This window comes from Enterobacter sp. NFIX58 (assembly GCF_900110475.1).
Lineage (GTDB): Bacteria > Pseudomonadota > Gammaproteobacteria > Enterobacterales > Enterobacteriaceae > Enterobacter > Enterobacter quasiroggenkampii.
In genome coordinates, this window is record NZ_FODW01000001.1 from 1,551,987 (window position 1) to 1,667,080 (window position 115,094).

Consider the following 115,094-nt stretch of genomic DNA (forward strand, 5'->3'; position numbering starts at 1 on the left):
TGGTGGGTCGTGCAGGATTCGAACCTGCGACCAATTGATTAAAAGTCAACTGCTCTACCAACTGAGCTAACGACCCGAGTGGTGGGTGATGACGGGCTCGAACCGCCGACCCCCTCCGTGTAAAGGAGATGCTCTACCAACTGAGCTAATCACCCACTCTGTACTGCCGGAACTGCGTTAAGTGGTGGGTCGTGCAGGATGACTCGGCTTCGCCTCGCCCTACGGGCCGTTGCTGACGCAACGTTATCCTTCACGTTTTACTACTACTTCCACCTGACTTAGTGGTGGGTCGTGCAGGATTCGAACCTGCGACCAATTGATTAAAAGTCAACTGCTCTACCAACTGAGCTAACGACCCACTTTTATGCTGCTTTCACGGTGTTTGATATCCCGTGGCAACGGCGGCATATATTACTGATTTAAGAATTCTGCGCAACAAAAATTTCGATGAAGATCACTTAACTGCTTAGTAATCATGCTGCACGACCAGAAATAACGCGATTTCTGGTCATGCGATAATCATCCCATCGAATTCAGACGTTTTTGCGCCTGCTTAGCACCTTCGGTACCCGGGAATTTTGCGACCACCTGCTGATAAACCGCTTTGGCTTTCGCCGTGTCGCCTTTGTCCTGCATGATCACGCCAACCTTATACATCGCATCGGGCGCTTTCGGCGATTTTGGGTAATTTTTCACCACTGAGGCAAAATAAAACGCCGCATCGTCCTTTTTACCCTTGTTGTAATTCAACTGACCGAGCCAGTAATTGGCATTTGGCTGATAAGTGGAATCCGGGTATTTCTTAACAAAGCTCTGAAACGCAGCAATCGCGTCATCCTGACGAGATTGATCCTGTACCAGGGCAATGGCCGCATTGTAGTCCGTATTCGCGTCACCGCTCTGTACAGGCGCGCCTGTTGAGGCTGACGTATCAGCAGATGGCGCTGGCGTAGACGTCGCCGCACCGCTCTGATCGCCTGCGGCTGGCTGTGCTGCTGCACCACCACTGCTCAGGCTATCGATCTGCAACAAGATTTGCTTCTGACGTTCCACAACCTGGTTAAGCTGATACTGGCTTTCCTGAATCTGACCGCGGAGAGAGTCAATATCATTCTGGTTATCGGAAAGTTGTTGCTGGAGTTGGGTTAAAAGCTGGCTGTGAGCGTTAGAAATACGCTCGAGTTGAGTGACCCGGTCTTCTACCGAGCCTGAGCCGACACTACTGATTGGTGCCTGAGCAAAAGCGGCCCAGGGGGCCGCTATTCCAACCAGTAACGACAGACTCAACAGATGATGTCTGAAGTTACTGCTCATGCAATTCTCTTAGTAAACCAGTACGGCACGACGGTTTTTGGAGTAAGCCGCTTCGTCGTGACCCAGTACTGCAGGTTTTTCTTTACCGTAAGAAACGATGGAGATCTGGTCAGCAGAAACGCCTTTACCCTGCAGGTACATTTTAACAGCGTTAGCACGACGTTCACCCAGGGAGATGTTGTACTCTGGAGTACCACGTTCGTCCGCGTGACCTTCTACGGTGACTTTGTAAGATGGGTTGCTACGCAGGAAGTTAGCGTGCGCATCCAGCATCGCAGCGAAGTCAGAACGGATGTCGTATTTATCCAGATCGAAGTAAACGATGTTGTTCTGCTGCAGCTGCTGCATCTGAAGACGCGCCTGCTCTTCAGAAGACATGTTGCCATTGCCGTTCGCGTCCATACCGGTGCCGGCACCCATCATGCCTTCGCCGCTCTGGTCATTGCTGGCGTTCTTGTTAGAAGAACACGCTGCGATTGCCATTACAGGCAGAGCGATCATCAGCCCCTTCAGCACTTTGTTCAGTTGCATTTCTATGATTCCTTTAGTAATCAATTAATTATTATTTACAGATACGGCGACCAGGCAGGTGATTTTACCTGTCCATCAGTAGCCGGAATACGCGCTTTGAAACGCCCATCTGTAGAAACCAGATTCAGCACAGATCCCATCCCCTGAGAAGAGCTGTAGATTACCATCGTGCCGTTAGGTGCCAGACTTGGCGTTTCATCCAGGAACGTTGACGACAGAACTTGAACGCCACCCGCTACCAGATCTTGTTTGGCAATGTGCTGCTGCCCACCGTTAGAGCTGACCATTACCATAAATTTACCGTCGCTGCTCACGTCTGAGTTCTGGTTCTGTGAACCTTCCCAGGTAATACGCTGCGGAGCACCGCCGTTGATGTTGACTTTATAGATTTGTGGACGGCCGGCCTGGTCAGAAGTAAACGCCAGGTTTTGACTGTCTGGGAACCATGAAGGTTCGGTGTTGTTGCTGCGACCGTCGGTCACCTGACGGATCTGGCCAGAGCCAATGTCCATCACGTACAGGTTCAGGCTACCGGTTTTAGACAACGCAAACGCCAGTTTAGAGCCATCTGGAGAGAACGAAGGCGCACCGTTGTGACGTGGGAAAGACGCCACCTGACGAACCGCACCGTTTGCCAGCGTCTGGATAACCAGCGCAGAACGGCCGCTTTCGAAGGTGACATACGCCAGCTTAGAACCGTCCGGAGACCAGGCTGGAGACATCAGTGGCTGCGAAGAGCGTTTCACCAGGAACTGGTTGTAGCCATCGTAATCAGATACGCGCAGCTCATACGGGAATTGACCACCGTTGGTCTGCACCACGTACGCGATACGGGTACGGAACGCACCTTTAATGCCGGTCAGTTTTTCAAATACCGCATCGCTGGCAGCGTGTGCCGCGTAGCGCAGGTACTGCTTAGTGACCTTGTAAGAGTTCTGGGCCAGAACGGTACCTGGTGCACCGCCGGTATCCACCAGCTGCCAGGCCACGTTGTATGAACCGTCTGGATTAGGGGTAACCTGACCCACAACCACGGCATCAATACCCAGTGCAGACCATGCTGCAGGCTGAACTTCCTGCGCGCTACCCGGCTGCTGAGGCAGACGAGAACGATCTAACGGGTTGAATTTACCGCTGTTACGCAGGTCAGCCGCCACGATGCCACCGGCATCTTCAGGTGCAGCGCCAGGACCGGCCCACTGGAACGGAACAACACCGATTGGGCGTGCCGAGTCCACCCCCTGGGTGATCTCGATACGTACTTCTGCGTGCAGTACTGCTGCCCACAGCATTAAAAAACTAAATGCTACACGTAATGCCTGCTTCATCATATCTCCCTTATCCGGGTAACCTTACCCACGATAATTTAGCAGAATGTTAACAAACTCAAATAGACAAAACTACCCGAACCCTGTGACTAAACCTGGTCTATTTTTCCCCGTTTGCACGGGGAAAATGTAACTTAAGGTTTGAAGTCCAGCGGCGCATTTTTGAAGACTTCGTAGACTGCCTGCGAAGGCGGTTTAGGCATCTTCGCCTGACGCGCTGCAGCCAGGGCCGCAGTACATAAAGCCGGGTCGCCACCTTCAGACTTAATATCCAGCAGCATGCCATCCGGAGCCAGTTTTATACGTAACGTACACGTTTTACCGGTATAGGAAGACGCATCATAGAATCGGCTTTCAATAGCGGATTTAATCTGCGCGGCATAACCGTTGATTTCAGCCCCTGTCGCACCGTTACTCTTAGTGTTACCACTTCCGGTCGGCGCTGCGTTGTTTCCTTTCGCCCCACCGCCCGTTTTCGGCGCATTCTTACCGGAGCTCAAATCGCCCAGCAGATCGTCAACCCCTGCGGCAGCAGCGGCTTTTTCAGCGGCGGCAGCCTTTTTAGCAGCCGCTTTTTCAGCTGCTGCTTTCTTATCGGCAGCGGCCTTCTCAGCTGCAGCTTTTTTGTCAGCAGCGGCTTTTTCGGCGGCTGCCGCTTTTTCTGCCGCGGCTTTTTCTGCTGCAGCTTTCTCGGCAGCAGCCGCTTTCTTCGCGGCCTCGGCAGCAGCTTTCTTCTCTGCTTCCTGAGCGGCCTTCTTCGCGGCTTCCGCTTCTGCTTTCTTCTGAGCATCAGCTGCGGCTTTCTTTGCGGCTTCGGCTTCCGCTTTCTTCTGAGCATCAGCGGCGGCTTTCTTCGCGGCTTCGGCTTCCGCTTTCTTCTGGGCATCAGCAGCCGCTTTCTTCGCCGCTTCTGCCGCTAATTTCGCCTGGGCATCAGCCTGTGCTTTCGCGTCCGCTGCGGCTTTTGCTGCCGCCTCTTCCGCCTGCTTTTGCTGTTCCTGTGCTTTTTTCGCGGCCTCTTCGGCTTGTTTCTGCTGTTCTGCCTGCGCTTTCGCGGCTTCCTGCGCCTGCAAACGTTCTTTCTCAAGCTGCTTCAGACGCTCCTGCTCTGCGGCCTGCTTTTCACGCAGTTCTTCCGCTTGCTGTTGCGCCTGTTTTTCACGCTGCTCTTCAGCCCGTTTTGCACTCGCCTTCTGCTGTTGTTGGCGATTATAGTTCTGTACTACCGCACCGGGATCCACCATCACGGCGTCAATGGAAGACCCTCCACCGCCGCCGGCTGATGCATCAATATGCTCGTCGAACGAACTCCAGATCAGCGCTGCAAAAAGAATAACGTGCAGCACTGCGGAGACGATTATCGCTCGCTTAAGCTTGTCGTTCTGTTCGGTTGCCTTTGACACTATCGGTTCCCAAAAACTACGCGGATGATCAAATAGGTTGGGTCATTAAGCCAACTGACTTAACACCCGCACTATGTAGCAAGTTCAGCGCTTTAATAATTTCATCGTAGGGTACGTCTTTCGCGCCACCGATTAAGAAGACCGTTTTCGGATTTGACTCCAGGCGACGCTGCGCTTCGGCAATAACCTGCTCAGGTGGCAGCTGATCCATACGATCCTTCTCTACCACGACGCTGTATTGCCCTACGCCGGAAACCTCAATGATAACCGGAGGATCGTCATTGGTGCTCACCGCCTGTGATTCTGTCGCATCCGGCAGATCCACTTCCACGCTCTGGGTAATGATTGGCGCTGTTGCCATGAAGATCAGCAGCAGTACCAGCAGGACGTCCAGCAGTGGAACGATATTGATTTCGGACTTGAGCTCGCGACGACCTCGTCCACGCGATCTGGCCATGGTTTACCCCTTGTTGCTCTCGGTGCTGGTAAACGCCTGACGGTGCAGAATCGCAGTGAACTCTTCCATAAAGTTGTCGTAGTTCAGTTCCAGTTTGTTCACGCGCTGGTTCAGACGGTTATAGGCCATAACTGCCGGAATTGCCGCAAACAGACCGATAGCGGTCGCAATCAGTGCTTCTGCAATACCCGGGGCAACCATCTGCAACGTCGCCTGCTTCACCGCGCCCAGCGCGATAAAGGCGTGCATGATCCCCCACACGGTACCAAACAGACCGATATACGGGCTGATGGAACCGACAGTACCGAGGAAAGGAATATGCGTTTCAAGGTTTTCCAGCTCGCGGTTCATCGAGATGCGCATCGCACGCGAGGCACCTTCCACCACCGCTTCCGGCGCATGATTGTTTGCACGATGCAGACGGGCGAACTCTTTGAAACCGCTATAGAAAATTTGCTCGGAGCCGGTCAGGTTTTCACGGCGCCCCTGGCTCTCCTGGTACAGACGAGAAAGCTCAATGCCCGACCAGAACTTATCTTCAAACGCTTCAGCTTCACGGCCGGCGGCATTGAGGATACGCGTTCTCTGGATGATGATGGCCCAGGATGCGATTGAAAAACCAATCAAAATCAACATGATAAGTTTAACCAGAAGGCTTGCCTTCAGGAACAAATCAAGGATATTCATGTCAGTCACTGCTTAAACTCCGCGACAATAGACTTAGGAAGCGCACGAGGCTTCATTATGGTTGGATCAACACAAACAATCAGTACTTCAGCTGAGTTCAGTACGGTGTTCTCTGCGTTGACTATCCGCTGCGTGAAAACCAGTGAGGTTCCGCGCATTGATGTAATTTCAGTTTGGACTTCGAGCATATCGTCGAGTCTGGCAGGCGCAAAATACTCAAGCGTCATCTTGCGTACCACAAAGGCAACTCGCTCAGCCAACAGCACCTGTTGACTAAAGTGATGATGGCGCAGCATCTCTGTGCGTGCCCGTTCATAAAAAGCAACGTAGCTGGCGTGGTAAACCACACCACCGGCATCGGTATCTTCGTAATAGACACGAACCGGCCATCGAAACAGCGTTGTATTCACTTTACATCCCAGTAATGCAACAAAAGTTAGAGCTTTTAAACTTCGCTACTATACGCGCGGGAAAGATGGTTTGGAATGGGGGAAAGTAAACGGAGAGTAAATTTTTATGGGCTCGGGTAAGCCCATAACGTTAACGGACATTTCTTATTCAGAAGAAGAAGAAAATCAAACCGGCGAGAAGCACCAGATCGGCAATCAGCGGGCAGAAAATTCCCTGCCAGTGAACGGCTTTCGGACGAAAGCCCACGCCGTGGATCACACCTGCGCACACCGCCCACATAATGAGGAAGCCGTGCCAGATTTCAAGCTCGCTGGTTTTCGCTGCAAAGCGCGAAGGGTCCCAGAAGATACAACCTGCCAGCAGTAATGCCATCACTAAAGAAAGCGCCCGTAACGGGCGCTTGTCCATTACCGCGTAAAGTTTCGCGATAATATTCATCAGTGTTTTTCTTCACCCGCTTTGGTCGCTTCTACATGCTCAAGCGCCAGGGCAGTGATGACACCAAATGCACAGGCAAGAAGCGTCCCTAAAATCCATGCGAAATACCACATATTCAGCTCCTTACTTAGTACATAGAGTGGGTGTTGCTTTCGATATGTTCTTTCGTGATACGACCGAACATTTTCCAGTAACACCAGATTGTGTAGGCCAGAACGATCGGAACGAACACGCAAGCAACATACGTCATCAGGTTCAGCGTCATATGGCTGGACGTTGCATCCCACATGGTCAGGCTAGCATTCAGCATGGTGCTGGATGGCATGACGAATGGGAACATCGCAATACCCGCCGTCAGGATAATGCATGCCAGGGTCAGTGAAGAGAACACGAACGCCAGCGCGCCTTTTTCCAGACGAGACGTCAGCATGGTCAGCAGCGGCAGCAGCACGCCCAGCGCCGGGATCGCCCACAGCACAGGGGTATTGTTGAAGTTCACCAGCCATGCCCCCGCCTGACGCGCCACTTCTTTGGTCAGCGGGTTAGACGGTGCGGTGTGGTTGATCGCAGACGTCACCACGTAACCATCAATGCCGTACACCACCCACACACCGGCCAGCGCGAAGCAGACCAGCGTAACCAGCGCAGCAACCTGAGCCGTCGCGCGGGAACGCAGATGCAGCTCACCCACGGTACGCATCTGCAGATAGGTTGCACCCTGAGTGATGATCATCGCCACGCTCACGACACCGGCCAGCAGACCAAACGGATTCAGCAGCTGGAAGAAGTTTCCGGTGTAATAAAGACGCATGTATTCGTCCAGGTGGAACGGCACGCCCTGCAGCAGGTTACCGAACGCCACGCCAATCACCAGCGGTGGAACGAAGCTACCGATGAAGATGCCCCAGTCCCACATGTTGCGCCAGCGGGTATCTTCAATCTTGGAACGGTAGTCGAAACCGACCGGACGGAAGAATAAAGAGGCCAGCACCAGAATCATCGCCACATAGAAACCGGAGAACGCAGCCGCATAGACCATCGGCCAGGCGGCGAACAGCGCGCCGCCTGCGGTGATCAGCCACACCTGGTTACCGTCCCAGTGCGGGGCGATGGAGTTGATCATGATTCGACGCTCGGTGTCATTACGACCGAGGAAACGGGTGAGCATCCCCACCCCCATGTCGAAACCATCCGTGACGGCGAAACCGATCAGCAGAACGCCAACCAGCAGCCACCAGATAAAACGCAATACTTCATAATCGATCATTTGATGACTCCTGTCTTAGCGTGCCGGCTGAGTAGTCGCAGTGGACTGCTCGTAGTGATAGCGACCGGTTTTCAGGCTGCTTGGGCCAAGGCGCGCGAACTTGAACATCAGGAACAGTTCAGCCACCAGGAACAGGGTGTACAGACCACAAATCAGCAGCATGGAGAAGATCAGGTCGCCTGCGGTCAGGGACGAGTTCGCTACCGCCGTTGGCAGCACCTCACCGATCGCCCATGGCTGACGGCCATACTCCGCCACAAACCAGCCTGATTCAATTGCGATCCACGGCAGTGGAATACCGTACAGCGCAGTGCGCAGCAGCCATTTTTTCTCGCCGATACGGTTGCGAATCACGGACCAGAAGGACGCCGCAATGATCAGCAGCATGATGATGCCGCAGCCCACCATGATACGGAATGCGAAGTACAGTGGCGCAACGCGTGGAATCGAGTCTTTGGTTGCCATCTGGATCTGGGCTTCCGTCGCATCAGACACGTTCGGGGTATAACGCTTCAGCAGCAGACCGTAACCCAGATCTTTCTTCACATCGTTAAACTGGTCGCGAACGGCCTGGTCGGTAGAACCGGCACGCAGCTGTTCCAGCAGCGAGTAGGCTTTCATACCGTTACGGATACGCTCTTCGTGCTGCACCATCAGCTCTTTCAGACCTGTCACCTGCTTATCAACAGAACGGGTGGCGATGATACCCAGCGCGTAAGGGATTTGAATGGCGAAGCGGTTTTCCTGCGCGTCCTGATCCGGAATACCGAACAGCGTAAAGGCAGCAGGCGCCGGCTGGGTTTCCCATTCGGCTTCGATGGCGGCCAGTTTGGTTTTCTGCACGTCACCCATTTCGTAACCGGATTCATCACCCAGAACGATAACGGAGAGGATAGCAGCCATACCGAAGCTTGCAGCGATAGCAAAGGAGCGCTTAGCAAACGCGAAGTCACGACCGCGCAGCATATAGTAAGAACTGATGCCCAGTACAAACATCGCGCCGCACACATAGCCAGAAGCGACGGTGTGAACGAATTTAACCTGAGCAACCGGGTTCAGGACCAGCTCGGCAAAGCTGACCATCTCCATACGCATGGTTTCGAAGTTAAAATCAGACGCGATAGGGTTCTGCATCCAGCCGTTCGCGACCAGGATCCACAGCGCGGACAGGTTCGAACCTAATGCCACCAGCCAGGTCACCGCCATATGCTGGACTTTACCCAGACGGTCCCAACCGAAGAAGAACAGACCTACAAAGGTGGATTCGAGGAAGAATGCCATCAGACCTTCAATGGCCAGCGGCGCACCGAAGATATCCCCGACATAGTGGGAATAGTAAGACCAGTTAGTCCCGAACTGGAACTCCATGGTCAGACCGGTTGCCACGCCCAGTGCGAAGTTGATACCAAACAACTTGCCCCAGAACTTGGTCATATCTTTATAAATCTGTTTGCCGGAGAGAACGTATACCGTTTCCATGATGGCCAGCAGGAACGCCATACCGAGCGTCAGTGGCACAAACAGGAAGTGGTACATCGCGGTCAAGGCAAACTGTAAGCGCGACAGTTCGACTATATCTAACATTATGACTCCTTGCTCATCGCATGAAGACTCCGAGAGTGAACCCCATCAAAGCGATCCACACGCATGCCCCAATACAAATTATTCGCATCCTTGTCGTCGTTATTACCCTGAGGGAGGATAAAAACGATGACGTGAGGTTACAAATACGTTAATAAAAAACTCAAATTGATCCCGCAAATATAATACGCTGCAAAACCCTTACAATAAACAGGTTTTTATAGAGTCACATTTACGTTTTTCGACGGTGATCAATTTATAGCAAAATTACCACTTTTCGGCCATTTTGATCGGGGACAATTTAGCGCTTTTCAGCACCTTTTTCCAAGGATTAAACTTTGATTTAAATCAAAAACAAACCTTGATGTTAACTATGTTTAATCGTGGTAAGAATGGTAAAAACCATGTTAATGATATGTGCACGCTAAGATGTGATTGGTTATCGAAGACGGAAAAAAATATAAACAGAAGTGATTTTAATTAACGCGAAACAAAAGCCTCATTTCGATGCGCGGCAAACAATAAAGCATAGTCGGGCCAGGTTATTTTTCCATGGCATTTATGCAACCCTTCGTAATTACATTTATTTTACTTTTGTCACCCCATAACTTAACACCGAGGAGTGACTATTTAATGAAAAAGGCCGCAAACAGTGCAGCCTTTTAATGATATCAGCGGTTCTCAGGCAAGAAGAAGGCTAAAGGTTCGCGACTGTCCTGGTCTGAACGCCCCGACAATGCCTTCGTCTTCACCGTGGTCCATCAGCCGTTCATTCATGTCCGTTTCGCAGCACCGCTTCACCGCTGGATTGACAGATAGCATCGCGTCACATGCGCTGGACTGCGAAGGGTTGAACAGTCGAAGAATGAGCTCATCACGGTCTTCCGCTTTTTTGATCGCGCTGAGTACGCATCCCGTTTGCGAAATCGCTAACAGGCTGTAGCTTTCCGGCGTGGTCAACGACGCGCGATTCAACTTCATTGCATCCCAGGGGATCTTGTTATAACACTGCACCGGCGTTAACCACGATTGAGCCTGCTGCGCGACACCCGCGTTTTCCGGCGAGCCGCTGAAGCTGAAGAGGCTAAAGCGACAGCTTAGCGGACCACGCACCTGAGAGTCCGGGACCGGCATTTTGATACCGGATGGTCTGCCGGGGCGCAGGAGCAGATCTTCTTTGCCGAGTACCCCCACGCCGCGCAGCAAGGTCAGAGCAAATGCTTTTTGTTCATCGCCCACGACTTCAAATTCACGCAGCCCCTCGGTAAATAGCGCAAGCCCGTTTCGTTTTTCCTGCAGGACGGCGTAGTTAAGTAAATTCCAGACGGGAACCGGCGCTTCTTTCCACCCCTCCTCCTGCCAGTTTTGCATCGCTGCGTCCTGCACCGGGCGAGTGATCGAGCCAAACTGCATATCCGCTAACACTTCCTCTGTCATAAACGGCGTTGGGATCAGCACGCGAACGCGGTGGTCATCGGCCTGATTATCCAGGCACACCACCACGTCAATGCGTCTGCTGTTATGGCTTAGCGTAATCTCAAATTCAGCGTCAAGATAGCCGTTTCGCTGGCGCGCCGCGCGTTCGGCCAGGTTCGCCGGAACGGCGATTCGATGGCGGATAACCGCCCTGCTCTGCCAGCCTTCATGCGTAACCTCAAATTCATGCCCGCCCTGCGCGGAAGTGAGTCTCCACTCTTCCCGCGAAGGCGAGTAGTCGTACTCATCACCATCATCCGAGCTCTCTTCGATTTCCAGCACGCGGTCATAAACAAGCCCGGTTTCTTTGTCGCGCAGGCGCAGCGAACCGTCGTCATTTACGTCAATCTGCCAGAAGGCGTTTTCAAGTAAGGATGCGGTGTTTTCCCCCGGAGAGAGTACCTTCCCGGCCACGTTAGGTTCGATAAACAGCGTACGGTAGCCCATCGCCGGCAGTATCTGGCTGAGCTGAATATCAAACTCCATAAACGGTTCGTAATTGCCGTAGTGAACAATCTGTCGGTCAATGAGGCCCGGGTCGAGCTCGCGTGCGCTGCGGATGAAATACGGGATCTCGTTGCCTTTGTCATCCCGCAGACGGAACTGGCTGGCGCGCAGTCGAATCGTGGTGTTCATCACCTCTTCACGCGGCCAGGGCATCAGGTTGAACATCACCAGCTTATCGGCATCGCTTTGCGGCATGTTGTCGACAATCTTGCGCATATAGAAACGCGCCAGGTTGTCTGCCATGTCCTCAGCCAGCTCGAAGCGGGAGACAATCTCGCGATGCACCTTGTCGCTGCAGCAGCAGCCGATGCTGTCGTGAGCGTGGTTTTTGAGGATCTCTTTCCACATTTTCTCCAGCAAGCCGTGGTGGTAGTCGAAGCCCAGCGTCCAGGCAAGCGTCGCCAGCGGCTCAAGGATATTGACAATTTTGTTCTCAATACGCGCATGGGCGATTTTGATATCCATGCGCGTGGAGCCGATGGTCCGGTGCACGCGCATGTATTTACCGTCGATAAACTCACCTTTTAAGGTCGCCAGGTCATCGCGGTGCGCGTCGATGCGATCAAAGACCTCCTCAAACCGGCTCATCACAAATTGACGCTGCGGATAGATTTCACGCAGCTTCTCCATCACCGCGAAAATGTTCTGCTGCAGCGGCATCTGGTCGTGTCCGTTGGGCAGCAAAATCGCTTTGGTGACGGACGCCTTTTCCAGAACCTCGAAATAGCTGTCGAGCCGTTTTCGCAGCCCCGCTTCGTCCTCCGGTAAGTACTTACCAATCGCGTAGCCCAGTGGCAGCACCTGTGCCGTCACTTCACTCCCGTCCTGGCTCTGCCAGAGAAATTCGGTTTTATCGGTCCCGTGGCGTTCAGAACAACCGCGCCAGAACATCGTGCGTGTAATGCCAAAACCGTTATAGATATGCGGAAGCTGGCCGGACATGCCAAACGAATCCGGCAGATAGCCGATCTTCATCGGCTCGCCGAAGGCCATACAATCCCGGATGCCGTACATCAGGTTGCGGACGATCGACTCGCCGCTCACGATCGTGGTATCGGTCTGGGTATACCAGGGGCCGATAATCAGCTTTCCACGCTCGACAAGCGCCTTCACGCGAGAGCGGTTTTCGGGCACAACGGCAAAATAATCCTCCAGAACAGCCGTCTGTCCATCGAGAACATAGTATTTGTACTCATCATCCTGCTCCAGCCGGGTCAGGATCTCTTCCATATTATTGACCAGAAGAATACGCGACTCTTCGGTGGTGAAGTACCACTCACGGTCCCAGTGCATATGCGGCGTGATATGAACGCGAGATACAGCTTTCATCTTCGTTTCCTGTTTGTGCGTTTTTACGATAAGGCGTCTTCAGTGACGTAGTTGCCCTTTTTTACCGCCTGGCGTCGCCAGAGCAGCAGAACCAGAGTGGAGATAGCGGTACCCACCAGCGCCGCGCCAAACCAGCCCGCCGCAGCAACCACACCACCCAACCCGGCATCGTGAAGTAAAAAAAGAGAGAAAATCCCGGCCCCCGGCGTAGACAACCCGATCCCCATCGCACCGACAGCCGCGCCTGTCACCATGGATCCGAGTACAAATGAGCCAATAACGCGAAGCGGATCTTCTATCGCCATCGGAATCGCCCCTTCGGTAATGCCCGCGAGGCCGAGCAGCCAGGTGGATTTGCCGGTTTCAATTTCAAACGACTTAAACAGCTTCGGTGCCAGCATCGTTGACGCCGTGACGGTGAAGGCTGAGACCATTTTGACGGAGGCAAAGATGGCATAGGGACCGTATACCCCGTTCGCCATCGCCCCCAGGCAGAACGCGTAAGAGGCTTTGTTGACCGGGCCACCCAAATCGAATGAGCACATAAACCCGAGGATTGCCCCCAGAAGCAGCGCATTCGCGCCGGACAGACCGTTAAGCCAGACGGTGAGCGTGTTATTGAGCCAGGCCACCGGTTCGCCAATCACAAACAGCATCAGGCTGCCCGCGCCCAGCACGCCAATCACCGGATAGAGATAAAAAGTCAGAAAGCCGTTGTAGCGGCTACTGAGCCGGATGTGGTTTTTCACCCAGCGCATCAGATAGCCCGCGATCAGCCCGCCGACGATAGCGCCAAGAAAACCGGAGCCGATCATGTTGGCAGCCAGACCGGCCGCAAAGCCCGGCGTCAGCGCAGGTTTATCCGCCAGCGAGTAGGCGGTGTAGGCCGACAGGACAGGCACCATCAAAATGCCAAGCATGCCGCCGCCAAGCTTGCGGTACATCCACAGCCACGAGTTTTCCTGGTCAAACAGGTGCTGCAGGCCAAGGATTTGCGCCAGCAGTACCGATACGGCCAGCACCGTACCGCCGGCGACGATCAGCGGCACCGCAAAAGAGATGCCGCTGAGAAGCGCCTGCTTGAGTTCAGTTTTAACGCACTTTTTCGTTTCGGTATCGACTTGCGCCTGGCGCGCATCGCTAGAAGGCTGAAGCACCAGCGCGCGCTCAATCAGCGCTTCAGCATGGCGCAGGGGTTCCGCGACGGGCACGGAAATGGCGGGGATCCCCTGGAAGCGCTCGCTCTCTTTGATCGCCACTTCAGCGGCAAAAATACACGCTTTCGCCTCCTGCAACTGCTGGGCAGTAATTCGCCCTTCGATGCCGTTCGCCCCCTGCTTTTCGACCACCACGTTGACGCCGAGCTTACGTCCCGCTTTTTCCAGGTACTCTGCGGCCATATAGGTATGCGCGATCCCCGCAGGACAGGCGGTGACACAGACGACGGTTGGTGCATTCACCGGCGTATCATCCTCGTCTTCCTTCGAGACACCGTTCAGCGCATCAAGCAGATCCTCTGCCGTCTCGGCAGCCATAACGCGCTCCCGGAGGGCATCATCGGCAAGGCGAGACGTCAGCGCCGTCAGCACCTGAATATGCGTGGATCCCGCTTCAGCTGGCGGGATGGCAAGCAGGACGATCAGCTCTACGCGTTCAGGGCCGTCCACCCCCTCCCACTCCAGCGGTTCGCGCAGCGTAGCAACCGCAAAAGCCGCTTCGTTCACCGCGTTCGATTTACCATGCGGGACAGCCAGCCCTTCACCCAGGGCGGTTGGCCCCTGCGATTCGCGACGGTAGACCTCCGCCAAAAATGCATCGCCATCTGTAATTTTGCCCAGCGCCACCAGCCGCATTGTAAGCTGGCGAATGGCCTCATCACGGCTGACATAGTGCGCCTGCACACAGACAGCACTGGTATGGGTCAGAGTCGTCAGGTTCATAAGATCCTCACACATAAGTTGTTATTGTCTGGCGGCAATTTTGGCAGGTCATACAATACATTTATGTGATCACTTTCACTAACAACGCAAATTTGTATTTAAGTTGTATTATTTACAAATTTTAAGTGGGAGGCATAATTCCATGAAAAGGTATTAGAAAGGCAGATTCGATGGGTAACAAACCGATGTACCGGCAAATAGCCGATGCGCTTCGCGAAAAAATCAGTGCGGGAGAGTTAAAGCCTGGCGATGCGTTACCGACGGAATCCAGCCTTCAGGAGGCATTCAACGTGAGTCGCGTCACGGTGAGACAGGCGCTGAAGCTGCTTACGGAAGAGCAGATCGTCGAGAGCATTCAGGGCAGCGGCACCTACGTAAAAGAAGAGCGCGTCAATTACGATATTTACCAGCTCACCGGGTTTTACGAAAAACTGGCGGACCGGAACGTGGATACCCACAGTGAGGTGAGCATTTTCGAAGTGCTGAAAGCCGATGCAAAACTTGCCGAAAAGCTGAATCTCTCTCATGACGATAAAGTCTGGCACGTCAAACGCGTCCGCTTTATCAAACAAAAACCGGTAAATCTGGAAGAAACGTGGATGCCGCTGGCCCTGTTCCCCGATCTCACCTGGGAAGTGATGGAGAATTCGAAATACCACTACGTTGAGCAGATCAAAAAGCTGGTTATCGATCGCAGCGAGCAGGAGCTGGTGCCGATCATGCCGTCAGTGGAGGCGATCGCCGCGCTGTCACTCGATCCGACAAAGCCGATCCTGGAAAAAGTCTCCCGCGGGTTTCTGAAGGACGGACGGGTATTTGAATACAGCCGCAACGTGTTCAATACCGATGATTACAAGTTCACGCTAGTCGCCAGACGCAGGCAATAAAAAAGGCCGCTTTACAGCGGCCAACCATGTCGAAACGGACATTTTTATACTGCAACGCCCCCCTTCCGGGGAGCAGAGAGGACTTACTTAATGATGGATTTCAGTGCTTCGCCGATATCCGCCAGGCTGCGAACGGTCTTCACGCCTGCGGCTTCCAGCGCTGCGAATTTCTCATCAGCCGTACCTTTACCACCGGCGATGATCGCGCCTGCGTGACCCATACGCTTGCCTTTCGGCGCGGTCACACCCGCGATGTAACCCACTACTGGCTTGGTCACGTGTTCTTTGATGTAAGCAGCGGCTTCTTCTTCCGCGCTACCACCGATCTCACCGATCATCACGATCGCTTCGGTCTGTGGATCTTCCTGGAACAGCTTCAGGATGTCGATGAAGTTAGAACCCGGGATTGGGTCACCGCCGATGCCCACGCAGGTGGACTGGCCGAAACCGTAGTCGGTGGTCTGCTTAACCGCTTCATAGGTCAGGGTACCGGAACGGGACACGATGCCCACTTTACCCGGCTTGTGAATGTGGCCCGGCATGATGCCGATTTTGCATTCGCCCGGGGTGATAACGCCTGGGCAGTTCGGGCCGATCATACGCACGCCAGCTTCATCCAGCTTCACCTTCACGGTCAGCATATCCAGCGTCGGGATGCCTTCAGTGATGGTGATGATGAGTTTGATGCCTGCGTCGATCGCTTCCAGAATAGAATCTTTGCAGAACGGCGCCGGAACGTAGATCACGGTCGCGGTTGCGCCCGTCGCTTCTACGGCTTCACGCACGGTGTTGAACACCGGCAGGCCCAGGTGGGTAGTGCCACCTTTACCTGGCGTTACGCCGCCAACCATCTGCGTGCCGTAGGCAATCGCCTGTTCGGAGTGGAAAGTCCCCTGGCTACCGGTGAAGCCCTGGCAGATAACCTTGGTATCTTTATTAATTAAAACTGACATTATTTCCCCTCCACTGCGGCAACAACCTGCTGAGCTGCATCCGTCAGACTTTTCGCTGCAATAATATTCAGGCCGCTGTCAGCCAGTTTTTTCGCGCCGAGTTCAGCGTTGTTACCTTCCAGACGCACAACCACCGGAACGTTAACACCTACTTCTTCTACCGCGCCGATGATACCGTCGGCGATCAGGTCACAACGGACAATACCGCCGAAGATGTTAACCAGAACGGCCTTCACGTTGTCGTCGGAGAGAATGATTTTGAACGCTTCGGTTACGCGCTCTTTGGTAGCGCCACCGCCCACGTCGAGGAAGTTTGCTGGCTCACCGCCGTGCAGCTTAACGATGTCCATGGTGCCCATTGCCAGGCCCGCACCGTTAACCATGCAGCCGATGTTACCGTCCAGCGCCACATAGTTCAGTTCCCACTGTGCCGCCTGCGCTTCACGCGGGTCTTCCTGAGACTGGTCGCGCATTTCGCGCAGATCCGGCTGGCGGAACAGCGCGTTGCCGTCAGCGCCCAGCTTGCCGTCGAGGCAGATCAGATCGCCCTGGGTCGTGATCACCAGCGGGTTGATCTCGATCAGCGCCAGATCGCGCTCCAGGAAGATGGTCGCCAGACCCATGAAGATCTTGGTGAACTGCTGAACCAGTTTACCTTCCAGACCCAGCTTGAACGCCAGCTCGCGACCCTGGTAAGGCATTGGGCCTGCCAGCGGATCGATAGCCACTTTGTGGATCAGGTGTGGGGTTTCTTCCGCCACTTTTTCGATTTCCACGCCGCCTTCGGTAGACGCCATGAACACCACGCGACGGGAGCTACGGTCAACCACCGCGCCCAGATAAAGTTCTTTCGCGATATCGGTCGCCGCTTCCACCAGGATCTGGTTAACCGGCTGGCCGTTCGCATCTGTCTGGTACGTTACCAGACGCTTGCCGAGCCAATGTTCAGCAAACGCACGAATCTCTTCTTTGCTCTTAACAACCTTCACACCGCCCGCTTTACCACGGCCACCAGCGTGAACCTGACACTTAACTACCCACGGGCCGGAACCGATTTTAGATGCGGCTTCTTCTGCTTCACGCGGGGTAGTACAGGCATAACCCACCGGAGCCGGTAAGCCATACCGGGCAAACAGCTGTTTGGCCTGATATTCATGTAAGTTCATGTGTTCTATCCATCCTTCAGGGTAATCGTTATCTTCAAACCTGTAGACCGGCGCAGCGTGTGCCGGTCCACGGGGCAGGTGATGCTAAATCGTGACTAGACGTCCAGCAGCAGACGCGTTGGATCTTCCAGCAGCTCTTTGATGGCAACCAGGAAGCCCACGGACTCGCGGCCGTCGATCAGGCGGTGGTCGTAAGAGAGCGCCAGGTACATCATCGGCAGGATCTCAACTTTACCGTCTACCGCCATCGGGCGATCTTTAATGGCATGCATACCCAGGATCGCGCTCTGCGGCGGGTTAATGATCGGGGTAGACATCAGCGAGCCGAATACGCCGCCGTTGGTAATGGTGAAGTTACCGCCGGTCAGGTCGTCTACGGTCAGCTTGCCGTCGCGGCCTTTCACAGCCAGCTCTTTAATGTTTTTCTCGATGTCAGCCATACCCAGGGTATCCACATCACGCAGAACCGGGGTCACCAGGCCACGTGGGGTGGAAACCGCCATGCTGACGTCGAAGTAGTTGTGGTAAACCACGTCATCGCCATCGATGGACGCGTTCACTTCCGGGTAGCGTTTCAGCGCTTCAACCACCGCCTTCACGTAGAAGGACATAAAGCCCAGACGAATACCGTGACGTTTTTCAAACGCGTCACCGTACTGCTTACGCAGGTCCATGATTGGCTTCATGTTTACTTCGTTGAAGGTGGTCAGCATCGCGGTAGAGTTTTTCGCTTCCAGCAGACGCTCGGCCACGCGCTTACGCAGGCGGGTCATTGGCACGCGTTTTTCGCTGCGTGCGCCCAGCGCAGGCTGTGCAGCCGGTGCTGCCGCAGGGGCTTTCGCTTCTGCCTGAGCAGGCGCTTTCGCCAGATGCTTGTCGATGTCTTCGCGGGTCAGACGACCGCCCACACCGGTGCCTTTAATGGCTGCCGGGTCAAGGCTGTGTTCCGCCAGCAGGCGACGGATCGCCGGGCTGAGGGCGTCGTTAGACTGCTCTTCCAGAGAGGCCTGCTGGCGCTGCGCTGGCGTGGACGCTTTCTCTTCAGATTTCGCGCTGGACTCTTTGCCCGCGCTGTTGCCTTCACGCAGGCGACCCAGGATCTGACGAGAAGTCACGGTGGTACCTTCATCTTCCAGCACCGCGTCCAGAACGCCATCCGCCGAAGCCGGTACTTCCAGTACCACTTTGTCAGTTTCGATTTCTACCAGCACTTCATCGCGCTTAACGGCATCGCCTGGTTTTTTGTGCCAGGTAGCGACGGTCGCATCTGCTACAGATTCAGGCAGGTCGGGAACAAGAATATCTACGCTACTCATTATGTATCCTTTAATTAATCGACGTTCAGCGCGTCATTGACCAGATCTTGTTGCTGCTTCTGGTGAACGGACATATACCCTACCGCCGGAGAGGCGGAGGCCGGGCGACCTGCATAGCGCAGGGCTGACCCAAATGGAATCACTTCACGGAAATGATGCTGGCTGCAGTACCATGCGCCCTGGTTGAGCGGCTCTTCCTGGCACCAGACAAAATCATGAACGTGAGCGTACGGTTTCAGCGCTTCCTGCACCGCCTGGTGCGGGAACGGATAAAGCTGTTCGATACGCACGATGGCGACATCTTTCTGATCGTTCTTACGGCGCTGTTCCAGCAGGTCGTAATAAACCTTACCAGAACACATCACCACACGCTTCACGGCCTGTGGATCCAGCTCGTCAATTTCACCGATGGCTGGCAGGAAGGTACCGTTCGCCAGCTCTTCCAGGCTGGACACCGCCAGCGGGTGACGCAGCAGGGATTTCGGTGACATGACCACCAGCGGACGACGCATACCGCGCAGCGCCTGACGACGCAGCATGTGGTAAACCTGCGCCGGGGTGGACGGCACGCAAACCTGCATGTTCTGCTCAGCGCAGAGCTGCAGATAACGTTCCAGACGCGCGGAGGAGTGCTCCGGACCCTGGCCTTCATAGCCGTGTGGCAGCAGCATCACCAGACCACACATACGGCCCCATTTCTGCTCGCCGGAGGAGATGAACTGGTCGATAACCACCTGCGCACCGTTGGCGAAGTCGCCGAACTGTGCTTCCCAGATGGTCAGGGTGCGCGGTTCTGCCGTGGCGTAACCGTATTCGAAAGCCAGTACCGCTTCTTCAGACAGCACGGAGTCCCAGACCTTGAACTGGCCCTGACCGTTGTGCACGTGCTGCAGCGGGGTGTAGGTTGAACCGTTAGACTGGTTGTGAACGACCGCGTGACGGTGGAAGAAGGTGCCACGGCCCGCATCTTCACCGGACAGACGAACAGGAATACCTTCGTCAACCAGCGTCGCGTAAGCCAGCGTTTCCGCGCCGCCCCAGTCGAACAGCTTCTCGCCTGCCGCCATGGCCTGACGGTCAGCATAAATTTTCGCTACGCGAGATTGCATTTCGATAGCGTCCGGCACGGTGCTGATGCGTTTAGCCAGCTCCTGCAGGCGCTTCATCTCCACCTTGTTCGGGTAGCTCTCATCCCACTCGTGGTTGAGGTACGGCGACCAGGTAAAGGAGTGCATGTTCATCGGGCGCAGCTCTTTCACTACGCACTCACCCGCATCCAGTGCGTCGCGGTAGAGGTTGACCATTTCGGTCGCATCTTCCAGCGTCGCCACTTTGTCGCTCTCCAGCTTGTCAGCATAGATTTTGCGCGGGGTCGGGTGTTTTTTGATTTTCTGGTACATCAGCGGCTGGGTTGCACTTGGCTCATCCGCTTCGTTGTGGCCGTGACGGCGGTAGCAGAAGAGATCAATGAACACATCGCGTTTGAAGGTGTTACGGAAGTCCAGCGCCAGACGGGTAACGAAAGCCACGGCTTCCGGGTCATCCGCGTTAACGTGGAAGATAGGCGCCTGCACCATCTTACCGATGTCGGTGCAGTACGGGGTAGAACGCGCATCCAGCGGGTTAGAGGTGGTGAAGCCCACCTGGTTGTTGATTACGATGCGAACGGTACCGCCCACTTCATAACCACGCGCTTTCGACATGTTCAGGGTTTCCTGCACCACGCCCTGCCCTGTGACCGCCGCATCACCGTGGATGGTGATTGGCAGAACTTTGTTGCTGCTCGGCTCGTCCAGACGATCCAGACGCGCGCGCACGGAACCGATAACCACCGGGCTGACGATTTCCAGGTGTGACGGGTTAAACGCCAGCGCCAGGTGAACCAGACCGCCTTCGGTTTCGATATCAGACGAGAAGCCCATGTGGTACTTCACGTCGCCGGTGCCGAGGTGTTCTTTATGTTTGCCCGCGAATTCGTCGAACAGGTCCTGCGGTTTTTTACCCAGCACGTTGACCAGTACGTTCAGACGACCACGGTGTGCCATGCCCAGCACCACTTCACGGGTGCCGCTCTTGCCAGCGTGACGAATCAGCTCTTTCAGCATCGGCACCAGGGCGTCACCGCCTTCCAGCGAGAAGCGTTTTGCGCCCGGGAACTTCGCGCCCAGATAGCGCTCAAGGCCTTCCGCTGCGGTCAGTTCGCTGAGGAAGCGTTTTTTCTCGTCAGCCGAGAAGGTCGCGTGGCCCGCTACGGATTCGATGCGCTGCTGGATCCAGCGCTTCTCTTCGGTAGAGGTAATGTGCATGTATTCCGCGCCGATGGAGCCGCAGTAGGTTTGCTTGAGCGCGTCAATCAGATCGCCCAGCTTCATCGTGTCTTTGCCGATGGCAAAGGAACCTACGTTAAAGCTTTCCTGGAAATCGGCCTCGGTCAGATCGTGATACGCCGGATCGAGATCGGCCACACGGTCTTGTTTCCACAGTCCCAGCGGATCGAGATTCGCATGCTGGTGACCACGGAAGCGATAAGCGTTGATAAGCTGCAGGACTTTAACCTGCTTCGCATTGGTGTCAGGGTCGGAAATCGCAGAAGAGTAACGTGAGGCATCCTTCGCCAGACGACGGAAATAATCACGTGTTTTGGAATGGAATTGATCCGGTTTGACCCCTGTACCAGGCAACTGCTGGAACATGGAACGCCAGTTTGCGTCCACTGAGTCAGGATCGGTTAAGAAGTCTTCATAGAGCTGTTCTATCCAGCTCTGGTTGGCACCAGAGAGGTAAGAAGAGTCCAGCCAGGCTTTCATTGCGCCGTTCTGCATCGTGATCCCTTAAGCATTTTTATGCTTACTTTCGCCGTAGAAACTACCACGCACACCATGTGTACGTGCCGGGGTTCACCTGCGAGCTCTTTGTGGCCCGCGAAGGAACCTTTAGAAACTGTCTGGACTTCAGGGTAGTACAGGGCAGTTTTTAAAGGTTTCTGCATTTTGCCCGGTGGCGCTACGCTTACCGGGCCTACAGTTTCGTAGGCCGGATAAGCGCAGCGCCATCCGGCAAATTTACTTACGCACTGCGCTGCAGCAGCATCGACTTAATATGGCCGATGGCGCGCGTCGGGTTCAGCCCCTTCGGACACACACTGACGCAGTTCATGATGCTATGGCAGCGGAATACGCTGAAAGCGTCACTCAGTCCTTCCAGACGGCTGTCGGTTTCGGTGTCGCGGCTATCTATCAGGAAGCGATAGGCAGCCAGCAGACCGGCCGGGCCGATAAACTTGTCCGGGTTCCACCAGAACGACGGGCAGGACGTAGAACAGCATGCGCAGAGAATACACTCGTACAGACCATCGAGTTTTTCACGCTGCTCAGGCGACTGTAAGTGCTCGCGAGCCGGTGGATTTTGCCCATTATTCAATAAGTAAGGCTTAATCTTCTCATATTGTGCATAGAATTGCCCCATGTCTACCACCAAATCACGCACGACCGGCAGGCCTGGCAGAGGACGGATAACAATTTTCTGACCAGGACGCTGCAACGCTGAAATTGGCGTGATGCAGGCCAGGCCATTTTTGCCGTTCATGTTCACACCGTCAGAGCCACACACCCCTTCACGGCAGGAGCGGCGGAACGACAGGGTTGGATCTTTTTCTTTCAGCTGGATTAAGGCATCCAGCAGCATCATGTCACGACCTTCTTCCGCTTCCAGCGTGTAATCCTGCATGCGCGGAGCGTCGTCTACATCCGGGTTATAACGATAAACTGAGAATTCGAGTTTCATTATCCTGTCTCCGCATTAGTAAGTACGAATCTTCGGCGGGAACGCCGGACGCAGTTTCGGTTCCATATTGACGCTACGACGCGTCATGGTTTCCGACTCTGGCAGATACAGGGAATGGCACAGCCAGTTTTCGTCATCACGCTCCGGGAAGTCGAAGCGGCTATGCGCGCCACGGCTTTCGGTACGGAAGTTTGCCGACATCGCGGTCGCGAACGCGGTTTCCATCAGGTTATCCAGCTCCAGGCACTCAACGCGCTGGGTGTTGAACTCGCTGGAGGTGTCGTCCAGACGGGCATTTTTCAGACGCTCGCGGATCGCTTTCAGCTGCTCAAGACCTTTGGCCATCGCGTCGCCTTCGCGGAATACCGAGAAGTTGTGCTGCATGCACTCCTGCAGCGCTTTGCGGATTTCCACCGGATCTTCGCCGTTACGGTTGCCGTTCCAGCGGTTGAGGCGCTCAAGAGAGGCATCAATTTCGTCGTCGGTTGCGTCACGCAGCGCGCCCTGCTCGGCAATGGATTCCTGCAGATGCAGACCCACCGCACGACCAAACACCACCAGATCCAGCAGCGAGTTGCCGCCCAGACGGTTTGCGCCGTGCACGGATACGCAGGCAATTTCGCCCACCGCGAACAGGCCAGGAATGACCACGTCTTCGCCCTGCTCGTTCACGGTCAGCGCCTGACCGGTCACTTTGGTCGGAATACCGCCCATCATGTAGTGGCAGGTTGGGATAACCGGAATCGGCTCTTTTACCGGATCGACGTGCGCGAAGGTGCGGGAGAGTTCCAGGATGCCCGGCAGACGGGACTCCAGCACTTCTTTACCCAGGTGGTCGAGTTTCAGCTTGGCGTGTGGACCCCATGGGCCGTCACAGCCGCGACCTTCACGGATTTCGATCATGATAGAACGCGCCACCACGTCACGACCCGCCAGATCTTTCGCATTCGGAGCATAACGCTCCATGAAGCGCTCGCCGTGTTTGTTCAGCAGGTAGCCACCTTCACCACGGCAGCCTTCCGTCACCAGAACGCCCGCACCAGCGATACCGGTTGGGTGGAACTGCCACATCTCCATATCCTGCACCGGCACGCCCGCGCGGATAGCCATACCGACACCGTCACCGGTGTTGATGTGGGCGTTGGTGGTGGACTGGTAAATACGGCCTGCACCGCCGGTCGCCAGCACGGTAGCGCGGGCTTTGAAGTAAACCACTTCACCGGTTTCGATACACAGCGCGGTACAGCCAACAATTGCGCCATCGGCGTTTTTCACCAGATCCAGCGCATACCACTCGGAGAAGATGGTGGTGTGGTTTTTCAGGTTCTGCTGATACAGGGTGTGCAGCAGCGCGTGACCGGTACGGTCAGCCGCCGCCGCGGTGCGTGCCGCCTGCTCGCCGCCGAAGTTTTTCGACTGGCCGCCAAACGGACGCTGATAGATGGTGCCATTTTCCAGACGGGAGAACGGCAGACCCATATGGTCCAGCTCCAGAATCGCTTCCGGGCCGGTTTTACACATATATTCGATGGCATCCTGGTCGCCGATGTAATCGGAACCTTTTACCGTGTCATACATGTGCCATTCCCAGTTATCTTCATGGGAGTTACCCAGCGCAACGGTGATACCGCCCTGCGCGGATACAGTGTGGGAACGGGTCGGGAAAACTTTAGAGAGCAGCGCACAGCTCTGGCCGCTCTGGGAAATTTGCAGTGCGGCACGCATACCTGCGCCACCGGCACCAATCACAACAGCATCAAATTCTCTGACTGGCAGTTTCATTACACACCCCACACCACAACGAATCCATAAATAACGTAAACCACCAGTGCAACGACAATGGCCAGCTGCAGTGGGAGGCGAATCGCCAGCGGTTTAACGTAATCGGTCAACACCTGCCACATGCCAATCCAGGCATGAATAAGGATGGAGAACAGGGCCAGCAGGGTGAACACTTTGGTGAAGGCGGATCCGAAGAACCCACTCCAGATTTCCCACGTCAGCGTGCCGCTGGTCGCGAAGAAACCGATCATATAGATGATGTAGAGGGTGAGAACGATGGCGGTAGCACGGACCAGAATGAAGTCATGTACGCCGTTGCGTCCTAATGCGGAGGCGTTGCTTACCATACGAGAACTCCTGCGAGAAGTGAAAGCACGACTGTAATCACAAATGAAATGTTAGCGGAGCGCTTCCCGGCTTCGAAGGTCTCTTCCAGGTAGCCAAAGTCCATCAGCATATGACGAACACCCACCACAACGTGGTACGCCAGTGCGGTCAGAATGCCCCACATGATGAATTTCACGAAGAAGCTGTTCATGATGGCTGATGCCTGGAGGAATCCTTCAGGGGAAGAGAGGCTGGTGCCCAGTAACCACAGCAGAATACCGACCGCCACAAACGTAATCACACCAGAAACACGGTGCAGAATGGACGCTATTGCTGTTACGGGGAACCGGATCGTTTTGAGATCCAGATTGACAGGTCTTTGTTTTTTCACATTTCTTATCATGAATAACGCCCACATGCTGTTCTTATTGTTTCCTTCCTCCGGACTGCGATGCGGGTCAGACAGCGTTCCTTTTCTATAACTGCGCGTCATGCAAAACAGTGCTTCCAGATGCTTAAACGACACATTACAACGCTGGGTGGCTCGGGATTGCAGGGTGTTCCGGAGACCTGGCGGCAGTATAGGCCGTTCACAAAATCATTACAATTAACCTACATACAGTTTGTCGGGTTTTCTCTGGAACAGTGATCAGGGTCACGATAACAACATCTTTTTAATTTTTAATCATCTGATTTGACAAATGTTAAACAATATTGTTACAAACGTCATCAGAAAAGGCATATAATGCGCAAAAGTTATGAGGTCTCTCTTTCACCTGACAAATAGTTATGTAACAGTGTGATGGTATTGACCGAAGTTATCAGGACAGTTATTAGTGATATACAGGTTTGAATAATTCGGACTGCAAAAACGCTGATTTGCTGTTGTTTCACTGATATTTCATTCGTTTACCTGCAAGGCGCCATAGCTCTGTACCCTGGTTTGTCCTCGTGAGCTGAGCGGTAAGCCAAATAACAATCTGGTAACGGTGATTAACAGCTGAAAGCAAATCCGGTAAAGCGCAGTCTTAAGCATAAGGCGCTAAGGAGACCGTAAATGGCTGATACAAAGGCAACGCTCACCCTAAATGGTGACACTGCTATTGAACTGGATGTGCTAAAAGGCACGCTCGGTCAGGATGTTATTGATATCCGTACGCTGGGTTCCAAAGGGATGTTTACCTTTGACCCTGGATTTACCTCTACCGCATCTTGCGAATCCAAAATCACCTTCATTGACGGTGACGAAGGTATCCTGCTCCATCGCGGCTTCCCTATCGATCAGTTAGCCACCGAATCCAACTACCTGGAAGTGTGCTACATCCTGCTGAACGGCGAAAAACCGACGCAGGCCCAGTTCGATGAATTTAAAACCACCGTGACCCGTCACACCATGATCCATGAGCAGATTACCCGTCTGTTCCATGCGTTCCGTCGTGACTCTCACCCAATGGCGGTGATGTGCGGGATTACCGGTGCACTGGCAGCGTTTTACCACGACTCCCTTGACGTAAATAATCCGCGTCACCGTGAAATCGCCGCTTACCGTCTGCTGTCCAAAATGCCTACCATGGCGGCGATGTGTTACAAATACTCCATCGGTCAGCCGTTTGTGTATCCGCGCAACGACCTCTCCTACGCGGGCAACTTCCTGCGCATGATGTTCTCCACGCCGTGCGAAGAGTATGAAGTGAACCCGGTTCTGGAACGCGCGATGGACCGTATTCTGATCCTGCATGCTGACCACGAACAGAACGCCTCGACCTCCACCGTCCGTACCGCGGGCTCTTCAGGCGCGAACCCGTTCGCCTGTATCGCTGCGGGCATCGCCTCCCTGTGGGGACCGGCGCACGGCGGCGCGAACGAAGCGGCACTGAAGATGCTGGAAGAGATCAGCACCGTTGAGCATATTCCTGAGTTCGTGCGTCGCGCGAAAGACAAGAATGACTCCTTCCGCCTGATGGGCTTCGGTCACCGTGTTTACAAAAACTACGACCCACGCGCCACCGTGATGCGTGAGACCTGCCACGAAGTGCTGAAAGAGCTGGGTACCAAAGATGACCTGCTGGAAGTAGCGATGGAGCTGGAACACATCGCGCTGAACGATCCGTACTTCATCGAGAAGAAACTCTACCCGAACGTCGATTTCTACTCTGGCATTATTCTGAAAGCGATGGGCATTCCGTCTTCCATGTTCACCGTCATCTTCGCGATGGCCCGTACCGTAGGCTGGATTGCGCACTGGAACGAAATGCACAGCGAAGGCATGAAGATCGCCCGTCCTCGTCAGCTGTATACCGGCTACGAGCAGCGTGATTTTAAGTCTGACCTGAAGCGCTAAAAGTTAAGCCCGGTGGCGCTACCGCTTACCGGGCCTACAAATAAATGCGAAACGTAGGCCGGGTAAGGCGTAGCCGCCACCCGGCTTTTTTACATCTGGCACCCTGGACACCAGTAAAACGGTCTGGAAGAGATCGTAGCCTTCTCAATCACGCCGCCGCACCGCTCGCACTTTTTCCCCGCCCGATGAAACACCTTGAACCGGAACAGCGCCCCGTGGTGCTTGTTTTCATCTACGATGCCGCGCGTGTTGTACGATAGCCGCGGGATGTCCAGCAGCGCGTGGGAAAGCGCCTCCAGCTGTTCATCGCTCAGCTGAGAGGCTTTATGCTGCGGCGCCAGCCCGACTTCCCAGAGGATTTCCACCCGCAGGTAGTTGCCAAGCCCGGCCAGAAACGCCTGGTCAAGAAACAGGCCGGAAAACTGCCGGTTGCGGAATGTGGGCGATAGCAGTCGGGCCTTCACATCGCTCGCCGTCAGACGCATATCCAGCACGTCCGGCCCCACTCGCTGTAGAAACGGGTGCGTGAGGAGTTGCTCCGGCGTTAACATTTCGATATCAGAGGCGCTATAGAGCAGGATCGCCTTATCGGCCGTTTGCAGCCTGACGCGCAGCACGCGGGTAGTCTGCGGCTGTTCACCCGCCTCCACCACTCGCCAGACGCCGTAAAGCTGGTTATGGCTGTATAACGTCAGGTTATGGGAAAAGTGCGTGAGCAGCGCTTTGCCACGCGTTTCAATATGCGTTACCGACTGCCCCACCAGCTGTGATTCAAACGGTTTCAGTTGAGGAAAAGCAAACCAGACCTCCGTCAGGGGTTTGCCCTTTATCGCCGCCTCGAGGCTATCCGCCGCGCGGCGGATCTCCGGGCCTTCTGGCATTTTTCTGTCCTTTCATGATTAGTCTGCGCTGACAAGAATGCCCTCTTCAGAGAACGCTGCCCGCAAGCGGCGCGCGAACTGGAGCGCATGCTCGCCATCACCATGTAAACATACCGTATCAGCCTGAACGTGCGCCGATGTGCCATCCACGGCGGTCACTCGCCCGGCGCGCACCATCTCCAGCGTCTGCGCCAGCGCTTGACCTTCGTCCGTTATCAACGCACCAGCTTGCGAACGCGGTACAAGACTGCCATCGGGTTGATAACCCCGGTCGGCAAAGACCTCCTGCCGCGTGGTTAACCCCAGACGCTCGCCGGCGCGAATAAGCTCGCTGCCTGCCAGCCCCACAAGGATCAGCTGCGGGTTGCAATCGCGTACCGCGCGGGCAATCGCCTCCGCCAGCGCCGGATCTTTTGCCGCCTGGTTATAGAGCATGCCGTGCGGCTTCACGTGGCGCAGCACGCCCTTCCCGGCGCGAACCATCGCCTCCAGCGCGCCAATCTGGTAGAGCACCTGAGCGTAGACCGTCTCAGGCGGCAGGGCCATCGCGGTGCGGCCAAAGTTTTCCCGGTCAGGGAAGCTCGGGTGAGCGCCAATCGCCACGCCATTTTTGATGGCATGACGCACGCTCTCTAGCATGGTTTGCGCATCGCCTGCGTGAAAGCCGCAGGCGATATTGACCGAGGAGACCAGCGTCATCAGCGCCGCATCGGCGCTGCCGCCCTCGCCCAGATCGGCATTCAAATCAATCTTTACCATCGAGCCTCCACGCCAGCTGTTCGAGATAGCGCTGCTGATCCTGCCGCGCCTTTAGCGCCTCCTCCAGCGAACACTGCACGAAGTGAATCGGCTGTCCGAGGGGAATTTGCGCCAGATGGTAGCGATCGGCTTCAATGATGCAGGCAATTCGCGGATAGCCGCCCGTCGTCTGCGCGTCGTTCATTAACACGATCGGTTGCCCGTTGCCTGGAACCTGAATAACCCCAGGCAGTAAACCGTGGGAAAGCAATTCCCTGTCGGTCGTCCGGATCAGCGGCTGGCCCTGCAGGCGATAGCCCATACGGTTACTCTGCGGACTGAGCTTCCACGGCGAGCGCCAGAAGGACTCTTTTGAGGCCTCTTCGAACTCATGATATTCCGGCCCCGGTAAGGCGCGGATCTGGTTTCCCCAGAGAAGTTGTTTCACCCCCTGCGCCGTCGAGAAGTGACGCGAGGAGGGCTTAATCGCCAGGCGATCGCCATCGCGCAACAAACGTCCTTCGTGACCACCAATCCCGGCTTTCTGATCGGTACTGGATGAGCCCAGCACCTCAGGCACATCAATGCCGCCAGCCACCGCGAGATAGCTACGCACGCCGTGCAAAGGACGCTTTAAGGTCAGACGCTGTCCGGCTTTCGCCCGCAGACGCCAGCCGGTCCACACCGCTTTGCCGTCCAGCGTGGCATCACAGCCTGCACCGGTGAGTGCGAACCAGGTCTCCTGACCAAACTCAATGACACACTGGCCGAGCGTAATTTCGAGCGCTGCCGTGCTGCCGGGGTTGCCCACCAGCACGTTAGCGATTTCCAGCGCAGGACGGTCCAGCGCGCCACAATAGCTCACGCCCGACTGGCGCATGCCAAAGCGGCCGGCATCCTGTACGGAGGTATAAAGCCCGGCGCGAATAAGCGTTAACATACCCCCTCCTTCTGCGGGATAAAACGAAGGGTATCGCCCGGGCGCAGGAGTATTGGCGACGCCAGCCCGGGGTCAAATAACGGGGTGGCGGTATGCCCAATAAGCTGCCAACCACCGGGCGAAGTCAGCGGATATACGCCGGTCTGCTCGCCACCAATCGCGACCGTCCCCGCCGGTACGCTCAGGCGCGGTTCAGCGCGGCGCGGCGTATGCAGCCGGGGAGATAAGCCCCCCAGATACGGGAATCCGGGCTGGAATCCCAGGAACCAGACGACGTAATCCACCGAACTGTGCAGCTCAACAACCTGCTTTTCGGTGAGTCCGCAATGGTCTGCGACCACACCAAGATCCGGTCCCCCCGTACCGCCATAAACGACCGGGATCTCAATGGCACGCGATTCCGGCTCCAGCGCCTCGCTCTCTTCCCACCAGCGCTGTAAACGTTCAATGGCATCCAGCGCCAGCGTATGCGGACTACGCAGCACCACCGTGATGTTATTCATCCCCGGAATGGCTTCAACTACGTCCGGCAGTTCGACCAGACGCTGGGTTAGCCGCCAGATACGCTTTTGCGTGGCAAGGGTTACCGGCGGCTCGAGCTCGAGAACCACTGCCGTTTCTCCCAGAAGATAACAACGCGCTCGCTGCACTCAGGCACCTCTCATCAGGCCGGATTAGGGATATCAATAAAGGTTACATCCAGATCGGTATTTTCCGTCAGCCACTCGCTGAGGGCACGAATACCGCCGCGCTCGGTGGCATGATGCCCGGCCGCGTAGAAATGCAGCCCCTGTTCACGTGCCGAATGAATGGTCTGCTCGGAAACCTCGCCGGTGATAAAGGCATCGACACCGAAGCGCGCGGCGCTGTCGATAAAGCCCTGCCCGCCCCCGGTGCACCAGGCAACACGCTTCACCGTATCCGGACCGGTATCGCCGCTCCACAGCGGACGACGCCCCAGGCGCGCTTCAATCCACGAGGCCAGCTCCAGTCCGGGAACCGGCATCGCCAGCTCGCCCCACGGCACCAGTGGCTCGATTTCGCCCATTACGGTGATCCCCAACAGTCGGGCAAGCTGAACGTTGTTGCCAAGCTCCGGGTGCGCGTCCAGCGGCAGGTGGTAACCGTACAGGTTGATGTCATTTGCCAGCAACGTTTTCAGGCGGTTGCGCTTCATGCCGCGAATAATCGGTGATTCGTTTTTCCAGAAGTAACCGTGATGGACAATCACCGCATCGGCTTCCTGACGGACAGCCTCGTCCAGCAGTGCCTGGCTTGCCGTGACGCCGGTGATAATTTTCTGCACCGTTTCGCGCCCTTCTACCTGCAGGCCATTTGGACCGTAGTCGCTAAAGGAGGCGGTATTGAGTTTTTCGTTAATCAGGCGTTCCAGTTCGCTGTTTTTCATCATCACTCTCTTATGCTTTGCGGGCCGCTTCGTACGCTGCCAGCGTGGCGACACGCGCCTGTTTATGGTCGACGATCGGACGGGGATAATTCAGTTTTACACGCTGTTTATCCGCCCATGCCCACGGTTCGTGGATCGCTTTAGCCGGTATCTCTTTTAGTTCAGGGAGCCAGCGGCGGATAAACTCGCCGTTCTCATCAAATTTTTGTCCCTGAGTGGTTGGATTAAAAATCCGGAAATAGGGAGCCGCATCGGTGCCCGTAGAGGCCGCCCACTGCCAGCCGCCGTTATTCGCGGCGAGATCGCCGTCGATCAGTTGAGAAATAAAATAGCGCTCTCCGATACGCCAGTCGATAAGCAGATCCTTCACCAGAAAGCTCGCGGTAATCATTCGCAGGCGGTTGTGCATCCACCCCGTCTCATTGAGCTGACGCATCGCGGCATCAACAATCGGATAGCCCGTCTCCCCTTTTTTCCAGGCCTGTAAAAGTGCCTCATCATGCTGCCATTTTACGTTGTCGGTCCAGGGAATGAACGGACGATGCTTACAGAGATCGGGATGATACGTCATCAGATGGCGGTAGAACTCACGCCAGATAAGCTCGTTCAGCCAGACAGAACCGGTGCCCCCATCCAGCGCCTGCGGCTGCTCGGCCAGAAGACGGTGTAAACACTGGCGAGGAGAGATCGCGCCCAGCGCCAGAGAGGCCGACAGGCGGCTGGTGCCCTCGATGGCCGGAAAATCCCGCCGCGCGTCGTAGTTGGCCGCGTCCTGTTTGCAGAACTGGCGGAGTTGAGCGATGGCCGCTTTTTCATCGGCGGGGAACAGCGTTTTATCAAACGGCTCCTGAGGGTAGTCAAACGTCAGTTCAGACAGGTCCGTCAGGGGTTCGCCCCTCGCGGCAGGCGCGGCAACGCACTCCGGCAGCGACTCTTTCAGACGCTTGATAAAGGCATTTTTAAACGGAGTGAAAACTTTATACATCTCACGGTTGCCGGTCATCACGCTGCCCGGCGCCAGCATCACGCTGTCATCAAATCCTTCACAGACCACATCCTCCAGCATCTTCTCCAGCTGACGGTCGCGCTGCTGCTCGTTGAATTCGTACTGATAGTTGTAAAAAAGATGCGTGACGTTGTGCTGCTTACAGGTCTCCTGCACCGTCTGCAGCTGTGCGGCAAAATCACTTACCTCTTTATAAATCAGCGGTATGCCTTTTCCGGCAAGCGAATGCTGCAGATCGGTCAGATACGCACGCAGCAAGGCCGCCTGGCGTGGCGCCATATCATGCTGCCGCCACTGCTCGGGCGTAGCCACAAACAGAGCCAGTACGTTAGCGTCTTTGGCGCGGCAGGCCGCCGCCAGGGCGATGTTGTCATGTACGCGCAGGTCCGCGCGAAACCAAACCAGATGGGTGGGCATAAAACTCCAGGCAAATATCCATTATGTCCGTAAGGGCATGCCGTAAAAGGAAAAAGCATGCATTGAACTACTTTGCCATGAAGTGTAGACGGGATGAAATAAAAAAGGCCGCCCAAGGCGGCCTTAACGCTACTTGTCCTGCGCTATCGTGGTAAATGCAACAAACCCGATCGGTTCATCACTTTTGACAACGAATACGCTGGCGACAATGAACGCGATGCAAAAATAGCGTTTCATTATGCGGTCCCTGCTGCTAACCGCTCCACCGTTCACCACCGGTGATAAGTCGGTGGACACAAGCCCGGGTAGGCGGGCTGCTTTACGGCAGTAAAAGTACCTTTCCCAGGACCGATGCCCATTTGCGAGATGGCGGAAAGGGACGCCGCATCATAATGAACATCCGCTGCAAAGGTAAGATACTCGAAGAAAATTAGGATTTTATAAAGGCTTCGAGGGATTGCCATCTGCTTACAGGAGGGTATGATAAAAATCCCGGGTAGGGGCTGCAAGACCACCCAACGGACCGCGAATCCCGAGGGACAAAAAAAACCGCCACATTGCTGTTGGCGGTTTTTTTATTGCTGTGTGTCGTCTTAGTAGAAGTCGCAGGTCGCTTTCTCGGCCTGATCCATCCATACCGGCTTCTCGCTGGTTTTCGCCCAGACGCGGTGCAGATAGCTATAAAAACGTGCACGATCTTTCCAGAACAGCATCACCGGCAGAGCCAGCACGCCAGCCACTACGGCGAAAGCGCGGCGCATGAACACGATATGAGCCGGAAACTCTTTATAAAGATCCATATTTTTCTCCCCTATAGTTGGCCGGAAACGTCATCCGGAAAATTCAAAATCTGTGACCTGGCTAAAATAATATCGCTTTGTTTGTAATTTTACTACTCATCCGACCACTTATTTTCGTCCGTTTAGCCAAAATTTACATTCACGCCGTAATTAAGTTACAAAAAAGTTAACGATTTACTTATCAATAGTTAAATTGTGGGCTTTGCCATTTTTATACTTTTTTTACACCCACCCTTCTCATTTTTGCGAAATCTTTGCGCCATAAATCCTACCGTTAACACAACAACAAAAGTCACCCGGAGGTGGATTGTGAGTGCAGGTCTTATTGCCGGCATCGTGCTGGTGTTCCTGTTATTGGGTTATCTGGTTTATGCCCTGATTAATGCGGAGGCATTCTGATGGCTGCTCAGGCGTTTTTGCTTATTGCCAGTTTCTTAGTGGTGTTGTTCGTCCTGGCAAGACCACTGGGCTCGGGGCTGGCACGGCTGATCAATAACGTTCCCCTGCCCGGCACGGGAAGCGTTGAAAAAGGGATCTGGCGCGTACTGGGTGTAGACGATCGGGAGATGAACTGGCGTGACTATCTGATCGCCATTCTGCTGCTGAACATTGTCGGACTCATTGCGCTTTTTGCCATGCTGATGTTGCAAGGCATCCTGCCGCTGAATCCGCAACAATTACCGGGCCTGTCCTGGCATCTCGCGCTGAACACGGCAGTCAGTTTTGTCACCAACACCAACTGGCAGTCCTATTCCGGTGAAACCACGCTCAGCTACTTCAGCCAGATGGTCGGATTAACCGTGCAGAACTTCCTCTCTGCCGCCAGCGGTATTGCGGTGATCTTCGCGCTGACGCGTGCGTTTGCACGTCAGAAAGTAAGTACGTTAGGTAACGCATGGGTAGACCTGACGCGCATTACGCTGTGGATCCTGCTGCCGATTGCGCTGCTGATCGCGCTGTTCTTCATTCAGCAGGGCAGCCTGCAAAACCTGCTGCCTTACGCACCTTATACCTCGCTGGAAGGCGCAAAACAGCTCCTGCCGATGGGGCCAGTGGCGTCGCAGGAAGCCATCAAAATGCTCGGGACGAACGGTGGCGGCTTCTTCAACGCCAACTCCTCGCACCCGTTTGAAAACCCTACCGCCCTGACCAATTTTGTGCAGATGCTGGCGATTTTCCTGATCCCCGCCGCGCTCTGCTTTGCCTTTGGCGACGTGGTTAACGATCGCCGTCAGGGGCGTACCCTGCTCTGGACCATGTCGCTTATCTTCGTGGTCTGTGTTGCGCTGGTAATGTGGGCCGAATGGCAGGGTAATCCGCACTTCCTCTCACTCGGGGCCGATAGTGCAATCAATATGGAAGGTAAAGAGAGCCGCTTTGGCATTCTCGCCAGCAGCCTGTATGCGGTGGTCACCACGGCAGCGTCGTGCGGGGCCGTCAATGCCATGCATGATTCCTTTACGGCGCTGGGTGGCATGATCCCGATGTGGCTGATGCAGATTGGCGAGGTGGTGTTTGGCGGCGTGGGCTCCGGTCTTTACGGTATGCTGCTGTTCGTGCTGCTGGCGGTGTTTATTGCCGGTCTGATGATTGGCCGCACCCCGGAATATCTGGGTAAAAAAATCGACGTCCGCGAGATGAAATTAACCGCGCTGGCAATCCTGGTCACCCCGGCTCTCGTGCTGCTCGGCACCGCGCTGGCGCTGATGACCGAGGCCGGACGCAGCGGCATCTTTAACCCCGGCATTCACGGTTTTAGTGAAGTGCTGTATGCCGTCTCCTCTGCCGCCAACAACAACGGCAGCGCCTTTGCAGGCTTAAGCGCCAACTCTCCGTTCTGGAACTGTCTGCTGGCGTTCTGCATGTTCGTGGGCCGCTTCGGGATCATTGTGCCGGTTATGGCGATAGCCGGATCGCTGGTGAACAAAAAAATCCAACCGACCACCACCGGGACATTACCGACCCACGGCGCGCTGTTTATCGGCCTGCTGACGGGCACCGTGTTGCTGGTCGGCGCCCTGACCTTTATCCCCGCCCTCGCGTTAGGCCCGGTCGCGGAATACCTCTCTTTACGCTGATTTTGCGGAGAAATTGTCATGAGTCGTAAACAACTGGCCCTGTTCGAACCGTCATTAGTTCGCCAGGCGCTCATGGATGCGGTGAAAAAGCTGAGCCCGCGCGTGCAGTGGCACAACCCGGTGATGTTTATCGTCTGGGCGGGAAGCGTCCTGACCACCGCCCTGGCGATTGCCATGGGAACGGGCCATATGCCGGGAAATGCGATGTTTACCGGCGCCATCAGCCTGTGGCTGTGGTTTACCGTGCTGTTCGCCAACTTTGCGGAAGCGCTGGCGGAAGGCCGGAGCAAAGCCCAGGCCAACAGCCTGAAAGGGGTGAAAAAAACCGCCTTCGCGCGCAAGTTACGTGAGCCGAAATACGGTGCCCAGATGGACCACGTTCCGGCGGATGAACTGCGTAAAGGCGATGTGGTGCTGGTGGAAGCCGGTGACATCATCCCTTGCGACGGCGAAGTCATTGAAGGGGGCGCATCGGTGGATGAAAGCGCCATCACTGGCGAATCCGCGCCGGTGATCCGTGAGTCCGGCGGCGATTTCGCCTCCGTGACGGGCGGGACGCGCATTCTCTCCGACTGGCTGGTGATCCAGTGCAGCGTTAACCCGGGTGAAACCTTCCTCGACCGGATGATCGCCATGGTGGAAGGCGCACAGCGCCGTAAAACGCCAAACGAGATTGCCCTGACCATCCTGCTGGTGGCCCTGACCATTGTCTTCCTGCTGGCAACCGCCACGCTGTGGCCGTTCTCCGCCTATGGCGGTACCGCGGTCACCGTCACGGTGCTGGTGGCGCTGCTGGTTTGTCTGATCCCCACCACCATCGGCGGCCTGCTGTCGGCCATCGGCGTGGCCGGCATGAGCCGTATGCTCGGTGCCAACGTCATCGCCACCAGCGGGCGCGCGGTAGAAGCCGCCGGTGACGTGGATGTGTTGCTGCTGGATAAAACCGGCACCATTACCCTCGGTAACCGCCAGGCGTCGGATTTCTTACCCGCCCCGGGCGTGGATGAAAAAACGCTGGCGGATGCCGCCCAGCTCTCATCGCTTGCCGATGAAACCCCGGAAGGCCGCAGTATTGTGATCCTCGCCAAGCAGCGCTTTAACCTGCGCCAGCGCGACGTTCAGAGCCTGCACGCCACTTTCGTGCCCTTTACGGCGCAAACCCGCATGAGCGGCATCAATATCCAGGATCGCATGATCCGTAAAGGTTCGGTTGACGCCATCCGCCGCCACATTGAGGCCAACAACGGTCATTTCCCGCCGGAAGTGGACAGCCTGGTCGAAAGCGTGGCCCGTCAGGGGGCGACGCCGCTGGTGGTGGCCGAAGGCGCGCGCGTGCTCGGGGTCATTGCCCTGAAGGACATCGTCAAAGGCGGCATCAAAGAGCGCTTTGCCCAGCTGCGTAAAATGGGGATCAAAACGGTGATGATCACCGGGGATAACCGTCTTACCGCCGCGGCGATTGCCGCCGAAGCGGGCGTGGATGATTTCCTTTCTGAAGCCACCCCGGAAGCCAAGCTGGCACTGATTCGTCAGTATCAGGCGGAAGGCCGTCTGGTGGCGATGACCGGCGACGGGACCAACGATGCTCCTGCCCTCGCGCAGGCCGACGTGGCGGTGGCGATGAACTCCGGTACCCAGGCCGCAAAAGAGGCGGGCAACATGGTCGACCTCGATTCTAACCCGACCAAGCTGATTGAGGTGGTGCACATCGGCAAGCAGATGCTGATGACGCGCGGGTCGCTGACCACGTTCAGCATCGCCAACGACGTGGCGAAGTATTTCGCTATCATTCCGGCCGCGTTTGCTGCGACCTATCCGCAATTAAACGCGTTGAACGTGATGCACCTGCACTCTCCGGCCTCGGCCATTCTGAGCGCAGTCATCTTTAACGCCCTGATTATTGTCTTCCTGATCCCGCTGGCGCTGAAGGGCGTGAGCTATAAGCCGCTCACGGCGGCCGCCATGCTGCGCCGTAACCTGTGGATTTATGGCCTGGGCGGGCTGGTGGTGCCCTTCGTCGGTATCAAGGTTATCGACCTGCTGTTGACGCTGTTCGGCCTGGTTTAAAAGGTGAATCAAATGACCATGTTACGCCCCGCTATACTTCTGTTTATTCTGCTGTCTCTCATTACCGGCGGGCTGTACCCGCTGGTGACCACCGCGCTGGGCCAGTGGTGGTTTAAGGATCAGGCTAACGGCTCGCTGATACTGCAAAATGGTGAAAACCGCGGCTCTCGCCTGATTGGTCAGAACTTTACGGATGCCCGCTACTTCCAGGGACGCCCTTCCGCCACTGCCGAAAGCCCGTATAATCCGATGGCATCCAGCGGCAGCAACCTGGCGGGCAGCAATCCCGAGCTGGACAAAGCCGTCGCGGAGCGCGTAACAGCCCTGCGCGCCGCGAATCCGCAGGCCAGCCGTGACGTCCCCGTGGAGCTGGTGACCGCCTCGGCCAGCGGGCTGGACTACAGCCTGACGCCGGCAGCGGTGGCATGGCAGATCCCGCGCGTTGCCGCTGCCCGTCAGCTGACCGTCGAACAGGTGAGCAGGCTTGTGGCAGAGCACACGCAAAAGCCGCTGGTCAGCTTCATCGGCATGCCCGTGGTAAATATTGTTGAGCTGAATCTGGCGCTGGACGCGCTAAGGAAAAACTAAATGACCGACGAGCCCATGCGCCCGGATCCGGACAGGCTGCTCGAACAAACAGCTGAAGCCCATCGCGGCAAACTGAAAATTTTCTTCGGCGCCTGCGCGGGCGTCGGGAAAACCTTCGCCATGCTGACGGAAGCCCAGCGGCTTCGGGCGCAGGGGCTCGATATTCTGATCGGCGTGGTTGAAACCCACGGACGTAAAGAGACAGCATCACTGCTGAAGGGGCTGGCTACCCAGCCGCCCCGCCGCATCAGCCATCGCGGTCGGTTAGTCACTGAATTCGATCTCGATGCCGCCCTCGCCCGCCGTCCCGCGCTTATCCTGATGGACGAGCTGGCGCACAGCAATGCGCCTGGCTCACGCCATCCAAAACGCTGGCAGGATGTTGAAGAATTACTTGAAGCCGGTATCGATGTGTTCACCACGGTAAACGTTCAGCATCTCGAAAGCCTGAACGACGTGGTCAGCGGCGTGACCGGCATTCAGGTGCGCGAGACGGTGCCCGATCCCTTCTTTGATTCCGCGGACGAGGTGGTGCTGGTCGACCTTCCGCCCGATGATTTGCGCCAGCGCCTGCACGAAGGCAAAGTGTATATCGCCGGCCAGGCCGAGCGCGCCATCGAACATTTCTTCCGTAAAGGCAACCTGATAGCCCTGCGCGAGCTGGCCCTGCGCCGAACCGCCGACCGGGTGGACGATCAGATGCGTGCCTGGCGGGACCTGCAGGGCCAGGAACGCGTCTGGCACACGCGGGATGCCATTCTGCTGTGCGTGGGCCACGGCAGCGGCAATGAAAAGCTTGTCCGCACCGCCGCACGCCTGGCGGCCAAATTTGGCAGCGTCTGGCATGCGGTGTATGTCGAAACGCCGCAGCTGCACGCGCTGCCCGAAAACCAGCGTCGCGCGATCCTGAGTTCGCTGCGCCTGGCGCAGGAGTTGGGCGCGGAAACCGCCACCCTTTCCGATCCGCAGGAAGATAAAGCCATTCTGCGCTACGCGCGCGAGCATAACCTGGGGAAAATTGTCATCGGCCGTCGCCAGCATCGCCGCTGGTTTAGCCGCGAATCCTTTGCCGACAAGCTGGCCCGTCGTGCGCCGGATCTGGATCTGGTGATCGTGGCGCTGGACGACAAACCTACCCCCTTGCCCAATCGCGCGCCGGACAGCCGCACCTTCAGCGATAAATGGCGCATTCAGCTTCGCGGCTGTCTTGTCGCCGTCGTGCTCTGCGCCCTGATTACCGTGATTGCCAGCCAGTGGCTGATTGCGTTTGATGCCGCCAACCTGGTGATGATCTACCTCCTGGGCGTGGTGGTGGTGGCGCTCTTTTACGGGCGCTGGCCGTCGGTCCTGGCGACGGTTATCAACGTCATCAGCTTCGATCTGTTCTTTATTGCCCCCCGCGGGACGCTCGCCGTCTCGGACGTACAGTACATCCTCACCTTCGCGGTGATGCTCACCGTCGGGCTGGTGATCGGGAATCTGACGGCGGGCGTGCGCTATCAGGCGCGCATCGCCCGCTATCGCGAACAGCGCACGCGCCATCTCTATGAGATGTCGAAATCGCTGGCGGTGGGCCGTACGCCGCTGGATATCGTGCAGACCAGCGAGCAGTTTATCCGCTCGACCTTTCATGCCAGCAACCTGATTTTGCTCCCGGACGAACACGGCAAGTTGCGCCCGCTGACGTCGGCCACAGGCATGACACCCTGGGACGAGGCCATCGCGCGCTGGAGCTTTGACAAAGGCTTACCGGCGGGCGCAGGGACCGACACCCTCCCCGGCGTGCCCTATCAAATTCTGCCGCTGCGCAGTGCCGATAAAAATCAGGGGCTGGTCATCGTGGAGCCTTCCAACCTGCGCCAGCTGATGATCCCTGAACAGCAGCGTTTACTGGAGACATTTACCCTACTGGTAGCCAGCGCGCTGGAACGACTGGCCCTCACCGCCAGCGAGGAGCAGGCCCGGCTGGCGAGCGAGCGTGAAAGCATTCGTAACTCGCTGCTGGCGGCGCTGTCTCACGATCTGCGTACCCCGCTCACCGTCCTGTTTGGTCAGTCAGAAATTCTGACGCTGGACCTGGCGGCGGAAGGCTCTAAACATGCCCTTCAGGCCAGCGAGATCCGCCAGCACGTGCTGAATACCACGCGCCTGGTGAATAACCTGCTCGACATGGCGCGTATCCAGTCGGGCGGTTTTAACCTCAAAAAAGAGTGGCTCACGCTGGAAGAGGTGGTGGGCAGCGCGCTGAAAATGCTCGAGCCGGGCCTGGGCGGGCGGCATATTGCGCTGAACATGCCCGAGCCCCTGACCTTAATTCACGTTGATGGGCCCTTGTTCGAGCGGGTGCTGATCAACCTGCTGGAAAATGCCGCCAAATATGCGGGTGCCAGTGCTCAGATTGGGGTGGATGCGACGGTGGAAGATGGCACGCTTCGCCTTGACGTCTGGGATACCGGCCCCGGCATTCCAGCCGGGCAGGAGTTGGCTATTTTCGAGAAATTTGCACGCGGCAATAAGGAGTCGGCCATTCCGGGCGTGGGGCTGGGGCTGGCAATATGTCAGGCGATCATTGACGTCCACGGCGGGTCCATTTCCGCAGAGAATCGTCCCGAAGGCGGCGCACGTTTTTGTGTTACACTTCCTCTGGAAACCCCGCCAGAACTTAATGAATTACCAGAGGGTTTGTGATCAACGTTCTGATTGTTGAAGATGAGATCGCCATTAGCCGTTTTCTGCGCGCTGCGCTGGAAGGAGACGGTCTGCGCGTCCATGATGCGGGTACGCTTCAGCGGGGTTTAATTGAAGCCGCCACCCGCAAGCCGGACCTGGTGATCCTCGATCTTGGTCTCCCGGACGGCGATGGCATCGATTTTATTCGTGAAGTCCGGCAGTGGAGCCAGATGCCGATCCTCGTGCTCTCCGCCCGTACTGAAGAGACGGATAAAATCGCCGCGCTGGATGCCGGGGCGGATGACTATCTGATTAAACCGTTTGGTATCGGCGAGCTACAGGCTCGCCTTCGCGTGGCGCTGCGTCGCCACAGCGCCACCACGCCTGCCGATCCAACCTACACGTTTGGGGATATCCGGGTTGACCTGGCCGCGCGGCGCATTGTGCGCGGCGAAGAGGAAATTCACCTCACGCCCATTGAATTTCGCCTGCTCGCCGTGCTGCTTAACAATCACGGCAAGGTTCTCACCCAGCGCCAGCTGCTAAGTCAGGTGTGGGGACCCAACGCCGTGGAACATAGTCACTATTTACGCATATATATGGGACACCTTCGTCAGAAACTCGAAGTCGACCCTGCTCGCCCTCGCCATTTATTAACTGAAACCGGTATCGGTTATCGGTTTATGCTCTGAATAACTATTCATTTTATTTTTAAATAGAATCTAAACCTCTCAGAAAATATGTCAAAAATAATCCAGCCAGTGTTTTTTCGGATTATTTATGCCCATTTAAAACATTGACAAAACATCATGTTAACTCATCGATAACAAATCAGAGTTTTGATCTGCGATATTCATCAAAAACGACTATTTATTTCTAAAATGATCGGTTAACGGTGATCTTCTTCACAGTTAATCGCCTTTTCCTGGATAAAATGACCGTGCTTTCAATTACTGAAAGGAAAATGAATCATGGAAAACAACAATCGTTTAATGCCCCATATAAGGCGGACAACACATATCATGATGTTTGCCCACCGAAACTGCTTTGACTTTCATCTCTTTAATGCCCGGTAGTCCTTCGACTTCTGGCGCACTCGCTTACAGGTTACCCTGAAACATCTTATTTTACAGGCTATTGCCTGTGAACTCGTGCGCTCATTCATTTTGATTCAGACTCATCCGCACCGGGCGGACTGAATTTCAATCATCAAAAAAGCAATGTACTGATTTTAATCAGCGGCCACCCTTTGCTTTTTTTCCGGAAAATTATCGATTTCTTTCTTGCAAGAAATCGAGGGACGCATATTACCTAAAATAAAGAGAGAAAGATGAAAAGTTTAAAAATCGCAGCCAGCCGTGCATGCCCGGATTGCTTTACCACCCAGCGTGAACTGGTGGATGTAAGAACCTCTGATTATATCGACGTTGCCGCTATTGTGCTGGCGGTCAGTGATATTACCGACGGGATACTGGAGGAAATAGAAGCCACCGGATTTGGCATTCCTGTTTTTGTTGCGACGCATAAAGAAGAGATCATTCCGGCAGACTATTTATCGCGCATTCATGGCGTATTTGAGTATTCAGACACCAGCAACGACTTTTATGGACGCCAGCTGGAAGCGGCTGCCCTGCGGTATGAAACCCAGCTGCGCCCGCCGTTTTTCCGCGCCCTGGTCGACTATGTGAAGCAGGGCAACAGCGCGTTTGACTGCCCGGGTCATCAGGGCGGCCAGTTCTTCCGCCGCCATCCTGCCGGTAATCAGTTCGTTGATTTCTTTGGCGAGACGCTTTTCCGCGCCGATCTGTGTAACGCCGACGTCGCAATGGGCGATCTGCTGATTCACGAGGGCGCGCCGTGCATTGCGCAGCAACATGCGGCGAAGGTCTTTAATGCCGATAAGACCTATTTCGTGCTGAACGGCACCTCGTCATCTAACAAAGTGGTGCTTAACGCCCTGCTCACCCCCGGCGACCTGGTACTGTTCGACCGTAATAACCACAAATCCAACCATCACGGTGCCCTCCTCCAGGCAGGCGCAACGCCGGTCTATCTGGAAACGGCGCGCAACCCGTACGGCTTTATCGGCGGCATTGACGCCCACTGTTTTGAAGAAAACTATCTACGCGAGCTGGTAGCCGAAGTGGCACCGGGCCGTGCGCGCGATGCGCGTCCGTTCCGTCTGGCGGTGATCCAGCTGGGTACCTACGATGGCACCATCTACAACGCCCGTCAGGTGGTGGATAAGATTGGGCATCTGTGTGATTACATCCTGTTTGACTCCGCCTGGGTGGGTTACGAGCAGTTTATTCCGATGATGGCCGACTGCTCTCCGCTGCTGCTGGAGCTGAACGAAAACGACCCGGGGATTTTGGTTACCCAGTCCGTGCATAAACAGCAGGCAGGCTTCTCCCAGACCTCGCAAATCCATAAGAAAGACAGCCACATCAAAGGCCAGCAGCGCTATGTCCCGCATAAGCGGCTGAATAATGCCTTTATGATGCACGCCTCCACCAGCCCGTTCTATCCGCTGTTTGCCGCGCTGGACATCAACGCCCGTATGCATGAAGGCCAGAGCGGCCGCAACATGTGGATGGACTGCGTGGTGAACGGTATTGAAGCGCGTAAGCTAATCCTGGAGAACTGCCGGTATCTGCGCCCCTTCGTGCCGGAGACGGTGGAGGGCCGTCCGTGGGAAAGCTGGGACACGGCGGAGATTGCGACCAATCTGCGCTTCTTCCACTTCGTGCCGGGTGAAAACTGGCACGCTTTTGAAGGTTACGCTGAGCATCAGTATTTTATCGACCCGTGCAAGCTGCTGCTAACCACGCCGGGCATTAATGCCCGCACCGGCGAGTATGACGATTTCGGCGTGCCCGCCACCATCCTCGCCAACTTCCTGCGTGAAAATGGCATCGTGCCGGAGAAATGCGATCTCAACTCGATCCTGTTCCTGCTCACGCCTGCGGAAGATATGGGCAAACTGCAGCAACTGGTGGCGCAGCTGGTGCGCTTCGAAAAACTGCTCGAGAGCGATGCTCCGCTGAAAGACGTCCTGCCTTCTCTCTACAAACAACATCCGGAACGTTACGCGGATTACACCCTGCGCCAGATCTGCCAGGAGATGCATGACCTGTACGCCCGTCACAACGTGAAACAGCTGCAGAAAGAGATGTTCCGCAAGTCCCATTTCCCACGCGTGATGATGAACCCGCAGGACGCGAACTACGCCTATCTGCGCGGTGAGGTTGAACTGGTCTCCCTTCGCGACGCGGAAGGCCGAATCGCCGCGGAAGGCGCCCTGCCTTATCCGCCGGGGGTGCTGTGCGTTGTCCCTGGGGAGGTCTGGGGCGGCTCCGTGCTGCGATACTTCATCGCGCTGGAAGAAGGCATCAACCTGCTGCCGGGCTTTGCACCGGAGCTGCAGGGTGTGTACGTCGAGGAGTGTGAGGGCCGTAAACAGGTTCGCTGTAACGTCATCAAACAACCCGCCGCTCAGCCCGCGCTGCTGAAAGGAGAGAAATTATGAGTAAGTCCAATAAGATGGGCGTGGTGCAGCTGACCATCCTCACCATGGTGAACATGATGGGCTCCGGCATCATCATGCTGCCCACCAAGCTCGCCGAAGTAGGAACTATTTCAATCATCTCCTGGCTGGTGACCGCCGTCGGCTCGATGGCGCTGGCGTGGGCATTTGCCAAGTGCGGGATGTTCAGCCGCAAGTCAGGCGGCATGGGAGGCTACGCCGAGTATGCCTTTGGCAAGTCGGGCAACTTTATGGCCAACTATACCTATGGAGTATCACTGCTGATCGCCAACGTGGCGATTGCCATCTCCGCCGTGGGCTACGGTACGGAGCTGTTTGGCGCGACGCTCAGCCCGGTACAGATTGGTTTAGCCACCATCGGCGTGCTGTGGATCTGCACCGTGGCTAACTTTGGCGGCGCGCGTATCACCGGACAGCTCAGCAGCATCACCGTCTGGGGCGTGATTATTCCGGTTGTCGGCCTGTGCATCATCGGCTGGTTCTGGTTCAGCCCGACCCTGTACGCCAACTCCTGGAACCCGCACCATGTGCCGTTCTTCAGCGCAGTCGGCTCTTCTATCGCCATGACGCTCTGGGCCTTCCTCGGTCTGGAATCCGCCTGCGCGAACGCAGAAGTCGTTGATAATCCGGAAAAGAACGTCCCGATTGCGGTCCTCGGCGGTACGCTGGGCGCGGCGGTGATCTATATCGTCTCGACGAACGTCATTGCGGGCATCGTTCCGAACATGGATCTGGCCAATTCCACGGCGCCGTTCGGGCTGGCCTTCGCGCAGATGTTCACGCCGGAAGTCGGGAAAGTGATTATGGGTCTGATGGTCATGTCGTGCTGCGGTTCACTCCTTGGCTGGCAGTTCACCATCGCGCAGGTGTTTAAATCCTCGGCTGATGAAGGTTATTTCCCAAAAATCTTCTCCCGTGTGACCAAAGCCGATGCGCCGGTGCAGGGCATGCTGGCGATTGTCATCTTCCAGAGCGGATTGTCGCTGATGACCATTAGCCCGTCGCTGAACAGCCAGTTCAACGTGCTGGTCAACCTGGCGGTCGTGACGAATATCATTCCGTATATCCTGTCGATGGCGGCGCTGGTGATTATTCAGAAAGTCGCGAAGGTGGATCCACGCAAAGCGCGAGCGGCCAATATCGTGGCGCTGATTGGGGCAATCTACAGCTTCTACGCGCTCTATTCCTCCGGCCAGGAAGCGATGCTGTATGGCGCGATGGTGACCTTTATGGGCTGGACGCTGTACGGTCTGGTGTCACCGCGGTTTGAATTGAAGAATAAGCACAGTTAGGTAAAAGCAAAACGGCAACCCAGGGGTTGCCGTTTTTAATGTTTTCTCCCTCTCCCCGTGGGAGAGGGCCGGGGTGAGGGCATCAGCCCGCACCCGAACACCACTTACGCGTTTTTCAGCACTTCGCTGACAATCTCTACCGCTTCTTTCTCAATCTGCTGACGATGCTCAGCGCCGAGGAAGCTTTCGCAATAGATTTTATACGCATCTTCCGTGCCGGATGGACGCGCAGCGAACCAGCCGTTTTCGGTCATTACTTTCAGCCCACCAATGGAGGCGCCGTTACCCGGTGCCGCCGTCAGACGCGCAGTAATCGGGTCGCCGGCCAGGGTGCTTGCGCTGACCATCTCAGGAGAGAGTTTGGACAGGGCTGCTTTCTGGGCTGACGTTGCGCTGGCCTGAATACGGTTATAGCTTGGCGCACCAAAGCGTGCCGCCAGGTCGTTGTAATGTTCCTGCGGGTTTTTACCGGTGACCGCAGTGATTTCCGCCGCCAGCAGGCACATGATGATGCCGTCTTTATCGGTTGACCACGGCGTGCCGTCGAAGCGCAGGAAAGAGGCTCCCGCGCTCTCTTCACCACCGAAGCCAAAGCTGCCGTCGTGCAGACCGTCAACAAACCATTTGAAGCCCACCGGCACTTCCACCAGCTTGCGGCCCAGCGCGTCCACCACGCGGTCGATCATCGCGGAGGAAACCAGCGTTTTACCGACGGCCACCTCTTTGCCCCACTGCGGACGGTGCTGGAACAGGTAGTTAATCGCCACAGCCAGATAGTGGTTCGGGTTCATCAGCCCGGCAGGGGTGACGATACCGTGGCGGTCGTAATCCGGGTCGTTAGCAAACGCCAGATCGAATTTATCACGCAGCGCCAGCAGGCCCGCCATTGCGCACTCGGAGGAGCAGTCCATGCGGATCGCGCCGTCTTTGTCCAGGTGCATAAAACGGAAGGTCTGATCGACGTGATCGTTCACGATGGTCAGATCCAGCTTGTAGTGCTCGGCAATACGTTTCCAGTATTCAATACCGGAGCCGCCCAGCGGATCCACCCCCAGCTTCAGGCCGGCTTTCTGGATGGCCGCCATATCGACGATATCCGCCAGACCTTCCACGAACGGCTGAACCAGATCCTGCTCTTTTACGTGGCCGGACGCCATGGCCGCATCCAGAGAGATGCGCTTCACGCCTTTCAGACCGTCGGCCAGCAAGGCGTTCGCACGATCTTCAACCACTTTGGTGACGTTGGTGTCTGCCGGGCCACCGTTAGGCGGGTTGTATTTGATGCCGCCGTCTTCCGGCGGGTTGTGGGATGGCGTGATCACGATACCGTCTGCCAGTGCGCCACCTTTTTTGTTGTGCACCAGGATGGCGTTAGACACCGCAGGCGTTGGGGTGAAGCCGTTGTTCTCCTGAACAATCACATCGACGCCGTTCGCAGTCAGAACTTCCAGCACGGAGATAAAGGCCGGTTCAGACAGGGCATGGGTATCTTTCCCCACGTAGCACGGACCGGTAACGCCGTTTTTAGCGCGCTCTTCCGCAATGGCCTGAGCAATGGCCAGAATGTGCGGTTCGTTAAAGCTGTGGCGCGCCGCGCTGCCGCGGTGACCAGATGTACCAAACTTCACTGCGTGTTCTGCGTTGCCCACGACCGGCTTCAGCACGTAATACTGCGCGGTCAGCTGAGCGACGTTAATCAAATCGCTTTGTTGTGCAGGTTGGCCTGCACGGCTGTGATTTGCCATTACCGGGTCCTTCTGATGCAAGGGTTAAATTGTACCGCAAACCTTTTCAATCAATTCCGCCGGGAACTGCATGGACTGCATGATGTGTTCAATCATGCTGCACTTGCGGCCCGTATTGGTATTGGTGATCACCCAGTACGGGGTGCCAGGAACATGTTTGGGTTTGGTTTGATTGCCATTTTGCAGCAGCGTCTGCTCGTCGCCCGCGAAGTAGACGCGAGTACGACCGTGCAGCGACTCGGTCGCTTCAGCAAACGCTTTGTTATCCAGTGAATAAAGTGTAGACAGCACCAGCATAAAGCGGTTGACCGCCTTTTTCTGCTCCGCGTATTCATCGGAGAGCAGCAGCTCGCGCATCGCGCGCACTTTATCTTTTGCCGGCGTCACGGCAGGTTTTGCTTGTGCAACAACGCTTGGCTGAGACACGACATCTTTGGTGACTGGGGTAGCAGGCTGTGAAGCGGCGGAAATTTTAAGCATGCGCCGTAAAATGTCGGACGCGCTCTCCCCGATATGCCGCGTCTGGCTGGCAATATACTGATAGAGTTCGTCATCAACTTCGATTGTTTTCATCTTAATCCAGTGCGATATCTTATCTGAATACAAGTCATTGGGATTATAAGGTCAAATCCCAACAGCGGATAGCGTCAAACCAGGTTGGCGGCAAAAGTCAGATTAAACTGGAACCTTGCAGCCGGGCGGCAGAATGGTCAACATGATACCCTAACCTGACATACGTAAAAAAAGAACTTTGCCATGAAATTGAATACCCGAGCGCAAACTGCACAATCGCCGAACAATAATTCTCCCATCGTACTGGTTCACGGGCTTTTTGGCAGCCTGGATAACCTGGGCGTGCTGGCGCGCGATCTGGTTACCGATCACGATATCTTACAGGTTGATATGCGCAATCACGGTCTTTCCGGCCGTTCCGACGAGATGACCTACGCTGCGATGGCGCAGGATCTGCTGGATACGCTGGATGCCAACGATCTGCAAAAGGTCACCCTCATCGGGCATTCAATGGGCGGCAAAGCGGTGATGGCCCTGACGGCGCTGGCCCCGGAGCGTATTAACGGCCTGGTGGTGATTGATGTTGCGCCCGTGGATTACGACGTGCGCCGTCACGACGAGATTTTTGCCGCCATCAATGCGGTCACCGAAGCGGGTGTCGCGACCCGCCAGCAGGCCGCTACCGTCATGCGTGAGCATCTTGATGAAGAAGGTGTCGTGCAGTTCCTGCTGAAGTCGTTTGTTGACGGCCAGTGGCGTTTTAACGTGCCGGTGCTCTGGAACCAGTACAACAATATTGTGGGCTGGCAAACCGTGCCCGCCTGGCCGCACCCTACCCTCTTTATTCGCGGCGGTAACTCCCCTTACGTTACCGACGCGTACCGCGACGCCATACTGGCGCAATTCCCGCAGGCTCGCGCCCACGTCATTGCCGGAGCCGGGCACTGGGTGCATGCGGAAAAACCTGACGCCGTACTGCGCGCCATTCGCCGCTATCTTTCTGATACTGCAAATTGATTAAAAAGAGAGCGACTGGAAGGCTGCGGGCTTCCAGTCGTTGGCGCGCCGTTTTTGGTGATGTATGATGGCGCGCTTATCGCCCGGGCATTAGCAGGGCGGCGTGTTTCCCCCGAAGTCTCAGAATCATGGCCAAAGAACAAACGGACCGTACGACACTAGATCTGTTCGCGAATGAGCGTCGCCCGGGACGACCGAAGACGAATCCGCTTTCGCGCGATGAACAGCTGCGTATCAATAAACGCAATCAGCTTAAACGCGATAAAAATCGTGGGCTTAAGCGTGTCGAACTGAAGCTCAACGCTGACGCGGTCGATGCACTTAACGAGCTGGCCGAGGCGCGAAATATCAGCCGCAGCGAGCTCATTGAAGAGATGCTGATCGCCCAGCTTGAGACATTGCGCGGCCAGGCATAAGTCTGAAAATTCCCTTAATTACCCTTTTCATGTAGCACAGAGTGCAGTCCTGCGCGATAGCTGTTTCCGCAGGGTTGCCAGTTCTGCTATTATTGCCCTTATCCGTGGCCGAATTGCGCCACCATACTATTAAGTTTCAAGAGGTTATTTTACTCATGGCAATCATCGGCATTTTCTTTGGCAGTGATACCGGCAATACCGAAAATATCGCGAAAAACATTCAAAAACAGCTCGGTAAAGACGTTGCTGATGTGCATGACATCGCCAAGAGCAGCAAAGAAGATCTCGAAGGCTATGACATTCTGCTGCTGGGTATTCCGACCTGGTACTACGGTGAAGCCCAGTGTGACTGGGATGATTTCTTCCCGACGCTGGAAGAAGTGGACTTCAACGGTAAGCTGGTCGCCCTGTTTGGCTGCGGCGATCAGGAAGACTACGCCGAATACTTCTGTGACGCGCTGGGTACCATCCGCGACATCATTGAGCCGAATGGCGCAGTGATCGTCGGCCACTGGCCGACCGCCGGTTACCACTTCGAAGCGTCTAAAGGCCTGGCCGATGACGATCACTTCGTGGGCCTGGCCATCGACGAAGACCGTCAGCCAGAACTGACCGCAGAGCGCGTTGAGAAATGGGTTAAGCAGATTCGTGAAGAACTGCACCTGGACGATATTCTTAACGCCTGATTTTTCTCGCGGCGCAACGGCGGTTGCGCCCGTGCACCAGGTCAAACCGATTAAATTAATTGCTACAATCTTTTAACTTTTTCGCCCAGACCTGTACAATGTCTCCCTGATAAATGTGGTTTTCCATCGAGCAAGTTTGTTGGTGATACCCCATTTTTATAAGCATATTTTGCCTGAGACTTGCAGTTTTCATTTAGCCATGGCAGTTCTATAATGAGACGCATTATCCCAGGTGCATTTTCTGTCACTTCCTACAGAAGTGAATCGTTTAGCAACAGGACAGATTCCGCATGACTGACAACAATACCGCATTAAAGAAGGCTGGCCTGAAAGTTACGCTTCCTCGGTTAAAAATCCTCGAAGTGCTTCAGGGTCCAGACAATCACCATGTCAGTGCGGAAGACCTTTATAAACGTCTTATCGACATGGGTGAAGAGATTGGGCTGGCTACCGTCTATCGCGTGCTGAACCAGTTTGATGACGCGGGCATTGTCACCCGTCATAATTTCGAAGGCGGTAAATCTGTATTCGAACTGACCCAGCAGCAGCACCACGATCACCTGATCTGCCTCGACTGTGGCAAGGTCATTGAATTTAGCGATGATTCCATCGAAGCGCGCCAGCGTGAAATCGCCGCGCGTCACGGTATCCGCCTCACCAACCACAGCCTGTACCTTTACGGTCACTGCGCTGAAGGCGACTGCCGTGAAGATGACCACGCGCACGACGCAAAATAAGCGAGTATTCATACTCTGAGCCAGCCGCAAGGTTGGCTTTTTTTTGCCAGAAAAAAGCCCGGTGGCGCAGCGCCACCGGGCGTAAAGCAACTTATTTATTGTTATTGCGTATCTCGTTCCAGATCTTGTCGCAACGCTTCGCCACTTCCTGATCGTTACCGGTTTTACGCGCCTGGATACAGGCCTGGTAATCCATCACGCGAACATTTTCCTGCGTCGCGAACTGTTCATGCGCTTTCTCTTTTTTCAGCACATTCAGCACGCTCTGGCAGGCTTCAATTTTCTCCGGCGAGCCTTCCGCAGTATTAATACAGGCGCTGTAGGCCTCCCTGAGACGGGAGTCCTCTTTCGGTGCCTGAGTCTGGGCACACGCCACCAGCCCCGATGCCAACAGCGCGACGATTACGATTTTTTTCATCATATGCAGTCTCCGGTCCGGCAGGAGCTGACCCCGCCGGACGATTCATCAGAAGATGGTGAACGGTGCGATAACCATGAATTTCACGTCACGTTCATCCTGGAAGATGTTGCCGTAACCGCCCGCGTAGCTCGGGATATCGGAGTGGTTGTCGTACTGGGTGAAGTGCAGTTTGAACATCGTGCCTTTCGCGCGGCCATCCTGCAGGGTATAGATTGCATCCAGGCTGTAGGAAGACTCTTTCAGGCGATAGTTTGGATCGTAGTAAGCATCCGGTGTTGCCATGTCGGCAGGTTTTGCATCCCAGGCGTAAGCGTAAGACGCGCCCACCGCCCAGCCAGGCAGGTTCCAGTTTTTCAGATCGTACATTGCGCCGAAGAAGACCGCTTTCTCACCGTCGGCGTTGAAGTCGGAGCGGTTATCCCACCAGATATCAAGACGACCGTTGGAGGAGGCGTAGGTCGGGGTCATACGCTGCAGGAAGTAGCCCTGCTGCCCTTCCGCTTTCACCCATGTGCCTTCAAGACGCAAATCAACCTGACCGACCTTGTAGCCAAAGGTGAGCGCCTGCAGCCACGCGGTGCCGTCGTAGATGTCGTTGACACCACCGTTACTGACTTTGTCGCGCGTACCGTAGAACTGGTAGCTGGTACTCAACGGGCTACCCGCGATATCGAACTTATAGCTGGCCTTGGCAAAGTATTGATCGATATACCCTTGCGCCTGGCCAAATGCCGCTTCGAGAACCAGATCGTTTTTGAAGTCGTATTTCGCACCCAGCGAGTGGAGATAATCGACCTTGGTTTTCTTATCGTTCTGGTAGAACTTGTCCATCTCAATGTGCCACGGTGCTTTGTACTCGTTGGTCCACATATAGGAGAAGCTCAGCGCACCCGCATCGCCGTAGTCAAAGTTAGCCCCTGCTTCCGCACCCTGATAGGTACCCGGCATAAAGCTCCAGTGTGGGGCTAACAGCGTCTGGCCAGTTGGCTGAATATACCCCCCACGCGCCCAGACCGGGCCGTATTTGAATTTCGCTGCGGCTTTGTAAAGGCTGATTCCGCTCTTATCCCCGGACCAGTCTTCATCATAGGCTTTGTTGCTGGAGGAGAAGGCGATTTCGTTCGGGTGGCCGCTGTCGCCGTTTTCCGCCATTTCGATCGCGGTGAACGCTGCAATATCCAGACCGAACATATCCGCGGCGTAGCCTGACTGGAAGTCTAGGTTGGCGTTCCAGGTGGAGTGCGAGAGGTTGGTTTTGTATTTATCTTCAGTGACGTCTTTACGGTCACGCTCACGCTGCCAGTAATAAATACCGCCCGTGAGGGTAGAATCTTCGATGAAACCCGCTGCTTTTGCCTCTGGCGCAATCACCAAGCCCGACATTGCTGTCACACCGGCAATAGCCAGCGCCAGCGCACTACGTTTGCCACTGAACGTACGCATAGATTATTCCTCTTTGACGAATTAAAACGCCTGAAACGGCGTAAATAAAAAAGACCAAATGGTCAGGGGTAGTTTTAAATACCCTCGAATTAACTACCGTCTTTAGGTTATTTTTCGCGACGCGAATTATCAATGCTTTTCAGCGGGCAAAAGTCAGGATTATGACGAAGTGCACATAATTGGTAGTGCTTTGTAACATTTACAGGAAGGCGAGGAATGACGGGCAATTCTCAGGTTTTTCAGTGGCAAGGCGCGGGATCGCTTTCCTTTTTTATCATCTTTTTAATTTTGGCAATGATACAAACTTTTTTTTAAAAAATAAGTAGCACCTCATTGACCTGTTATTTTCAGAACGCCTCTTTAGTCCCTGGCTTAATACTCTGATCGTTAAATAAAAAAAACGCCGCATAATGCGGCGTTTGTCTCTCATTGACCAGAACAGGAATATTATTCGCCGATCTTCGTCCAGGTATCACGCAGGCCTACGGTACGGTTAAATACCGGTTTTTCCGCCGTGCTGTAACGGCTGTCCAGGCAGAAGTAACCTTCACGTTCGAACTGGAACGCTTTGCCCGCTTCAGCCGCTTTCAGGGATGGCTCCGCATAACCCTGCTTAATCACCAGCGATTCCGGGTTGATGGTCGCCAGGAAGTCTTCCGCCGCACCTGGGTTAGGCACGCTGAACAGACGATCGTAAAGACGGATCTCGACCGGCAGCGCGTGGGTTGCGCTCACCCAGTGGATAACGCCTTTCACCTTGCGGCCATCCGCCGGATCTTTACTCAGCGTTTCAGCGTCATAAGAACAGAAGATGGTGGTGATATTCCCTTCCGCATCTTTTTCAACGCGCTCGGCTTTGATGACGTAAGCATTACGCAGACGCACTTCTTTACCCAGCACCAGACGCTTGTACTGCTTGTTGGCTTCTTCACGGAAGTCAGCGCGGTCAATCCAGATCTCGCCGCTGAACGGCACGTCACGGCTTCCCATTTCCGGTTTGTTCGGATGGTTAGGCATGGAGACCAGCTCGCTCTCGCCCTGCGGATAGTTCTCGATGACCAGTTTCACCGGATCGATAACGGCCATCGCGCGCGGGGCGTTTTCGTTGAGATCTTCGCGAATGCAGGATTCCAGAGAGGCCATCTCAATGGTGTTGTCCTGCTTGGTCACGCCGATACGCTTGCAGAATTCACGGATTGACGCCGCGGTGTAGCCACGACGGCGAAGACCGGAGATGGTCGGCATACGCGGGTCATCCCAGCCTTCAACGTGCTTGTCGGTCACCAGCAGGTTCAGCTTACGCTTGGACATCACGGTGTATTCCAGATTCAGACGAGAGAACTCGTACTGGCGCGGATGCACCGGAATGGTGATGTTATCCAGCACCCAGTCGTACAGACGACGGTTGTCCTGGAACTCCAGCGTACACAGCGAGTGGGTGATGCCTTCCAGCGCATCGCTGATGCAGTGGGTGAAGTCGTACATCGGGTAGATGCACCACTTGTTGCCAGTCTGGTGGTGTTCAGCGAACTTAATACGATACAGCACCGGATCGCGCATCACGATGAAAGGAGATGCCATGTCAATTTTGGCACGCAGGCAGGCTTTGCCTTCTTCGAAACCACCGGCACGCATTTTTTCAAACAGCGCCAGGTTCTCTTCCACGCTGCGATCGCGGAACGGGCTGTTTTTGCCCGGCGCGGTCAGCGTACCGCGGTACTCACGGATCTCATCTGCAGACAGTTCGTCAACATACGCCAGACCTTTGTTGATAAGCTCTACCGCGTAGGCATACAGCTGATCAAAGTAGTCAGAGGAGTAGCAGATATCGCCAGACCAGTTGAAGCCCAGCCATTGCACGTCATTCTTGATGGACTCAACGTATTCGATGTCTTCTTTTACTGGGTTGGTGTCATCGAAACGCAGGTTGCACTGTCCCTGGTAGTCTTGCGCAATGCCAAAGTTCAGGCAGATGGATTTCGCATGCCCGATATGCAGGTAGCCGTTCGGCTCCGGCGGAAAACGGGTATGAATTGTGGTGTGCTTACCACTGGCCAGATCTTCATCGATGATCTGACGAATAAAGTTACTCGGGCGGGCTTCAGCCTCACTCATCGTGGATTCCTCAAAGCGTAAACAACGTATAACGGCATATGATCTTATAAGCCGGACGTAGTGACAACCCTTAAAACGTCGCTGAAGAAAATAATGGGGGCATTTGCTGCAAAAAAAAGCGGCGGAGGATATCCCCCGCCGCTTAAGGCATGACTCTACTCAGGAGCGATTACTTGCCTTTAATCTCGTACAGCAGGGTTTGACCCGCAACAACCTGACCTTTCGCCTGAATGACCAGACCGCTGAAGTCGTCGATGTTGCTGCAAACCACCGGGCTAATCATGGAACGCGCGTTGGCATTCAGGAAGTCCAGATCCATTTCCAGAATCGGCTGTCCGGCCACCACTTCAGCGCCCTCTTCCACCAGGCGAGTAAAGCCCTGACCATTCAGCGCAACGGTATCGATACCCATGTGGACAACGATCTCCGCGCCCTTTTCGGTTTCGAGGCAGAACGCGTGGTTGGTGTTGAAGATTTTCACGATGGTACCGGCAGCAGGAGACACCACGGTTTTATCCGTTGGTTTCACCGCCACACCGTCACCGACCGCTTTGCTGGCGAACGCTTCATCAGGTACCTGCTCAAGGTCAACCACGTCACCCGTTACCGGAGAGACCAGCGCGGCCACCGTCACGACGTTAGGCACGGCCTGCGGCTTCGCTACCGGGGCAGCCGTCGACGCAGGTGCGCTGTCGGTTGACGCCGCCGCGACCGGTCCACGGGCAACCACTTTCTTCATTTCGTCACCGATGGATTCCGCTTTGGCGCCCACGATAACCTGGATAGTTTGTTTGTTCAGTTTAACCACGCCCGATGCACCAAGGCGTTTACACATTGCGTCGCTGACGCGCGCAGAGTCACCCACCGTCAGACGCAGACGGGTGATGCAGGCGTCAATGGCTTTCAGGTTGTCAGTCCCCCCGACAGCAGCGATATAGCTGGTCGCCAGCTGAGTCAGACCCTCTTCGGTATTGCTGTTGGCTTCGTTGGTGACCACTTCGTCTTTGGTGTCTTCGCGGCCCGGCGTTTTGAGGTTAAACATACGAATAACCGCAGTGAACAGCACGAAGTAGATGACGAAGAAGACCAGACCCATTACCACCAGCATCCAGACGTTCTTGCTTGCCGCCGGCAGGTTGTACATCAACACGTAGTCGATCGCGCCTGCAGAGAAGGAGAAGCCAGCATGGATACCCAGCAGGGTCGCCACAAACAGGCTGATACCGGTAAGCACCGCATGCATGAGGTACAGCACCGGCGCCAGGAACATGAACAGGAATTCCAGCGGCTCGGTTACGCCGGTCAGGAACGCGGTAATCGCAACGGACAGCAGCATGCCGCCAACCATTGGGCGACGCGCTTTTGGCGCAGCCAGGTACATTGCCAGCGCAGCGCCCGGCAGACCAAACATCATGATTGGGAAGAAGCCAGACATGAACATGCCTGCGGTGCCGTCACCCGCGTAGAAGCGGTTGATGTCGCCGTGGAATACGGTGCCCGCAGCATTGGTGAACTCACCAATCTGGAACCATGCGATAGTGTTCAGCACCTGATGCAGACCGGTTGGGATCAGCAGACGGTTGATAAAACCAAAGATACCTGAGCCCACTGCACCCGCTGAAACAATCCACTCACCGCCCGCATGGATCGCATGCTGTACCGGTGGCCAGACGTAGCCAAAGATAGCGGCCAGAACCAGACAGAAGAAGCCCGTCGCGATCGGCACGAAACGTTTGCCGCCAAAGAAACTCAGGAAGTCTGGCAGCTTAATGTTTGCCCAGCGGTTGTACACAGCACCACCGACCAGACCGGTAATGATACCTGCCAGCACGCCCATGTTGATTTCCGGGTTAATCGTTACCATCGCTTTCGTCAGGATGAAATAACCGACTGCCCCTGCCAGCGCTGCAGCACCCGCGCTGTCTTTTGACCAGCTTGAGGCAACACCGATGGCGAAAATCAGCGCCAGGTTGTCAAAAATAGCACCGCCAGCCTGAGCAATAAACGGTACGTTAAGAAGATCGGGTTGCCCGAATCGCAGCAGCAATGCTGCAACCGGTAGCACGGCGATAGGGAGCTGCAAAGCCCTACCGAGGCGCTGGAAAAAACCTAAAATATTCATCCTATTCCCCCTACGAGACCCGTTTTTCAGGCTCGCGCATAAACTATGTTTTTATTGTGTCACGAACGATAGATACCGTTGATAATTCACTGGCAGTCTGAGTGTGTGAAAAATTAATTCGTATCGCAAATTAAACACCTATTTTTTGTGATTTTTGTCACCAAATATCGTATTCAGCCCTCCCTTACACTGGCTAACAGCGAAAACTTATTTTATCATTCAAAAAATCAAGACGGATTGATCCGGCCTGAAAGTTTCCAGGTTACGCTTTAGTATCAGGTTCCGAAGCCATCCGCCCACTCTTCTACTTAAACTTTGAGGTGAACAATGAGACTGATTCCCCTGGCAACTGCTGAACAAGTCGGTAAATGGGCCGCTCGCCATATCGTAAACCGCATTAACGCGTTCAAGCCGACCGCCGATCGTCCTTTCGTTCTTGGCCTTCCGACCGGCGGCACGCCGCTGACCGCTTACAAGGCGCTGGTTGAGATGCATAAAGCAGGCCAGGTTAGCTTCAAACATGTTGTGACCTTCAATATGGATGAATACGTTGGCTTACCGAAAGACCACCCGGAAAGCTACCATAGCTTTATGCACCGCAATTTCTTTGATCACGTTGATATCCCTGCTGAAAATATTAACCTGCTGAATGGAAACGCGCCGGATATTGACGCAGAATGCCGTCAGTATGAAGAAAAAATCCGTTCCTACGGTAAAATCCACCTGTTCATGGGTGGCGTAGGTAATGATGGTCATATCGCGTTTAACGAACCGGCGTCCTCTCTGGCTTCTCGTACCCGTATTAAAACGCTGACCCATGACACGCGCGTGGCAAACTCCCGCTTCTTTGACGGTGACGTTAACCAGGTTCCAAAATACGCCCTGACCGTAGGCGTAGGCACCCTGCTGGATGCCGAAGAAGTGATGATTCTGGTGCTGGGCGGCGTGAAAGCGCAGGCGCTCCAGGCTGCTGTTGAAGGCAACGTTAACCATATGTGGACCATCAGCTGTCTGCAGCTGCATCCTAAATCAGTCATCGTCTGCGACGAGCCGTCGACGATGGAGCTGAAGGTTAAGACGCTGAAATACTTCAACGAGTTAGAAGCCGAGAACATCAAAGGTCTGTAATTGAATAACCGCCTCTTTTTCAAGAGGCGGCCGCTTTTTTTAACCGGGGGTCGTTATGTACGCTTTAACCCACGGTCGGATTTATACCGGCCATGAAATTCTGGATGACCACGCGATTGTTATCGCGAATGGCCTGATTGAACGTGTTTGCCCGCTGGCAGAACTGCCGCCGGAGATTGAACAGCGCTCACTCAATGGAGCAGTAATCTCCCCCGGTTTCATCGACGTACAGCTCAACGGCTGCGGCGGTGTGCAATTCAATGATACCGCCGATGCGGTAACGGTAGAAACGCTGGAGATCATGCAGAAAGCCAACGAGAAATCGGGCTGCACCAGCTATCTGCCGACGCTCATCACCAGCAGTGATGACCTGATGAAGCAGGGCATCCGCGTGATGCGCGAATATCTGGCCAAACACCCAAATCAGGCGCTCGGTCTGCACCTTGAAGGGCCATGGCTGAACATGGTCAAGAAAGGAACGCATAACCCGGATTACGTGCGTAAGCCCGATGCGGAGCTGGTTGACTACATGTGTGCCAACGCCGATGTGATCACCAAAGTGACGCTGGCACCGGAAATGACCGGCACGGACGTCATCAGCAAGCTGGCCGCCGCCGGAATTGTGGTTTCAGCAGGCCACTCAAACGCCACGCTGAAAGAAGCGAAAGCCGGTTTCCGCGCGGGCATTACCTTCGCGACGCACCTGTATAACGCCATGCCGTATATCACGGGGCGTGAACCGGGTCTGGTCGGGGCGATTCTGGATGAGCCAGACGTCTACTGCGGCATTATCGCGGACGGCTTACACGTCGATTACACCAACATTCGCAATGCCAAGCGGCTGAAAGGTGACAAGCTTTGCCTGGTGACGGACGCTACCGCGCCGGCAGGTGCAAATATTGAGCAGTTCATTTTTGCCGGTAAAACAATATACTACCGCAATGGACTGTGTGTGGATGAAAACGGTACGCTGAGCGGTTCCTCTTTGACCATGATTGAAGGGGTACGTAACCTGGTTGAGCACTGCGGGATTGCGCTTGAGGAAGTCCTGCGCATGGCAACCCTTTATCCGGCCCGCGCAATCGGCGTGGATAAACAGCTCGGCGGAATTGCACCAGGTATGGTTGCAAACCTGACGGCATTCACACACGATTATAAAATTATTAAGACCATCGTTAATGGTAACGAGGTCGTCACTGAGTAAGTAAAAGTATGACACCTGGCGGACAAGCTCAAATCGGTAATGTCGATCTCGTTAAACAACTTAACAGTGCGGCGGTATATCGCCTGATTGACCAACACGGACCCATCTCGCGGATTCAGATAGCCGAACAAAGCCAGCTTGCTCCCGCCAGCGTGACAAAAATTACCCGCCAGCTTATTGAGCGCGGTCTGATCAAAGAAGTCGATCAGCAGGCCTCTACCGGGGGCCGCCGCGCCATCTCTATTATTACCGAAACCCGCAATTTCCAGGCGATTGGCGTCCGGCTCGGCCGTCATGACACCACGCTCACGCTGTACGATCTGAGCAGCAAAGCCATTGCGGAAGAGCATTATCCCCTTCCGGAACGCACCCAGGAGACGCTGGAGCATGCGCTGCTGAATACTATCGCGCAGTTTATTGAAAGCTGTCAGCGCAAGATCCGCGAACTCATCGCCATCTCGGTGATACTGCCCGGTCTGGTCGACCCGGAAAGCGGCGTGATCCGCTATATGCCGCACATTCAGGTTGAAAACTGGGGGCTGGTCGACGCGCTGGAAAAGCGCTTCAAAGTGACCTGCTTTGTGGGCCATGACATCCGCTCTCTGGCGCTGGCAGAGCACTACTTTGGTGCGAGCCAGGACTGCGAAGACTCTATTCTGGTGCGCGTCCACCGCGGAACGGGCGCAGGCATTATCTCTAACGGCCGAATCTTTATTGGCCGCAACGGTAACGTCGGTGAGATCGGCCACATTCAGGTTGAGCCCCTTGGGGAGCGCTGCCACTGCGGCAACTTTGGCTGCCTTGAAACCATCGCCGCCAACACGGCCATCGAGCAGCGCGTTCGCCATCTGCTTGAACAGGGTTATCAAAGCCGCGTCACGCTGGACGACTGCAAGATAGGCACCATCTGCAAAGCCGCTAATAAAGGCGACGCGCTGGCCTGTGAAGTGATCGAGCAGGTGGGGCGCCATCTGGGAAAAACCATTGCCATCGCCATTAACCTGTTTAACCCACAAAAAGTGGTAATCGCCGGTGAAATTGTGGAAGCGGAAAAGGTGCTGCTCCCCGCGATTGAAGGCTGTATTAACACCCAGGCGCTGAAAGCATTCCGCCAGAATCTTCCGGTGGTTCGTTCAAAGCTTGACCATCGTTCGGCGATTGGCGCGTTCGCGCTGGTCAAACGCGCCATGCTCAACGGAATTCTGCTCCAGCATTTGCTGGAAAGTTGATCGGACCTTATAGTAACGCCTTCTTTTTTTTAATGTCGGACTGTCCATGACCATTAAGAATGTAATTTGTGATATCGACGGCGTGCTGATGCACGACAACGTTGCAGTGCCGGGTGCTGCGGAGTTTCTTCACCGCATCATCGACAAAGGAATGCCTCTGGTTCTTCTCACGAACTACCCTTCTCAGACCGGTCAGGATCTGGCAAACCGCTTTGCCACGGCAGGGGTCAACGTCCCGGACAGCGTGTTTTATACCTCGGCGATGGCCACGGCGGATTTTCTGAAACGTCAGGAAGGGAAAAAAGCCTATGTGGTCGGTGAAGGCGCGCTGATCCATGAGCTGTATAAAGCGGGCTTTACCATCACCGACGTCAACCCGGACTTTGTGATTGTGGGTGAAACGCGCTCCTACAACTGGGAGATGATGCATAAGGCATCCTTCTTTGTGGCTAACGGCGCGCGCTTTATTGCGACCAACCCGGATACCCACGGTCGTGGTTTTTATCCGGCCTGCGGTGCGCTGTGTGCCGGTATCGAGAAGATCTCCGGGCGCAAGCCGTTCTACGTCGGCAAGCCCAGCCCGTGGATCATCCGTGCCGCACTCAACAAGATGCAGGCCCACTCAGAAGAGACCGTGATTGTCGGCGACAACCTGCGCACCGATATTCTTGCCGGTTTCCAGGCAGGTCTGGAGACGATTCTGGTCCTGTCAGGCGTCTCTCAGCTTGATGACATTGACTCAATGCCGTTCCGCCCAAGCTGGATTTACCCCTCCGTCGACGAAATCGACATCATCTGATACCGAACCACGCCTCAGGGCGTGGTTTTTTATTTTCTCGCCTGCAAAACATGGTCACATCTAAAGAAAAAGCGTTTTCATTGCATAATCATCAATAAAAGCGCTCATGAGATACGCATTTTTCACCGATCCGCAACCACCATTGCACTATTTCCGTTTTCACCCGTAAAACGCTTGCGCGCCCTGCCCCTTTGCGGCATTTTCATAAGCAAGCAACATTACAAAGCAACAGGGTTAACGGAGAAGGTTATGTGTTCAATTTTTGGCGTACTGGATATTAAAACTGACGCAGGCGAACTGCGTAAAAAGGCACTCGAACTGTCCCGCCTGATGCGCCATCGCGGACCGGACTGGTCAGGCGTTTACGCCAGTGACAAAGCGATTCTGGCTCACGAACGTCTGTCTATTGTTGACGTCAACGCCGGTGCACAGCCGCTGTATAACGAGAAAAAAACGCACGCGCTGGCTGTCAACGGTGAGATCTACAACCATCAGGCGCTGCGCGCCGAGTACGGCGACCGCTACGCGTTCCAGACCGGGTCCGACTGTGAAGTGATCCTGGCGCTGTATCAGGAGAAAGGTCCTGAGTTCCTGGACGACCTGCAGGGTATGTTTGCCTTTGCCCTGTACGACAGCGAAAAAGACGCTTACCTGATTGGCCGTGACCACATCGGTATTATCCCGCTGTACATGGGCCACGATGAACACGGCAACTTCTACGTTGCCTCTGAAATGAAAGCCCTGGTGCCGGTCTGCCGCACCATCAAAGAGTTCCCTGCGGGTAGCTACCTGTGGAGTAAAGACGGCGAGATCCGTCCATACTACCAGCGTGACTGGTTCGATTACGACGCGGTAAAAGACAACGTCACGGACAAAGCCGAGCTGCGTCAGGCGTTGGAAGATTCCGTGAAAAGCCACCTGATGTCAGACGTACCTTACGGCGTGCTGCTCTCTGGCGGTCTGGACTCCTCCGTGATCTCCGCAATCACCAAGAAATTTGCGGCTCGTCGCGTGGAAGATCAGGAGCGCTCAGAAGCCTGGTGGCCACAGCTGCACTCCTTTGCCGTGGGCCTGGAAGGCGCGCCGGATCTGAAAGCCGCGCAGGAAGTCGCAAACCACCTCGGCACCGTGCACCATGAAATTCACTTCACCGTGCAGGAAGGCCTGGATGCGATCCGCGATGTGATCTATCACATCGAAACCTATGACGTAACAACCATCCGCGCTTCAACGCCGATGTACCTGATGTCGCGTAAGATCAAGGCGATGGGCATCAAAATGGTGCTCTCCGGTGAAGGTTCTGACGAAGTGTTTGGCGGCTACCTGTACTTCCATAAAGCGCCAAACGCCAAAGAGCTGCACGAAGAGACCGTGCGTAAACTCCAGGCGCTGCATATGTTTGACTGTGCGCGTGCCAACAAAGCGATGTCGGCATGGGGTGTCGAAGCGCGCGTGCCGTTCCTGGATAAGAAATTCCTCGACGTGGCGATGCGCATCAACCCGCAGGACAAGATGTGCGGCAACGGAAAAATGGAAAAACATATCCTGCGTGAATGTTTTGAATCCTACCTGCCAACGAGCGTGGCATGGCGTCAGAAAGAGCAGTTCTCCGATGGCGTAGGCTACAGCTGGATCGACACCCTGAAAGAGGTGGCGGCGAAACAGGTTTCTGACCAACAGCTGGAAACCGCAAGCTTCCGCTTCCCGTACAACACGCCGGGATCGAAAGAAGCGTACCTCTACCGTGAAATCTTTGAAGAATTGTTCCCGGTACCGAGCGCTGCGGAGTGTGTGCCGGGTGGCCCGTCCGTCGCCTGCTCGTCTGCCAAAGCGATTGAATGGGATGAATCGTTCAAATCCATGAACGATCCGTCAGGACGTGCGGTAGGCGTTCACCAGTCAGCCTACAAATAATCGTGCATTTCATCATCAGGCCCTGCGGGGCCTGATTTTTTTGCCCCGCTTTTGCACAGCTAAAACCGATTAATAACCAATAATTGCCGAATATTCGGTCACGCTGTTCGCAACCTAACCAAACAGTCACATTCCGGCTATTTTCGTTGAAAAAGGTGTTGACGCTGCAAGGGTCTATACGCATAATGCGCCCCGCAACGCCGATAAGGTAACGCGAAAAAAGATGGCTACGTAGCTCAGTTGGTTAGAGCACATCACTCATAATGATGGGGTCACAGGTTCGAATCCCGTCGTAGCCACCATCTTTTTTGCGGGAGTGGCGAAATTGGTAGACGCACCAGATTTAGGTTCTGGCGCCGCAAGGTGTGCGAGTTCAAGTCTCGCCTCCCGCACCATTCCCGGGTAAGCGTTGCACGGATGGGGTATCGCCAAGCGGTAAGGCACCGGTTTTTGATACCGGCATTCCCTGGTTCGAATCCAGGTACCCCAGCCATATTTCTTCGATTTTGCGGTTCTCCGCGGTATTGGGGTATCGCCAAGCGGTAAGGCACCGGTTTTTGATACCGGCATTCCCTGGTTCGAATCCAGGTACCCCAGCCATCGAAGATTGCAGTACTGGCTACGTAGCTCAGTTGGTTAGAGCACATCACTCATAATGATGGGGTCACAGGTTCGAATCCCGTCGTAGCCACCAAATTTAGATTATCGATGTTGTTCGGTAATGAAAAAAAATTGTTGGGGTATCGCCAAGCGGTAAGGCACCGGATTCTGATTCCGGCATTCCGAGGTTCGAATCCTCGTACCCCAGCCAATTTAAAAAAGTCGTTAAGCAGCTTGTTTAACGCAATTGGGGTGTCGCCAAGCGGTAAGGCTCTGGTTTCTGATACCAGCATTCCGGGGTTCGAATCCCTGCACCCCAGCCACTTAGTAACAAAAAAGCCCGCTCTGCGGGCTTTTTTGTTTTTGTACAAAATTGTGCGGCCTGATTCCCCCTCACCCTTACCCTCTCCCCAAAGGGGCGAGGGTAAAGTCGGAGCAAAGATTAAAGTCCGAGAGCGTACTTCAGGGCCTGACGCTTCAGGCCACCGGCGCGTTCCGCTGCCATCAGGCCTATGTTACGCAGAATACGCACCGGGGCTACGTCATTGCTAAACCCGGCATAGAACAGATCCATTCCCGACTGCATGAGGAAGTTATCCGCCATACGCCGCGTCTGATAACGCTTCAGCACCTGATGGCTGGCCCAGTTTTCCGCGTGTCCGCGGGCGCTGCCCAGCACATCCAGTAAGGCATCGACGTCACGATACCCCAGGTTCACGCCCTGCCCGGCCAGCGGATGAATGGTGTGTGCCGCATCCCCCACCAGCGCTAAGCCTTCGCGGGCATACTGCAACGCATGACGGCGCGTAAGCGGGAACGCCCCGGCGGCGACCGGCGTGACGTGTCCCAGACGGCTCGGGAAGTGCAGCAGAATTTCGCGCTGCAGCTGTTCCATGTTCATTCCCTGCAGCTGGCGAATGCGCGCCGGTTTGTCATACCACACCAGCGACGCCCAGTTATCGAAGAGCGGTAAAAAGGCGTGCGGGCCGTTCGGCGTAAAGTGCTGCCAGGTGCTTTCACCCGGCGCATTCTCGCACCTGGCGGTAATCAGCATACAGGACTGTTCATACTGCCAGGCATGAACCCCGATCCCCGCCATCTGTCTGACCTGCGAGTTAGCGCCATCCGCCCCGATGACCAGCTTCACGGACAGCTCATCGCCGCTGTCGAGCGTCAGTAGATAGCCGCTCTCGTGAGGATGCAGCGCCTTAAGCGACGCAGGAACGCGCAGCGTCACCTTCGGGTGCGCCTCCAGCGCCTGCCAGAGCGCCAGCTGGAGCACGTTGTTTTCCACCATATAGCCCAGGCGCGGCAGCTTCAGCTCCGCGGCATCAAACGCGACGTGGGCATTTTCCCATTCCCAGGTTTCAAGACGGCTGTAAGGATGGGCGCGCATCGCCAGCACCGTCTCCCAGACGCCCAGCCCGCGCAGCAGATCGACGGACGACGCGCTGATAGCGGAAATGCGCACATCCGGTTTACTGGCGGGATCGTAGGCTGGCGGAGCCGCCTGTTCGATTACCGTTACCTCAAATCCCTGCTGCGCCAGCCCCAGCGCCAGCGCGCCGCCGACCATACCGCCGCCGACAACGGCAACTTCGGTGTGTTGGAGTGTCATGGTCAATTTTCCTTATTGGAGAATCCCTTAAGTTTACCGGATTTTTGCGGTCCTGAGACACACAACCTTCATACTGGTCACAACCCCACCAAAGCATTACAATACGCGGCTTGCAATCCTGAGCTGAGCAAGTCGATGACTAAAAAACTCCATATAAAAACCTGGGGCTGTCAGATGAACGAATACGATTCATCCAAGATGGCCGATCTGCTGGATACCACCCACGGATACCAGCTGACTGAAAATGCGAAAGAAGCCGATGTGCTGCTGCTGAACACCTGTTCAATTCGTGAAAAAGCGCAGGAAAAAGTCTTTCACGTGTTAGGCCGCTGGAAACTTCTTAAACGAAAAAATCCGGACCTGATCATCGGCGTGGGCGGCTGCGTCGCGTCGCAGGAAGGCAAGCTGATCCGCCAGAGAGCCCCGTATGTGGACATTGTCTTTGGCCCTCAGACCCTGCACCGTCTGCCTGAGATGATCAATCAGGTCCGCGGTAACCGTAGCCCGGTCGTTGACGTCAGCTTCCCGGAAATCGAAAAATTTGACCGTCTGCCTGAGCCACGTGCCGATGGCCCGACCGCCTTCGTCTCCATCATGGAAGGTTGCAACAAATACTGCACATACTGCGTGGTGCCGTACACCCGTGGTGAAGAGGTCAGCCGCCCGGCAGATGACATTCTGTTTGAAATCGCGCAGCTTGCCGCGCAGGGTGTGCGCGAAGTGAACCTGCTGGGCCAGAACGTTAACGCCTGGCGCGGTGAGAACTACGACGGCACGACCGGCAGCTTTGCCGAGCTGCTGCGTCTGGTGGCCGCAATTGACGGCATCGACCGCATTCGCTTTACCACCAGCCATCCGATGGAATTTACCGACGACATTATTGACGTCTATCGCGATACGCCAGAGCTGGTGAGCTTCCTGCACCTGCCGATCCAGTGCGGCTCGGACCGCGTGCTGAACCTGATGGGCCGCCCGCATACGGTGCTGGAGTATAAATCCACCATCCGCAAGCTGCGTGAAGCGCGTCCGGATATCCAGATTAGCTCTGACTTTATCGTCGGCTTCCCTGGCGAAACCGCTGATGACTTCGAGCGCACCATGAAGCTCATCGGCGAAGTGAACTTTGACGTCAGCTACAGCTTCATCTTCTCCGCGCGTCCTGGAACACCGGCGGCCGATATGGTTGACGATGTGCCGGAAGAAGAGAAAAAGCAGCGTCTGTATATTCTGCAGGAGCGTATCAACCAGCAGGCCAACGCCTGGAGCCGCCGCATGCTCGGCACCGTTCAGCGCATTCTGGTGGAAGGTACTTCCCGCAAGAGCATTATGGAACTCTCTGGTCGTACCGAAAATAACCGCGTGGTGAACTTTGAAGGCACCCCGGATATGATCGGTAAATTTGTGGACGTCGAGATTGTCGAAGTGCTGACCAACTCGCTGCGCGCGAAGGTCGTCCGCACCGAAGACGAAATGGGCCTGCGTATCGCAGAGTCACCGCAATCCGTGATCTCGCGTACCCGCAAAGAAAACGATTCTGGCGTTGGGATTTACCAGCCCTAATCCTTCAGGCCTGCCTCTTTTGGCAGGCCTTGTATTTCCTCTCATCGCCCCCAATATCTTCCGCAACGCTTGCGCCTTTATTCTGTGGCGTGAATAATTTCGGTAATGACCGTTTTATTGCGCCGTGTGGCAGCGGGTCAGTTAATCAATCAAAGAGGAACAGTTTGAACATAGATACGCGTGAAATTAGCCTTGAGCCAGCAGACAACGCTCGCCTGCTGAGCCTGTGCGGGCCGTTTGATGACAACATCAAACAACTGGAGCGACGTCTGGGTATCGAAATCAATCGTCGCGATAATCATTTCAAACTCACCGGACGCCCTATCTGCGTCAACGCCGCTGCGGACATTCTGCGTAGCCTGTATGTCGACACCTCCCCCATGCGCGGCGAAATTCAGGATATCGAACCGGAGCAGATTCACCTCGCCATTAAAGAGGCGCGCGTGCTTGAGCAGAGCGCGGAGAGCGTGCCGGACTATGGCAAGGCGATCAACATTAAGACCAAGCGTGGCGTCATCAAGCCGCGTACGCCAAACCAGGCGCAGTACATCGCCAATATTCTCGACCACGACATCACCTTCGGCGTGGGGCCGGCGGGTACGGGTAAAACCTATCTTGCCGTTGCCGCAGCGGTCGATGCGCTGGAGCGTCAGGAGATCCGACGTATCCTGCTGACCCGCCCTGCCGTTGAGGCCGGTGAAAAACTGGGCTTCCTGCCAGGCGATCTGAGCCAGAAGGTCGATCCGTATCTGCGTCCTTTATACGATGCGCTGTTCGAAATGCTGGGCTTTGAGAAGGTCGAGAAGCTCATTGAGCGTAACGTTATCGAAGTGGCCCCGCTCGCCTACATGCGCGGCCGCACGCTGAACGATGCGTTCATCATTCTCGATGAGAGCCAGAACACCACCATCGAACAGATGAAGATGTTCCTGACGCGTATTGGCTTTAACTCGAAAGCGGTGATTACCGGCGACGTCACCCAGATTGACCTGCCGCGCAGCACCAAATCGGGCCTGCGCCACGCCATCGAGGTACTGGCCGAGGTCGACGAAATCAGCTTTAACTTCTTCCACAGTGAAGACGTGGTACGCCACCCGGTGGTCGCGCGTATCGTTAACGCTTATGAAGCCTGGGAAGAGGCGGATCAGAAGCGTAAGGCCGAACTGGCCGCAGAACGTAAGCGCGAAGCGCAGGAGCAAGAACAGAAATGAGTCAGGTGATCCTCGATTTACAGCTGGCCTGTGAAGACAATTCCGGCATGCCAGATGAGGCACAGTTTCAGAAATGGCTGGATGCCGTTATCCCGCAGTTTCAGGAAGAATCAGAAGTCACGATTCGCCTGGTGGATGAAGCAGAAAGCCATGAGCTTAACCTGACCTATCGCGGGAAAGATAAGCCGACCAACGTGCTCTCTTTCCCGTTCGAAGCCCCACCGGGCATCGAGATGCCGCTGTTGGGCGATCTGATCATCTGCCGTCAGGTGGTTGAACAGGAAGCCAAAGAGCAGCAGAAACCCCTTGAAGCCCACTGGGCGCACATGGTGGTACACGGCAGCCTGCATCTGCTCGGCTACGATCATATCGAAGACGACGAAGCGGAAGAGATGGAGTCCCTCGAGACAGAGATAATGCTTGCTCTGGGCTATGAGGATCCGTACATTGCCGAGAAAGAATAGTCCGTCACCTGACTGACTCACCTGCCGCCACGAAAGGACATCGCGTGGCGGTAAACGTTGAACTAACAAGAGAACCCTTAACAAACGCCATGAGCGACGACAATTCACACAGTAGCGACACGACAACCAGTAAAAAGGGATTTTTCTCCCTCATTCTGAACCAGCTTTTCCACGGCGAACCCAAAAACCGTGATGAACTGCTGGAGCTGATTCGTGATTCCGGGCAGAACGACCTTATCGACGAAGATACGCGCGAAATGCTCGAAGGGGTTATGGACATCGCCGACCAGCGCGTTCGCGATATCATGATCCCCCGCTCGCAGATGATCACCCTGAAACGTAACCAGACCCTGGACGAGTGCCTCGATGTGATCATCGAATCCGCCCACTCGCGTTTCCCGGTCATCAGCGAAGACAAAGATCACATCGAAGGGATTTTGATGGCGAAAGATCTGCTGCCGTTTATGCGCAGCGATGCCGAAGCCTTCAGCATGGAAAAAGTGTTACGCCAGGCCGTGGTTGTGCCGGAAAGTAAACGTGTGGATCGGATGCTGAAAGAGTTTCGCTCTCAGCGTTACCACATGGCGATTGTTATTGATGAATTTGGTGGCGTCTCCGGTCTGGTCACGATCGAGGATATCCTTGAGCTGATCGTGGGCGAAATCGAAGACGAGTATGACGAAGAAGAGGATATCGACTTCCGTCAGCTCAGCCGCCACACCTGGACCGTGCGTGCGCTGGCCTCCATTGAGGACTTCAATGACGCCTTCGGGACCCACTTCAGCGATGAAGAGGTCGATACCATTGGCGGGCTGGTGATGCAGGCCTTTGGCCATCTCCCGGCGCGCGGTGAGACCGTTGACATCGACGGTTACCAGTTCAAAGTAGCCATGGCCGACAGCCGACGTATTATACAGGTTCATGTCAGAACGCCGGACGACTCACCGGTGCCAAAACTGGAAGATTAATGTAAATGGCATTTGCCCCATTGCTTGAACGCCAGCGCGTCCGTTTGCTGCTGGCGCTGTTACTCGGAGCCAGCGGTACGCTGGCTTTTTCTCCTTACGACATCTGGCCTGCGGCCATTCTCTCCCTGATGGGGCTTCAGGGTCTGACCCTGAATCGTCGTCCGGTACAGGCTGCTGCTATCGGCTACTTCTGGGGACTGGGGCTGTTTGGCTCAGGTATTAACTGGGTCTACGTCAGCATCGCCCAGTTTGGCGGTATGCCGGGCCCGGTTAACGTCTTCCTGGTGGTACTGCTCGCCGCCTATCTCTCGCTTTATACCGGTCTGTTCGCCGGCATCCTTTCTCGCCTGTGGCCCAAAACCAGCTGGCTGCGCGTCGCCATTGCCGCACCGGTAGTCTGGCAAATCACGGAATTCCTGCGCGGCTGGGTGCTGACCGGCTTCCCGTGGCTGCAGTTCGGCTACAGTCAGATTGACGGCCCGCTCAAAGGCCTGGCGCCGGTCATGGGCGTTGAGGCCATTAACTTCCTGCTCATGGTGGTCAGCGGCCTGTTGGTCCTGACGCTGGTCACGCGCGGCTGGAAGCCGCTAGCTGTGGCGCTGGTGCTGTTCGCTCTTCCCTTCCCACTGCGCTATATCCAGTGGTTCACGCCTGAGCCCGCGCGCGCTATGCAGGTTTCCATGGTTCAGGGGAACATCCCGCAGTCCATGAAGTGGGACGAGAAAGAGCTGCTGAATACGCTGAAGATCTACGCTAACGCCACCGAAGAGGTGATGGGTAAATCGCAGCTGATTATCTGGCCGGAGTCTGCCATTCCCGATCTGGAGATCAACCAGCAGCCATTCCTCAACATGATGAACGACCTGCTGCTCTCGCGTGGCAGCACGCTGATCACCGGGATTGTCGATGCGCGTCTGAATCAGCAGAACCGCTACGACACTTACAACACCATCATTACGCTCGGCAAAGACAGCGAATACAGCTACCACTCCACTGACCGGTACAACAAGAACCACCTGGTGCCGTTTGGTGAATTTGTGCCGCTGGAGTCGATTCTGCGCCCGCTGGCCCCGTTCTTCGATCTGCCGATGTCCTCCTTTAGCCGCGGCCCGTACGTTCAGCCTCAGCTGCACGCGCACGGCGTTGCCCTGACGGCGGCCATCTGCTACGAAATCATCCTCGGCGAGCAGGTGCGCGATAACTTCCGTCCGGATACGGACTATCTGCTGACCATCTCTAACGATGCCTGGTTTGGTAAGTCAATCGGCCCGTGGCAGCACTTCCAGATGGCACGCATGCGCTCCCTGGAGCTGGCGCGTCCGTTACTGCGCAGCACCAACAACGGTATCACCGCCGTGATTGGCCCGCAGGGTGAAATCCAGGCCATGATCCCACAGTTCACCCGTGAGGTACTAACCACTCACGTCACCCCAACCACGGGGCTGACGCCATACGCCCGTACCGGCAACTGGCCGCTGTGGATCCTGACCGCGCTGTTCGGCTTTGGCGCGGTGCTGATGAGCCTGCGCCAGCGTCGTAAATAACCTTCCCTTCTGTTGCCGGGTGGCGGCTACGCCTTACCCGGCCTACCTTCAACATTTCCGTTCCCGTAGGTCGGGTAAGGCGCAGCCGCCACCCGACAATTCCCTCCAGACTCCAATTCTGGCACGCCTATTGCTTTGTTTATTCAGGTAAACGCCGTTTGGCTTAACGTGCAACTTTGTCGCACCAGCGTAGATCATCGGTAGCACCGAAACGGTGCAACGGGAGATATTTGCCTCTGAATGGTGCGGCGCGCTTCGCAAAAATAAACAATAACGCAGCAAAATCTTTACATTAAGCCAGACTAAATGTTAACAAGCTTGCATAACACTGCACTCGCATTGCGCGAGATATAACAACATCACAATGGGTATCAATGCGTCTCTGGCGCTGATAAGAAAGGAGTTGGGTATGCAATTACGTAAACTGGCCACAGCAATGCTGGTTATGGGAATGTCTGCAGGCGTGGTTCACGCTGAAGATGCGCCAGCAGCAGGCAGCACTCTCGACAAGATTGCCAAAAACGGCGTCATCGTGGTCGGCCACCGTGAATCTTCTGTCCCGTTCTCTTACTACGACAACACGCAAAAAGTCGTGGGTTATTCACAGGATTACTCCAACGCTATCGTTGAAGCCGTGAAGAAAAAGCTGAACAAACCTGACCTGCAGGTGAAGCTGATCCCAATCACTTCACAGAACCGTATTCCACTGCTGCAAAACGGCACCTTTGATTTCGAGTGTGGCTCCACCACCAACAACCTCGAGCGTCAGAAGCAGGCAGCCTTCTCTGACACCATCTTTGTTGTAGGCACCCGCCTGCTGACGAAGAAAGGCGGTGAGATTAAAGACTTCGCTGACCTGAAAGGCAAAGCGGTCGTTGTCACCTCCGGTACCACGTCTGAAGTGCTGCTGCACAAGCTGAACGACGAGAAGAAAATGGATATGCGCATCATCAGCGCGAAAGACCATGGCGACTCCTTCCGTACCCTGGAAAGCGGCCGTGCCGTCGCGTTTATGATGGATGATGCCCTGCTGGCGGGCGAGCGTGCGAAAGCGAAGAAACCTGACAACTGGGATATCGTCGGCACCGCGCAGTCGAAAGAAGCCTACGGCTGTATGCTGCGTAAAGACGATCCGCAGTTCAAAAAGCTGATCGATGACACCATCGCTCAGGTGCAGACCTCCGGCGAAGCGGAAAAATGGTTCGACAAATGGTTCAAGAACCCGATTCCACCTAAAAACCTGAACATGAATTTTGAACTGTCTGACGACATGAAAGCGCTGTTCAAATCTCCAAATGACAAGGCTCTTAACTAATTAGAACAACAGGGGCGGGATCTCCTGCCCTCTCGATTGTCGGGAAGCATGGACAGACTATACGTTGAGTGGTCGTTCCCCACTCAGCGCGAAAAATGAGCTTCTCACCAATCTTCGAGGGTAGCGCTGCTACCCTTTTTTTTCTGGAGTTTATTATGTCAATCGACTGGAACTGGGGCATATTTCTGCAACAAGCCCCGTTCGGCAACACCACCTATCTTGGCTGGCTGTGGAGCGGCTTTCAGGTCACCGTGGCATTATCGATAACGGCGTGGATCATCGCGTTTCTTGTCGGTTCTCTGTTCGGTATTCTGCGCACCGTCCCTAACCGTTTTCTTTCAACGCTTGGCACCCTCTATGTGGAACTGTTCCGTAACGTTCCGCTGATCGTGCAATTCTTTACCTGGTATCTGGTTATCCCGGAACTGCTGCCGGAAAATATTGGCATGTGGTTCAAGTCGGAACTGGATCCGAATGTGCAGTTCTTTGTCTCCTCCATGATGTGTCTGGGGCTGTTTACCGCTGCGCGCGTTTGCGAGCAGGTTCGTGCCGCCATTCAGTCATTACCCCGTGGACAAAAAAATGCGGGTCTGGCGATGGGATTAACCCTGCCACAAACCTACCGCTACGTGCTGCTGCCTAACGCCTACCGCGTCATCGTTCCGCCGATGACCTCCGAGATGATGAACCTGGTGAAAAACTCGGCCATCGCCTCAACCATCGGCCTGGTCGATATGGCTGCACAGGCGGGCAAGCTGCTGGATTACTCCGCTCACGCGTGGGAATCCTTCACCGCGATCACGCTCGCGTACGTTCTGATTAACGCTTTCATCATGCTGGTGATGAACCTGGTTGAACGCAAAATTCGCCTGCCGGGCAACATGGGGGGCAAATAATGTACGAATTTGACTGGAGTTCTATCGTTCCATCCATGCCTTATCTGCTTGATGGACTGATGATTACCTTAAAAATCACCGTTATTGCCATTATTGTCGGTATCGTCTGGGGCACCCTGCTGGCCGTCATGCGCCTGTCGAGCTTTAAGCCGCTCGCCTGGTTCGCGACCGCCTACGTTAACGTGTTCCGCTCCATCCCGCTGGTAATGGTGCTGCTGTGGTTTTACCTGATCGTGCCCGGCTTCCTGCAAAACGTACTGGGGCTGTCGCCGAAAACCGATATCCGTCTGATCTCGGCGATGGTGGCGTTCTCGATGTTTGAGGCCGCTTACTACTCGGAGATTATCCGTGCGGGCATTCAGAGTATCTCCCGCGGGCAATCCAGTGCCGCGCTGGCGCTGGGGATGACGCACTGGCAGTCCATGCAGCTCATTATTCTGCCGCAGGCGTTTCGCGCCATGGTTCCGCTCCTGCTGACCCAGGGTATCGTGCTGTTCCAGGATACCTCTCTGGTCTACGTGCTGAGCCTGGCAGACTTCTTCCGTACCGCGTCAACCATCGGTGAGCGTGATGGTACGCAGGTTGAGATGGTGCTCTTTGCGGGTGCGGTCTATTTTGTGATTAGTTTAAGCGCGTCGCTGTTGGTCAGCTGGCTGAAGAAAAGGACGGTACAATGATTTCCCTGAAAAATGTTTCTAAATGGTATGGGCACTTTCAGGTGCTGACCGACTGCTCCACCGAAGTGAAAAAAGGCGACGTGGTAGTGGTGTGCGGACCGTCTGGTTCCGGTAAATCGACGCTGATCAAAACCGTCAATGGTCTGGAGCTGGTCCAGCAGGGCGAGATCGTCGTCAACGGTACCAAAGTCAACGACAAGAAAACCAATCTTGCCCAGCTTCGCTCTCACGTTGGCATGGTGTTCCAGCATTTTGAGCTGTTCCCTCACCTCTCCATTATTGAGAACCTGACGCTGGCCCAGGTGAAAGTGCTCAAGCGTGATAAAAAAGCGTCGCGCGAGAAAGGCCTGAAGCTCCTGGAACGCGTTGGCCTCTCTGCGCATGCCGATAAGTTCCCGGCGCAGCTTTCCGGCGGCCAACAGCAGCGTGTGGCGATCGCCCGCGCGCTGTGCATGGATCCGGTTGCCATGCTGTTTGATGAGCCAACGTCGGCGCTCGATCCGGAGATGATCAACGAAGTGCTGGACGTGATGGTCGAACTGGCGCACGAAGGGATGACCATGATGGTGGTGACCCACGAAATGGGCTTCGCCCGTAAGGTGGCCAACCGCGTGATCTTTATGGACGAAGGGAAAATTGTCGAAGATTCCCCGAAAGAGGAGTTCTTCGCCAACCCGAAATCCGAACGTGCGAAAGATTTCCTCGCCAAAATCCTGCACTAATCTTCTCGGTGCGCAATCTGCGGATTGCGCACTGCTTCACGCTTTAGCTCTCTTTATCTATTCGGCGTCACATTGCAGCGTTAACCTTGTCACAAAATAACGCTATGAATGGAGAACGCTATGGCACAACCCATCATTTTCGATTGCGATCCGGGTCATGATGACGCGATCGCGCTCGTTCTTGCACTTGCCTCCCCTGAACTCGACGTCAAAGCCGTCACCTCTTCCGCCGGAAACCAGACGCCGGATAAAACCCTGCGTAACGTTTTGCGCATGCTGACGCTGCTCGGGCGCACCGATATTCCCGTCGCCGGTGGCGCCCTCAAGCCCCTGATGCATGAGTTAATTATCGCGGATAACGTGCATGGTGAAAGCGGGCTGGACGGTCCGGCACTGCCTGAGCCGGGCTTCACGCCGCAAAACTGCACCGCCGTGGAGCTGATGGCGAAGGTGCTGCGCGAAAGCGCGGAACCCGTGACGCTGGTGGCTACCGGACCGCAAACCAACGTCGCGCTGCTGCTGAACAGCCACCCTGAACTGCACAGCAAAATCGCCCGTATCGTCATCATGGGCGGGGCCATGGGTCTAGGAAACTGGACGCCGTCCGCAGAATTCAACATTTTTGTCGACCCGGAAGCGGCGGAGATCGTCTTCCAGTCCGGTTTGCCCGTCGTGATGGCGGGGCTGGACGTGACCCATCGCGCGCAGATTATGGCTGACGACATTGAGCGCTTCCGTGCCGTGGGTAATCCGGTCGCGACAACCGTGGCTGAGCTGCTCGACTTCTTTATGGAGTATCACAAAGCCGAGAAATGGGGATTCCACGGCGCGCCGCTGCACGATCCATGCACCATTGCCTGGCTATTAAAGCCGGAGATGTTTACCACCGTCCACAGGTGGGTTGGCGTCGAAACTCAGGGGAAATACACCCAGGGGATGACGGTGGTGGACTACTACTCGCTGACGGGAAATAAGCCGAATACCACGGTGATGGTGGATATTGACCGTGAGGCGTTTGTGGATTTGCTGGCGGAGAGGCTGGCTTACTATAGTGCGGCCTGATGCCCTCACCCCGGCCCTCTCCCACGGGGAGAGGGAGCACACACTAAAAACGGCAACATGGTTGCCGTTTTGCTTTTACCTTGTGCGGCCTGATGCCCTCTCCCTGTGGGAGAGGGCGCAAACCTGCGCTTTTACCTAGGGCTCAAACGGACGACGCTGGAACTGATCGTGGCCGCATTTCGGACACAGCGACAGGACCTCCGGCGTATACACCGCAATATGGTGGTGGCAATTCTCGCACACCAGATTTCCCAGCCCGACCACCTCACCGCTGTGGTACACACCGTGGTGGTTCAAATCCTGAAAGACTTCACGCCACTCCAGCTGCGTTTTATCCGTGATATCGGCCAGCTCCTGCCACAGGCTCTCTTTGATCACCCGCATGAAAACGCTGTCCGTGACCTCCTCCTGGCTCTCCTGGTAGCTGCGCGCGAACTCTTCCAGATCGCGACGCACGGCACGCGTCACCTCTTCCACTTCGGTTCGCGTTAACTCACCCGTTTGCGACACGCGGGCACGCGCCTGCTCCACCAGCGCATCGATATCGCGCTCGCCGTTACGCAGCCGTTCCGTCAGTGTCGCCACCAGTTCGCGGTAAAATTGAGCAACCTTGTTCATCATTTTGCCTCCCGGGTAAGTAACTATTTCTAATAATAGACCTTATTTCATCGCCGCTTTGTCAGGTGAAGCACAGACCCGGTAAATTCCTGCAAAGCGCATTTGTGCGAAAGGCTGTTTTGACGCGGGCGTTTGGGCTATGCTATGCGGATCTGAATTACCACATCCATTGGCTACATTTGTAGCTGTATTGAAAACAGGACCACTGGCTGCCATGCAAGAGCAATACCGCCCGGAAGAGATAGAATCAAAAGTCCAGCAACACTGGGACGAGAAGCGCACCTTTGAAGTAACCGAAGACGAGAGCAAAGAGAAGTATTACTGCCTGTCGATGCTTCCCTATCCTTCTGGTCGACTACACATGGGCCACGTGCGTAACTACACCATCGGTGATGTGATTGCGCGTTACCAGCGCATGCTGGGTAAAAACGTTCTGCAACCCATCGGTTGGGATGCGTTCGGTCTGCCTGCGGAAGGCGCGGCGGTAAAAAATAATACGGCGCCGGCACCGTGGACGTACGACAACATCGCGTACATGAAAAACCAGCTCAAAATGCTGGGCTTTGGCTATGACTGGAGCCGCGAGCTGGCAACCTGTACCCCGGAATACTACCGCTGGGAACAGAAGTTCTTCACCGAGCTGTACAAAAAAGGCCTGGTGTACAAGAAGACCTCTGCCGTTAACTGGTGCCCGAATGACCAGACCGTTCTCGCGAACGAACAGGTTATCGATGGCTGCTGCTGGCGCTGTGACACCAAAGTAGAGCGTAAAGAGATCCCGCAGTGGTTTATCAAAATCACCGCTTATGCTGATGAGCTGCTGAACGATCTGGATAATCTGGACCACTGGCCAGATACCGTTAAGACCATGCAGCGCAACTGGATCGGCCGTTCCGAAGGCGTGGAAATCACCTTCAACGTTGAGAACTACGACCAGACTCTGACCGTCTACACCACCCGTCCGGACACCTTCATGGGCGCGACCTACCTGGCCGTGGCCGCAGGTCACCCGCTGGCGCAGAAAGCGGCAGAAAACAATCCGGAACTGGCTACCTTCATCGACGAATGCCGCAACACCAAAGTGGCCGAAGCCGATATGGCAACGATGGAGAAAAAAGGCGTTGATACCGGCTTTAAAGCCATTCACCCGCTGACGGGCGAAGCGATCCCTGTCTGGGCCGCCAACTTTGTACTGATGGAATACGGCACGGGCGCCGTGATGGCCGTTCCGGGTCACGACCAGCGCGACTACGAATTTGCCACCAAATATGGCCTGACCATCAAGCCAGTTATCCTGGCGGCTGACGGTTCTGAACCAGACCTGTCCGAACACGCGCTGACCGAAAAAGGGACCTTGTTCAACTCCGGCGAGTTCAGCGGTCTGAGCTTCGAAGAGGGCTTCAACGCCATCGCCGACAAGCTGGCCTCCCTTGGCGTGGGCGAGCGTAAAGTTAACTTCCGTCTGCGCGACTGGGGTGTTTCCCGTCAGCGTTACTGGGGTGCGCCAATTCCAATGGTGACGCTGGAAGATGGCACCGTGATGCCAACGCCAGAAGATCAGCTGCCGGTGATCCTGCCGGAAGACGTCGTCATGGACGGCATCACCAGCCCGATCAAAGCCGATCCTGAGTGGGCTAAAACCACCGTCAACGGCCAGCCTGCGCTGCGCGAAACCGACACCTTTGACACCTTTATGGAGTCATCCTGGTACTATGCACGCTACACCTGCCCGCAGTATCAGGATGGCATGCTGGATTCCAACGCGGCGAACTACTGGCTGCCGGTAGATATCTACATCGGTGGTATCGAACACGCCATCATGCACCTGCTCTACTTCCGCTTCTTCCACAAGCTGATGCGCGATGCGGGCATGGTGAACTCTGACGAACCTGCAAAACAGCTGCTGTGCCAGGGCATGGTGCTGGCGGATGCCTTCTATTACGTCGGTGCAAACGGCGAGCGTAACTGGGTTTCTCCGGTTGACGCGATCGTTGAACGCGACGAGAAGGGCCGTATTGTGAAGGCCAAAGACGCCGAAGGTCATGAGCTGGTCTACACCGGCATGAGCAAGATGTCTAAGTCGAAAAACAACGGTATCGACCCGCAGGTGATGGTTGAGCGTTACGGTGCGGATACCGTGCGTCTGTTCATGATGTTTGCATCTCCGGCAGACATGACGCTGGAGTGGCAAGAGTCTGGCGTAGAAGGCGCAAACCGCTTCCTGAAACGCGTCTGGAAACTGGTTTACGAGCACACCTCACTGGGCGATGCCCCGGCGCTGAACGCCGCCGCACTGACTGAAGATCAGCAGGCGCTGCGTCGTGATGTTCATAAAACGATTGCGAAAGTGACCGATGATATTGGTCGTCGTCAGACCTTCAATACCGCAATTGCGGCTATTATGGAACTGATGAACAAGCTGGCGAAAGCCCCGCAGGACGGCGAGCAGGATCGTGCCTTAATGCGTGAAGCACTGCTGGCCGTCGTTCGCATGCTGAACCCGTTCACGCCGCACGTTAGCTTTACCCTGTGGCAGGAGCTGAAAGGCGAAGGCGATATCGACAACGCGCCGTGGCCGCAGGCTGACGAAGCCGCGATGGTGGAAAACACCACGCTGGTCGTAGTCCAGGTGAACGGCAAAGTCCGCGGTAAAATTACCGTGGCGGTCGATGCAACCGAAGAACAGGTTCGCGAGCGCGCGGGCCAGGAACCACTGGTCGCTAAATATCTTGAGGGCGTTACCGTACGTAAAGTGATCTACGTACCGGGTAAACTGCTGAATCTGGTCGTTGGCTAAGCGCGGGAGGAAACGTGCGACAACTGGCAACAATACTCTTATCTCTGGCGGTGCTTGTCACCGCTGGCTGTGGCTGGCACCTGCGCAATACCACGGCAGTGCCTGCTCAGATGAAAACCATGATCTTTGATTCCGGGGATCCGAATGGTCCACTCAGCCGGGCAATTCGCAATCAGCTGCGTCTGAACGGCGTTGAGCTTGTTGAGAAACAGACGCTGCGTCAGGATGTGCCGTCTCTGCGTGTGACAGGAAGTGGTCTGTCGAGAGATACCGCGTCTATCTTCCAGGATGGCCGTACCGCAGAGTATCAAATGGTGTTGACGGTCAATGCGGCAGTTCTGATCCCGGGTAAAGACATCTATCCGATCAGCACGAAAGTGTACCGTTCGTTCTTCGATAACCCGCAGACGGCGCTGGCAAAAGATGCCGAACAGCAGATTATCATCAACGAAATGTATGACAAGGCGGCGGAACAGCTGATCCGTAAACTGCCTAGTATTGCAGCGTCAACCAAACAAGGATCTGACATTGTTGATAAACCGGTTGATGGCACGCTTCCTGCTGCTAACTCTCTGGGTAAATGATGATCAGGCTGTATCCTGAACAACTCCGCGCGCAGCTCAATGAAGGGCTGCGCGCGGCGTATCTGCTTCTTGGAAACGATCCGTTATTGCTTCAGGAAAGCCTGGATGCCGTGCGGCATGCCGCCGCCGCGCAGGGTTTTGATGAACATCACACCGTCCAGCTGGATAACAACACCGACTGGAACGCCCTCTTCTCGCTCTGTCAGGCGATGAGCCTGTTCGCATCGCGCCAGACAATTCAGATCCTGCTGCCGGAGAACGGCCCTAACGCGGCGATAAACGAGCAACTCGCAACGCTGGTCAGCCTCTTACACAGCGATCTGCTCCTTATTGTGCGTGGCAACAAGCTGACCAAAGCGCAGGAAAACGCGGCCTGGCTTACCCAACTCGCGACCCACGCAGTGCTGGTCACCTGTCAGACGCCTGAGCAGGCACATCTGCCTAAATGGGTCGCCGCGAGAGCGAAACAGCACAACCTTCAGCTGGATGACGCGGCGAATCAGCTGCTCTGTTACTGCTATGAAGGTAACCTGCTGGCCCTGGCGCAGGCGCTTGACAGACTCTCCCTGCTCTGGCCGGACGGCAAGCTGACCTTGCCGCGCGTCGAGCAGGCCGTTAACGACGCGGCGCACTTCACGCCGTTCCACTGGGTGGACGCGCTGCTGTCGGCAAAAAGTAAACGCGCCCTGCATATTCTGCAGCAGCTGCGCCTCGAAGGCAGCGAACCGGTTATTCTGCTGCGAACCCTGCAGCGCGAATTACTGCTGCTGATTACGCTCAAGCGTCAGTCTGCCCATACGCCTTTGCGTTCGCTGTTTGATAAACACCGGGTGTGGCAAAATCGCCGGGCTTTGACCACCGAGGCCATCAACCGCCTGAGTCATGAACAGCTTCGCCAGGCGGTACAGCTTCTGATGCGCGCCGAGCTTACGCTAAAGCAAGATTACGGCCAGTCGGTCTGGGCGGAGCTGGAAAGCCTTTCTCTGCTGCTCTGCCACAAGGCGCTGGCAGACGTTTTTATTGATGGATAGTATGCATTCTTTACAGGCCCTGTATGGCGGCACCTTCGACCCGGTACACTACGGGCATCTGAAGCCGGTTGAAATTCTGGCGAATCTGATCGGCCTTCAGCGCGTTACCATCATGCCCAATAATGTCCCGCCCCACCGTCCACAGCCCGAGGCGACCAGCGAGCAGCGAAAAGAGATGCTTGCCCTGGCCATCGCAGATAAGCCGCTCTTCCGGCTTGACGAGCGTGAACTGCGTCGCGACACACCCTCATGGACCTCGCAGACGCTTCAGGAGTGGCGCGCAGAACAGGGGCCAGACCAGCCGCTGGCTTTTATCATCGGTCAGGATTCCCTGCTGAACTTCCCCACATGGCATAAATATGAAACCATTCTGGAGAACAGCCATCTGCTCGTCTGCCGCCGTCCTGGCTATCCGCTGACCATGCGCGAAGCACAGTACCAGCAGTGGCTGGAAGATCATCTCACCGCCAATGTTGAAGATCTCCACAATCAGCCTGCCGGGAAGATTTATCTGGCGGAAACGCCGTGGTTCGATATCTCTGCGACCCTCATTCGCGAGCGTTTACAGCAGGGTTTAGCATGTGACGATCTGCTCCCCGCACCGGTGCTGGCCTATATCCATACGCACGGTTTGTATCAGAAAAGCGCAGATGAATAGCGGGAAGGCATAAAAAGCGGCTTATTGTTTATCCTGCCTTGACAGGGTAAGCCATACTGTTATTCTCCGCTGCCAGACTTTCCCGCCAGTCATTGCTTTACAGAAATTGTTTTACAAAAATGGCGATGCAATCTCAGGCGGAGGGTGGGATGATACCCGCCTTCAAAAGCCCGGCCGGAGACATTTGTCCCGATACAGGCATGAGTTCAGGTATACTGCCTGGCTACGAATTCAAAGTTTTACAATCTCATTCACCCCAGGGGGAAAACTTGCAGGGTAAAGCACTCCAGGATTTTGTTATTGACAAAATTGATGACCTGAAAGGTCAGGACATCATCGCGATTGACGTGAAGGGTAAATCCAGTATTACCGACTGCATGATTATCTGCACCGGTACGTCCACGCGTCATGTTGTTTCGATTGCCGATCACGTGGTTCAGGAATCGCGTGCAGCAGGGCTGTTACCGCTGGGTGTTGAAGGCGAAGCGACGGCTGACTGGGTGGTTGTCGATCTCGGCGATGTGATTGTCCACGTCATGCAGGACGAGAGCCGTCGCCTGTATGAACTGGAAAAACTCTGGGGTTAATGCGTGAAGTTGCAGCTGGTCGCCGTCGGCACCAAAATGCCGGACTGGGTACAAACCGGTTTTACTGAATATCTGCGCCGTTTTCCAAAAGACATGCCGTTCGAACTGGTGGAAATTCCCGCCGGTAAGCGCGGCAAGAACGCCGATATCAAACGTATTCTCGATAAAGAGGGCGAACTGATGCTGGCTGCCGCAGGCAAGAACCGCATCGTCACCCTCGATATTCCAGGAAAACCCTGGGATACGCCGCAGCTGGCGCACGAACTGGAGCGCTGGAAGCAGGATGGTCGTGACGTCAGTCTGTTGATTGGCGGGCCTGAAGGGTTATCCCCTGCCTGCAAAGCGGCAGCAGAACAAAGTTGGTCCCTCTCCGCGCTGACGCTTCCCCACCCGCTCGTTCGGGTACTGGTGGCAGAAAGCCTGTATCGCGCGTGGAGCATTACTACCAACCACCCCTATCACCGCGAGTAATGACTGACCAGGGTAGATTAAGCAGCGGATGAAACTACAGAATTCTTTTCGCGACTATACGGCTGAGTCCGCGCTGTTTGTGCGCCGGGCGCTGGTCGCCTTCACCGGGATTTTGCTGCTTACCGGCGTGCTGATCGCCAACCTTTATAATCTGCAAATTGTCCGCTTTACCGATTACCAGACGCGTTCCAACGAAAACCGTATCAAGCTGGTACCTATCGCACCCAGCCGCGGCATTATTTACGATCGTAACGGCACCCCGCTGGCGTTAAACCGCACCATCTATCAAATCGAGATGATGCCGGAAAAAGTCGATAATGTTCAGGATACACTGGAAGCGCTGAAAAGCGTTGTTGACCTTAACGACGACGATATCGCCGCCTTTAAAAAAGAACGCGCCCGCTCACACCGATTCACCTCCATTCCGGTTAAAACCAACCTGACGGAAGTCCAGGTGGCCCGCTTTGCGGTGAACCAGTACCGTTTCCCTGGCGTGGAAGTAAAAGGTTACAAGCGTCGCTACTACCCCTACGGCTCCGCGCTGACGCATGTGATTGGCTACGTCTCCAAGATTAACGACAAAGACGTCGACCGCCTCGATAAAGACGGCAAGCTGGCGAACTACGCCGCAACGCATGATATCGGTAAGCTGGGCATTGAACGCTACTACGAAGATGTCCTGCACGGGCAAACCGGCTATGAAGAGGTTGAGGTTAATAACCGTGGCCGCGTGATCCGCCAGCTTAAAGAGGTACCGCCGCAGGCGGGGCATGACGTCTATCTGACCCTCGACCTTAAGCTGCAGCAGTATATTGAAACCCTGCTGGCGGGGAGTCGTGCAGCCGTTGTGGTCACCGATCCTCGAACCGGCGGCATCCTGGCGATGGTGTCAATGCCAAGCTATGACCCGAACCTGTTTGTTGACGGCATTTCCAGTAAAGACTACTCCGGTCTGCTGAATGACCCCAACACGCCGCTGGTGAACCGCGCGACGCAAGGGGTTTACCCACCGGCATCAACGGTTAAACCGTACGTGGCGGTCTCTGCTCTGAGTGCTGGCGTCATCAACCGCAATACCAGCCTGTTTGACCCGGGCTGGTGGCAGCTGCCGGGTTCAGATAAGCGCTATCGCGACTGGAAAAAATGGGGTCACGGTCATCTGAACGTCACCAAATCGCTGGAGGAGTCTGCGGATACCTTCTTCTATCAGGTGGCCTATGACATGGGGATCGACCGCCTGTCAGAGTGGATGAGCAAATTCGGCTACGGACACTACACCGGCGTTGACCTCGCGGAGGAACGCTCCGGCAACATGCCGACGCGCGAATGGAAGCTGAAGCGCTTTAAAAAGCCGTGGTATCAGGGCGACACCATTCCGGTGGGTATCGGTCAGGGCTACTGGACGGCAACGCCGCTTCAGATGAACAAAGCCATGATGATCCTCATCAATGACGGCGTGGTGAAAGTGCCGCATCTGCTGCAGAGTACGGTTGAAGACGGCAAAAAAGTGCCGTGGAACCAGCCGCACGAAGCCCCGGTGGGTGACATTCATTCCGGCTTCTGGGAAATCGCGAAAGACGGTATGTACGGCGTGGCAAACCGCCCGAACGGTACCGCACATAAGTATTTCGCCGGGACGCCGTACAAAGTGGCGGCGAAGTCCGGTACTGCGCAGGTATTTGGTCTGAAAGCCAACGAAACCTATAACGCGCACCGCATTGCCGAACGTCTGCGTGACCATAAGCTGATGACGGCGTTTGCCCCTTATGACAACCCGCAGGTCGCGGTGGCAATGATTCTGGAGAACGGCGGTGCCGGGCCTGCAGTAGGGACCATCATGCGCCAGATCCTTGACCACATCATGCTGGGTGATAACAACACCGAACTGCCGGCTGAAAACCCGGCCGCCGCTGCGGCGGAGGACCAATAATCATGACGGATAATCCAAATAAAAAATCGCTGTGGGACAAAATCCACATCGACCCAGCCATGCTGCTGATCCTGCTGGCTCTGCTGGTTTACAGTGCGCTGGTTATCTGGAGCGCCAGCGGCCAGGACATCGGGATGATGGAGCGCAAAATCGGCCAGATCGCCATGGGCCTGATCATTATGGTGGTGATGGCGCAGATCCCGCCGCGCGTTTACGAAGGCTGGGCGCCCTACCTCTACATCTTCTGTATTATTTTGCTGGTTGCGGTCGATGCGTTTGGTGCCATTTCAAAAGGGGCGCAGCGCTGGCTGGATTTGGGTATTGTCCGCTTCCAGCCCTCGGAGATTGCCAAAATCGCCGTTCCACTGATGGTGGCACGCTTTATCAACCGCGACGTCTGTCCGCCGTCTTTGAAGAATACCGCTATCGCGCTGGTGCTGATTTTCCTGCCAACGCTGCTGGTTGCGGCACAGCCTGACCTCGGCACCTCAATCCTTATCGCGCTCTCAGGTCTGTTTGTCCTCTTCCTGTCGGGCCTGAGCTGGCGCCTGATTGGCATCGCGGTGGTGCTGATAGCGGCGTTCATCCCTATTCTCTGGTTCTTCCTGATGCATGATTACCAGCGCCAGCGCGTCATGATGCTGCTCGATCCGGAAACCGATCCGCTGGGCGCGGGCTATCATATTATTCAGTCCAAGATTGCGATTGGCTCCGGCGGTCTGCGCGGTAAGGGCTGGCTGCACGGTACGCAGTCGCAGCTGGAATTTTTACCGGAACGCCACACCGACTTTATCTTTGCGGTACTCGCGGAAGAGCTGGGGCTGGTGGGCATCTTAATACTCCTGGCGCTATACGTTCTGCTGATTATGCGGGGATTGTGGATTGCAGCACGCGCGCAAACGACCTTTGGTCGCGTCATGGCTGGCGGGTTGATGCTGATTTTATTCGTTTATGTCTTCGTAAATATTGGTATGGTGAGTGGTATTCTGCCGGTGGTAGGCGTACCGCTGCCGCTGGTGAGTTACGGGGGCTCGGCACTGATCGTGTTGATGGCCGGGTTTGGTATCGTGATGTCGATCCATACCCACAGAAAAATGTTGTCAAAAAGCGTATAAAAATAAGGGGATCGGAATGCGTAAGCAGTGGCTGGGGATCTGCATTGCGGCAAGTTTACTTGCGGCCTGCACAAGTGATGATGGTCAGCAACAGGCAACCGTCGCGCCGCCGCAGCCTGCGGTGTGTAATGGCCCAATCGTTGAAATCAGCGGTGCCGATCCCGTTTATGAACCGCTGAATGCCAGTGCCAATCAGGATTACGAGCGCGACGGCAAAAGCTATAAAATTGTTCAGGATCCTTCCCGTTTCAGTCAGGCGGGCTTTGCCGCCATTTACGATGCCGAGCCAGGCAGTAACCTGACGGCCTCCGGGGAGACGTTCGACCCGATGCAGCTGACGGCGGCACACCCAACGCTGCCGATCCCGAGCTACGCCCGCATCACCAACCTGGCAAACGGCCGTATGATTGTCGTGCGTATCAACGACCGCGGCCCGTACGGAAATGACCGGGTGATCTCCCTGTCTCGCGCGTCAGCCGATCGTCTGAATACCTCAAACAACACCAAAGTCCGTATTGACCCGATTATCGTGGCACAGGATGGTTCGCTGTCCGGGCCAGGTACCGCGTGTACGACGGTGGCGAAACAGACCTATGCCCTGCCCGACCGCCCAAATCTTGACGGCGGAATGGGCAGCGTCTCTTCTCCGGCCGAGCCTGCTCAGCCGGGGGGAGAAATACGCCCAATCAGCAATGACACGCTGCAAAGCGACGATTCAACGGGCGCACCGGTAAAGAGTAGCGGCTTTCTTGGCGCACCGACGACCTTAGCCTCGGGCGTGCTGGAAGGCAGTGAGCCTACCCCAGCCCCCGCTCCCGTTGCTGCGCCAGCGACCCAGTCGGCTCCCGTAACGGCGCCCGCGGCCACGCAAAGTGCAGCGGTGACGGCTCCAACAGCGGCCAGCGGCAGCTATGTGGTTCAGGTCGGCGCAGTGAGCGATCAGGCCCGGGCCAAACAGTATCAGCAGCGTCTGAGCCAGCAGTTTGGCGTACCAGGGCGCGTTGAGCAGAACGGTGCGGTCTGGCGCATTCAGATGGGGCCGTTTGCCAGCAAATCGCAGGCAGCCTCCCTGCAGCAGCGTCTGCAGAATGAAGCTCAGCTTCAGTCATTTATCGCTGTTGCGAAATAATTAACCGGCGGTATCCGAATTGTCAGTTTGTGTAAAACACATTCACAAACTCATGCTTAAAGTCGGATGCCTGCCTGAATAGCATTTGCTATAGTAAGGCACTTTTTTTAATTCCATCACGGATGTCGTAGTTCTGACCATGAAGACCACTTTTTCTGCTCGTTTTGTGCAGCGCATGGCGCTGACCACGGCCCTTTGCGCGGCTGCGCTCTCTGCAGCTCACGCCGATGACCTGAATATCAAGACCATGATCCCCGGCGTTCCGCAAATCGACGCGGAATCCTACATCCTGATCGATTACAACTCTGGCAAAGTGCTGGCAGAACAGAATGCCGATGCCCGCCGTGACCCGGCCAGCCTGACCAAAATGATGACCAGCTACGTTATCGGCCAGGCGATGAAGGCAGGTAAATTCAAAGAAACGGATCTGGTCACCATCGGTAACGATGCGTGGGCGACCGGGAACCCGGTCTTTAAAGGTTCCTCTCTGATGTTCCTGAAACCGGGTATGCAGGTTCCTGTTTCCCAGCTGATTCGCGGTATCAACCTGCAGTCGGGTAACGATGCCTGCGTGGCGATGGCCGATTTTGCCGCCGGTAGCCAGGATGCTTTCGTGGGCCTGATGAACAGCTACGTGAACGCGCTGGGTCTGAAAAACAGCCATTTCCAGACCGTACACGGCCTGGACGCAGACGGTCAGTACAGCTCCGCACGTGATATGGCGCTGATTGGTCAGGCGCTGATCCGCGATGTCCCGAATGAGTACTCTATCTATAAAGAGAAAGAGTTCACCTTCAACGGTATCCGTCAGACCAACCGTAACGGCCTGCTGTGGGATAACAGCCTGAACGTTGACGGCATCAAAACCGGTCACACCGACAAAGCGGGCTACAACCTGGTCGCCTCCGCCACTGAAGGCCAGATGCGTCTGATCTCTGCCGTGATGGGGGGTCGCACCTTTAAAGGCCGTGAAACAGAAAGCAAGAAGCTGCTGACCTGGGGCTTCCGTTTCTTCGAAACCGTGAATCCACTGAAAGCAGGCAAAGAGTTTGCGTCTGAACCCGTCTGGTTCGGCGACAACGACCGTGCTTCTCTCGGCGTTGATAAAGACCTCTACCTGACCATTCCGCGCGGTCGTATGAAGGATCTGAAAGCCAGCTACGTACTGAACAGCACCGAGCTGCACGCCCCGCTGCAGAAAAACCAGGTTGTGGGTACCATCAACTTCCAGCTGGATGGCAAAACGATCGATCAGCGTCCGCTGGTGGTCCTGCAAGAAATTCCTGAAGGCAATTTCTTCGGCAAAATCATTGATTACATTAAATTGATGTTCCACCACTGGTTTGGTTAAAAATTGAACACTTGAAAGTGTGATTTTGATCCCCATATACTAAGTATCCTGATAACTCCCACATGACGTGGGAGTTATTATTTTTTGACGTTACGCCGGAGCTGACATGAAAACCAAACTTAACGAACTGCTTGAATTCCCTACCCCATTTACCTACAAAGTAATGGGTCTGGCGAAACCTGAGCTGGTTGATCAGGTGGTTGAAGTGGTACAGCGCCATGCGCCGGGTGACTACTCTCCGTCAGTAAAACCAAGCAGCAAGGGCAACTACCACTCGGTTTCTATTACCATCACTGCGACACACATTGAGCAGGTTGAGACGCTGTACGAAGAGCTCGGCAATATCGAAATCGTTCGTATGGTGCTGTAGTCCCTTTGCGGTTACCCGGTTTGCCGGGTAACCCCTCTCCCCGCTGTGATATACTCCCGCATACCTTTTGTCCCTCGTCTTCGGAGACGCAGTTTTGTATCAGGATAAAATTCTGGTCCGTCACCTCGGGCTGCAACCTTACGAGCCTGTCTCCCAGGCTATGCATGACTTCACCGACTCACGCGATGATACAACCCCCGATGAGATCTGGCTGGTCGAACACCTGCCGGTCTTTACGCAGGGTCAGGCGGGAAAAGCAGAACATTTATTAATGACGGGCGATATCCCGGTTATCCAGAGCGATCGCGGCGGCCAGGTCACGTACCATGGGCCCGGGCAGCAGGTGATGTACGTCCTGCTCAATCTGAAGCGCAGAAAGCTGGGCGTCCGTGAGCTGGTTACCCTACTGGAACAAACCGTCGTCAACACGCTGGCGGAATATGGTATTGATGCGCATCCGCGTGCCGATGCGCCTGGGGTTTACGTTGGGGAAATGAAGATCTGCTCTCTGGGGCTGCGTATTCGTAAAGGCTGCTCATTCCACGGCCTGGCATTGAATATTAATATGGATCTTGCCCCTTTCCAGCGCATAAACCCCTGCGGCTACGCCGGTATGGAAATGACGCAAGTGCGCCAGTGGGTTGAAACCGCTACGCCAGACACTATTCGCCCCGTGCTTTTGAAGAACGTGTTAGCGCTACTTAACAATCCCCCGCACGAATATATCCCTGCTTAATATATCCTACAACAGGGCTCGCTAATTTGGCGGGCCACCGTTTATTTACCGTTTTTGCACTTTACAATAATCCACAGATTCTATATTTTCGAAGCGCCCGAATATTACCGCTACATATTATTTAGCCTCCAGCAAGCACGGCAAACACGGCATAAGTAACGTGAGCAATTATCACACAAGTGTTTGCTTTTGATAAACAAGTGAAACAAAACCAACACTTTACGAATCTCTACAAGCATAATAAATAAATTCAACTATCATTCATATTGTGAATGTATACGGAGTGAAAGCGTGGAGTATAATAATTTACCAGCCAAACGACTGAATGAACCTGGTGGCGAAGACAAGCCGCAAATTTTTCGGACTTTACGTAATATTGATCTCAATTTACTGACTATTTTTGAGGCAGTATATGTCCATAAGGGTATCGTTAACGCTGCGAAAATTCTTAATCTCACGCCATCAGCAATTAGCCAGTCCATCCAAAAGCTACGCGCTATATTTCCTGACCCGTTATTTATCCGTAAGGGCCAGGGGGTAACGCCGACGGCCTACGCCACGCATCTCCATGAGTACATCAGCCAGGGGCTGGAGTCGATTCTGGGCGCACTGGATTTAACCGGGAGCTACGATAAGCAGAGAACCATCACCATCGGCTGTTCCCCTTCGGTGGGTGTGCTGGTCATGCCTGCGATCTTCCAGGCCGTGAAAGAGCATGCTCCGCAGCTCCTGCTTCGCAATGTGCCTCTCCATGAACCTGACGTTCAGCTTGCCCAGTTCCAGACGGACCTGATTATTGAAAGCGGCAGCTTCAGCGCCAGAGCGCTGGGACAAAATGTGCTCTATACGGATAACCTGGTGCTGGTTTGCCGGCAGCAGCATCCGGTTCTCAGCGAACCGCTGACCCTCGAAAACCTGCGCAACTACGACCACTCGTCTTTTATGACCGAAGGGCAGTCTAACCATGCCCTTCGTCAGCGTATTGATGAAATTTTCCCGGAACGTCAGATCAGCTTCAGCAGTTACAATATGTTCACCACCGCCTCTCTGATCGGCAGCAGCGATATGCTGTGCGTGATGCCATCACGCCTGTATAACCTGCTCCGGAAATGCTGGCCGCTGGACAGCATTCCCCTCAGTCAGCTTAATGCGGAATCAGTTGAGATTTCACTGCATTACAACAAGCTGAGTTTGCGCGATCCGGTCCTGGAAAACGTCATCCGCATTATCCGTCAGGCCTTCTGACAGGTTGAGCCAGCATAAGCCCCTGCGACAGGCAGGGCAAAAGGCACAAAACAACAACTATTTTACAAATTGGCGATCTGGCAGGCTGCTTTAACGACCGTTTCAATGATATACTGCCTGTCGTTCGTTCAAAAATAGTTGATAAATACAACATTCCCTTGAATTGAAACGCTTTCCTTCGATATTCGCAACTGGAACACGCACGCTATGAGTAAACCCATTGTGATGGAACGCGGTGTTAAATACCGCGATGCCGATAAAATGGCCCTTATCCCGGTTAAAAACGTGGCTACAGAGCGCGAGGCGCTGTTAAGAAAACCGGAATGGATGAAAATCAAACTTCCGGCCGACTCTTCGCGTATCCAGGGGATCAAAGCGGCGATGCGCAAGAATGGCCTTCACTCCGTTTGTGAAGAAGCCTCTTGTCCGAACCTTGCTGAATGTTTCAATCACGGTACCGCGACGTTTATGATTCTGGGTGCGATCTGTACCCGCCGCTGCCCGTTCTGCGATGTTGCTCATGGCCGTCCGGTCGCACCTGATGCTAACGAACCTCAGAAGCTGGCGCAGACCATCGCCGACATGGCGCTGCGCTATGTGGTTATCACGTCCGTTGACCGTGACGATCTGCGCGACGGCGGAGCGCAGCACTTCGCTGACTGTATTACGGCCATTCGCGAGAAAAGCCCAAACATCAAAATCGAGACGCTGGTGCCTGACTTCCGCGGCCGTATGGACCGCGCGCTGGATATCCTGACCGCGACGCCACCGGATGTGTTTAACCACAACCTGGAAAACGTACCGCGTCTCTATCGTCAGGTCCGCCCGGGCGCTGACTATAACTGGTCTCAGAAACTGCTGGAGCGTTTCAAAGAAGCGCATCCGCATATTCCGACTAAGTCAGGTCTGATGGTGGGTCTGGGTGAAACTAACGATGAAATCATCGAGGTGATGCGCGATCTTCGCCGCCACGGTGTGACCATGCTGACCCTGGGCCAGTATCTGCAGCCAAGCCGTCACCACCTGCCTGTACAGCGCTACGTGAGCCCGGACGAGTTTGATGAAATGAAAGCCGAAGCGATGGCGATGGGCTTCACCCACGCAGCCTGCGGCCCATTCGTTCGCTCCTCATACCATGCCGATATGCAGGCTAAAGGCGAAGAAGTTAAATAAAGCTGTAATATTCATTTACAGTAATACAAAAAAACCGGCCTCATGAGCCGGTTTTTTTTCGCATGCCCTCAGGCGTTGCTGTCACTCTTTGTGAGAAAGCTTATCTGCCGGGACGTCATCCTCAGCGCTTTTCTTCGCGGCTGCATCATCGTCGTTCATCGCTTTCTTAAAGCCTTTGATGGCAGCCCCCAGGTCACCACCCAGCGTGCGTAACTTCTTGGTACCAAACAGCAGGACGACCAGTGCGGCAACCACCAGCAGTTTGGTAATACTAATCTCACCCATAGATACCTTCTTTACTTAAAACAGGCTGCATTCAGCGCCAAAACCTGACTGTATTAACGGTCATTTAGCGCGTGCACACAATAGCAATCTGTAACAAGGTGAATCAAGCATTGTTGAAAAAAACATCACAATAATTGCGGTGGCGCAAACCGACGATTGCGAAGAACAGGTAATTGCTGACGTGCAAGCGCAATTCTGTCTATGTTTATCTCCGCCACCAGCAAATCCGGCGCTTCCGCAGCGGCGGCAATCGTCACACCCAGCGGATCGACCACCCTGCTTTGCCCGATGTTTTTCGTGCCGCACTCTCCTGCAGCAACAACATAGCAGGTGGTATCCAGCGCGCGTGCCGCCAGCAGCGTTGCCCAGTGGTGCTCTTTTAACGGTCCTTTGACCCACGCGGCAGGCAATACCAGTACGTCCGCGCCTTGCAGCGCCAGATGGAGCGCCAGCTCCGGAAAACGCAGGTCATAGCACGTCATCAGCCCGATCTTGAATCCGTCAATCTCCAGAAGCGGTGGGATACTGTCTCCGGGGTCAACGCGCCGCGACTCCTGAATGCTGAACGCATCATAGAGATGCAGCTTGGCGTACCGTGCAACAATGGCTCCGCCGCGAATCGCCACCAGCGTATTCACTGCACGGCCCGGCGTGGAGGGAACATGGATCGTTAAGATCGTCGTCATCGTATTGCCCATGCTCTGGGCGAGCAGTTGCTGCAAGAACTCGCCGTCCAGCGGTTGCGCAGACTTCACCGATAAATCCGGGTCGTTATCATCCCTGGCCAGCAGCGCCTCGGGGAGCACCAGCAGCGATGCGCCTTTCTGCCGGGCCTGCATCATCAGGTTGACGCATGTTATCGCGTTCGCCTGCCAGTCTGGCGTGACCGCAAATTGCCCTACCGCAACATACATATTTGTCCCCTCATCATAAACGGCGTTAAACTCGCTTCTCTTACACATCAAATAGCAGGTATTTAGCGTGTTACAACTACTTTTAGCCGTTTTTATTGGTGGGGGGACGGGTAGCGTTGCGCGATGGTTTCTGAGTATGCGGTTTAACCCGCTGCATCAGGCGATTCCCATGGGGACACTGGCTGCAAACCTGATTGGTGCCTTTATCATTGGCATGGGGCTGGCCTGGTTTAACCGAATGACGCACATTGATCCAATGTGGAAAGTCCTGATTACCACCGGATTCTGCGGCGGATTAACCACCTTTTCGACGTTCTCTGCGGAAGTGGTGTTTCTCTTTCAGGAAGGCCGTATCGGCTGGGCGCTGGCGAATATCGCAATTAACATGCTCGGCTCGTTTGCGATGACGGGGATCGCATTTTGGCTCTTTTCCTCCGCAAGCACGCATTAACAGACGGACCGTTAATGTTGGCTTAATTTTTCTCTGTCACTCTGAGTGCAGTACTGAACGAGGGTGACAGAATGAAACAGAGTCTGATGAGCGCAGGCATGGTGTTGTTGAGCGTGCTGATCGTTGCAAGCTTCCTGAAAATGTATCTGCTTGGCTGATTCAAAACGAAAAAAACCCGCTCAGTGAGCGGGTTTTGAAATTCTTGCTGACGCGTCTGAATTACAGAGCGATTACGTTAGCAGCAGAAGGGCCTTTGGCACCGTTAGTGATTTCGAACTCTACACGCTGACCTTCAGCCAGAGTTTTGAAACCATTAGACTGGATTGCAGAGAAGTGTACGAACACGTCTTTGCTGCCATCTTCAGGAGTAATGAAACCGAATCCTTTGGACTCATTAAACCACTTAACGTTACCTTTAATCTTAGACATCAAAATTACCTTTACATTAAAAAACGACACAAATGCTGTGTCGGTTACCAGTACATCAATTGTGAGACCTTTTGTCCAGCGGATCTTTGATAAAAAGTGACTAAAGTCGCGTTAATTTTCACTGGCCGATTTTTATCGTTTATGAATCAACGCCTGCACGTTTTTTCACCAGACTATGACGTTTTTTCAGTTAAAACTGAAAACGCATCCAGGCGAAGTAAACGTTACCGTTGTTATACGTGCCCGGAATGTAGGTCATCTGGAACGTTGCGGGACCGTAGCCGATAGAAGCCAAAGGCAGCAGCACCGGAATCGGAATGTAGTTCCAGTTGTCACGCGCGGTGACCCCCGCGGTATAGCCCAACCCAACATGGAAGTTCTCGTCGGCTAGCGGGCGCCAGGTTTTCTCCCAGCCGTAGCCTCCAATCGGCTCCCATTTATTAAAGGAGTCTTTAAAGGCCATCAGATAGATGCCATGCCAGTTTCCCTTTTCATCCCAGCGCGACTGACCAAAACCCGCGCCCCACGGACGCTCGTTGTATTTATCGGTCTTCTCTTTGTCATATGCAAAACGCGCATGCCACGTTATTGCCGGAACATAGAGATCATAATGTTCGGGCGCCGTCCATGTCTGAGAGACATTATCCGTAAAGGTTGAGAACCATCCTTTATCCGTCGCGTTGTCCTCTGCCTGTGCAACAGAAGAAAACGTTAACTGCCCAAAAATAAACAATAAAATTGAGAAAAATGTATTACGTACGATCACAATGCAATTACCATTCTTAGTATTCGAGGCAAAGTTTACCATAAAATAGTTGAATCGAAGCTTAACGGCATCAGCGTTATTCCTAATTATTCGGCCTTTTTCCGGGAATATTCTTAATAAAACCGGACAGTAAGATTGAATAAGCACATACAGGGTGGGCCTTTAGCCTGTTTCACCTTCTTTATCAGCAACATGCCGCATTATACAAAATATTAACAATCTGTTATCATTGTAAGGACATATTGCGCTATTTCTGACGGTCAAGACCCGCATGGCATAAATGTATGAGCCATGGCAAAAACACGGTTGTTCTGCTCTCTAGTCGTCTGTTTATTGATTTTAATCAGCAAGAACAGGCCATTTATTCGGCACATTTTCATCCTTCTTTTTTTTATTGATTTTTTGTGCTCCATAGCAGCAGAGATACAGGGGAAATCATGCTTACGTTATTCGAGCTCCTTATTGGAGTCGTCATCATTGTCGGTGTCGCACGCTACATCATTAAAGGCTACTCGGCCACGGGCGTATTATTTGTTGGCGGTTTAACGCTGCTGATTATCAGCGCACTGATGGGGCATCAGGTGTTGCCTGCCAGCGCAACCAGCACCGGTTACACCGCCACCGATATTGTGGAATATATTAAAATATTGCTCATGAGCCGCGGCGGTGACCTGGGCATGATGATCATGATGCTGTGCGGTTTTGCGGCCTACATGACCCACATCGGCGCCAACGATATGGTCGTTAAGCTTGCCTCCAAACCCCTGCAATACATCAACTCGCCGTATCTGCTGATGGTCGCCGCCTATTTCCTCGCCTGCCTGATGTCACTGGCCGTTTCGTCGGCTACCGGACTTGGCGTACTGCTGATGGCCACGCTGTTCCCGGTCATGGTGAACGTCGGTATCAGCCGCGGCGCGGCAGCAGCCATTTGCGCGTCTCCGGCTGCGATTATTCTCTCCCCGACCTCCGGCGACGTCGTGCTGGCGGCAAAGGCTGCGGAGATGTCGCTCATCGACTTCGCCTTTAAAACCACGCTGCCGATCTCAATCGTTGCCATAGTGGGCATGGGTATCGCGCATTTCTTCTGGCAGCGCTATCTCGATAAGAAAGAAAACATCAGCCATGAAATGATGGACGTGAGTGAAATCACCACCACCGCTCCCGCGTTTTATGCCATTCTGCCCTTCACGCCGATTATTGGGGTGCTGATTTTTGACGGCAAATGGGGCCCGCAACTGCACATTATCACCATTCTGGTGATCTGCATGCTGCTGGCTGCCGTGCTGGAATTTGTGCGTGGTTTTAACACGCAAAAGGTGTTCTCGGGTCTGGAAGTTGCCTATCGCGGCATGGCGGATGCCTTCGCTGGCGTAGTGATGCTGCTGGTGGCAGCGGGCGTTTTTGCCCAGGGTCTGAGCACCATCGGCTTTATCCAGAGCCTGATCTCTATCGCCACCTCGTTCGGATCGGCCAGTATTATCCTGATGCTGGTCCTGGTGGTACTCACCATGCTGGCGGCGATGACCACCGGTTCCGGTAATGCGCCTTTCTACGCTTTCGTTGAGATGATCCCGAAACTGGCCCACTCCTCCGGTATTAACCCGGCCTATCTCTCCATTCCCATGCTGCAGGCGTCAAACCTGGGCCGTACCATCTCCCCGGTATCAGGCGTGGTGGTTGCCGTTGCCGGGATGGCAAAAATCTCCCCATTCGAAGTGGTAAAACGCACCTCCGTACCCGTTCTGGTTGGGCTAATTATCGTAATTATCGCCACGGAGGTGCTGGTTCCCGGCGCAGCCTAACCTAAATTAGGGATATCCAGAAAGCGCCTGCGGGCGCTTTTTGTGCTTTAATAACCCCCAGAAATTAATCACGCTCATTCGATCAGGAAATCATATGTTCAGGAAGGATATTGTTATCCCGTCCGGCGCAATCGCGCTTGCACTCTGTGTCTTCTCCACACAGGCAGAACCGCTCAAGGCAACCCAGTATGGCGATTTCGATCGCTATGTGCTGGCTCTGTCCTGGCAAACCGGGTTTTGCCAGAGCATGGTCGAGCGCAACCGCAATGAACCTGACGAATGTCGCCTGCAAAAAGAGCGCGAAAATAAAGCCGATTTTCTGACCGTTCACGGGTTATGGCCCGGCCTGCCGAAATCCATTGCCGCACGCGGGGTAGATGAGCGTCGCTGGATGCGTTTTGGTTGCGCCACGCGCCCCATTCCGAACATGCCGGAAGTGAAGGCCAGCCGCAAATGCGAAGCCGCCGAAACCGGGCTGTCGCTTTCCGCTGCCGCAAAGCTCAACGACGTGATGCCGGGCGCGGGCGGTAACTCCTGCCTGGAGCGTTACGAATACGCTAAACACGGCGTCTGCTTTGGTTTCGATCCCGATGCCTATTTCGGCACGATGGTGCGGATGAATCAGGAAATTAAAAACAGTGCGGTCGGTAAATTCCTTGCCGGTCACTACGGGAAAACCGTCACTCGCAGCGATTTTGACAATGCCGTGGCCAGGAGCTGGGGCAACGAGAACGTCAAAGCGTTCAAGCTGACCTGCAGCGGCAACCCGGCTTATCTGACTGAGATGCAGATTTCGCTGAAGGCAGACACCATTAACAACCCGCTTTCTGCGACCTCATTTGCCCCGCAGCCACATCCGGGTAACTGCGGTAAACAATTTGTGATTGATAAAGCCGGCTACTGATCCACCGTTGGGCGCACCATATCAAACCGGTTTTCATCGCTGATGCCATAGTACGCCGTCGGCCCACCCGCACGCAGGATGGGCTGCGCTTTCGCCGTCTGGTATATCCCCTCTTCCAGCAGCGTTTCGTCAATATGGATACCGACCACTTCCCCCAGCACCAGCCACGTGTCTACCGGCGTACCGTCAGCCCCCGTCAGCTGAATGCACTGTGACAGGCGACACTCAAAATTCACCGGGCTTTCTGCAACGCGAGGCGCGTTCACCAGCTGGCTGGCCGCTGGCGTGAGCCCGGCAAAGCTAAATTCATCCCGGTCGTGGGGAAGCATCGCGGAGGTTTGATTCATAGCCTGGGCAAGATCGCGCGTTGCCAGATTCCAGACAAACTCTTTTGTCTCAGTAATATTACGCACGCTGTCCTTCCAGCCGTTGCTGGAAAAGCCGATGATCGGCGGGCGATAGTTAAAGCAGTTAAAGAAGCTGTACGGTGCGAGATTCAGCTGACCGGCCTTATCGCATGAGGAGATCCAGCCTATCGGACGCGGACCAATAATGGCGTTCAGCGGGTCATGCGGCAGGCCGTGTCCCTGAGACGGTTGATAGAAGTACATAATTCTCTCTCGTTGGCGGGCAACGCCCGGATTCACGACACTCAGCGTAACGTATTCCGCCAGGAATGAAGACTGAATAAATTTCAGCAAAATTCATATGGCCCATGAATGTGACTTTCATCACTTCAAACTTGCGCGCTCAGCCAGTATCATCGGGAGAGTTAAACCCTCGCTGCCAGACGGCGAGGGTTTTCTTTTGGATCAGTTTCTGCGTAAGACGCAGCATTAACGACATGGAGTAAAAAATGTCCAGACCTACCATTATCATCAATGAGCTCGACGCAGAACGTATCGACAGGCTGCTGGAAAAAGCGGAGTTCGCCTCGCTCCCCGTGGCCGACGCCCTGAATGAGGAGCTCGACCGGGCACAGATGTGCACGCCTGAGACGATGCCGCATAACGTGGTCACCATGAACAGCCAGGTGAAATTCCGCAACCTGACCACCGGTGAAGAGTTGACCCGTACGCTGGTTTACCCCGCTCAGATGACCGACAGCAGCGCACAGCTTTCTGTTCTGGCCCCTGTGGGTGCCGCACTGCTGGGGCTGCGTACGGGGGATACGATCCACTGGGAATTGCCGGGCGGTGCCTCGACCCATCTGGAAGTGCTGGAGCTGCTCTACCAGCCAGAAGCCGCGGGCGATTACCTGCGTTAATCTCTTCTGAATAAGCACCTCCCCGCTTTGCACAGAGGATGCAGCCGCATCCTCTTTCCGCAAATTCACCCGATTTTCCTATACCGCGCAAAATGGCCTTAATCCACGCTTAATCTGTTTTGGTGCCGCGGGGACGGTCATGAGTGAGATAGGCGTTATCACACTTATCTTTCTGATTTTTGTGGCGATTATCGTCACGGCCGTGCTCTATCTTGAACGCCACTGGTAAGCGAACATTCTCAGGCCACCCCACCCGGGAAGGCGTTCACCAGGCCCTTAACGGTCTGCTCTGCGGCTTCGGGCGTGTCTGCCCCCGGGACCAGAATCACCTTCCGGCACTCCTCCTCCCGTTTTTCGAAAATCTTATAGGCGCGCTCCGCATCCGCAAGGGGGAGATAGTGGGTCACGATCTCTTCCGGTGTAAGCAGCCCTTTTTCGATCAGCGGTAAAAGTTCACCCAGCCAGGCATGGACGTGCGTCTGGCCCATCTTAAACGTCAGCCCCTTATCAAAGGCATCGCCAAACAGGAAGCCATGGATAAACCCTGCGTATACGCCGGGTACGCTGACCACCCCGCCGCGCCGCACGGCAGCAATGCACTGACGCAACGCTTTGCCGCTGCTGCCTTCAATTTTAAGATTGCTGAGGATCGTTTCCGTGGTGCTGCCTTTCGCTTCAAACCCGACCGCATCAATCACAGCGTCAACGCCGCGCTGGCCCGCGGTCTGCTCGATGATTTTTTCCGCGGCGTCGTTGTCATCATCGAAGTTGATGGGAATTGCGCCGTATCGTGCCTCGGCAAATCGCAACCGGTAAGGATGGTGATCGATGACAAAGATCTGCTCAGCCCCCAGCAGCCGCGCGCAGGCAATGGTCAGTAGCCCCACCGGCCCGGCGCCGAAAACGGCTACGCTTGAGCCTTTTTCAATCTGTGCATTTTTTGCCGCCTGCCAGGCCGTGGGTAAAATGTCGGAAAGGAAAAGTGCTTTATCATCAGAAAGAAGCTGCGGGACTTTAAACGGCCCGACGTTCCCCTTTGGCACGCGAACGTATTCCGCCTGTCCCCCCGGCACACCGCCGTAGAGGTGGCTATAGCCAAACAGCGCGGCCGGCGCGGGGATTTGCTTTTTGTTCAGTGCAGCACCCTGCCCGGCGTTGGTATTCTCACAGGCCGCGTATTGCTGCAGACGACAGAAGAAACAGTCTCCGCAGGCGATGACAAAAGGGATCACCACGCGATCGCCTTTTTGCAAATTCTTTACCTCTGCACCGCACTCGACGATTTCCCCCATAAACTCATGGCCAAAAATATCGCCGTGCTGCACCTTCGGGATCTTTCCGCGGTAGAGATGCAAATCGGAGCCGCAGATAGCCGTAGCCGTGACGCGCAGAATGATATCGTCGGGCTGTTCGATGATGGGGTCGGGGACATTCTCGACGCGAACATGGTGTGGACCGTGATACGTAAGTGCTTTCATGCGACCTCCGAAAGGTTCCAGGTAAGTGTATAAGGGTAGCTACCCCTGAAGGTCTGCCCGTGAATACGGTTCTTTTGAGATTTATCCTGGCAAGATAAGAAAACTGACGGGGCGCTTACAGAAACCATGACTATTTTGTGGTTGAATGAGTACAGCGTTTATAAACAAGGAGAAACGGTATGTATCAGAGAATCATTATGCCGGTTGATGTTTTTGAGATGGAGTTGAGCGACAAGGCCGTACGCCACGCGGAGTTCCTGGCGCAGCAGGACGGGGTCATCCATCTGTTGCACGTGCTCCCGGGCTCCGCCAGCCTGAGCCTGCACCGCTTTGCTGCCGATGTGCGCCGCTTCGAAGAGCATCTGCAGCACGAGGCGGAAACGCGCCTGCAAACCATGGTCAGCCACTTCAGCATCGACCCTTCACGGATCAAAACGCACGTCAGATTCGGCAGCGTACGTGATGCGGTAAATGAACTGGCGAACGAGCTGAAAGCAGACGTGGTGGTCATCGGTTCGCGCAACCCTTCCATTACCACGCATCTGCTGGGATCTAACGCCTCCAGCGTGATCCGCCACACGCATATACCGGTGATGGTCGTCAGATAAAAAAAGAGGCCACCTTTCGGTGGCCTCTCGCTATTGCAGGTGTAGCCTTACTTTCTTTTCTTATGCGGTTTTGGTGCGGATCAGGTAGTCAAACGCGCTGAGAGACGCCTTCGCCCCTTCACCCGTGGCGATAATGATCTGTTTGTACGGCACGGTGGTGCAGTCACCCGCCGCAAACACGCCCTTCACGCTGGTTTCACACTTCGCATCAATAATGATTTCGCCCATGCGGTTGCGCTCAATCGCGCCTTCCAGCCAGGTGGTGTTTGGCAGCAGACCAATCTGCACGAAGATCCCTGAAAGCTGCACGCTGTGCACGTCGCCACTCACGCGGTCGCGGTATTCCAGACCGGTCACCTTGCTGCCGTCGCCCTTCACTTCCGTGGTCTGCGCGTTCAGTATGATGTCGACGTTTTTCAGGCTGCGAACTTTGTCCTGCAGCACCTGGTCGGCTTTCATTTCTGGCGCGAACTCCAGCAGGGTGACGTGTTCAACAATCCCCGCCAGGTCGATAGCCGCTTCCACGCCGGAGTTTCCGCCGCCGATCACCGCCACGCGCTTGCCTTTGAACAGCGGGCCGTCGCAGTGCGGGCAGTAGGTCACGCCTTTGGTGCGATACTGATCTTCACCCGGGACGTTCATGTTGCGCCATTTCGCACCGGTGGCAATGATGATGCTGCGTGCTTTCAGCACCGCGCCGGAGGCGGTTTCAATCTGGTGTAACCCCCCCTCAACCGCAGCAGGCACCAGCTTGCTGGCGCTCTGGCTGTCGATCACGTCTACGTCGTAATCGCTGACGTGCGCCTTCAGCGCGCCGGCCAGTTTCTGGCCTTCGGTTTTCGGCACGGAGATATAGTTTTCAATGTCCACGGTATCCAGTACCTGGCCACCGAAGCGCTCGCCCATCAGGCCCGTGCGGATCCCTTTACGCGCGGAGTACACTGCCGCCGCCGCGCCCGCCGGACCGGAACCGACAATCAGCACGTCATAGGCATCACGTTTGTTCAGCGCTTCTGCGGCACGTTTTTCGGCACCGGTATCCACTTTGGCGACGATTTCCGTCAGCGTCATACGACCCTGACCGAATTCCTGACCGTTCAGATACACCGCCGGAACGCCCATCACGTTGCGATCGGTGATTTCATTCTGGAAGGTACCGCCGTCAATTGCCGTGTGCTTGATGCGCGGGTTGAGGACCGACATCAGGTTCAGCGCCTGCACCACGTCCGGACAGTTGTGGCAGGAGAGCGAGTAATAGGTTTCAAACTCAAAATCACCGTCGATATCGCGGATCTGCTCCAGCAGCGCCTGCGCCTCTTTCGACGGATGACCGCCGGTCCACAGCAGCGCCAGCACCAGCGAGGTAAATTCATGCCCCAGCGGCGAGCCGGCAAAACGCGGCCCCAGCTCAGAGCCTGGGTTAGTAATCAGGAAAGAAGGCTTACGGACGTTAAGCGAGTTATCTTCTTTGAAGGTCACTTTTGGCGACAGTTCGGCGATCTCAGCCAGCAGTTCTTTGATCTCTGCCGATTTCGCGCTGTCGTCCAGCGTGGCAATCAGCTCAACGGGTTTAGTCAGTTTCTCAAGGTAGGCCTTGAGCTGGGTTTTCATATTTGTGTCGAGCATTGTTCTTCCCTCTCTTAAGACGTCATCATGCAAGCTGCCTTATGCGGGCGGCCTGAATGCAACTTGCATCATGGTGCTGGAATAACATGGGCGCGGGTGCGCCCATTGATTGCCGGGTGGCACTTCGTTTACCCGGCCTACGATACTGTAGGCCTGTGCAAGCGTAGCGCCGCCAGGCTTTACAGACTTAGATCTTGCCGACCAGGTCCAGGGATGGCGCCAGCGTTGCTTCGCCTTCTTTCCATTTAGCCGGGCAAACTTCGCCTGGGTGAGAAGCGACATACTGCGCTGCTTTCACTTTACGCAGCAGGTCAGACGCATCACGGCCGATACCTTCAGCGGTAACTTCGATAGCCTGGATAATGCCCTGCGGGTCAACGACGAAGGTCGCGCGGTCTGCCAGGCCTTCATCTTCACGCATGTTGTCGAAGTTACGGGTCAGGGCGCCAGTCGGGTCACCGATCATCGCGTATTTGATTTTGGCGATGGTTTCAGAGCTGCTGTGCCACGCTTTGTGGGTGAAGTGGGTATCGGTAGACACAGAGTAAACGTCTACGCCCAGCTTCTGCAGTTCGTCGTAATGGTCAGCCACGTCGCCCAGTTCGGTCGGGCAAACGAAGGTGAAGTCAGCCGGATAGAAGAAGAAGACGCTCCAGCGACCTTCGGTATCTTTCTCGGTTACTTCGATGAACTCACCGTTTTTGAACGCCTGGTTTTTGAAAGGTTTAATTTTAGTGTTAATCAAAGACATCTGTACTTCCTCCGTGTTTTCGTTGAGATGTAAGGTAACCAACTTTATCCATCGGGGCTAATGCGTATGCTTTATCAAATCAATCAGCCAAACCTTACAACACCAACAAGACAACGTTGTGAACTGAATTAACGGAAAGCCTGAACGTAAAAAGGCCGCCCTGGTGGGCGGCCCTGATACCTGAACTTTCCACAGGAACTTTCAGTGCCAGCCGGGGCTGGCGTTGCGTTGCGCTCTACATACCTTATATCAGGCCGTAACAGCGGTTTGATTACAGCACCGGTTTTCAGTTTGGGCAATCCGTCACGCCGGCATTCCGCCCTATGGCTGCGATAGGTTTTACCGAATAACGCCCGCGTCTGCCCGACATAACGAGAGAATTAATAATGAGAATGGATTGCAATAAGTGGTCAGACTGGTAGCCGGCGCTAAAGTGGCAATAATGCGTCACAGCAAATGTATAACCGGTAGTGCTTATTTGAGAACAACGCTGCATGTTTTAAAGATAAAAATATCTTAATAACGGCTGAAGTTCTATTTCAATAATCCAGCCTCGTGATATATTAAGCTTGAATTCAAAATATAATAAGCAGGTTAATCACAAGGATTGTAAATGATTAACTTCGAACTATAGTTATTAGTTATGAGATTACAACAACACACTCAGGATGATCCATGGCAAATCTTTATGACCTTAAAAAATTCGATCTCAATCTGTTAGTCATTTTTGAGTGCATTTATCAGCACCTCAGCATTAGCAAGGCAGCGGAAACACTCTATATCACGCCCTCTGCGGTGAGCCAGTCTCTGCAACGCCTGCGTACGCAGCTGAATGACCCGCTTTTTATTCGTTCGGGTAAAGGCATCACCCCGACGACCGTGGGGATCAACCTGCATCATCATCTGGAAGAAAACCTTAATCATATTGAGCAGACCATCAATATCCTGAATAACGCGCAGATCAAAAAGAGCTTTGTCATCTACTGCCCGCAGATTCTGGTCCAGGGGCGATTGGGCGACCTGCTAAGGTCTCTGCTTGCGGACGGAAATTACGAGATAGAACATAATGATGTGGTCTTATCGCCTGAGTCGGCCGAGGATCTGCTCGCCTACCGCAAGGCCGATCTGGTGTTTAGTTTTGCGCCGGTTAACAGCCGCTCTATCGTCTGTACCCGCTTTATCCAGTTTTCGGCACAGCTGGTCTGCTGCAAAGAGCACCCCCGCCTTGGCGATAGCGCAACGCTTGAGGAGCTCTGCCAGGAAAAATTCACGCTGATGCGCAGCCAGGAGAACGGCATAAAGGACTTCCAGCAGCAGTCGAACGTACTCCTTCCGGAACGGAATTTCTGCTTCCGCAGCGACTCGCTGATTTCGATTATGAATATTATTGGCATGAGTGATTTAGTCGGTTTTGTTCCAACCGCAATGTTTGAGCGATATAAAGACATTCTCAACCTGAAGCGCGTCGCCTTGCCTTTCACGGTTCCGAAATTAGATATTTTTATGCTATATAATCGTTCAGCGTTAAACAGCAGCGTGTTTTCGCAATTCATTGAAAAAATCGAAGCGGAATAATTTCCGATATTGCCCGAATACTTTTTAATTACATTTGGGCAACAATCCAGGCATGGATAAATCGCATTATTCCGGTTTCGCTTTAATATCTTTACTATTCATGTTTAATTAGAGTAAATAAAAGCCCCGACAGTCATCCTCAGGAAGAGATTGCACATGTCACTGTATAAACATCCCCTGCAGCTTAACGTGCTGGAGGCCGCGCAGGCGCGCATCGACTGGACGTTCGCCACTTTTTCCCGCATCTGCGTCTCCTTTTCCGGCGGCAAAGACTCCACCGTCATGCTGCATCTCACCGCGCAAATGGCCCGGGCGCAAAAGCGAAAAATCAGCGTGCTGTTTATTGACTGGGAGGCTCAGTTCTCCTGCACCATTGAGCACGTTAATGCGCTACGCGAATGCTACCGGGACGTCATCGAGCACTTTTACTGGGTGGCGCTTCCGCTGACCACGCAGAATTCGCTCTCACAGTATCAGCCGGAATGGCAGTGCTGGGCGCCGGGCGTGCACTGGGTGCGCCAGCCGCCGGAAGATGCCATCACCGCTGCCGATTATTTTGATTTTTACCAGGCGGGAATGACCTTTGAAGCGTTTGTCCGCTCGTTTTCCGACTGGTTTGCCCTGCACCGGCCGGCAGCCATGCTGGTGGGCATCCGCGCCGATGAATCCTACAACCGGTTTTTGACCATCGCCAACAACCGCAAGCAGCGCTTCGCGGACGATAAGCCCTGGACAACCACCGCTCCCGGGGGGCACGCGTGGTACGTCTATCCTCTCTACGACTGGAAAACCGCAGACATCTGGACATGGTTTGCAAAATCCGGGTGCAGCTATAACCCGCTCTACAACCTCATGTTTCAGGCGGGCGTCCCGCCGCGCTATATGCGCATCTGCGAACCCTTCGGCCCGGAACAGCGCCAGGGGCTCTGGCTCTATCACGTTCTCGAGCCCGAGCGCTGGGCCGCGATGTGCGAGCGCGTCAGCGGCGTGCGCAGCGGCGGTATCTACGCCGGGCAGGACAACCATTTTTACGGCCACCGCAAAATCCTCAAACCCGAGCACCTCGGCTGGCGCGACTACGCCATGCTCCTGCTGGACAGCATGCCGCAAAACACGGCTGAGCATTACCGCAATAAAATCGCGATCTATCTGCACTGGTATCAGAAGAGAGGCATGCCGGATATTCCCGAGACGCAGGAGGGCGATATCGGCGCCAAAGACATCCCCTCATGGCGCCGTATTTGTAAGGTTTTACTTAATAATGACTACTGGTGCAGGGCGCTGTCGTTCAGCCCAAATAAACCCAAACATTATCAGCGCTACAGCGACAGAGTGAAGGCGAAACGCAAGGAGTGGGGCATTTTATGCGACAAAGAATAATTACCGAGATCGAAACGTACCTGCAGTCACTTTCCGAAGAGGATCGGATTAACGCCATCAATGCCTTTCGTGAAGCGATCCATCGACACAGTCCTTTTCGTGAGCAACCGATAGACTGCGTGCTCTGGATCAAACAGGACGCGATTATCGCTAACGACTACAACCCCAATAACGTTGCCCCTCCAGAAAAACGGCTGCTCACCAGGTCGCTGGAACTCGATGGATTCACCCAACCTCTTGTCGTAACTGAAAGTGAACCGCAACATTACGAAATTGTGGATGGTTTCCACCGCCATGAAATCGGCAAAAATCGGGCGGCGTTAAAGCGCCAGCTCAAGGGATATCTCCCCGTCACCTGCCTGCGCCAGGACCGACAGGAAAAGCATGACCGTATGGCCGCCACGATCCGTCACAACCGGGCGCGGGGTCGGCACCAGATTAACGCCATGTCAGAGATCGTGCGCGAACTGGCACAGCTCGGCTGGAATGATGAGCGAATTGGCAAAGAGCTCGGAATGGACAGCGACGAGGTGCTGCGCCTCAAGCAAATCAACGGTCTGCTGGCGCTGTTTGCAGACCGTCGCTATTCCGAAGCCTGGACGGTGAAATAATCAGAGCGTGTTCAAACGCTCTGCCGCCGCCAGCAGCGTCGATTCCTGCTTGGCAAAGCAAAGACGGATCAGCTTGTGTGGGAAGGGATCGGCGCAGAATACCGACAGCGGAATGGCGGCCACTCCCACCTCTTTTGTCAACCACTGGCAAAAGCTGACGTCATCCAGATCGGAAATCGCACTGTAGTCCGCGAGCAGGAAATAGGTTCCTTCAGACGGCAAAATTTCCAGGCGGCTTTTACTCAGCGCCGTCACGAACAGATCCCGACGTTCACGGTAGAAACGCGGCAGCGCGCGATAATGCTCGGGCTCCGCGCGCAGCATATCCGCCAGCGCCAGCTGAGCTGGCGTGTTCACGGCAAAGGTCAGGTACTGATGCACCTTGCGCAGCTCAGCGCTAATGGCGGCCGGTGCGACGCAGTAGCCCACTTTCCAGCCGGTCATATGGTAGGTCTTACCGAACGACGAGACGGCGATAGCGCGCTCGCGAAGCTGCGGATGGGCCAGCACGCTGGCGTGTCCCTCTTCTGCAAAGCAGATGTGCTCGTAAACTTCATCGCTCAGCACGTAAATTTCACGTTCAGCAATGGCCTGCCACAGCGCGGCGAAGTCCGTTTTCTGCCACACCGTCGCGGACGGGTTATGCGGGGTATTCAGGATCACCAGACGGGTTTTATCACTCAGCAGCGCAGCAAATGCCTGCCAGTCAGGGCGGAAATGCGGTGGCTGTAACGCCACGCGTTTCACCACGCCGCCGGAAAGTTCAACCGCAGGCGCATAGCTGTCGTAGCTCGGGTCAAAGCAGATCACTTCATCGCCCGCGCGCACCAGCGCGGTGATGGCCGCATACAGCGCTTCGGTCGCCCCTGCCGTCACCGTGATGTCGCTGTTCGCATCGGGCTTATGACCATACAGCTCAGCCGTTTTGTCGGCAATGGCTTCCCGCAGCGCCTGTACGCCCGTCATTGGCGCATACTGATTCGCCCCCTGCGCAACGTGATACGCTAAACGCGCCTGCAGATAAGCCGGGCCGTCGAAATCCGGGAACCCCTGAGAAAGGTTAATGGCGTTGTGCTGCTGCGCCAGAGCGCTCATCTGCGTAAAGATGGTGGTACCGAGATTGGGAAGTTTACTTTGCGGAATCAAGGCGTTAATGCTCATTGTGTTGTGCCTGCTTGTAATACTTATGTTGCTGCCACTATAACACGATGTTAGTCTTTGGCAATCAAGACGCTTAGACGTCTAAACAATATGAATATTCCTGTCCGAGAGGGTAAAAGGAAAATGACAGACAACCTGCAACTCACGCATCTGGTCGACGCCTGCCGCTGGATCGGTGCCAAAGGCTGGGCGCCCGCCACCGGCGGTAACATGTCGGTGCGTCAGGACGAACATCTCTGCTGGCTTAGCGAATCCGGCAAAGACAAAGGTAGCCTCACAACCGATGACTTTCTGCAGGTGGAGATCGCCACCAACCGCGCGCCGTCCGGTCGTAAACCGTCGGCGGAGACCGGGCTGCACACGCTGATTTATCGTCTGTTCCCTGAGGCCAACGCCGTACTGCACGTTCACACGGTTAACGCCACGGTGCTGTCCCGTCTGGTCAAAGAGGCCGAGCTCAACATCAGCGGCTTTGAGATGCAAAAATCCCTCACCGGACAGACCACGCATCTGGACACGGTGGCTATTCCGGTCTTCGATAACGACCAGGATATTGACGCCCTCGCCTCACGAATCGCTCATTACGCGCAGGAACGTCCGCTTAATTATGGTTTTCTTCTGCGTGGCCATGGCTTAACCTGCTGGGGACGCGATGTGGCCGAAGCCCGCCGTCATCTGGAAGGACTGGAGTTCCTGTTTGAATGTGAAATGCGTTTACGACAACTGGAGAGAGTATGATTCGCGCGATTGTGACGGATATTGAAGGAACCACCAGCGATATTCGTTTTGTCCATGATGTTTTGTTCCCCTACGCGCGTGAGCGGCTGGCGGCCTTCGTGACCGCGCAGCAGTACGCCGAGCCGGTGAAATCCATTCTGGACAACCTGCGTGATGAAATCGGTCACCCGCACGCTAGCGTCAGCGAGCTTATCGACGCCCTGTTTGCCTTTATGGATGAAGACCGCAAATCGACCGCGCTCAAAGCGCTGCAGGGGATCATCTGGCACGACGGCTACGTCAACGGCGACTTTACCGGCCATCTCTACCCGGACGTGCTGCCCGCGCTGGAAAAATGGAAAGCGCAAGGGATTGATCTCTATGTTTATTCCTCTGGCTCCGTCGCTGCGCAGAAACTGTTATTTGGCTACAGCGACGAAGGTGATATTACTCATCTGTTCAGCGGCTATTTCGACACCCATATCGGCGCCAAGCGCGAGGTGCAGTCTTATCAGAACATTGCGGCGCAAACGGGCATAGCCCCGTCGCAGATCCTCTTCCTCTCCGATATTCATCAGGAGCTGGACGCGGCTGAACAGGCAGGTTTTCGTACCCTGCAGCTGATTCGCGGTGATGATGACGGCGCAAGCCACCACCATCAGGTCCACCAGTTTGACGAGATTAACCCGGAGCAGATCCCTTCATGAGCGCATTGACCATTTATTCCGACAAAGACGCCAGTCAACACCAGTGGCACAGCACCGACGCCGCCGAGATTGCCCAACAGCTCAACGCAAAAGGCGTGCGGTTTGAACGCTGGGCGGCGGATCGCGATTTAGGGCACGATCCCGCGCCTGAAGCCGTGATCGCGGCGTATCAACATGCGATCGACAAACTGGTCGCAGAGAAGGGTTACCAGAGCTGGGACGTGATCAGCCTGCGCGCCGACAATCCGCAAAAAGACGCGCTGCGCGCGAAGTTCCTGAACGAACACACCCACGGCGAGGACGAAGTACGCTTTTTCGTGGAAGGCGCGGGCTTGTTCTGCCTGCACATTGGCGATGAAGTGTATCAGGTGCTGTGCGAGAAAAACGACCTGATCTCCGTGCCCGCGGGCACGCCGCACTGGTTTGATATGGGCTCAGAGCCGAACTTTACGGCGATTCGTATTTTCGATAATCCGGAAGGCTGGGTGGCCCAGTTTACCGGTAACGCCATTGCGGATGCGTATCCGCGCCTCGCTTGATCTTTTCTCCCTCTCCCTGTGGGAGAGGGCCGGGGTGAGGGCACCAGCGCGCACTACGCGTTTAGCCTCTTCACATACTCCACCAGCTGATCCAGCACTATCCCCCACCCTTCGTGGAAACCCATCTGCTCGTGCTGCTCGCGGATTTCCTTCGTGGGGTGGCGCGCAATCGCCGTATAGCGCGTTTTGCCCTCGCCCACCTCTTCCAGCAGCAGGATCGCCGTCATAAACGGCTTCTCGGTTGGTTTCCAGCCTTCGGTATAGCCGTCGGTAAAGACCAGCTTTTTTCCCGGGTCGATTTCAAGGAACACCCCCCGGTTATCCATCCGCTGACCGTCCACCTCAAACACGGTGTTGAACCGTCCGCCCACGCGGAGGTCAAGGTCGCATTCGGTCACCTTATGGGGAGCAGGAATGAAGAAGTTTTTGATATGCTCGGGGGTAGTCCAGCAGAGCCACAGCAGGTCGCGCGGGGCATCCACCACGCGCTCCAGTTTTAAGTCTGTTTCAGGATCGAGCGTCACGATATTGTCCTCTTAAGGGAACCCCTTAAAGGATAGCCGGACTCAGGCGAATTTGCCGTTTGCCACCGCTTCCGGCGTGACCACCCCCGTATCCAGCACCCAGCCGCTAATCAGCGAGGCGGGCGTTACGTCAAACGCCGGGTTGTAGACTTGCGCGTTTTCCGGCGCCCACTGCACCGCGCCAAAGCTTCCGGCGACGCCCGTCACCTCGCTGGCGGCGCGCTGCTCAATCGGGATCGCGTCGCCGTTCGGGCAGTCCGGATCGAGGGTCGTTTGCGGCGCGGCCACGTAGAACGGAATGCCGTGGAATTTTGCCAGCACCGCCAGGGAATAGGTGCCAATCTTGTTCGCCACGTCGCCGTTGGCAGCAATGCGGTCTGCACCCACCCACACTGCGTCCACCTGCCCTTTCGCCATCAGTCTGGCGGCCATGGAATCGGTAATTAGCTGATACGGCACACCCAGCTCGCCAAGTTCCCAGGCGGTTAATCTTCCCCCCTGCAGCAGCGGACGGGTTTCATCGACCCAGACGTTGCTGACCTTGCCTTCCTGATGCGCGCGAGCAATCACGCCCAGCGCGGTGCCGACGCCCGCCGTTGCCAGCCCGCCGGTGTTGCAGTGGGTCAGCAGACGGCTGCCGGGCTTCACCAGCGCGCTACCCGCTCTCGCAATGGCGTCACAGAGCCGTTTGTCTTCGTCGATCAGGCGCAGCGCCTCCGCCACCAGCGCCGGAACATACTCTTCCTGCCACAGCGCCAGCTTCATGCGGTCAAGATTATTCATCAGGTTCACCGCCGTCGGGCGGGATGCGCGCAGGGTTTCCAGCGCAACCGCCAGCTCGTCACGGCTTTTGCCGTTTTCCGCCAGCAGCGCCAGCAGCAGACTTGCAGAGAGACCGATCAGCGGCGCGCCGCGCACCCGCAGGGCGTGAATATGACCCACCAGCGCCTCTACCGTTGAGGCATCCAGCCAGCGTTTCTCCTGCGGAAGGGCCTGCTGGTCGAGAATAAAGAGCTGATTATCCGCTACCCGCAGGCTGGTCGTCTGTAATGTCTGCATGTCGTTAATTCCCTGTTGCGTTGTTGTAGCACATTGTGTCAGGATGAAATCCAGATGTATAGACGTCTACATGTCTTTATTAGCAAACCCGTGAGGAGCAGGCCATGTCGCAATACCGTACCTTTACCGCTCAGGACGCCGTGGAATATGCCAGGCAGTTTGGCGGCCTTGACGATCCTTCATCGCTGGTGGAGGCGCAGGAGGTAGGCGACGGCAACCTCAATCTGGTGTTCAAAATCTTCGACAGCGCGGGCGTGAGCCGCATCATCGTTAAGCAGGCGCTGCCCTACGTGCGCTGCGTCGGCGAGTCCTGGCCGCTGACGCTGGACCGCGCCCGTCTGGAGGCGCAAACCCTGGTCGAGCACTACCGGCACAGCCCGCAGCACACGGTGAAAATCCACCACTTTGACCCGGAACTGGCGGTGATGGTGATGGAAGATCTCTCCAGCCATCGCATCTGGCGCGGCGAGCTGATCAAAAATAATTATTACCCGCAGGCTGCGCGTCAGCTGGGTGAATACCTCGCGCACGCGCTGTTCCACACCAGCGATTTCTACCTGCACCCGCACGAGAAAAAAGCGCAGGTGGCGAAATTCATCAACCCGGAGATGTGCGAGATCACCGAAGATCTGTTCTTCAACGATCCGTACCAGATCCACGAACGCAACAGCTACCCGGCCGAGCTGGAAAATGACGTCGCCGCGCTGCGCGACGACGCCCAGCTGAAAATTGCCGTGGCCTCCCTGAAGCACCGTTTCTTTTCTCAGGCTGAAGCTCTGCTGCACGGAGACATTCACAGCGGCTCGATTTTTGTGGCCGACGGCAGCCTGAAGGCCATCGACGCCGAGTTCGGCTATTTCGGGCCGATGGGCTTTGATGTCGGCACCGCTATCGGCAACCTGCTGCTGAACTTCTGCGGCCTGCCGGGACATCTGGGCATTCGCGATGCCGCTGCCGCCCGCGAGCAACGTCTGACCGATATTCAGGAACTGTGGAACACCTTCGCGGAGCGCTTCCAGGCGCTGGCACACGAGAAAACACGCGACGCCGCGCTCAGCGCGCCGGGCTATGCCTCCGCCTTCCTGAAAAAGGTCTGGCATGATGCCATCGGTTTCTGCGGCACCGAGCTGATTCGCCGCAGCGTCGGGCTTTCCCACGTCGCGGATATCGACACCATTCAGGACGAGGCGATGCGCCACGAATGCCTTCGCCACGCGATAACGCTCGGCAAGGCGCTGATTGTTATTGCCGACCGTATCGACAGTGCGGAAGATCTGGTGGCGCGGGTACGGCAGTACAGTTGATTTTCTCCCTCTCCCTGTGGGAGAGGGCCGGGGTGAGGGCATCAAACCGCACTTACCCCAAATACTCAATCACCGACAGCCCGCCGTTATAATCCGTGCTGTAGATAATTCCCTGCGCATCCACGAACACGTCACACGACTGGATCACCTGCGGGCGATTCGGGCGGGTATCCATCATTTTCGCCGGCGCGGCAGGCACCAGCGCCCCCGTTTCAACCGGACGATACGGATTGGAAATGTCATACGCGCGCACGCCCGCATTCTGATACGTGGCAAAAATCAGCGTGGAGCTGACAAAGCTCCCCGGCCGGTTCTCGTGCAGGTTGTGCGGCCCGAAATGCGCCCCTTTCACCACGTAGTCAGTTTCGTCCGGCTGCGGGAAGGTAGAGATGCTTATCGGGTTCGACGGCTCGCGGATATCAAACAGCCAGATCAGCTTCTCCCCGTCCTCCTGGTTGTCGAGCACCGCTTCATCCAGCACCACCAGCAGATCGCGGTCCGGCAGCGGCAGCGCGGTGTGCGTGCCGCCGCCAAACGGCGGACTCCAGTTACGGTGGCTAATGAGTTTAGGCCGGGTACGATCCTTCACGTCCAGCAGCGTCAGGCCGCCGTCGCGCCAGCTGCCGTACGCGGTATCGCCGGCAATAATCGCATGGTGGAGTGCGTAGCGTTTCCCTTCCGGCCAGTTCGGCTGTTCGCCTTCGGCCTGGTTCATCCCCGGCAGCCACCAGCGCCCTGCCACCTCAGGCTTACGCGGGTCGGCCAGATCGATCGTCAGAAAGATGTAGTCGGTAAAACCGTCGATCAGCGCCGACACGTACGCCCAGCGGCCACCGACGTACCAGATGCGGTGAATGCCGATTCCGCTCAGCGACAGAAAGCCGATTTCGCGCGGCCTGTCCGGCGTGGAGATATCAAACACGCGCAGCCCGGCGCTCCAGCCTTTGTCCTGCACGTCGCGGACAGTCTCGCCCACCTGGCGGGTGTAGTAGACCTTCTCGTCGGCAAAGCGGGCATCGGCAAACAGATCCCGGGCGTTGATGACCAGCAGCAGGTCATCATGCGCCTGCAGATGCACGTTCCAGGTGCCGGGCGGCGCGGGCACGTAGCCCACCGCTTTCGGGTTTTTCGGGTCGCGCACGTCGACAATCGAAAAGCCCTGCGACACCATATGGCCGATATAAGCGAAACCGCGGTGCACCATCAGCTGCACGCCGTCCGGGCGACCACCCTGATCGCTATGGCCAATCAGCCGCATGTTGCGGCTGTATTCGGGTTGAGGTAATGCAGACATAGTTGAGTCCTTTCGCCGGATGGCGGCTTCGCCTTATCCGGCCTACAACACCGTAGGCCCGGTAAGCGAAGCGCCACCGGGCATTATTTTGACCTGGCTTCCAGCGTCGCAAACCACGGCGCGATAAAATCTTCCGTCTGGTCCCAACCCGGAATGATTTTCCCCAGCGACGCCACGTTCACCGCACCCGGCTGGGCGGTCAGCAGCGCCTGTGGAATAGCGGCCGCCTTAAAATCGTAGGTCGCAGGCGTGGCTTCCCCGGCAATCTTGTTCGCCACCAGACGCACGTTGGTCGCGCCAATCAGCTTCGGATCCACCGCCACGCTCACCTTCCATGGGCTGCCCGGCTCGCGCATCAGCTGCAGATCCTGGTTGGAGATGTCGATGCTGTAGAGTTTGATCTCGGTACGGCCGTTCTCTTTCAGCGCTTTGTAGGCGCCCTGGCTGAAGGCGTCCCAGGTCCCCCAGATGGCGTCGATTTTACCTTTCGGGTATTTCGCCAGAATCGCACCCACCTTGTTGGCGGTGTCACCCTGCACGTCAGAAGAGACCGCGCCGATAGACTCCAGCTCTTTGATGTCCGGGTACTGTTTTTGCAACTCTTTATACGCCGCCTGACGACGCTCCATCGGCGGGAAGCCCGCCACCCACAGCTTGACGATATTGGCCTTGCCGTTGAAATCTTTCGCCAGTTGGCCGAAGGAGAGGTTCGTCAGGGAGGCATCGTCCTGCTGGGTGACGGTCACGCCCGGGATCTCGCCATTAACCGCCGTATCAAAGACGGCGACCTTAATCCCGGCGTCCACCGCCTTCTTCACCAGCGCGGTGGAGTACGGATCGCGGCCCTGAGACAAGATAATCCCGTCGTACTTCTGGCTGATGGCCTGGTTCACGAAGTCCTGGAATTTGGCGTCGTCCCCGTTGCTTAAAAAGGTGCTGACCTTAAAGCCAAGCTTCTTTCCTTCCTGAATGGCTCCGGCAATAAACTGCGTGGTGTTGTCGTCTGAGCCGAGGTTACGGATCACCGCGATGCGAATGGGGCCGTCGTGGTTGGCAATGGCCGCCGGAAGCGGTGCGGGCGTGGCCGCGAAGCCAGGCAGAGCGGTGAATAACCCTAATGCCACCAAAGAGAGTGCAATCTTTTTCATTTTTTATCCCGTTGTGTTGTCAGCGTTTTTGTATGTAGGTAATCGCCAGTGCTACCGCGAGCACCAGCCCTTTTATAATGTCCATGGCGTAATACGGCACGGAGAGCATCACCAGCCCGTTCGACAGCACGCCGAGAATAACCGCCCCCACCAGGGTCCCCAGCGCATTCGGCTTGCCGGACCCGGCCAGCGAGAAACCAATCCACGCCGCCGC

General features: G+C 55.3%; 107 protein-coding genes and 10 tRNA genes (1 of these 117 only partly in view). 64 read left to right on the forward strand and 53 right to left on the reverse strand.

Going from position 1 to position 115,094, the window contains the following annotated elements:
• From BMW97_RS07635 to mngA, 16 genes are all read right to left on the reverse strand, one after another.
• A tRNA-Lys gene (locus tag BMW97_RS07635) sits at positions 1-76 on the reverse strand.
• A 3-nt stretch (positions 77-79) separates the two neighbouring features.
• A tRNA-Val gene (locus BMW97_RS07640) sits at positions 80-155 on the reverse strand.
• Positions 156-282: 127 nt separating this feature from the next.
• Positions 283-358: transfer RNA gene (locus BMW97_RS07645), tRNA-Lys, on the reverse strand.
• A 161-nt stretch (positions 359-519) separates the two neighbouring features.
• Positions 520-1,314: a cell division protein CpoB gene (gene cpoB, locus BMW97_RS07650; protein WP_025912850.1), complete on the reverse strand. Its 795-nt coding sequence runs from the start codon at positions 1,312-1,314 to the stop codon at positions 520-522.
• Between the two features lie 9 nt (positions 1,315-1,323).
• The gene (gene pal / locus BMW97_RS07655) at positions 1,324-1,845 is read right to left on the reverse strand and encodes a peptidoglycan-associated lipoprotein Pal (RefSeq protein ID WP_003858578.1); all 522 of its coding nucleotides are present in this window, start codon (positions 1,843-1,845) and stop codon (positions 1,324-1,326) included.
• Between the two features lie 35 nt (positions 1,846-1,880).
• Positions 1,881-3,173, reverse strand: coding sequence for a Tol-Pal system beta propeller repeat protein TolB (tolB, locus tag BMW97_RS07660; RefSeq protein WP_008501103.1), 1,293 nt, complete (start codon positions 3,171-3,173; stop codon positions 1,881-1,883).
• Between the two features lie 134 nt (positions 3,174-3,307).
• Positions 3,308-4,576, reverse strand: a complete 1,269-nt coding sequence (tolA, locus tag BMW97_RS07665) for a cell envelope integrity protein TolA (RefSeq protein ID WP_008501102.1) — start codon at positions 4,574-4,576, stop codon at positions 3,308-3,310.
• Positions 4,577-4,604: 28 nt separating this feature from the next.
• Positions 4,605-5,033, reverse strand: coding sequence for a colicin uptake protein TolR (gene tolR / locus BMW97_RS07670; protein WP_003858589.1), 429 nt, complete (start codon positions 5,031-5,033; stop codon positions 4,605-4,607).
• A 3-nt stretch (positions 5,034-5,036) separates the two neighbouring features.
• A complete protein-coding gene (tolQ, locus tag BMW97_RS07675) occupies positions 5,037-5,729 on the reverse strand; it encodes a Tol-Pal system protein TolQ (protein ID WP_008501101.1) in 693 nt (230 codons plus the stop codon).
• Positions 5,726-6,130: a tol-pal system-associated acyl-CoA thioesterase gene (gene ybgC / locus BMW97_RS07680; RefSeq protein WP_003858593.1), complete on the reverse strand. Its 405-nt coding sequence runs from the start codon at positions 6,128-6,130 to the stop codon at positions 5,726-5,728. The genes tolQ and ybgC overlap by 4 nt, the downstream gene beginning before the upstream one ends.
• Positions 6,131-6,278: 148 nt before the next feature.
• On the reverse strand, positions 6,279-6,569 hold the full coding sequence (gene ybgE, locus BMW97_RS07685) for a cyd operon protein YbgE (protein WP_008501100.1): 291 nt from the start codon (positions 6,567-6,569) through the stop codon (positions 6,279-6,281).
• Complete coding sequence (gene cydX / locus BMW97_RS07690; protein WP_003858598.1) at positions 6,569-6,682, reverse strand: cytochrome bd-I oxidase subunit CydX; 114 nt, start codon at positions 6,680-6,682, stop codon at positions 6,569-6,571. The genes ybgE and cydX overlap by 1 nt, the downstream gene beginning before the upstream one ends.
• A 14-nt stretch (positions 6,683-6,696) precedes the next feature.
• Complete coding sequence (cydB, locus tag BMW97_RS07695; protein WP_023293006.1) at positions 6,697-7,836, reverse strand: cytochrome d ubiquinol oxidase subunit II; 1,140 nt, start codon at positions 7,834-7,836, stop codon at positions 6,697-6,699.
• A gap of 15 nt (positions 7,837-7,851) precedes the next feature.
• The gene (gene cydA / locus BMW97_RS07700; RefSeq protein WP_008501098.1) at positions 7,852-9,420 is read right to left on the reverse strand and encodes a cytochrome ubiquinol oxidase subunit I; all 1,569 of its coding nucleotides are present in this window, start codon (positions 9,418-9,420) and stop codon (positions 7,852-7,854) included.
• Positions 9,421-10,098: 678 nt separating this feature from the next.
• Complete coding sequence (mngB, locus tag BMW97_RS07705) at positions 10,099-12,729, reverse strand: mannosylglycerate hydrolase (protein WP_045909564.1); 2,631 nt, start codon at positions 12,727-12,729, stop codon at positions 10,099-10,101.
• A gap of 23 nt (positions 12,730-12,752) precedes the next feature.
• The gene (gene mngA / locus BMW97_RS07710; protein ID WP_045909565.1) at positions 12,753-14,669 is read right to left on the reverse strand and encodes a PTS 2-O-a-mannosyl-D-glycerate transporter subunit IIABC; all 1,917 of its coding nucleotides are present in this window, start codon (positions 14,667-14,669) and stop codon (positions 12,753-12,755) included.
• A gap of 170 nt (positions 14,670-14,839) precedes the next feature.
• Between mngA and BMW97_RS07715 the strand changes: the two genes are divergently transcribed.
• Entirely contained in the window at positions 14,840-15,556 is a 717-nt protein-coding gene (locus BMW97_RS07715; RefSeq protein WP_045909566.1) for a GntR family transcriptional regulator, read from the forward strand.
• Between the two features lie 83 nt (positions 15,557-15,639).
• Here BMW97_RS07715 and sucD read toward each other — a convergent pair whose 3' ends face one another.
• The 8 genes from sucD to sdhC form a co-directional block, all read right to left on the reverse strand.
• Positions 15,640-16,509, reverse strand: a complete 870-nt coding sequence (gene sucD, locus BMW97_RS07720; protein ID WP_008501094.1) for a succinate--CoA ligase subunit alpha — start codon at positions 16,507-16,509, stop codon at positions 15,640-15,642.
• Positions 16,509-17,675 carry an ADP-forming succinate--CoA ligase subunit beta gene (gene sucC, locus BMW97_RS07725; RefSeq protein ID WP_006809579.1) on the reverse strand — a complete coding sequence of 389 codons (1,167 nt, stop codon included), beginning with the start codon at positions 17,673-17,675 and terminating at the stop codon, positions 16,509-16,511. The genes sucD and sucC overlap by 1 nt, the downstream gene beginning before the upstream one ends.
• Positions 17,676-17,770: 95 nt before the next feature.
• On the reverse strand, positions 17,771-18,991 hold the full coding sequence (odhB, locus tag BMW97_RS07730; protein ID WP_008501093.1) for a 2-oxoglutarate dehydrogenase complex dihydrolipoyllysine-residue succinyltransferase: 1,221 nt from the start codon (positions 18,989-18,991) through the stop codon (positions 17,771-17,773).
• A 14-nt stretch (positions 18,992-19,005) separates the two neighbouring features.
• Entirely contained in the window at positions 19,006-21,813 is a 2,808-nt protein-coding gene (gene sucA / locus BMW97_RS07735; protein ID WP_008501092.1) for a 2-oxoglutarate dehydrogenase E1 component, read from the reverse strand.
• Positions 21,814-22,057: 244 nt separating this feature from the next.
• Positions 22,058-22,774, reverse strand: a complete 717-nt coding sequence (gene sdhB, locus BMW97_RS07740) for a succinate dehydrogenase iron-sulfur subunit SdhB (RefSeq protein WP_008501090.1) — start codon at positions 22,772-22,774, stop codon at positions 22,058-22,060.
• 15 nt (positions 22,775-22,789) lie between these two features.
• Entirely contained in the window at positions 22,790-24,556 is a 1,767-nt protein-coding gene (gene sdhA, locus BMW97_RS07745; protein ID WP_008501089.1) for a succinate dehydrogenase flavoprotein subunit, read from the reverse strand.
• The gene (gene sdhD / locus BMW97_RS07750; RefSeq protein WP_008501088.1) at positions 24,556-24,903 is read right to left on the reverse strand and encodes a succinate dehydrogenase membrane anchor subunit; all 348 of its coding nucleotides are present in this window, start codon (positions 24,901-24,903) and stop codon (positions 24,556-24,558) included. Before sdhD ends, sdhA begins: the two co-directional genes overlap by 1 nt.
• The gene (gene sdhC / locus BMW97_RS07755; protein WP_020684965.1) at positions 24,897-25,301 is read right to left on the reverse strand and encodes a succinate dehydrogenase cytochrome b556 subunit; all 405 of its coding nucleotides are present in this window, start codon (positions 25,299-25,301) and stop codon (positions 24,897-24,899) included. Before sdhC ends, sdhD begins: the two co-directional genes overlap by 7 nt.
• Before the next feature lie 639 nt (positions 25,302-25,940).
• On the opposite strand from sdhC, the gene BMW97_RS07765 reads away from it, so the two are divergent.
• Complete coding sequence (locus BMW97_RS07765) at positions 25,941-27,224, forward strand: citrate synthase (protein ID WP_045909567.1); 1,284 nt, start codon at positions 25,941-25,943, stop codon at positions 27,222-27,224.
• A gap of 89 nt (positions 27,225-27,313) precedes the next feature.
• Here the strand turns inward: BMW97_RS07765 and nei are convergent, their stop codons facing one another.
• The 7 genes from nei to BMW97_RS07800 form a co-directional block, all read right to left on the reverse strand.
• A complete protein-coding gene (nei, locus tag BMW97_RS07770) occupies positions 27,314-28,105 on the reverse strand; it encodes an endonuclease VIII (RefSeq protein ID WP_045909568.1) in 792 nt (263 codons plus the stop codon).
• Positions 28,106-28,123: 18 nt separating this feature from the next.
• Complete coding sequence (pxpA, locus tag BMW97_RS07775; RefSeq protein WP_045909569.1) at positions 28,124-28,864, reverse strand: 5-oxoprolinase subunit PxpA; 741 nt, start codon at positions 28,862-28,864, stop codon at positions 28,124-28,126.
• Positions 28,851-29,783, reverse strand: a complete 933-nt coding sequence (gene pxpC / locus BMW97_RS07780) for a 5-oxoprolinase subunit PxpC (protein WP_045909570.1) — start codon at positions 29,781-29,783, stop codon at positions 28,851-28,853. Before pxpC ends, pxpA begins: the two co-directional genes overlap by 14 nt.
• Complete coding sequence (gene pxpB, locus BMW97_RS07785) at positions 29,777-30,433, reverse strand: 5-oxoprolinase subunit PxpB (protein ID WP_045909571.1); 657 nt, start codon at positions 30,431-30,433, stop codon at positions 29,777-29,779. The genes pxpC and pxpB overlap by 7 nt, the downstream gene beginning before the upstream one ends.
• Positions 30,434-30,447: 14 nt before the next feature.
• The gene (locus tag BMW97_RS07790; RefSeq protein ID WP_045909572.1) at positions 30,448-31,191 is read right to left on the reverse strand and encodes a type 2 GTP cyclohydrolase I; all 744 of its coding nucleotides are present in this window, start codon (positions 31,189-31,191) and stop codon (positions 30,448-30,450) included.
• Positions 31,192-31,201: 10 nt separating this feature from the next.
• A complete protein-coding gene (phrB, locus tag BMW97_RS07795; protein ID WP_045909573.1) occupies positions 31,202-32,614 on the reverse strand; it encodes a deoxyribodipyrimidine photo-lyase in 1,413 nt (470 codons plus the stop codon).
• 593 nt (positions 32,615-33,207) lie between these two features.
• Complete coding sequence (locus tag BMW97_RS07800) at positions 33,208-33,414, reverse strand: YbfA family protein (protein ID WP_008501079.1); 207 nt, start codon at positions 33,412-33,414, stop codon at positions 33,208-33,210.
• 309 nt (positions 33,415-33,723) lie between these two features.
• On the opposite strand from BMW97_RS07800, the gene kdpF reads away from it, so the two are divergent.
• The 9 genes from kdpF (at position 33,724) to potE (ending at position 45,656) form a co-directional block, all read left to right on the forward strand.
• Positions 33,724-33,813 (forward strand): K(+)-transporting ATPase subunit F, encoded by a 90-nt coding sequence (gene kdpF, locus BMW97_RS07805; RefSeq protein ID WP_014069365.1) that lies wholly within the window; start codon positions 33,724-33,726, stop codon positions 33,811-33,813.
• Positions 33,813-35,492: a potassium-transporting ATPase subunit KdpA gene (gene kdpA / locus BMW97_RS07810; protein WP_045909575.1), complete on the forward strand. Its 1,680-nt coding sequence runs from the start codon at positions 33,813-33,815 to the stop codon at positions 35,490-35,492. The genes kdpF and kdpA overlap by 1 nt, the downstream gene beginning before the upstream one ends.
• An 18-nt stretch (positions 35,493-35,510) precedes the next feature.
• Positions 35,511-37,559, forward strand: a complete 2,049-nt coding sequence (kdpB, locus tag BMW97_RS07815) for a potassium-transporting ATPase subunit KdpB (protein WP_008501077.1) — start codon at positions 35,511-35,513, stop codon at positions 37,557-37,559.
• Positions 37,560-37,571: 12 nt separating this feature from the next.
• Positions 37,572-38,147 (forward strand): potassium-transporting ATPase subunit KdpC, encoded by a 576-nt coding sequence (kdpC, locus tag BMW97_RS07820; RefSeq protein ID WP_045909576.1) that lies wholly within the window; start codon positions 37,572-37,574, stop codon positions 38,145-38,147.
• Positions 38,148-40,835 carry a two-component system sensor histidine kinase KdpD gene (gene kdpD / locus BMW97_RS07825; RefSeq protein WP_045909577.1) on the forward strand — a complete coding sequence of 896 codons (2,688 nt, stop codon included), beginning with the start codon at positions 38,148-38,150 and terminating at the stop codon, positions 40,833-40,835.
• On the forward strand, positions 40,832-41,509 hold the full coding sequence (gene kdpE / locus BMW97_RS07830; RefSeq protein ID WP_008501074.1) for a two-component system response regulator KdpE: 678 nt from the start codon (positions 40,832-40,834) through the stop codon (positions 41,507-41,509). Before kdpD ends, kdpE begins: the two co-directional genes overlap by 4 nt.
• A 279-nt stretch (positions 41,510-41,788) precedes the next feature.
• Positions 41,789-41,893: a leader peptide SpeFL gene (gene speFL / locus BMW97_RS07835; RefSeq protein WP_003858645.1), complete on the forward strand. Its 105-nt coding sequence runs from the start codon at positions 41,789-41,791 to the stop codon at positions 41,891-41,893.
• Positions 41,894-42,147: 254 nt separating this feature from the next.
• Positions 42,148-44,346: an ornithine decarboxylase SpeF gene (gene speF, locus BMW97_RS07840; protein WP_045909578.1), complete on the forward strand. Its 2,199-nt coding sequence runs from the start codon at positions 42,148-42,150 to the stop codon at positions 44,344-44,346.
• Positions 44,343-45,656, forward strand: coding sequence for a putrescine-ornithine antiporter (potE, locus tag BMW97_RS07845; RefSeq protein ID WP_008501072.1), 1,314 nt, complete (start codon positions 44,343-44,345; stop codon positions 45,654-45,656). Before speF ends, potE begins: the two co-directional genes overlap by 4 nt.
• A 104-nt stretch (positions 45,657-45,760) precedes the next feature.
• Here potE and pgm read toward each other — a convergent pair whose 3' ends face one another.
• Positions 45,761-47,401, reverse strand: a complete 1,641-nt coding sequence (gene pgm / locus BMW97_RS07850; protein ID WP_048026964.1) for a phosphoglucomutase (alpha-D-glucose-1,6-bisphosphate-dependent) — start codon at positions 47,399-47,401, stop codon at positions 45,761-45,763.
• 24 nt (positions 47,402-47,425) lie between these two features.
• A complete protein-coding gene (seqA, locus tag BMW97_RS07855) occupies positions 47,426-47,974 on the reverse strand; it encodes a replication initiation negative regulator SeqA (protein ID WP_008501070.1) in 549 nt (182 codons plus the stop codon).
• A 183-nt stretch (positions 47,975-48,157) separates the two neighbouring features.
• Here seqA and ybfF point away from each other — a divergent pair, with 183 nt between their 5' ends.
• From ybfF to fur, 4 genes are all read left to right on the forward strand, one after another.
• Positions 48,158-48,931 (forward strand): esterase, encoded by a 774-nt coding sequence (ybfF, locus tag BMW97_RS07860; protein ID WP_045909580.1) that lies wholly within the window; start codon positions 48,158-48,160, stop codon positions 48,929-48,931.
• 128 nt (positions 48,932-49,059) lie between these two features.
• On the forward strand, positions 49,060-49,347 hold the full coding sequence (gene ybfE / locus BMW97_RS07865; RefSeq protein WP_023310772.1) for a LexA regulated protein: 288 nt from the start codon (positions 49,060-49,062) through the stop codon (positions 49,345-49,347).
• Between the two features lie 155 nt (positions 49,348-49,502).
• Positions 49,503-50,033, forward strand: a complete 531-nt coding sequence (gene fldA, locus BMW97_RS07870; protein WP_008501067.1) for a flavodoxin FldA — start codon at positions 49,503-49,505, stop codon at positions 50,031-50,033.
• A 290-nt stretch (positions 50,034-50,323) separates the two neighbouring features.
• Positions 50,324-50,770, forward strand: coding sequence for a ferric iron uptake transcriptional regulator (fur, locus tag BMW97_RS07875; RefSeq protein ID WP_014169146.1), 447 nt, complete (start codon positions 50,324-50,326; stop codon positions 50,768-50,770).
• 91 nt (positions 50,771-50,861) lie between these two features.
• Here the strand turns inward: fur and chiQ are convergent, their stop codons facing one another.
• The 4 genes from chiQ to nagE form a co-directional block, all read right to left on the reverse strand.
• The gene (gene chiQ, locus BMW97_RS07880; RefSeq protein ID WP_045909866.1) at positions 50,862-51,188 is read right to left on the reverse strand and encodes a ChiQ/YbfN family lipoprotein; all 327 of its coding nucleotides are present in this window, start codon (positions 51,186-51,188) and stop codon (positions 50,862-50,864) included.
• Between the two features lie 48 nt (positions 51,189-51,236).
• Positions 51,237-52,634, reverse strand: a complete 1,398-nt coding sequence (chiP, locus tag BMW97_RS07885) for a chitoporin ChiP (RefSeq protein WP_023293022.1) — start codon at positions 52,632-52,634, stop codon at positions 51,237-51,239.
• 447 nt (positions 52,635-53,081) lie between these two features.
• A complete protein-coding gene (gene glnS / locus BMW97_RS07890) occupies positions 53,082-54,749 on the reverse strand; it encodes a glutamine--tRNA ligase (RefSeq protein WP_045909581.1) in 1,668 nt (555 codons plus the stop codon).
• Positions 54,750-54,918: 169 nt separating this feature from the next.
• Positions 54,919-56,871, reverse strand: a complete 1,953-nt coding sequence (nagE, locus tag BMW97_RS07895) for a PTS N-acetyl glucosamine transporter subunit IIABC (protein WP_045909582.1) — start codon at positions 56,869-56,871, stop codon at positions 54,919-54,921.
• Between the two features lie 327 nt (positions 56,872-57,198).
• Here nagE and nagB point away from each other — a divergent pair, with 327 nt between their 5' ends.
• The 12 genes from nagB to BMW97_RS07955 all read left to right on the forward strand — a co-directional run bounded on the left by nagB (position 57,199) and on the right by BMW97_RS07955 (position 64,068).
• On the forward strand, positions 57,199-57,999 hold the full coding sequence (nagB, locus tag BMW97_RS07900) for a glucosamine-6-phosphate deaminase (RefSeq protein WP_008501061.1): 801 nt from the start codon (positions 57,199-57,201) through the stop codon (positions 57,997-57,999).
• A gap of 55 nt (positions 58,000-58,054) precedes the next feature.
• On the forward strand, positions 58,055-59,203 hold the full coding sequence (nagA, locus tag BMW97_RS07905; RefSeq protein ID WP_023343588.1) for an N-acetylglucosamine-6-phosphate deacetylase: 1,149 nt from the start codon (positions 58,055-58,057) through the stop codon (positions 59,201-59,203).
• An 8-nt stretch (positions 59,204-59,211) separates the two neighbouring features.
• Complete coding sequence (locus BMW97_RS07910; protein ID WP_021242995.1) at positions 59,212-60,432, forward strand: DNA-binding transcriptional regulator NagC; 1,221 nt, start codon at positions 59,212-59,214, stop codon at positions 60,430-60,432.
• A 46-nt stretch (positions 60,433-60,478) separates the two neighbouring features.
• Positions 60,479-61,231 carry a ribonucleotide monophosphatase NagD gene (nagD, locus tag BMW97_RS07915; RefSeq protein ID WP_025756350.1) on the forward strand — a complete coding sequence of 251 codons (753 nt, stop codon included), beginning with the start codon at positions 60,479-60,481 and terminating at the stop codon, positions 61,229-61,231.
• A gap of 249 nt (positions 61,232-61,480) precedes the next feature.
• The gene (gene asnB / locus BMW97_RS07920) at positions 61,481-63,145 is read left to right on the forward strand and encodes an asparagine synthase B (protein WP_090392631.1); all 1,665 of its coding nucleotides are present in this window, start codon (positions 61,481-61,483) and stop codon (positions 63,143-63,145) included.
• A 225-nt stretch (positions 63,146-63,370) separates the two neighbouring features.
• Positions 63,371-63,447: transfer RNA gene (locus BMW97_RS07925), tRNA-Met, on the forward strand.
• An 8-nt stretch (positions 63,448-63,455) separates the two neighbouring features.
• Positions 63,456-63,540 (forward strand) — tRNA-Leu (locus tag BMW97_RS07930).
• 23 nt (positions 63,541-63,563) lie between these two features.
• Positions 63,564-63,638: transfer RNA gene (locus BMW97_RS07935), tRNA-Gln, on the forward strand.
• Between the two features lie 32 nt (positions 63,639-63,670).
• Positions 63,671-63,745: transfer RNA gene (locus tag BMW97_RS07940), tRNA-Gln, on the forward strand.
• A gap of 17 nt (positions 63,746-63,762) precedes the next feature.
• A tRNA-Met gene (locus tag BMW97_RS07945) sits at positions 63,763-63,839 on the forward strand.
• A gap of 42 nt (positions 63,840-63,881) precedes the next feature.
• Positions 63,882-63,956: transfer RNA gene (locus BMW97_RS07950), tRNA-Gln, on the forward strand.
• Between the two features lie 37 nt (positions 63,957-63,993).
• Positions 63,994-64,068 (forward strand) — tRNA-Gln (locus BMW97_RS07955).
• 119 nt (positions 64,069-64,187) lie between these two features.
• Here BMW97_RS07955 and ubiF read toward each other — a convergent pair.
• Complete coding sequence (gene ubiF, locus BMW97_RS07960; protein WP_045909584.1) at positions 64,188-65,363, reverse strand: 3-demethoxyubiquinol 3-hydroxylase; 1,176 nt, start codon at positions 65,361-65,363, stop codon at positions 64,188-64,190.
• 135 nt (positions 65,364-65,498) lie between these two features.
• Here ubiF and miaB point away from each other — a divergent pair, with 135 nt between their 5' ends.
• The 10 genes from miaB (at position 65,499) to rihA (ending at position 75,782) form a co-directional block, all read left to right on the forward strand.
• Positions 65,499-66,923 (forward strand): tRNA (N6-isopentenyl adenosine(37)-C2)-methylthiotransferase MiaB, encoded by a 1,425-nt coding sequence (gene miaB / locus BMW97_RS07965; RefSeq protein WP_045909585.1) that lies wholly within the window; start codon positions 65,499-65,501, stop codon positions 66,921-66,923.
• A gap of 164 nt (positions 66,924-67,087) precedes the next feature.
• Positions 67,088-68,134: a PhoH family protein gene (locus tag BMW97_RS07970; RefSeq protein ID WP_008501053.1), complete on the forward strand. Its 1,047-nt coding sequence runs from the start codon at positions 67,088-67,090 to the stop codon at positions 68,132-68,134.
• A complete protein-coding gene (gene ybeY, locus BMW97_RS07975) occupies positions 68,131-68,598 on the forward strand; it encodes an rRNA maturation RNase YbeY (protein WP_008501052.1) in 468 nt (155 codons plus the stop codon). The genes BMW97_RS07970 and ybeY overlap by 4 nt, the downstream gene beginning before the upstream one ends.
• An 89-nt stretch (positions 68,599-68,687) precedes the next feature.
• Positions 68,688-69,566, forward strand: coding sequence for a CNNM family magnesium/cobalt transport protein CorC (corC, locus tag BMW97_RS07980; protein ID WP_021242574.1), 879 nt, complete (start codon positions 68,688-68,690; stop codon positions 69,564-69,566).
• A gap of 5 nt (positions 69,567-69,571) precedes the next feature.
• Entirely contained in the window at positions 69,572-71,110 is a 1,539-nt protein-coding gene (gene lnt, locus BMW97_RS07985; protein ID WP_045909586.1) for an apolipoprotein N-acyltransferase, read from the forward strand.
• A gap of 409 nt (positions 71,111-71,519) precedes the next feature.
• The gene (locus tag BMW97_RS07990) at positions 71,520-72,425 is read left to right on the forward strand and encodes an amino acid ABC transporter substrate-binding protein (RefSeq protein WP_008501049.1); all 906 of its coding nucleotides are present in this window, start codon (positions 71,520-71,522) and stop codon (positions 72,423-72,425) included.
• Positions 72,426-72,580: 155 nt separating this feature from the next.
• Positions 72,581-73,321 (forward strand): glutamate/aspartate ABC transporter permease GltJ, encoded by a 741-nt coding sequence (gltJ, locus tag BMW97_RS07995; RefSeq protein ID WP_008501048.1) that lies wholly within the window; start codon positions 72,581-72,583, stop codon positions 73,319-73,321.
• The gene (gene gltK / locus BMW97_RS08000) at positions 73,321-73,998 is read left to right on the forward strand and encodes a glutamate/aspartate ABC transporter permease GltK (protein ID WP_008501047.1); all 678 of its coding nucleotides are present in this window, start codon (positions 73,321-73,323) and stop codon (positions 73,996-73,998) included. The genes gltJ and gltK overlap by 1 nt, the downstream gene beginning before the upstream one ends.
• On the forward strand, positions 73,995-74,720 hold the full coding sequence (locus tag BMW97_RS08005; protein WP_045909587.1) for an amino acid ABC transporter ATP-binding protein: 726 nt from the start codon (positions 73,995-73,997) through the stop codon (positions 74,718-74,720). The genes gltK and BMW97_RS08005 overlap by 4 nt, the downstream gene beginning before the upstream one ends.
• 120 nt (positions 74,721-74,840) lie before the next feature.
• A complete protein-coding gene (gene rihA / locus BMW97_RS08010) occupies positions 74,841-75,782 on the forward strand; it encodes a pyrimidine-specific ribonucleoside hydrolase RihA (protein WP_045909588.1) in 942 nt (313 codons plus the stop codon).
• A gap of 135 nt (positions 75,783-75,917) precedes the next feature.
• On the opposite strand, the gene BMW97_RS08015 is transcribed toward rihA, so the two are convergent.
• Positions 75,918-76,400, reverse strand: a complete 483-nt coding sequence (locus BMW97_RS08015; RefSeq protein WP_023617134.1) for a zinc ribbon-containing protein — start codon at positions 76,398-76,400, stop codon at positions 75,918-75,920.
• Between the two features lie 214 nt (positions 76,401-76,614).
• Here BMW97_RS08015 and leuS point away from each other — a divergent pair, with 214 nt between their 5' ends.
• The 14 genes from leuS (at position 76,615) to lipA (ending at position 91,577) form a co-directional block, all read left to right on the forward strand.
• Entirely contained in the window at positions 76,615-79,197 is a 2,583-nt protein-coding gene (gene leuS / locus BMW97_RS08020) for a leucine--tRNA ligase (RefSeq protein WP_045909589.1), read from the forward strand.
• Between the two features lie 14 nt (positions 79,198-79,211).
• Positions 79,212-79,781: an LPS assembly lipoprotein LptE gene (gene lptE / locus BMW97_RS08025; RefSeq protein WP_008501042.1), complete on the forward strand. Its 570-nt coding sequence runs from the start codon at positions 79,212-79,214 to the stop codon at positions 79,779-79,781.
• A complete protein-coding gene (gene holA, locus BMW97_RS08030) occupies positions 79,781-80,812 on the forward strand; it encodes a DNA polymerase III subunit delta (RefSeq protein WP_045909590.1) in 1,032 nt (343 codons plus the stop codon). Before lptE ends, holA begins: the two co-directional genes overlap by 1 nt.
• A complete protein-coding gene (gene nadD / locus BMW97_RS08035; protein ID WP_025912714.1) occupies positions 80,805-81,470 on the forward strand; it encodes a nicotinate-nucleotide adenylyltransferase in 666 nt (221 codons plus the stop codon). The genes holA and nadD overlap by 8 nt, the downstream gene beginning before the upstream one ends.
• A 269-nt stretch (positions 81,471-81,739) precedes the next feature.
• On the forward strand, positions 81,740-82,057 hold the full coding sequence (gene rsfS / locus BMW97_RS08040) for a ribosome silencing factor (protein WP_023334893.1): 318 nt from the start codon (positions 81,740-81,742) through the stop codon (positions 82,055-82,057).
• 3 nt (positions 82,058-82,060) lie between these two features.
• The gene (gene rlmH / locus BMW97_RS08045) at positions 82,061-82,528 is read left to right on the forward strand and encodes a 23S rRNA (pseudouridine(1915)-N(3))-methyltransferase RlmH (RefSeq protein ID WP_003858701.1); all 468 of its coding nucleotides are present in this window, start codon (positions 82,061-82,063) and stop codon (positions 82,526-82,528) included.
• A 28-nt stretch (positions 82,529-82,556) separates the two neighbouring features.
• On the forward strand, positions 82,557-84,458 hold the full coding sequence (mrdA, locus tag BMW97_RS08050) for a peptidoglycan DD-transpeptidase MrdA (protein WP_008501038.1): 1,902 nt from the start codon (positions 82,557-82,559) through the stop codon (positions 84,456-84,458).
• A gap of 2 nt (positions 84,459-84,460) precedes the next feature.
• Positions 84,461-85,573, forward strand: a complete 1,113-nt coding sequence (gene mrdB, locus BMW97_RS08055; protein ID WP_008501037.1) for a peptidoglycan glycosyltransferase MrdB — start codon at positions 84,461-84,463, stop codon at positions 85,571-85,573.
• Positions 85,574-85,589: 16 nt separating this feature from the next.
• Complete coding sequence (gene rlpA / locus BMW97_RS08060) at positions 85,590-86,702, forward strand: endolytic peptidoglycan transglycosylase RlpA (RefSeq protein ID WP_045909591.1); 1,113 nt, start codon at positions 85,590-85,592, stop codon at positions 86,700-86,702.
• 139 nt (positions 86,703-86,841) lie between these two features.
• Positions 86,842-88,053 (forward strand): D-alanyl-D-alanine carboxypeptidase DacA, encoded by a 1,212-nt coding sequence (dacA, locus tag BMW97_RS08065; protein ID WP_008501035.1) that lies wholly within the window; start codon positions 86,842-86,844, stop codon positions 88,051-88,053.
• Between the two features lie 106 nt (positions 88,054-88,159).
• Positions 88,160-88,423 (forward strand): DUF493 family protein YbeD, encoded by a 264-nt coding sequence (gene ybeD / locus BMW97_RS08070; protein WP_003858718.1) that lies wholly within the window; start codon positions 88,160-88,162, stop codon positions 88,421-88,423.
• A 94-nt stretch (positions 88,424-88,517) separates the two neighbouring features.
• On the forward strand, positions 88,518-89,159 hold the full coding sequence (lipB, locus tag BMW97_RS08075) for a lipoyl(octanoyl) transferase LipB (protein WP_045909592.1): 642 nt from the start codon (positions 88,518-88,520) through the stop codon (positions 89,157-89,159).
• A 291-nt stretch (positions 89,160-89,450) separates the two neighbouring features.
• The gene (locus BMW97_RS08080; RefSeq protein ID WP_045909593.1) at positions 89,451-90,404 is read left to right on the forward strand and encodes a YbeF family transcriptional regulator; all 954 of its coding nucleotides are present in this window, start codon (positions 89,451-89,453) and stop codon (positions 90,402-90,404) included.
• 207 nt (positions 90,405-90,611) lie between these two features.
• On the forward strand, positions 90,612-91,577 hold the full coding sequence (gene lipA / locus BMW97_RS08085) for a lipoyl synthase (protein WP_090392633.1): 966 nt from the start codon (positions 90,612-90,614) through the stop codon (positions 91,575-91,577).
• An 81-nt stretch (positions 91,578-91,658) separates the two neighbouring features.
• Here lipA and tatE read toward each other — a convergent pair whose 3' ends face one another.
• Positions 91,659-91,862 (reverse strand): twin-arginine translocase subunit TatE, encoded by a 204-nt coding sequence (gene tatE, locus BMW97_RS08090; protein ID WP_023310742.1) that lies wholly within the window; start codon positions 91,860-91,862, stop codon positions 91,659-91,661.
• Positions 91,863-91,987: 125 nt separating this feature from the next.
• Positions 91,988-92,776: a deaminated glutathione amidase gene (locus BMW97_RS08095; protein WP_045909594.1), complete on the reverse strand. Its 789-nt coding sequence runs from the start codon at positions 92,774-92,776 to the stop codon at positions 91,988-91,990.
• A 67-nt stretch (positions 92,777-92,843) separates the two neighbouring features.
• Between BMW97_RS08095 and crcB the strand changes: the two genes are divergently transcribed.
• Positions 92,844-93,227 carry a fluoride efflux transporter CrcB gene (gene crcB, locus BMW97_RS08100; protein WP_024907010.1) on the forward strand — a complete coding sequence of 128 codons (384 nt, stop codon included), beginning with the start codon at positions 92,844-92,846 and terminating at the stop codon, positions 93,225-93,227.
• Between the two features lie 219 nt (positions 93,228-93,446).
• Here crcB and cspE read toward each other — a convergent pair whose 3' ends face one another.
• Together cspE and pagP are read right to left on the reverse strand one after the other, a co-directional pair.
• Positions 93,447-93,656: a transcription antiterminator/RNA stability regulator CspE gene (cspE, locus tag BMW97_RS08105; protein ID WP_002439184.1), complete on the reverse strand. Its 210-nt coding sequence runs from the start codon at positions 93,654-93,656 to the stop codon at positions 93,447-93,449.
• 190 nt (positions 93,657-93,846) lie between these two features.
• Positions 93,847-94,464 (reverse strand): lipid IV(A) palmitoyltransferase PagP, encoded by a 618-nt coding sequence (pagP, locus tag BMW97_RS08110; protein WP_082087751.1) that lies wholly within the window; start codon positions 94,462-94,464, stop codon positions 93,847-93,849.
• 395 nt (positions 94,465-94,859) lie between these two features.
• Between pagP and dcuC the strand changes: the two genes are divergently transcribed.
• Positions 94,860-96,227 carry an anaerobic C4-dicarboxylate transporter DcuC gene (gene dcuC / locus BMW97_RS08115; RefSeq protein ID WP_045909596.1) on the forward strand — a complete coding sequence of 456 codons (1,368 nt, stop codon included), beginning with the start codon at positions 94,860-94,862 and terminating at the stop codon, positions 96,225-96,227.
• A 94-nt stretch (positions 96,228-96,321) separates the two neighbouring features.
• A complete protein-coding gene (gene rna, locus BMW97_RS08120) occupies positions 96,322-97,131 on the forward strand; it encodes a ribonuclease I (RefSeq protein ID WP_045909597.1) in 810 nt (269 codons plus the stop codon).
• Here rna and BMW97_RS08125 read toward each other — a convergent pair.
• Positions 97,125-97,742, reverse strand: coding sequence for a flavin reductase family protein (locus BMW97_RS08125; RefSeq protein ID WP_045909598.1), 618 nt, complete (start codon positions 97,740-97,742; stop codon positions 97,125-97,127). The genes rna and BMW97_RS08125 overlap by 7 nt on opposite strands.
• A 245-nt stretch (positions 97,743-97,987) precedes the next feature.
• On the opposite strand from BMW97_RS08125, the gene rnk reads away from it, so the two are divergent.
• The gene (gene rnk / locus BMW97_RS08130) at positions 97,988-98,398 is read left to right on the forward strand and encodes a nucleoside diphosphate kinase regulator (protein ID WP_045261020.1); all 411 of its coding nucleotides are present in this window, start codon (positions 97,988-97,990) and stop codon (positions 98,396-98,398) included.
• Positions 98,399-98,537: 139 nt separating this feature from the next.
• Positions 98,538-98,627 carry a small membrane protein YldA gene (yldA, locus tag BMW97_RS24375; RefSeq protein WP_008501020.1) on the forward strand — a complete coding sequence of 30 codons (90 nt, stop codon included), beginning with the start codon at positions 98,538-98,540 and terminating at the stop codon, positions 98,625-98,627.
• A 10-nt stretch (positions 98,628-98,637) separates the two neighbouring features.
• Here the strand turns inward: yldA and BMW97_RS08135 are convergent, their stop codons facing one another.
• On the reverse strand, positions 98,638-99,876 hold the full coding sequence (locus tag BMW97_RS08135) for a zinc-dependent alcohol dehydrogenase (protein ID WP_045909599.1): 1,239 nt from the start codon (positions 99,874-99,876) through the stop codon (positions 98,638-98,640).
• A gap of 179 nt (positions 99,877-100,055) precedes the next feature.
• Here BMW97_RS08135 and uspG point away from each other — a divergent pair, with 179 nt between their 5' ends.
• Complete coding sequence (gene uspG, locus BMW97_RS08140) at positions 100,056-100,484, forward strand: universal stress protein UspG (RefSeq protein WP_023310731.1); 429 nt, start codon at positions 100,056-100,058, stop codon at positions 100,482-100,484.
• A 60-nt stretch (positions 100,485-100,544) separates the two neighbouring features.
• Here the strand turns inward: uspG and ahpF are convergent, their stop codons facing one another.
• Entirely contained in the window at positions 100,545-102,110 is a 1,566-nt protein-coding gene (gene ahpF, locus BMW97_RS08145) for an alkyl hydroperoxide reductase subunit F (protein ID WP_045909600.1), read from the reverse strand.
• 187 nt (positions 102,111-102,297) lie between these two features.
• Entirely contained in the window at positions 102,298-102,861 is a 564-nt protein-coding gene (gene ahpC / locus BMW97_RS08150) for an alkyl hydroperoxide reductase subunit C (RefSeq protein ID WP_008501015.1), read from the reverse strand.
• A gap of 675 nt (positions 102,862-103,536) precedes the next feature.
• On the opposite strand from ahpC, the gene BMW97_RS08155 reads away from it, so the two are divergent.
• The 3 genes from BMW97_RS08155 (at position 103,537) to BMW97_RS08165 (ending at position 106,427) form a co-directional block, all read left to right on the forward strand.
• Complete coding sequence (locus BMW97_RS08155; RefSeq protein ID WP_045909601.1) at positions 103,537-104,436, forward strand: DNA-binding transcriptional repressor CitR; 900 nt, start codon at positions 103,537-103,539, stop codon at positions 104,434-104,436.
• Between the two features lie 156 nt (positions 104,437-104,592).
• Positions 104,593-105,816 carry a phosphoadenosine phosphosulfate reductase gene (locus BMW97_RS08160; protein WP_045909602.1) on the forward strand — a complete coding sequence of 408 codons (1,224 nt, stop codon included), beginning with the start codon at positions 104,593-104,595 and terminating at the stop codon, positions 105,814-105,816.
• A complete protein-coding gene (locus BMW97_RS08165; RefSeq protein WP_045909603.1) occupies positions 105,801-106,427 on the forward strand; it encodes an IbrB-like domain-containing protein in 627 nt (208 codons plus the stop codon). The genes BMW97_RS08160 and BMW97_RS08165 overlap by 16 nt, the downstream gene beginning before the upstream one ends.
• Here the strand turns inward: BMW97_RS08165 and BMW97_RS08170 are convergent, their stop codons facing one another.
• Entirely contained in the window at positions 106,428-107,588 is a 1,161-nt protein-coding gene (locus BMW97_RS08170; protein ID WP_045909604.1) for a pyridoxal phosphate-dependent aminotransferase, read from the reverse strand.
• Positions 107,589-107,711: 123 nt separating this feature from the next.
• Here BMW97_RS08170 and BMW97_RS08175 point away from each other — a divergent pair, with 123 nt between their 5' ends.
• Genes BMW97_RS08175 through BMW97_RS08185 form a run of 3 tightly spaced genes read left to right on the forward strand, consistent with a single transcriptional unit; the run spans position 107,712 to position 109,551 of the window.
• Entirely contained in the window at positions 107,712-108,326 is a 615-nt protein-coding gene (locus BMW97_RS08175) for a methylthioribulose 1-phosphate dehydratase (RefSeq protein WP_023618408.1), read from the forward strand.
• The gene (gene mtnC / locus BMW97_RS08180) at positions 108,323-109,012 is read left to right on the forward strand and encodes an acireductone synthase (RefSeq protein ID WP_023334872.1); all 690 of its coding nucleotides are present in this window, start codon (positions 108,323-108,325) and stop codon (positions 109,010-109,012) included. The genes BMW97_RS08175 and mtnC overlap by 4 nt, the downstream gene beginning before the upstream one ends.
• Complete coding sequence (locus BMW97_RS08185) at positions 109,009-109,551, forward strand: 1,2-dihydroxy-3-keto-5-methylthiopentene dioxygenase (RefSeq protein ID WP_045909605.1); 543 nt, start codon at positions 109,009-109,011, stop codon at positions 109,549-109,551. Before mtnC ends, BMW97_RS08185 begins: the two co-directional genes overlap by 4 nt.
• A 53-nt stretch (positions 109,552-109,604) precedes the next feature.
• Here BMW97_RS08185 and BMW97_RS08190 read toward each other — a convergent pair whose 3' ends face one another.
• The gene (locus BMW97_RS08190) at positions 109,605-110,075 is read right to left on the reverse strand and encodes an SRPBCC family protein (RefSeq protein ID WP_045909606.1); all 471 of its coding nucleotides are present in this window, start codon (positions 110,073-110,075) and stop codon (positions 109,605-109,607) included.
• Between the two features lie 42 nt (positions 110,076-110,117).
• Positions 110,118-111,134: an S-methyl-5-thioribose-1-phosphate isomerase gene (gene mtnA, locus BMW97_RS08195; protein WP_045909607.1), complete on the reverse strand. Its 1,017-nt coding sequence runs from the start codon at positions 111,132-111,134 to the stop codon at positions 110,118-110,120.
• Positions 111,135-111,238: 104 nt separating this feature from the next.
• Between mtnA and mtnK the strand changes: the two genes are divergently transcribed.
• Entirely contained in the window at positions 111,239-112,438 is a 1,200-nt protein-coding gene (gene mtnK, locus BMW97_RS08200) for an S-methyl-5-thioribose kinase (protein ID WP_045909608.1), read from the forward strand.
• Positions 112,439-112,490: 52 nt separating this feature from the next.
• On the opposite strand, the gene BMW97_RS08205 is transcribed toward mtnK, so the two are convergent.
• The 3 genes from BMW97_RS08205 to BMW97_RS08215 form a co-directional block, all read right to left on the reverse strand.
• On the reverse strand, positions 112,491-113,732 hold the full coding sequence (locus BMW97_RS08205; protein WP_045909609.1) for an LVIVD repeat-containing protein: 1,242 nt from the start codon (positions 113,730-113,732) through the stop codon (positions 112,491-112,493).
• An 83-nt stretch (positions 113,733-113,815) separates the two neighbouring features.
• Positions 113,816-114,880 (reverse strand): sugar ABC transporter substrate-binding protein, encoded by a 1,065-nt coding sequence (locus BMW97_RS08210; RefSeq protein ID WP_090392635.1) that lies wholly within the window; start codon positions 114,878-114,880, stop codon positions 113,816-113,818.
• Between the two features lie 19 nt (positions 114,881-114,899).
• On the reverse strand, positions 114,900-115,094 hold the 3' portion of the coding sequence (locus BMW97_RS08215) for an ABC transporter permease (RefSeq protein ID WP_045909610.1). It continues 801 nt past the right edge of the window; the window shows 195 of its 996 coding nt (coding positions 802-996); the start codon falls outside the window, past its right edge — the gene reads right to left on this strand; the stop codon is at positions 114,900-114,902.

Excerpts from the sequence above, each read along its gene's own strand:
- cpoB (WP_025912850.1), bottom strand. The coding sequence starts at position 1,314 with ATGAGCAGTAACTTCAGACATCATCTGTTGAGTCTGTCGTTACTGGTT.
- pal (WP_003858578.1), bottom strand. The coding sequence starts at position 1,845 with ATGCAACTGAACAAAGTGCTGAAGGGGCTGATGATCGCTCTGCCTGTA.
- tolB (WP_008501103.1), bottom strand. The coding sequence starts at position 3,173 with ATGAAGCAGGCATTACGTGTAGCATTTAGTTTTTTAATGCTGTGGGCA.
- tolR (WP_003858589.1), bottom strand. The coding sequence starts at position 5,033 with ATGGCCAGATCGCGTGGACGAGGTCGTCGCGAGCTCAAGTCCGAAATC.
- ybgE (WP_008501100.1), bottom strand. The coding sequence starts at position 6,569 with ATGAATATTATCGCGAAACTTTACGCGGTAATGGACAAGCGCCCGTTA.
- cydX (WP_003858598.1), bottom strand. The coding sequence starts at position 6,682 with ATGTGGTATTTCGCATGGATTTTAGGGACGCTTCTTGCCTGTGCATTT.
- cydB (WP_023293006.1), bottom strand. The coding sequence starts at position 7,836 with ATGATCGATTATGAAGTATTGCGTTTTATCTGGTGGCTGCTGGTTGGC.
- cydA (WP_008501098.1), bottom strand. The coding sequence starts at position 9,420 with ATGTTAGATATAGTCGAACTGTCGCGCTTACAGTTTGCCTTGACCGCG.
- mngB (WP_045909564.1), bottom strand. The coding sequence starts at position 12,729 with ATGAAAGCTGTATCTCGCGTTCATATCACGCCGCATATGCACTGGGAC.
- mngA (WP_045909565.1), bottom strand. The coding sequence starts at position 14,669 with ATGAACCTGACGACTCTGACCCATACCAGTGCTGTCTGTGTGCAGGCG.
- BMW97_RS07715 (WP_045909566.1), top strand. The coding sequence starts at position 14,840 with ATGGGTAACAAACCGATGTACCGGCAAATAGCCGATGCGCTTCGCGAA.
- sucD (WP_008501094.1), bottom strand. The coding sequence starts at position 16,509 with ATGTCAGTTTTAATTAATAAAGATACCAAGGTTATCTGCCAGGGCTTC.
- sucC (WP_006809579.1), bottom strand. The coding sequence starts at position 17,675 with ATGAACTTACATGAATATCAGGCCAAACAGCTGTTTGCCCGGTATGGC.
- odhB (WP_008501093.1), bottom strand. The coding sequence starts at position 18,991 with ATGAGTAGCGTAGATATTCTTGTTCCCGACCTGCCTGAATCTGTAGCA.
- sucA (WP_008501092.1), bottom strand. The coding sequence starts at position 21,813 with ATGCAGAACGGCGCAATGAAAGCCTGGCTGGACTCTTCTTACCTCTCT.
- sdhB (WP_008501090.1), bottom strand. The coding sequence starts at position 22,774 with ATGAAACTCGAATTCTCAGTTTATCGTTATAACCCGGATGTAGACGAC.
- sdhA (WP_008501089.1), bottom strand. The coding sequence starts at position 24,556 with ATGAAACTGCCAGTCAGAGAATTTGATGCTGTTGTGATTGGTGCCGGT.
- sdhD (WP_008501088.1), bottom strand. The coding sequence starts at position 24,903 with ATGGTAAGCAACGCCTCCGCATTAGGACGCAACGGCGTACATGACTTC.
- sdhC (WP_020684965.1), bottom strand. The coding sequence starts at position 25,301 with ATGTGGGCGTTATTCATGATAAGAAATGTGAAAAAACAAAGACCTGTC.
- BMW97_RS07765 (WP_045909567.1), top strand. The coding sequence starts at position 25,941 with ATGGCTGATACAAAGGCAACGCTCACCCTAAATGGTGACACTGCTATT.
- nei (WP_045909568.1), bottom strand. The coding sequence starts at position 28,105 with ATGCCAGAAGGCCCGGAGATCCGCCGCGCGGCGGATAGCCTCGAGGCG.
- pxpA (WP_045909569.1), bottom strand. The coding sequence starts at position 28,864 with ATGGTAAAGATTGATTTGAATGCCGATCTGGGCGAGGGCGGCAGCGCC.
- pxpC (WP_045909570.1), bottom strand. The coding sequence starts at position 29,783 with ATGTTAACGCTTATTCGCGCCGGGCTTTATACCTCCGTACAGGATGCC.
- BMW97_RS07790 (WP_045909572.1), bottom strand. The coding sequence starts at position 31,191 with ATGAAAAACAGCGAACTGGAACGCCTGATTAACGAAAAACTCAATACC.
- phrB (WP_045909573.1), bottom strand. The coding sequence starts at position 32,614 with ATGCCCACCCATCTGGTTTGGTTTCGCGCGGACCTGCGCGTACATGAC.
- BMW97_RS07800 (WP_008501079.1), bottom strand. The coding sequence starts at position 33,414 with ATGGATCTTTATAAAGAGTTTCCGGCTCATATCGTGTTCATGCGCCGC.
- kdpA (WP_045909575.1), top strand. The coding sequence starts at position 33,813 with ATGGCTGCTCAGGCGTTTTTGCTTATTGCCAGTTTCTTAGTGGTGTTG.
- kdpB (WP_008501077.1), top strand. The coding sequence starts at position 35,511 with ATGAGTCGTAAACAACTGGCCCTGTTCGAACCGTCATTAGTTCGCCAG.
- kdpC (WP_045909576.1), top strand. The coding sequence starts at position 37,572 with ATGACCATGTTACGCCCCGCTATACTTCTGTTTATTCTGCTGTCTCTC.
- kdpD (WP_045909577.1), top strand. The coding sequence starts at position 38,148 with ATGACCGACGAGCCCATGCGCCCGGATCCGGACAGGCTGCTCGAACAA.
- speFL (WP_003858645.1), top strand. The coding sequence starts at position 41,789 with ATGGAAAACAACAATCGTTTAATGCCCCATATAAGGCGGACAACACAT.
- speF (WP_045909578.1), top strand. The coding sequence starts at position 42,148 with ATGAAAAGTTTAAAAATCGCAGCCAGCCGTGCATGCCCGGATTGCTTT.
- potE (WP_008501072.1), top strand. The coding sequence starts at position 44,343 with ATGAGTAAGTCCAATAAGATGGGCGTGGTGCAGCTGACCATCCTCACC.
- pgm (WP_048026964.1), bottom strand. The coding sequence starts at position 47,401 with ATGGCAAATCACAGCCGTGCAGGCCAACCTGCACAACAAAGCGATTTG.
- seqA (WP_008501070.1), bottom strand. The coding sequence starts at position 47,974 with ATGAAAACAATCGAAGTTGATGACGAACTCTATCAGTATATTGCCAGC.
- ybfF (WP_045909580.1), top strand. The coding sequence starts at position 48,158 with ATGAAATTGAATACCCGAGCGCAAACTGCACAATCGCCGAACAATAAT.
- ybfE (WP_023310772.1), top strand. The coding sequence starts at position 49,060 with ATGGCCAAAGAACAAACGGACCGTACGACACTAGATCTGTTCGCGAAT.
- fldA (WP_008501067.1), top strand. The coding sequence starts at position 49,503 with ATGGCAATCATCGGCATTTTCTTTGGCAGTGATACCGGCAATACCGAA.
- fur (WP_014169146.1), top strand. The coding sequence starts at position 50,324 with ATGACTGACAACAATACCGCATTAAAGAAGGCTGGCCTGAAAGTTACG.
- chiQ (WP_045909866.1), bottom strand. The coding sequence starts at position 51,188 with ATGAAAAAAATCGTAATCGTCGCGCTGTTGGCATCGGGGCTGGTGGCG.
- chiP (WP_023293022.1), bottom strand. The coding sequence starts at position 52,634 with ATGCGTACGTTCAGTGGCAAACGTAGTGCGCTGGCGCTGGCTATTGCC.
- glnS (WP_045909581.1), bottom strand. The coding sequence starts at position 54,749 with ATGAGTGAGGCTGAAGCCCGCCCGAGTAACTTTATTCGTCAGATCATC.
- nagE (WP_045909582.1), bottom strand. The coding sequence starts at position 56,871 with ATGAATATTTTAGGTTTTTTCCAGCGCCTCGGTAGGGCTTTGCAGCTC.
- nagB (WP_008501061.1), top strand. The coding sequence starts at position 57,199 with ATGAGACTGATTCCCCTGGCAACTGCTGAACAAGTCGGTAAATGGGCC.
- nagA (WP_023343588.1), top strand. The coding sequence starts at position 58,055 with ATGTACGCTTTAACCCACGGTCGGATTTATACCGGCCATGAAATTCTG.
- BMW97_RS07910 (WP_021242995.1), top strand. The coding sequence starts at position 59,212 with ATGACACCTGGCGGACAAGCTCAAATCGGTAATGTCGATCTCGTTAAA.
- nagD (WP_025756350.1), top strand. The coding sequence starts at position 60,479 with ATGACCATTAAGAATGTAATTTGTGATATCGACGGCGTGCTGATGCAC.
- asnB (WP_090392631.1), top strand. The coding sequence starts at position 61,481 with ATGTGTTCAATTTTTGGCGTACTGGATATTAAAACTGACGCAGGCGAA.
- ubiF (WP_045909584.1), bottom strand. The coding sequence starts at position 65,363 with ATGACACTCCAACACACCGAAGTTGCCGTTGTCGGCGGCGGTATGGTC.
- miaB (WP_045909585.1), top strand. The coding sequence starts at position 65,499 with ATGACTAAAAAACTCCATATAAAAACCTGGGGCTGTCAGATGAACGAA.
- ybeY (WP_008501052.1), top strand. The coding sequence starts at position 68,131 with ATGAGTCAGGTGATCCTCGATTTACAGCTGGCCTGTGAAGACAATTCC.
- corC (WP_021242574.1), top strand. The coding sequence starts at position 68,688 with ATGAGCGACGACAATTCACACAGTAGCGACACGACAACCAGTAAAAAG.
- lnt (WP_045909586.1), top strand. The coding sequence starts at position 69,572 with ATGGCATTTGCCCCATTGCTTGAACGCCAGCGCGTCCGTTTGCTGCTG.
- BMW97_RS07990 (WP_008501049.1), top strand. The coding sequence starts at position 71,520 with ATGCAATTACGTAAACTGGCCACAGCAATGCTGGTTATGGGAATGTCT.
- gltJ (WP_008501048.1), top strand. The coding sequence starts at position 72,581 with ATGTCAATCGACTGGAACTGGGGCATATTTCTGCAACAAGCCCCGTTC.
- gltK (WP_008501047.1), top strand. The coding sequence starts at position 73,321 with ATGTACGAATTTGACTGGAGTTCTATCGTTCCATCCATGCCTTATCTG.
- BMW97_RS08005 (WP_045909587.1), top strand. The coding sequence starts at position 73,995 with ATGATTTCCCTGAAAAATGTTTCTAAATGGTATGGGCACTTTCAGGTG.
- rihA (WP_045909588.1), top strand. The coding sequence starts at position 74,841 with ATGGCACAACCCATCATTTTCGATTGCGATCCGGGTCATGATGACGCG.
- BMW97_RS08015 (WP_023617134.1), bottom strand. The coding sequence starts at position 76,400 with ATGAACAAGGTTGCTCAATTTTACCGCGAACTGGTGGCGACACTGACG.
- leuS (WP_045909589.1), top strand. The coding sequence starts at position 76,615 with ATGCAAGAGCAATACCGCCCGGAAGAGATAGAATCAAAAGTCCAGCAA.
- holA (WP_045909590.1), top strand. The coding sequence starts at position 79,781 with ATGATCAGGCTGTATCCTGAACAACTCCGCGCGCAGCTCAATGAAGGG.
- nadD (WP_025912714.1), top strand. The coding sequence starts at position 80,805 with ATGGATAGTATGCATTCTTTACAGGCCCTGTATGGCGGCACCTTCGAC.
- mrdA (WP_008501038.1), top strand. The coding sequence starts at position 82,557 with ATGAAACTACAGAATTCTTTTCGCGACTATACGGCTGAGTCCGCGCTG.
- mrdB (WP_008501037.1), top strand. The coding sequence starts at position 84,461 with ATGACGGATAATCCAAATAAAAAATCGCTGTGGGACAAAATCCACATC.
- rlpA (WP_045909591.1), top strand. The coding sequence starts at position 85,590 with ATGCGTAAGCAGTGGCTGGGGATCTGCATTGCGGCAAGTTTACTTGCG.
- dacA (WP_008501035.1), top strand. The coding sequence starts at position 86,842 with ATGAAGACCACTTTTTCTGCTCGTTTTGTGCAGCGCATGGCGCTGACC.
- ybeD (WP_003858718.1), top strand. The coding sequence starts at position 88,160 with ATGAAAACCAAACTTAACGAACTGCTTGAATTCCCTACCCCATTTACC.
- lipA (WP_090392633.1), top strand. The coding sequence starts at position 90,612 with ATGAGTAAACCCATTGTGATGGAACGCGGTGTTAAATACCGCGATGCC.
- tatE (WP_023310742.1), bottom strand. The coding sequence starts at position 91,862 with ATGGGTGAGATTAGTATTACCAAACTGCTGGTGGTTGCCGCACTGGTC.
- BMW97_RS08095 (WP_045909594.1), bottom strand. The coding sequence starts at position 92,776 with ATGTATGTTGCGGTAGGGCAATTTGCGGTCACGCCAGACTGGCAGGCG.
- cspE (WP_002439184.1), bottom strand. The coding sequence starts at position 93,656 with ATGTCTAAGATTAAAGGTAACGTTAAGTGGTTTAATGAGTCCAAAGGA.
- pagP (WP_082087751.1), bottom strand. The coding sequence starts at position 94,464 with ATGGTAAACTTTGCCTCGAATACTAAGAATGGTAATTGCATTGTGATC.
- dcuC (WP_045909596.1), top strand. The coding sequence starts at position 94,860 with ATGCTTACGTTATTCGAGCTCCTTATTGGAGTCGTCATCATTGTCGGT.
- rna (WP_045909597.1), top strand. The coding sequence starts at position 96,322 with ATGTTCAGGAAGGATATTGTTATCCCGTCCGGCGCAATCGCGCTTGCA.
- BMW97_RS08125 (WP_045909598.1), bottom strand. The coding sequence starts at position 97,742 with ATGTACTTCTATCAACCGTCTCAGGGACACGGCCTGCCGCATGACCCG.
- rnk (WP_045261020.1), top strand. The coding sequence starts at position 97,988 with ATGTCCAGACCTACCATTATCATCAATGAGCTCGACGCAGAACGTATC.
- yldA (WP_008501020.1), top strand. The coding sequence starts at position 98,538 with ATGAGTGAGATAGGCGTTATCACACTTATCTTTCTGATTTTTGTGGCG.
- BMW97_RS08135 (WP_045909599.1), bottom strand. The coding sequence starts at position 99,876 with ATGAAAGCACTTACGTATCACGGTCCACACCATGTTCGCGTCGAGAAT.
- uspG (WP_023310731.1), top strand. The coding sequence starts at position 100,056 with ATGTATCAGAGAATCATTATGCCGGTTGATGTTTTTGAGATGGAGTTG.
- ahpF (WP_045909600.1), bottom strand. The coding sequence starts at position 102,110 with ATGCTCGACACAAATATGAAAACCCAGCTCAAGGCCTACCTTGAGAAA.
- ahpC (WP_008501015.1), bottom strand. The coding sequence starts at position 102,861 with ATGTCTTTGATTAACACTAAAATTAAACCTTTCAAAAACCAGGCGTTC.
- BMW97_RS08155 (WP_045909601.1), top strand. The coding sequence starts at position 103,537 with ATGGCAAATCTTTATGACCTTAAAAAATTCGATCTCAATCTGTTAGTC.
- BMW97_RS08160 (WP_045909602.1), top strand. The coding sequence starts at position 104,593 with ATGTCACTGTATAAACATCCCCTGCAGCTTAACGTGCTGGAGGCCGCG.
- BMW97_RS08165 (WP_045909603.1), top strand. The coding sequence starts at position 105,801 with ATGCGACAAAGAATAATTACCGAGATCGAAACGTACCTGCAGTCACTT.
- BMW97_RS08170 (WP_045909604.1), bottom strand. The coding sequence starts at position 107,588 with ATGAGCATTAACGCCTTGATTCCGCAAAGTAAACTTCCCAATCTCGGT.
- BMW97_RS08175 (WP_023618408.1), top strand. The coding sequence starts at position 107,712 with ATGACAGACAACCTGCAACTCACGCATCTGGTCGACGCCTGCCGCTGG.
- mtnC (WP_023334872.1), top strand. The coding sequence starts at position 108,323 with ATGATTCGCGCGATTGTGACGGATATTGAAGGAACCACCAGCGATATT.
- BMW97_RS08185 (WP_045909605.1), top strand. The coding sequence starts at position 109,009 with ATGAGCGCATTGACCATTTATTCCGACAAAGACGCCAGTCAACACCAG.
- mtnA (WP_045909607.1), bottom strand. The coding sequence starts at position 111,134 with ATGCAGACATTACAGACGACCAGCCTGCGGGTAGCGGATAATCAGCTC.
- mtnK (WP_045909608.1), top strand. The coding sequence starts at position 111,239 with ATGTCGCAATACCGTACCTTTACCGCTCAGGACGCCGTGGAATATGCC.
- BMW97_RS08205 (WP_045909609.1), bottom strand. The coding sequence starts at position 113,732 with ATGTCTGCATTACCTCAACCCGAATACAGCCGCAACATGCGGCTGATT.
- BMW97_RS08210 (WP_090392635.1), bottom strand. The coding sequence starts at position 114,880 with ATGAAAAAGATTGCACTCTCTTTGGTGGCATTAGGGTTATTCACCGCT.